The 115,343-nt window shown below is 34.2% G+C and carries 105 protein-coding genes (1 of these 105 running past the window's edge); 45 read left to right on the forward strand and 60 right to left on the reverse strand.

What is annotated here, in order from left to right:
- From GKZ86_RS20930 to GKZ86_RS20960, 7 genes are all read left to right on the forward strand, one after another.
- A partial coding sequence (locus GKZ86_RS20930; protein ID WP_154785007.1) for a T9SS type B sorting domain-containing protein occupies positions 1–7,974 on the forward strand: 7,974 nt, incomplete at its 5' end.
- A gap of 43 nt (positions 7,975–8,017) precedes the next feature.
- Complete coding sequence (locus GKZ86_RS20935; RefSeq protein ID WP_228526580.1) at positions 8,018–9,004, forward strand: type IX secretion system membrane protein PorP/SprF; 987 nt, start codon at positions 8,018–8,020, stop codon at positions 9,002–9,004.
- 221 nt (positions 9,005–9,225) lie between these two features.
- Positions 9,226–10,413, forward strand: a complete 1,188-nt coding sequence (pgk, locus tag GKZ86_RS20940; RefSeq protein WP_154785009.1) for a phosphoglycerate kinase — start codon at positions 9,226–9,228, stop codon at positions 10,411–10,413.
- Positions 10,414–10,522: 109 nt separating this feature from the next.
- A complete protein-coding gene (locus tag GKZ86_RS20945) occupies positions 10,523–12,367 on the forward strand; it encodes a LysM peptidoglycan-binding domain-containing protein (RefSeq protein ID WP_154785010.1) in 1,845 nt (614 codons plus the stop codon).
- A 46-nt stretch (positions 12,368–12,413) separates the two neighbouring features.
- A complete protein-coding gene (locus GKZ86_RS20950) occupies positions 12,414–13,382 on the forward strand; it encodes a DUF4837 family protein (RefSeq protein ID WP_154785011.1) in 969 nt (322 codons plus the stop codon).
- 53 nt (positions 13,383–13,435) lie between these two features.
- Positions 13,436–14,077: a DUF1579 domain-containing protein gene (locus GKZ86_RS20955; protein WP_154785012.1), complete on the forward strand. Its 642-nt coding sequence runs from the start codon at positions 13,436–13,438 to the stop codon at positions 14,075–14,077.
- 141 nt (positions 14,078–14,218) lie between these two features.
- Positions 14,219–14,665 carry a GNAT family N-acetyltransferase gene (locus GKZ86_RS20960; protein WP_154785013.1) on the forward strand — a complete coding sequence of 149 codons (447 nt, stop codon included), beginning with the start codon at positions 14,219–14,221 and terminating at the stop codon, positions 14,663–14,665.
- Here GKZ86_RS20960 and GKZ86_RS20965 read toward each other — a convergent pair whose 3' ends face one another.
- The 4 genes from GKZ86_RS20965 to rnpA all read right to left on the reverse strand — a co-directional run bounded on the left by GKZ86_RS20965 (position 14,666) and on the right by rnpA (position 18,424).
- On the reverse strand, positions 14,666–15,469 hold the full coding sequence (locus GKZ86_RS20965) for an OmpA family protein (RefSeq protein WP_154785014.1): 804 nt from the start codon (positions 15,467–15,469) through the stop codon (positions 14,666–14,668).
- Positions 15,470–15,474: 5 nt separating this feature from the next.
- Positions 15,475–17,112, reverse strand: a complete 1,638-nt coding sequence (locus GKZ86_RS20970) for a S41 family peptidase (protein ID WP_154785015.1) — start codon at positions 17,110–17,112, stop codon at positions 15,475–15,477.
- A 2-nt stretch (positions 17,113–17,114) separates the two neighbouring features.
- Positions 17,115–17,936, reverse strand: coding sequence for a DUF4349 domain-containing protein (locus tag GKZ86_RS20975; RefSeq protein WP_154785016.1), 822 nt, complete (start codon positions 17,934–17,936; stop codon positions 17,115–17,117).
- Positions 17,937–18,016: 80 nt separating this feature from the next.
- Positions 18,017–18,424: a ribonuclease P protein component gene (rnpA, locus tag GKZ86_RS20980; RefSeq protein ID WP_154785017.1), complete on the reverse strand. Its 408-nt coding sequence runs from the start codon at positions 18,422–18,424 to the stop codon at positions 18,017–18,019.
- A 125-nt stretch (positions 18,425–18,549) separates the two neighbouring features.
- Here rnpA and GKZ86_RS20985 point away from each other — a divergent pair, with 125 nt between their 5' ends.
- From GKZ86_RS20985 to GKZ86_RS20995, 3 genes are all read left to right on the forward strand, one after another.
- Entirely contained in the window at positions 18,550–19,290 is a 741-nt protein-coding gene (locus GKZ86_RS20985; protein WP_154785018.1) for a 1-acyl-sn-glycerol-3-phosphate acyltransferase, read from the forward strand.
- A gap of 52 nt (positions 19,291–19,342) precedes the next feature.
- A complete protein-coding gene (locus GKZ86_RS20990) occupies positions 19,343–20,335 on the forward strand; it encodes an acyl-ACP desaturase (RefSeq protein WP_154785019.1) in 993 nt (330 codons plus the stop codon).
- A 198-nt stretch (positions 20,336–20,533) separates the two neighbouring features.
- The gene (locus GKZ86_RS20995; RefSeq protein ID WP_154785020.1) at positions 20,534–21,187 is read left to right on the forward strand and encodes an HD domain-containing protein; all 654 of its coding nucleotides are present in this window, start codon (positions 20,534–20,536) and stop codon (positions 21,185–21,187) included.
- Between the two features lie 609 nt (positions 21,188–21,796).
- Here the strand turns inward: GKZ86_RS20995 and GKZ86_RS21000 are convergent.
- From GKZ86_RS21000 to GKZ86_RS21020, 5 genes are all read right to left on the reverse strand, one after another.
- Entirely contained in the window at positions 21,797–21,919 is a 123-nt protein-coding gene (locus GKZ86_RS21000) for a FeoB-associated Cys-rich membrane protein (protein ID WP_154785021.1), read from the reverse strand.
- 6 nt (positions 21,920–21,925) lie between these two features.
- Positions 21,926–24,025 (reverse strand): ferrous iron transport protein B, encoded by a 2,100-nt coding sequence (gene feoB / locus GKZ86_RS21005; RefSeq protein WP_154785022.1) that lies wholly within the window; start codon positions 24,023–24,025, stop codon positions 21,926–21,928.
- On the reverse strand, positions 24,025–24,264 hold the full coding sequence (locus tag GKZ86_RS21010; RefSeq protein ID WP_056196581.1) for a FeoA family protein: 240 nt from the start codon (positions 24,262–24,264) through the stop codon (positions 24,025–24,027). The genes feoB and GKZ86_RS21010 overlap by 1 nt, the downstream gene beginning before the upstream one ends.
- Positions 24,265–24,367: 103 nt before the next feature.
- Positions 24,368–25,033, reverse strand: coding sequence for an SCO family protein (locus tag GKZ86_RS21015; RefSeq protein WP_154785023.1), 666 nt, complete (start codon positions 25,031–25,033; stop codon positions 24,368–24,370).
- 339 nt (positions 25,034–25,372) lie between these two features.
- Complete coding sequence (locus GKZ86_RS21020; protein WP_154785024.1) at positions 25,373–26,296, reverse strand: DMT family transporter; 924 nt, start codon at positions 26,294–26,296, stop codon at positions 25,373–25,375.
- A gap of 198 nt (positions 26,297–26,494) precedes the next feature.
- Between GKZ86_RS21020 and GKZ86_RS21025 the strand changes: the two genes are divergently transcribed.
- Positions 26,495–28,555, forward strand: a complete 2,061-nt coding sequence (locus tag GKZ86_RS21025; RefSeq protein WP_154785025.1) for a M13 family metallopeptidase — start codon at positions 26,495–26,497, stop codon at positions 28,553–28,555.
- Between the two features lie 79 nt (positions 28,556–28,634).
- Here GKZ86_RS21025 and GKZ86_RS21030 read toward each other — a convergent pair whose 3' ends face one another.
- The 13 genes from GKZ86_RS21030 to hemA all read right to left on the reverse strand — a co-directional run bounded on the left by GKZ86_RS21030 (position 28,635) and on the right by hemA (position 39,610).
- Entirely contained in the window at positions 28,635–29,033 is a 399-nt protein-coding gene (locus GKZ86_RS21030) for a c-type cytochrome (protein WP_154785026.1), read from the reverse strand.
- A gap of 1 nt (position 29,034) precedes the next feature.
- The gene (gene hemB, locus GKZ86_RS21035) at positions 29,035–30,027 is read right to left on the reverse strand and encodes a porphobilinogen synthase (RefSeq protein WP_154785027.1); all 993 of its coding nucleotides are present in this window, start codon (positions 30,025–30,027) and stop codon (positions 29,035–29,037) included.
- 132 nt (positions 30,028–30,159) lie between these two features.
- The gene (locus GKZ86_RS21040; protein WP_194632522.1) at positions 30,160–31,047 is read right to left on the reverse strand and encodes a fructose bisphosphate aldolase; all 888 of its coding nucleotides are present in this window, start codon (positions 31,045–31,047) and stop codon (positions 30,160–30,162) included.
- A 51-nt stretch (positions 31,048–31,098) separates the two neighbouring features.
- The gene (locus tag GKZ86_RS21045) at positions 31,099–32,040 is read right to left on the reverse strand and encodes a DUF4421 family protein (RefSeq protein WP_154785029.1); all 942 of its coding nucleotides are present in this window, start codon (positions 32,038–32,040) and stop codon (positions 31,099–31,101) included.
- Positions 32,031–32,933 (reverse strand): oxygen-dependent coproporphyrinogen oxidase, encoded by a 903-nt coding sequence (hemF, locus tag GKZ86_RS21050; protein ID WP_154785030.1) that lies wholly within the window; start codon positions 32,931–32,933, stop codon positions 32,031–32,033. Before hemF ends, GKZ86_RS21045 begins: the two co-directional genes overlap by 10 nt.
- A 2-nt stretch (positions 32,934–32,935) precedes the next feature.
- The gene (locus GKZ86_RS21055) at positions 32,936–33,769 is read right to left on the reverse strand and encodes a Bro-N domain-containing protein (protein ID WP_154785031.1); all 834 of its coding nucleotides are present in this window, start codon (positions 33,767–33,769) and stop codon (positions 32,936–32,938) included.
- Positions 33,770–33,810: 41 nt separating this feature from the next.
- Positions 33,811–34,362 carry a GNAT family N-acetyltransferase gene (locus GKZ86_RS21060; protein WP_154785032.1) on the reverse strand — a complete coding sequence of 184 codons (552 nt, stop codon included), beginning with the start codon at positions 34,360–34,362 and terminating at the stop codon, positions 33,811–33,813.
- A 2-nt stretch (positions 34,363–34,364) separates the two neighbouring features.
- The gene (locus GKZ86_RS21065; protein WP_154785033.1) at positions 34,365–34,742 is read right to left on the reverse strand and encodes a hypothetical protein; all 378 of its coding nucleotides are present in this window, start codon (positions 34,740–34,742) and stop codon (positions 34,365–34,367) included.
- Between the two features lie 118 nt (positions 34,743–34,860).
- Entirely contained in the window at positions 34,861–35,412 is a 552-nt protein-coding gene (locus tag GKZ86_RS21070) for a transposase (RefSeq protein WP_154785034.1), read from the reverse strand.
- A gap of 140 nt (positions 35,413–35,552) precedes the next feature.
- A complete protein-coding gene (gene hemE, locus GKZ86_RS21075) occupies positions 35,553–36,578 on the reverse strand; it encodes a uroporphyrinogen decarboxylase (RefSeq protein ID WP_035687261.1) in 1,026 nt (341 codons plus the stop codon).
- Between the two features lie 79 nt (positions 36,579–36,657).
- A complete protein-coding gene (locus GKZ86_RS21080) occupies positions 36,658–37,332 on the reverse strand; it encodes a uroporphyrinogen-III synthase (RefSeq protein ID WP_154785035.1) in 675 nt (224 codons plus the stop codon).
- A complete protein-coding gene (gene hemC / locus GKZ86_RS21085) occupies positions 37,332–38,255 on the reverse strand; it encodes a hydroxymethylbilane synthase (RefSeq protein ID WP_154785036.1) in 924 nt (307 codons plus the stop codon). Before hemC ends, GKZ86_RS21080 begins: the two co-directional genes overlap by 1 nt.
- Positions 38,256–38,359: 104 nt before the next feature.
- Entirely contained in the window at positions 38,360–39,610 is a 1,251-nt protein-coding gene (hemA, locus tag GKZ86_RS21090; RefSeq protein WP_154785037.1) for a glutamyl-tRNA reductase, read from the reverse strand.
- A gap of 227 nt (positions 39,611–39,837) precedes the next feature.
- On the opposite strand from hemA, the gene GKZ86_RS21095 reads away from it, so the two are divergent.
- The 8 genes from GKZ86_RS21095 to GKZ86_RS21130 all read left to right on the forward strand — a co-directional run bounded on the left by GKZ86_RS21095 (position 39,838) and on the right by GKZ86_RS21130 (position 46,449).
- A complete protein-coding gene (locus tag GKZ86_RS21095) occupies positions 39,838–40,710 on the forward strand; it encodes an AraC family transcriptional regulator (protein WP_154785038.1) in 873 nt (290 codons plus the stop codon).
- A 68-nt stretch (positions 40,711–40,778) separates the two neighbouring features.
- Positions 40,779–41,246, forward strand: a complete 468-nt coding sequence (locus GKZ86_RS21100; RefSeq protein ID WP_154785039.1) for a hypothetical protein — start codon at positions 40,779–40,781, stop codon at positions 41,244–41,246.
- 156 nt (positions 41,247–41,402) lie between these two features.
- Positions 41,403–42,416 (forward strand): ferrochelatase, encoded by a 1,014-nt coding sequence (hemH, locus tag GKZ86_RS21105; RefSeq protein WP_154785040.1) that lies wholly within the window; start codon positions 41,403–41,405, stop codon positions 42,414–42,416.
- Between the two features lie 37 nt (positions 42,417–42,453).
- A complete protein-coding gene (locus GKZ86_RS21110) occupies positions 42,454–43,002 on the forward strand; it encodes a CopD family protein (RefSeq protein WP_154785041.1) in 549 nt (182 codons plus the stop codon).
- Between the two features lie 122 nt (positions 43,003–43,124).
- On the forward strand, positions 43,125–44,540 hold the full coding sequence (locus tag GKZ86_RS21115) for an ATP-binding protein (RefSeq protein WP_154785149.1): 1,416 nt from the start codon (positions 43,125–43,127) through the stop codon (positions 44,538–44,540).
- Between the two features lie 10 nt (positions 44,541–44,550).
- Entirely contained in the window at positions 44,551–45,333 is a 783-nt protein-coding gene (locus GKZ86_RS21120; RefSeq protein ID WP_154785042.1) for an enoyl-CoA hydratase/isomerase family protein, read from the forward strand.
- 97 nt (positions 45,334–45,430) lie between these two features.
- Positions 45,431–45,829: a hypothetical protein gene (locus tag GKZ86_RS21125; RefSeq protein ID WP_154785043.1), complete on the forward strand. Its 399-nt coding sequence runs from the start codon at positions 45,431–45,433 to the stop codon at positions 45,827–45,829.
- A gap of 146 nt (positions 45,830–45,975) precedes the next feature.
- Positions 45,976–46,449, forward strand: coding sequence for a hypothetical protein (locus GKZ86_RS21130; RefSeq protein WP_154785044.1), 474 nt, complete (start codon positions 45,976–45,978; stop codon positions 46,447–46,449).
- 163 nt (positions 46,450–46,612) lie between these two features.
- Here the strand turns inward: GKZ86_RS21130 and GKZ86_RS21135 are convergent, their stop codons facing one another.
- The 3 genes from GKZ86_RS21135 to GKZ86_RS21145 all read right to left on the reverse strand — a co-directional run bounded on the left by GKZ86_RS21135 (position 46,613) and on the right by GKZ86_RS21145 (position 49,694).
- Positions 46,613–47,266 carry a metal-dependent transcriptional regulator gene (locus tag GKZ86_RS21135; protein WP_154785045.1) on the reverse strand — a complete coding sequence of 218 codons (654 nt, stop codon included), beginning with the start codon at positions 47,264–47,266 and terminating at the stop codon, positions 46,613–46,615.
- Positions 47,267–47,355: 89 nt separating this feature from the next.
- Positions 47,356–49,227, reverse strand: coding sequence for an Nramp family divalent metal transporter (locus GKZ86_RS21140; protein WP_154785046.1), 1,872 nt, complete (start codon positions 49,225–49,227; stop codon positions 47,356–47,358).
- Between the two features lie 74 nt (positions 49,228–49,301).
- A complete protein-coding gene (locus GKZ86_RS21145) occupies positions 49,302–49,694 on the reverse strand; it encodes a Fur family transcriptional regulator (RefSeq protein ID WP_154785047.1) in 393 nt (130 codons plus the stop codon).
- A gap of 93 nt (positions 49,695–49,787) precedes the next feature.
- Here GKZ86_RS21145 and GKZ86_RS21150 point away from each other — a divergent pair, with 93 nt between their 5' ends.
- The 7 genes from GKZ86_RS21150 to GKZ86_RS21180 all read left to right on the forward strand — a co-directional run bounded on the left by GKZ86_RS21150 (position 49,788) and on the right by GKZ86_RS21180 (position 56,670).
- Entirely contained in the window at positions 49,788–50,141 is a 354-nt protein-coding gene (locus GKZ86_RS21150; protein ID WP_154785048.1) for a MerC family mercury resistance protein, read from the forward strand.
- A 10-nt stretch (positions 50,142–50,151) separates the two neighbouring features.
- Positions 50,152–51,060, forward strand: a complete 909-nt coding sequence (locus GKZ86_RS21155) for an NAD(P)/FAD-dependent oxidoreductase (protein WP_154785049.1) — start codon at positions 50,152–50,154, stop codon at positions 51,058–51,060.
- A gap of 284 nt (positions 51,061–51,344) precedes the next feature.
- Positions 51,345–53,606 carry a TonB-dependent receptor gene (locus GKZ86_RS21160; protein ID WP_154785050.1) on the forward strand — a complete coding sequence of 754 codons (2,262 nt, stop codon included), beginning with the start codon at positions 51,345–51,347 and terminating at the stop codon, positions 53,604–53,606.
- Positions 53,607–53,772: 166 nt separating this feature from the next.
- Positions 53,773–54,237: a thioredoxin fold domain-containing protein gene (locus tag GKZ86_RS21165; RefSeq protein ID WP_154785051.1), complete on the forward strand. Its 465-nt coding sequence runs from the start codon at positions 53,773–53,775 to the stop codon at positions 54,235–54,237.
- An 18-nt stretch (positions 54,238–54,255) separates the two neighbouring features.
- Entirely contained in the window at positions 54,256–55,440 is a 1,185-nt protein-coding gene (locus tag GKZ86_RS21170; protein WP_154785052.1) for a lycopene cyclase family protein, read from the forward strand.
- A 286-nt stretch (positions 55,441–55,726) separates the two neighbouring features.
- Positions 55,727–56,155 (forward strand): helix-turn-helix transcriptional regulator, encoded by a 429-nt coding sequence (locus tag GKZ86_RS21175; RefSeq protein ID WP_154785053.1) that lies wholly within the window; start codon positions 55,727–55,729, stop codon positions 56,153–56,155.
- 104 nt (positions 56,156–56,259) lie between these two features.
- A complete protein-coding gene (locus GKZ86_RS21180) occupies positions 56,260–56,670 on the forward strand; it encodes a BrxA/BrxB family bacilliredoxin (protein WP_154785054.1) in 411 nt (136 codons plus the stop codon).
- A gap of 175 nt (positions 56,671–56,845) precedes the next feature.
- On the opposite strand, the gene GKZ86_RS21185 is transcribed toward GKZ86_RS21180, so the two are convergent.
- From GKZ86_RS21185 to GKZ86_RS21195, 3 genes are read right to left on the reverse strand one after another with little or no spacing between them, the layout of a single operon-like run.
- Positions 56,846–58,213, reverse strand: a complete 1,368-nt coding sequence (locus tag GKZ86_RS21185) for an efflux transporter outer membrane subunit (protein ID WP_154785055.1) — start codon at positions 58,211–58,213, stop codon at positions 56,846–56,848.
- A complete protein-coding gene (locus GKZ86_RS21190) occupies positions 58,210–61,356 on the reverse strand; it encodes an efflux RND transporter permease subunit (protein WP_154785056.1) in 3,147 nt (1,048 codons plus the stop codon). The genes GKZ86_RS21185 and GKZ86_RS21190 overlap by 4 nt, the downstream gene beginning before the upstream one ends.
- Before the next feature lie 3 nt (positions 61,357–61,359).
- Positions 61,360–62,415 carry an efflux RND transporter periplasmic adaptor subunit gene (locus tag GKZ86_RS21195; protein WP_194632510.1) on the reverse strand — a complete coding sequence of 352 codons (1,056 nt, stop codon included), beginning with the start codon at positions 62,413–62,415 and terminating at the stop codon, positions 61,360–61,362.
- A gap of 382 nt (positions 62,416–62,797) precedes the next feature.
- Here GKZ86_RS21195 and GKZ86_RS21200 point away from each other — a divergent pair, with 382 nt between their 5' ends.
- The 12 genes from GKZ86_RS21200 (at position 62,798) to GKZ86_RS21255 (ending at position 77,055) form a co-directional block, all read left to right on the forward strand.
- On the forward strand, positions 62,798–64,156 hold the full coding sequence (locus tag GKZ86_RS21200) for a rhodanese-related sulfurtransferase (RefSeq protein WP_154785058.1): 1,359 nt from the start codon (positions 62,798–62,800) through the stop codon (positions 64,154–64,156).
- Between the two features lie 16 nt (positions 64,157–64,172).
- Positions 64,173–64,631, forward strand: coding sequence for a hypothetical protein (locus GKZ86_RS21205; RefSeq protein WP_154785059.1), 459 nt, complete (start codon positions 64,173–64,175; stop codon positions 64,629–64,631).
- Positions 64,632–64,752: 121 nt separating this feature from the next.
- Entirely contained in the window at positions 64,753–65,184 is a 432-nt protein-coding gene (gene tnpA / locus GKZ86_RS21210) for an IS200/IS605 family transposase (RefSeq protein ID WP_154785060.1), read from the forward strand.
- Positions 65,185–65,536: 352 nt separating this feature from the next.
- A complete protein-coding gene (locus GKZ86_RS21215) occupies positions 65,537–66,778 on the forward strand; it encodes a peptidase U32 family protein (protein WP_154785061.1) in 1,242 nt (413 codons plus the stop codon).
- Complete coding sequence (locus tag GKZ86_RS21220) at positions 66,778–67,008, forward strand: ferredoxin (protein ID WP_154785062.1); 231 nt, start codon at positions 66,778–66,780, stop codon at positions 67,006–67,008. Before GKZ86_RS21215 ends, GKZ86_RS21220 begins: the two co-directional genes overlap by 1 nt.
- Before the next feature lie 328 nt (positions 67,009–67,336).
- Positions 67,337–68,683, forward strand: a complete 1,347-nt coding sequence (locus GKZ86_RS21225) for a regulatory iron-sulfur-containing complex subunit RicT (protein ID WP_154785063.1) — start codon at positions 67,337–67,339, stop codon at positions 68,681–68,683.
- Positions 68,667–69,146: a gliding motility lipoprotein GldH gene (locus GKZ86_RS21230; protein WP_059116981.1), complete on the forward strand. Its 480-nt coding sequence runs from the start codon at positions 68,667–68,669 to the stop codon at positions 69,144–69,146. The genes GKZ86_RS21225 and GKZ86_RS21230 overlap by 17 nt, the downstream gene beginning before the upstream one ends.
- A gap of 10 nt (positions 69,147–69,156) precedes the next feature.
- Complete coding sequence (locus GKZ86_RS21235) at positions 69,157–71,460, forward strand: penicillin-binding protein 1A (protein ID WP_154785064.1); 2,304 nt, start codon at positions 69,157–69,159, stop codon at positions 71,458–71,460.
- 173 nt (positions 71,461–71,633) lie between these two features.
- Positions 71,634–72,335 (forward strand): CoA transferase subunit A, encoded by a 702-nt coding sequence (locus tag GKZ86_RS21240; protein ID WP_154785065.1) that lies wholly within the window; start codon positions 71,634–71,636, stop codon positions 72,333–72,335.
- Between the two features lies 1 nt (position 72,336).
- On the forward strand, positions 72,337–73,224 hold the full coding sequence (bla, locus tag GKZ86_RS21245; protein ID WP_154785066.1) for a class A beta-lactamase, subclass A2: 888 nt from the start codon (positions 72,337–72,339) through the stop codon (positions 73,222–73,224).
- A 39-nt stretch (positions 73,225–73,263) separates the two neighbouring features.
- Complete coding sequence (locus GKZ86_RS21250; protein ID WP_154785067.1) at positions 73,264–73,920, forward strand: 3-oxoacid CoA-transferase subunit B; 657 nt, start codon at positions 73,264–73,266, stop codon at positions 73,918–73,920.
- A 351-nt stretch (positions 73,921–74,271) separates the two neighbouring features.
- A complete protein-coding gene (locus tag GKZ86_RS21255; RefSeq protein ID WP_154785068.1) occupies positions 74,272–77,055 on the forward strand; it encodes a M4 family metallopeptidase in 2,784 nt (927 codons plus the stop codon).
- A gap of 196 nt (positions 77,056–77,251) precedes the next feature.
- Here GKZ86_RS21255 and GKZ86_RS21260 read toward each other — a convergent pair whose 3' ends face one another.
- The gene (locus tag GKZ86_RS21260) at positions 77,252–79,906 is read right to left on the reverse strand and encodes a TonB-dependent receptor (RefSeq protein ID WP_154785069.1); all 2,655 of its coding nucleotides are present in this window, start codon (positions 79,904–79,906) and stop codon (positions 77,252–77,254) included.
- 210 nt (positions 79,907–80,116) lie between these two features.
- Here GKZ86_RS21260 and GKZ86_RS21265 point away from each other — a divergent pair, with 210 nt between their 5' ends.
- Positions 80,117–81,004 carry an S-adenosyl-l-methionine hydroxide adenosyltransferase family protein gene (locus GKZ86_RS21265; protein ID WP_154785070.1) on the forward strand — a complete coding sequence of 296 codons (888 nt, stop codon included), beginning with the start codon at positions 80,117–80,119 and terminating at the stop codon, positions 81,002–81,004.
- A gap of 80 nt (positions 81,005–81,084) precedes the next feature.
- On the opposite strand, the gene GKZ86_RS21270 is transcribed toward GKZ86_RS21265, so the two are convergent.
- Both GKZ86_RS21270 and GKZ86_RS21275 read right to left on the reverse strand, forming a co-directional pair.
- Complete coding sequence (locus GKZ86_RS21270) at positions 81,085–81,606, reverse strand: DUF6646 family protein (RefSeq protein ID WP_154785071.1); 522 nt, start codon at positions 81,604–81,606, stop codon at positions 81,085–81,087.
- A 47-nt stretch (positions 81,607–81,653) separates the two neighbouring features.
- Positions 81,654–82,388 (reverse strand): metallophosphoesterase family protein, encoded by a 735-nt coding sequence (locus GKZ86_RS21275; RefSeq protein ID WP_154785072.1) that lies wholly within the window; start codon positions 82,386–82,388, stop codon positions 81,654–81,656.
- 140 nt (positions 82,389–82,528) lie between these two features.
- On the opposite strand from GKZ86_RS21275, the gene dinB reads away from it, so the two are divergent.
- From dinB to GKZ86_RS25490, 3 genes are all read left to right on the forward strand, one after another.
- Positions 82,529–83,611 (forward strand): DNA polymerase IV, encoded by a 1,083-nt coding sequence (gene dinB, locus GKZ86_RS21280; RefSeq protein WP_154785073.1) that lies wholly within the window; start codon positions 82,529–82,531, stop codon positions 83,609–83,611.
- Between the two features lie 96 nt (positions 83,612–83,707).
- Positions 83,708–83,941: a hypothetical protein gene (locus tag GKZ86_RS25485; RefSeq protein WP_228526581.1), complete on the forward strand. Its 234-nt coding sequence runs from the start codon at positions 83,708–83,710 to the stop codon at positions 83,939–83,941.
- Positions 83,942–83,956: 15 nt separating this feature from the next.
- Positions 83,957–84,208: a PAS domain-containing protein gene (locus GKZ86_RS25490; RefSeq protein WP_228526582.1), complete on the forward strand. Its 252-nt coding sequence runs from the start codon at positions 83,957–83,959 to the stop codon at positions 84,206–84,208.
- Between the two features lie 125 nt (positions 84,209–84,333).
- Here the strand turns inward: GKZ86_RS25490 and GKZ86_RS21290 are convergent, their stop codons facing one another.
- From GKZ86_RS21290 to GKZ86_RS21335, 10 genes are all read right to left on the reverse strand, one after another.
- Entirely contained in the window at positions 84,334–85,938 is a 1,605-nt protein-coding gene (locus GKZ86_RS21290) for a fumarate hydratase (protein WP_154785074.1), read from the reverse strand.
- Between the two features lie 75 nt (positions 85,939–86,013).
- A complete protein-coding gene (locus tag GKZ86_RS21295; RefSeq protein ID WP_154785075.1) occupies positions 86,014–86,730 on the reverse strand; it encodes a hypothetical protein in 717 nt (238 codons plus the stop codon).
- 56 nt (positions 86,731–86,786) lie between these two features.
- Entirely contained in the window at positions 86,787–88,226 is a 1,440-nt protein-coding gene (locus tag GKZ86_RS21300) for a nucleoside recognition domain-containing protein (RefSeq protein WP_154785076.1), read from the reverse strand.
- A 111-nt stretch (positions 88,227–88,337) separates the two neighbouring features.
- Entirely contained in the window at positions 88,338–89,411 is a 1,074-nt protein-coding gene (locus GKZ86_RS21305; protein WP_154785077.1) for a winged helix DNA-binding domain-containing protein, read from the reverse strand.
- Positions 89,412–89,419: 8 nt separating this feature from the next.
- Positions 89,420–89,824 (reverse strand): hypothetical protein, encoded by a 405-nt coding sequence (locus tag GKZ86_RS21310; protein ID WP_154785078.1) that lies wholly within the window; start codon positions 89,822–89,824, stop codon positions 89,420–89,422.
- 6 nt (positions 89,825–89,830) lie between these two features.
- Positions 89,831–90,544, reverse strand: coding sequence for a 3'-5' exonuclease (locus GKZ86_RS21315; protein WP_154785079.1), 714 nt, complete (start codon positions 90,542–90,544; stop codon positions 89,831–89,833).
- A 124-nt stretch (positions 90,545–90,668) separates the two neighbouring features.
- Entirely contained in the window at positions 90,669–91,145 is a 477-nt protein-coding gene (locus GKZ86_RS21320) for a methylated-DNA--[protein]-cysteine S-methyltransferase (RefSeq protein ID WP_154785080.1), read from the reverse strand.
- Positions 91,146–91,325: 180 nt separating this feature from the next.
- Positions 91,326–92,150, reverse strand: a complete 825-nt coding sequence (locus GKZ86_RS21325; protein ID WP_154785081.1) for an NAD(P)H-binding protein — start codon at positions 92,148–92,150, stop codon at positions 91,326–91,328.
- Between the two features lie 176 nt (positions 92,151–92,326).
- Positions 92,327–92,776 (reverse strand): GNAT family N-acetyltransferase, encoded by a 450-nt coding sequence (locus tag GKZ86_RS21330; protein ID WP_154785082.1) that lies wholly within the window; start codon positions 92,774–92,776, stop codon positions 92,327–92,329.
- Entirely contained in the window at positions 92,761–93,663 is a 903-nt protein-coding gene (locus GKZ86_RS21335) for a LysR family transcriptional regulator (RefSeq protein ID WP_154785083.1), read from the reverse strand. Before GKZ86_RS21335 ends, GKZ86_RS21330 begins: the two co-directional genes overlap by 16 nt.
- 148 nt (positions 93,664–93,811) lie before the next feature.
- On the opposite strand from GKZ86_RS21335, the gene GKZ86_RS21340 reads away from it, so the two are divergent.
- Positions 93,812–94,207, forward strand: coding sequence for a rhodanese-like domain-containing protein (locus tag GKZ86_RS21340; RefSeq protein ID WP_154785084.1), 396 nt, complete (start codon positions 93,812–93,814; stop codon positions 94,205–94,207).
- A 57-nt stretch (positions 94,208–94,264) separates the two neighbouring features.
- Here GKZ86_RS21340 and GKZ86_RS21345 read toward each other — a convergent pair whose 3' ends face one another.
- From GKZ86_RS21345 to GKZ86_RS21360, 4 genes are read right to left on the reverse strand one after another with little or no spacing between them, the layout of a single operon-like run.
- Positions 94,265–94,684 carry an SRPBCC family protein gene (locus tag GKZ86_RS21345; RefSeq protein ID WP_154785085.1) on the reverse strand — a complete coding sequence of 140 codons (420 nt, stop codon included), beginning with the start codon at positions 94,682–94,684 and terminating at the stop codon, positions 94,265–94,267.
- Between the two features lie 12 nt (positions 94,685–94,696).
- Positions 94,697–97,090 carry a M28 family peptidase gene (locus GKZ86_RS21350; RefSeq protein ID WP_154785086.1) on the reverse strand — a complete coding sequence of 798 codons (2,394 nt, stop codon included), beginning with the start codon at positions 97,088–97,090 and terminating at the stop codon, positions 94,697–94,699.
- Between the two features lie 10 nt (positions 97,091–97,100).
- Positions 97,101–97,448: a hypothetical protein gene (locus tag GKZ86_RS21355; RefSeq protein WP_154785087.1), complete on the reverse strand. Its 348-nt coding sequence runs from the start codon at positions 97,446–97,448 to the stop codon at positions 97,101–97,103.
- Positions 97,445–98,974: a carbon-nitrogen hydrolase family protein gene (locus GKZ86_RS21360; protein ID WP_154785088.1), complete on the reverse strand. Its 1,530-nt coding sequence runs from the start codon at positions 98,972–98,974 to the stop codon at positions 97,445–97,447. The genes GKZ86_RS21355 and GKZ86_RS21360 overlap by 4 nt, the downstream gene beginning before the upstream one ends.
- A 172-nt stretch (positions 98,975–99,146) precedes the next feature.
- Here GKZ86_RS21360 and GKZ86_RS21365 point away from each other — a divergent pair, with 172 nt between their 5' ends.
- On the forward strand, positions 99,147–99,476 hold the full coding sequence (locus GKZ86_RS21365) for a single-stranded DNA-binding protein (RefSeq protein ID WP_154785089.1): 330 nt from the start codon (positions 99,147–99,149) through the stop codon (positions 99,474–99,476).
- Between the two features lie 99 nt (positions 99,477–99,575).
- Here the strand turns inward: GKZ86_RS21365 and GKZ86_RS21370 are convergent, their stop codons facing one another.
- The 12 genes from GKZ86_RS21370 to metG form a co-directional block, all read right to left on the reverse strand.
- Complete coding sequence (locus tag GKZ86_RS21370) at positions 99,576–100,268, reverse strand: DUF2461 domain-containing protein (protein WP_154785090.1); 693 nt, start codon at positions 100,266–100,268, stop codon at positions 99,576–99,578.
- Between the two features lie 89 nt (positions 100,269–100,357).
- Positions 100,358–100,543 carry a hypothetical protein gene (locus GKZ86_RS21375; RefSeq protein ID WP_059117007.1) on the reverse strand — a complete coding sequence of 62 codons (186 nt, stop codon included), beginning with the start codon at positions 100,541–100,543 and terminating at the stop codon, positions 100,358–100,360.
- Between the two features lie 81 nt (positions 100,544–100,624).
- Positions 100,625–101,143, reverse strand: a complete 519-nt coding sequence (locus GKZ86_RS21380; RefSeq protein ID WP_007811299.1) for a ferritin — start codon at positions 101,141–101,143, stop codon at positions 100,625–100,627.
- A 93-nt stretch (positions 101,144–101,236) separates the two neighbouring features.
- Positions 101,237–102,685 carry a hypothetical protein gene (locus GKZ86_RS21385; protein ID WP_154785091.1) on the reverse strand — a complete coding sequence of 483 codons (1,449 nt, stop codon included), beginning with the start codon at positions 102,683–102,685 and terminating at the stop codon, positions 101,237–101,239.
- A 162-nt stretch (positions 102,686–102,847) separates the two neighbouring features.
- On the reverse strand, positions 102,848–103,984 hold the full coding sequence (locus GKZ86_RS21390; RefSeq protein WP_154785092.1) for an OmpA family protein: 1,137 nt from the start codon (positions 103,982–103,984) through the stop codon (positions 102,848–102,850).
- Between the two features lie 104 nt (positions 103,985–104,088).
- On the reverse strand, positions 104,089–104,718 hold the full coding sequence (locus tag GKZ86_RS21395) for a chloramphenicol acetyltransferase (protein ID WP_154785093.1): 630 nt from the start codon (positions 104,716–104,718) through the stop codon (positions 104,089–104,091).
- Positions 104,718–105,425 (reverse strand): HAD family hydrolase, encoded by a 708-nt coding sequence (locus tag GKZ86_RS21400; protein WP_154785094.1) that lies wholly within the window; start codon positions 105,423–105,425, stop codon positions 104,718–104,720. The genes GKZ86_RS21395 and GKZ86_RS21400 overlap by 1 nt, the downstream gene beginning before the upstream one ends.
- 390 nt (positions 105,426–105,815) lie before the next feature.
- Positions 105,816–106,691: a DMT family transporter gene (locus tag GKZ86_RS21405; RefSeq protein ID WP_154785095.1), complete on the reverse strand. Its 876-nt coding sequence runs from the start codon at positions 106,689–106,691 to the stop codon at positions 105,816–105,818.
- Between the two features lie 29 nt (positions 106,692–106,720).
- Positions 106,721–107,407: an RloB family protein gene (locus GKZ86_RS21410; RefSeq protein WP_154785096.1), complete on the reverse strand. Its 687-nt coding sequence runs from the start codon at positions 107,405–107,407 to the stop codon at positions 106,721–106,723.
- Positions 107,408–108,772, reverse strand: a complete 1,365-nt coding sequence (locus GKZ86_RS21415; RefSeq protein WP_154785097.1) for an ATP/GTP-binding protein — start codon at positions 108,770–108,772, stop codon at positions 107,408–107,410.
- Positions 108,773–108,944: 172 nt separating this feature from the next.
- Positions 108,945–109,223: a hypothetical protein gene (locus GKZ86_RS21420; protein ID WP_154785098.1), complete on the reverse strand. Its 279-nt coding sequence runs from the start codon at positions 109,221–109,223 to the stop codon at positions 108,945–108,947.
- 359 nt (positions 109,224–109,582) lie between these two features.
- Complete coding sequence (metG, locus tag GKZ86_RS21425; RefSeq protein ID WP_154785099.1) at positions 109,583–111,640, reverse strand: methionine--tRNA ligase; 2,058 nt, start codon at positions 111,638–111,640, stop codon at positions 109,583–109,585.
- A 564-nt stretch (positions 111,641–112,204) separates the two neighbouring features.
- On the opposite strand from metG, the gene GKZ86_RS21430 reads away from it, so the two are divergent.
- On the forward strand, positions 112,205–112,432 hold the full coding sequence (locus GKZ86_RS21430; RefSeq protein WP_154785100.1) for a CDGSH iron-sulfur domain-containing protein: 228 nt from the start codon (positions 112,205–112,207) through the stop codon (positions 112,430–112,432).
- A gap of 58 nt (positions 112,433–112,490) precedes the next feature.
- On the opposite strand, the gene GKZ86_RS21435 is transcribed toward GKZ86_RS21430, so the two are convergent.
- From GKZ86_RS21435 to GKZ86_RS21445, 3 genes are all read right to left on the reverse strand, one after another.
- On the reverse strand, positions 112,491–113,678 hold the full coding sequence (locus GKZ86_RS21435) for a dipeptidase (RefSeq protein WP_154785101.1): 1,188 nt from the start codon (positions 113,676–113,678) through the stop codon (positions 112,491–112,493).
- Between the two features lie 186 nt (positions 113,679–113,864).
- Complete coding sequence (locus GKZ86_RS21440; RefSeq protein ID WP_154785102.1) at positions 113,865–114,683, reverse strand: hypothetical protein; 819 nt, start codon at positions 114,681–114,683, stop codon at positions 113,865–113,867.
- A gap of 75 nt (positions 114,684–114,758) precedes the next feature.
- Positions 114,759–115,343, reverse strand: partial view of a PhzF family phenazine biosynthesis protein gene (locus tag GKZ86_RS21445; RefSeq protein ID WP_154785103.1) — the 3' portion only. 318 nt of this gene lie beyond the right edge of the window; 585 of the gene's 903 nt are visible here — the last part of the coding sequence; the start codon falls outside the window, past its right edge; it ends in the stop codon at positions 114,759–114,761.

The raw sequence follows: 115,343 nt of genomic DNA on the forward strand, positions 1-115,343 counted from the left end.
ACATTAAATTACGCAATACTTTCACCGGCAAGTGCAACAACAAACGTTACAGGAGCTACAAGTGGAATATTTACAGGCTTGACAGATGGTACTTACTTATTTGAAGTTACCGATGCTAATGGTTGTAAAGATCAGAAGTCTTACATCGTTAAACCTGTAACGAGCATTACTATTGCAGGTGAGTTAGTAAGCAATGTTACTTGTAACGGAGGTACTAATGGAGCTGTTAAGTTTACTGCTGCAAACTATGCAGGAACTTATACTGCAACATTAACTGCAGGAACAGGTACATTAACTCAAACAGGAAATACTGTAAATGTTACAGGTCTGGTACCTGGAACTTACACAGTTCAAATTACGGATGACATTACAGGTTGTACAGCTACGGCTTCAATCACTGTAACGCAGCCAACCCCTGTTGTTCTTAGTCTGGTAAGCAATACAAATGCTAATTGCAACTTTGGTGCAAGAGTAACGGTTTCTGCTGCTGGCGGAACTCCAGCTTACAAATATGCCTTTGTTCAAAGCGGAGCGACTCCTGTTGCAGCAGATTATGACACTGTTTCAAGTGTTGTTTTAGATCCAACAGTAAATACAGCTTGGGATGCTTATGTATTAGATGCAAACAATTGTCCTGCTGTTTACAGTTTTACAATTGCTACAGATGCACTTCCAACGATTGATACACCTGCAACTCCATATTGTTATATGGGAGGTCCGGTACCAATTACAATTACAGGAACTTATGTTGGCGTGCCAATGTACAGTATTGGTAACAACTACCAATCTAGCCCTAATTTTGTATTGAATGCACCAGGAACTTACACATTCTCTATTAGAGATGGTAATGGTTGTGTGACGTCAACAGCTTACGAGTTAAAACAACAATTATTATTAAAAGCAACATTAACACAGGATTATACTTGTGCAGGTGATGCAAGCATAACATTATTAGCAACTCAGGGTACTTTAACGTACAATACATTTGAAGTGAGTTATAATAATGGCGCATACACTGCGGTTACCGTACAGCCTTATACTACTAATGTTCCTGGAACATATACTTTCAGAGTAACAGATAGTCAGGGATGTCAGGCAACTTCAGTTTCGGTAGAAGTAACGCCAAGAACAACTCCAACAGCAACAGCTACTAAAAATGATGTTAGTTGTACAGGAGGTTCAGATGGTAGTATTGTAGTTACTGCTGCAAACGGATTAGCACCTTACCAATATCAATTAGATGGAGGAACATTCCAAACATCAAATATATTTACAGGTTTAGCGGCTGGAGCACACAATATCGTTGTTAAAGACGCAAAAGAGTGTGTTACGATCACATTGCCGGTTACGATTTCAGAGCCAACAGCTTTAGCTGCAACAGCTACGGTAACAACTGCATTAAGTTGTGGAACTGGAAATTCAACTCAGGCAGCAACAGTTACTGTTACTGTTGATCCAACAACGGGAACAGCACCATACCAATATAGTTTTAATGGTGGTGGTTATGGTTCAACAAATACTTATACAACAACGGCATCAGGTAATGTTACCGTTTCAGTTAGAGATGCCAATCTGTGTATAATCGCAGTACCGGCAAGTGTAACTGTTCAGCCACTTAACCCGCCAACGATTACAAATATTACAGGAACGCCAATCTGGTGTATGCCGGCAGCTAACACAACAAGTACCGTTACAATAACGACTACTAATGGTGTTGGTACATTAAATTACGCAATACTTTCACCGGCAAGTGCAACAACAAACGTTACAGGAGCTACAAGTGGAATATTTACAGGCTTGACAGATGGTACTTACTTATTTGAAGTTACCGATGCTAATGGTTGTAAAGATCAGAAGTCTTACATCGTTAAACCTGTAACGAACATTACTATTGCAGGTGAGTTAGTAAGCAATGTTACTTGTAACGGAGGAAATAATGGAGCTGTTAAGTTTACTGCTGCAAACTATGCAGGAACTTATACTGCAACGTTAACTGCAGGAACAGGTACATTAGCTCAAACAGGAAATACTGTAAATGTTACAGGTCTGGTACCTGGAACTTACACAGTTCAAATTACGGATGACATTACAGGTTGTACAGCTACGGCTTCAATCACTGTAACGCAGCCAACCCCTGTTGTTCTTAGTCTGGTAAGCAATACAAATGCTAATTGCAACTTTGGTGCAAGAGTAACGGTTTCTGCTGCTGGCGGAACTCCAGCTTACAAATATGCCTTTGTTCAAAGCGGAGCGACTCCTGTTGCAGCAGATTATGACACTGTTTCAAGTGTTGTTTTAGATCCAACAGTAAATACAGCTTGGGATGCTTATGTATTAGATGCAAACAATTGTCCTGCTGTTTACAGTTTTACAATTGCTACAGATGCACTTCCAACGATTGATACACCTGCAACTCCATATTGTTATATGGGAGGTCCGGTACCAATTACAATTACAGGAACTTATGTTGGCGTGCCAATGTACAGTATTGGTAACAACTACCAATCTAGCCCTAATTTTGTATTGAATGCACCAGGAACTTACACATTCTCTATTAGAGATGGTAATGGTTGTGTGACGTCAACAGCTTACGAGTTAAAACAACAATTATTATTAAAAGCAACATTAACACAGGATTATACTTGTGCAGGTGATGCAAGCATAACATTATTAGCAACTCAGGGTACTTTAACGTACAATACATTTGAAGTGAGTTATAATAATGGCGCATACACTGCGGTTACCGTACAGCCTTATACTACTAATGTTCCTGGAACATATACTTTCAGAGTAACAGATAGTCAGGGATGTCAGGCAACTTCAGTTTCGGTAGAAGTAACGCCAAGAACAACTCCAACAGCAACAGCTACTAAAAATGATGTTAGTTGTACAGGAGGTTCAGATGGTAGTATTGTAGTTACTGCTGCAAACGGATTAGCACCTTACCAATATCAATTAGATGGAGGAACATTCCAAACATCAAATATATTTACAGGTTTAGCGGCTGGAGCACACAATATCGTTGTTAAAGACGCAAAAGAGTGTGTTACGATCACATTGCCGGTTACGATTTCAGAGCCAACAGCTTTAGCTGCAACAGCTACGGTAACAACTGCATTAAGTTGTGGAACTGGAAATTCAACTCAGGCAGCTACGGTTACAGTTACTGTAGATCCAACAACGGGAACAGCACCATACCAATATAGTTTTAACGGTGGTGGTTATGGTTCAACAAATACCTATACAACAACGGCATCAGGTAATGTTACCGTTTCAGTTAGAGATGCCAATCTGTGTATAATCGCAGTACCGGCAAGTGTAACTGTTCAGCCACTTGATCCACCAACAATAGATAATGTTTCTGGAACACCAATCTGGTGTACACCAGCTGCAAATACAACTAGTACAGTTACTGTAACAGTTAGTCATGGTGTTGGAGCTTTACATTATGAGATTACATCCCCTGCAAGCGCTGTTTCAAATGTTTCAGGAGCTACAAGCGGACAATTTAATTTATTGCCTGCTGGAACTTATATTTTCAAAGTTACAGATGCTAATGGTTGTACAGATGTAGCAACATATACAATTGATGCTTTAATCAATATTACAACTGCAGGTCAATTAATAAATGATGTAGTTTGTAACGGAGAAGCAAACGGTTCAGTGAAATTTGATGTAGATAATTTCGCAGGTACTTATACAGCTACGTTAACAGCTGGTCCAACTACGGGTACATTAACTCAGGTTGGTAAAGTGGTTACTTTAACTAATTTACCTGTTGGAACATACACAGTTCAGGTTAGAGACAATATCACAGGTTGTACAGCTTCTGCTTCAGTAACTGTAGGTCAGCCAACGGCATTATCATTAGCTGAAACTAAAAACGTACATGCTAATTGTAAATCAGGTGCTCAGGTTACTGTAACAGCAGCCGGAGGAACTCCAGATTATAAATATGCATTTATTACAGCTGCAACGGCTTCGCCAACAGCTGCAGATTATACAAATAGTAACAATGCTGTTTTAGATCCTGCAGTTAGTTTAAATTGGAAAGCTTATGTGATCGATTCTAAAAATTGTGAAACATTTATTCCAATTACAATTGTACTAGATCCGTTGCCAAATAATATTACTACAAATGTTGCGACTCAACAATGTCCATCTGCGACAGGAGAGTACACATTCACGGTAACAGTAGGTAATGGTATTGCACCTTACGAATACAGTATCGGTAATGGTTTCCAAACAAGCAATACTTTCACAGTAAATGCACCAGGAAATTATACAGTAACTGTTAGAGATGCTAACCAATGTGAAGTAACAGTAGCTACTCCTGTAACTATTTTACCAGCATTACAATTAGACTATACAATTACAGCATTACCAGGTTGTGTTGTTACAAATAATGGTGTTATAAGAGCTACTGCAAGTGGTGGTTCAGCAAGTGCGAATTATAGATATACTTTAGATGGTGGAGTTACTATTACAACTACTCCTGCAGTATTCAATAATGTTACTCCTGGAACTCATATTATTAGAGTTCGAGATGCTGTTACTGGATGTGCTGTCCAAACAACAGTGTTCGTAGCTCCTGCTACAACAATTACAGGACTGCATTTAGATAAAATAGATGTAACATGTAACGGAGGCAGTAATGGTTCAATCACTGCTACTTTAGACGCAAGTTCAACAGGAGTTAATGATAACCCGGTTTACGTTTATAGATTAACAGGAACTACAGCTTTAGGAGTTCCGGTTATCAGACCAAACCAAACGAATTCAACATTTGACAACCTTCAGGCTGGAGATTATACTGTAACAGTTACTTCAGGTAGAGGATGTGAAGATTCTGAAGATATTAGAATTAACCAGTTCGATCCAATTGTTGTAGCTACTCCGATAGTTGTACAATATGGTTGTGCAGCCGGTACAAATACTTCAAACTATGCTACAGTAACAGTAGGTACTGTAACTAAAGGATCTGGAACTTATACAAATTATGAGTTCTTCAGAGATGGTGTTTCAGTTCAAAGTGGTTCACAAACAGTATATACTGAAACGGATTACTTAGGAGGCAGCTACACTGTAAAAGTTACTGATGATGCAGGTTGTTCAGGTACAAGCACGGCAATGCCAGTTAGAGCATTCATTCGTTTAGATGCAATTAACGTTTCAAATGTTGCAATAACTTGTATCTCTAATGAAGATATTACTATAACAGTAACATCTACAGGAGGAACACCAGCGTTACTTAATTATACAGTTAAAGGCACAGATAATGCTTATAACCAAACAAAAACAAATGGTAATTTCACTGGATTAACAGTAGGAAGCTATATAATCACGGTTACAAACCTAGCAACGGGTTGTAGCTTAGAAAAAGCGTATTATGTTGCAGAACCTAATACATTTGAGATTAAAGCGATACCATTTACAAAAGAAATTTGTTTCGGTACAACAAACGGAAGCGTAGATTTAACTTTTGTTGATAATCAATTAGATCCAACAAATGATGCAGGACCTTTCAATTATACAGTTACTGGTCCATTCCCAAGTACTGCAACAATTACTGGAACAACAACAGATGCAGGTCCATTTAGAATTTCGAACTTAGCAGCTGGTCAGTATTCTGTTATTGCTAGATTAGTGGCAAGTCCTACATGTACAGTTAATACTGTGTTTAGTATAGATCAGCCTGCTACAGCTTTAACTGTAACAACTGAAAAAGATGAGATTACTTGTAAAGCAGGTAATAATGACGGAGTTATCTATGCTGCTGCACAAGGTGGTTGGGATACTAGTTATGAATATCAATTAGTACTAAACGGTACTACGATAATCTCAGATTACTCTGCTACAGCAACATTTGAAAACTTAGGAGCAGGTACTTATACAGTTAATGTAAGAGATAGCAAAGGATGTCCTGTATCAACAACAGTAACCTTAGCGATTCCAACTCCAATAGCATTTACAGCTGCGGCAGATGCAACAATGTTGTCATGTTTTGGAGATAAGAGTGGAGTAATTAGAGTTTCTCCTCCTACAGGTGGTCAAGGAAGTAATTACTTATACACGTTAACAGTACTTTCAAACAACCCTGTTACAACTGTTGGACCTCAAATTAGTCCTGTTTTTGACGGATTAGGAATAGGAAGATACACAGTAACAGTAACTGACGGATTTAGCTGTACAGCAACTTCATCTGCAGAAATTGTAATTACTGAGCCAACATTAGTTAAACCGGCATTAGTTAAGTCAAGAGAACAAACTTGTCAGACACTTGCACAGCTTACATTAAGCGCAAGCGGAGGAACACCTCCTTACACATATAGTGCGACTGAAGATTTTGCAATTGTTTTAGGAACATTCGCAACGACAACAGCTCCATTTAATGTTCCGGTTGGTACATACAGCTATTATGTTAGAGATGCTAACGGATGTAAATCATTTGTTACTGCACCAATAACTATAGAACCTCTGGTTCCACTAGATCTTATCATAGATAAATCTGGTTCAGTAGTTAGATGTCAGGGAGACGCAACAGCATCAATATTTGCTGAAGCAGTTGGTGGTTTAGGAGATTATGTTTATACATTGCTTGGTACTACTAATAATGTTATTCGTCCAGCTCAGACTAACGGAACATTTGAAAACTTACCAATGGGTACATACCATGTAAAAGTAGATAGTCATGATTGTAGTAAAACAGGTGATGCAATAATAATCAGCGAGCCGCCAACTCCTGTAACAGTTACACCACATGTAACAGATGTTACTTGTTTCGGAGCAAACAATGGTATTATCGAAATTATTGCAACAGGTGGTACAGGTAATATTCAATACTCAATTTCACCGGATCTTGATAAATTTGATTCGAAATTTGTTTTCGACAAATTAGCTCCTGGAGATTATCAGGTTTATGTTAAAGATGAAAATCTATGTGGTGGAATATATAATTTCACAATTGCAAATGGTAATTTACTTTATGCAACTTTAGATGCAACATCTATTCAACCGGAGTTATGTGCAGGAGAAAATAACGCTTCATTTAAAGTTGATATCTTTGGAGGTAAGCCAGGTTATTTTGTACGTATCGATAATGAAACTGCTTTTGTCCCTGCTAATGGACCTGGAGGTACTTCGCACACATTTAGTGGATTAAAAGGAGGTAAGCATACAGTATACTTTACAGATAGTTATGGTTGTGGACCTATGGAACTTGTTGTTGAAACACCAAATTCTGTAACAATAGATCCAACTACTACTGAAACAGTTTACGGTTGTGAAACGAATACAACAACAGTGATTTTTGATGACAGTAACGATGTTGCTGATCTTGATTTCTCTCTGGATAATACTGGAGTGATTAATCCTGATGGACCTGTATTTAAAGATCTTGCTCCTGGCCCGCATACTATTTTAGTAAGACATACAAACGGATGTGAGAAGAGAACTCCTGAATTTACAATTCAAGGATTTGCTAAACTTACCCTTGTAGATATTACTAAGAGCAGTAAAGCAGAGGTTAACATAATCAGAGTACAAGCTGCAGGAGGTAGAAAACCTTATCTATACAGCTTCGACGGTGGACCATTTACAGAATCTAATGAGTTCAGAATTTACGAAAGCCGTATTTACAGAGTAGTTGTTAGAGATCAAAACGGTTGTGAAGAATTTATAGATATAGAAGGTAAATTCATCGACTTCTGTTTACCAAATTACTTTACACCTAACGGAGGTAATGGCGATCATACTCTAATAGGCCCTGGTTGTGGTGCATTAGCTTACAAGAACCTAACATTCGATATCTTCGACAGATACGGTAGAGTAGTTGCTAAGTATCACGTAGGTGAAAAATGGGATGGTAGATACAACGGAGCAGAATTGCCAACAGGTGATTACTGGTATGTTCTTAAACTAAATGACGAGAAAGATGATAGAGAGTTTGTTGGACATTTCACACTATACAGATAACAAATTTGAGCCCCAGACTATGTTATCTAAAAAAATTATTACAATGAAAAAATTAATTTTATCCTTAGTACTCATGGCTGTAACATCAGGTTACAGCCAAGAGTTAAACCTACCAGTGTTTACGCAGTATTTGGCAGACAACCCTTTTGTTATCTCTCCTGCTTTTGCGGGTATTGGTGACAATCTTAGAATCAGAGCAAATGGTCTTACCCAATGGGTAGGAATTAAAGATGCCCCTGACAACCAATCGTTGTATGCTGATTTTAGAATTCTGGATCGTTCCGGAGTCGGAATCTCATTGTATAATGACAGTAACGGAAACACCAGACAAACTGGTGCTAAGGTTTCGTTTGCACATCACCTTATCTTAGATTATTATTCAAAGCAATATTTATCTTTTGGTATCTCATACAACTTCAATACGTTTAAAGTTGATATTGATAAATTTACAAATGATGCAAATAGTGGCGGTATGCCGGTAAATATCGATCCTTCAGTTACCGATAACCGCTATAATTCAAATAACAACTTCGACATTAGTGCTTTGTATCGTAATAAAGCATTTTATTTAAGTTTTAATGCGAATAACGTTTTAAAGAAAAACACAGATAAATACAGAGGAGTTGAACCATCATTACTTTCAAACTATCAGGTATATACAGGATTTGTTTTGAAAGATGGAGAAAACAGCCGTATCGAATACGAACCATCTTTGTACTATCAATACTTTGCAAGTGATGGACGTTCTACTACCGATTTCAACTTCAAATACAGACGTTATAATCGTTACGAAGATTACTACTGGGTTGGAGTTTCATATCGTTTCTTGAATGACCAATTCCCAAAACCATTATCTGTAGGACCAATGTTAGGTTTCATGAAATCTAAATTTTACTTCGGATATTCTTATCAGGTAATGTTCAACGATCTTGGGAACTATAATACAGGTACACACTCGATAACAATCGGAATAGATTTATTCGGTTCAATTAGTAACTGTCCTTGTACGCAAAGCCCGGTTCACGACTAAATAATAACCTTTACAATAAAGCTTACTGTTAAACATAACAGTAAGCTTTATTTGTTAATGGGAATGTAGCATTTTTCATCTTTTCCCTATTAGTTTGTTTTTATTTCATGATTTACAACGTTTTCGTTGTTATTGATAGGTTATTTTTGTATTTAATGAATTTAATACTATTGTAAAAGTTCTATATTTGTTATTCTTTCAAAAAATTAAAAAACTATCAAATGAAAACTTTAAACGATTTCGACTTTAAAAATAAAAAAGCTATCATCCGTGTTGACTTCAATGTGCCACTAGATGAAAACTTTAATGTAACAGATGCAACACGTATTGATGCAGCTAAACCAACTATCGATGCTATTTTAAAGCAAGGTGGAAGCGTAATCTTAATGTCGCATTTAGGAAGACCAAAAGGAGTAGAAGAAAAATATTCATTAAAACATATTCTTAAAACAGCTTCTCAAATTTTAGGAGTTCCAGTTCAGTTTGCTGAAAACTGTGTTGGAGAAGCAGCTCAAACTGCTGCAAAAAACCTTAAACCTGGAGAAGTACTATTATTAGAAAATTTACGTTTTCATGCTGAAGAAGAAGCTGGAGATGTTGCTTTTGCAAAAGAATTGGCTTCACTTGGAGACATTTATGTAAACGATGCTTTTGGAACTGCACATAGAGCACACGCTTCAACAACAATTATTGCACAATTTTTTCCAAACGATAAAACGTTCGGAACTCTATTAGCAAAAGAAATTGAAAGTTTAAATAAAGTACTTAAAAATAGCGAGAAACCAGTTACTGCAGTTCTTGGAGGTTCTAAAGTTTCATCTAAAATCACCGTTATCGAAAATATCTTAGATAAAGTAGATCACATGATTATTGGAGGTGGAATGACTTTTACTTTTGTTAAAGCACAAGGTGGCAAAGTTGGTGATTCTATTTGCGAAGATGACAAACTAGAATTAGCACTTGAAATTTTAAGATTAGCTAAAGAAAAAGGAGTTCAGATCCATATTCCTGTTGACGTAGTTGCTGCAGATGATTTCTCAAACACAGCAAATACCCAAATTGTAGATGTAACAGCAATTCCTGACGGATGGCAAGGTCTTGATGCAGGTCCTAAATCTTTAGAAAACTTCAAAAAAGTAATTTTAGAATCAAAAACTATTTTATGGAATGGTCCATTAGGTGTTTTTGAGATGGAATCTTTCGCAAAAGGAACAATCGCTTTAGGTGATTATATTGCAGAAGCTACAGAAAAAGGAGCTTTTTCATTAGTTGGAGGTGGTGATTCTGTTGCCGCTGTAAAACAATTTGGATTCGAAAATAAAGTGAGCTATGTATCTACGGGAGGCGGTGCTATGCTTGAAATGTTAGAAGGAAAAGTCTTACCAGGAATCGCTGCGATTTTGGATTAAAAAACACTTTTAACATTTTTTTGGATACCTTACACGAATAAACTGCTTAAGTTTGCAAAAGTAAAGTGTCTGTAATGACTTGAATTATAGAATTTTAAAAAAATGTTATATGATTATAAGGAAACTATCATTAGGAGTCTCAGTTTTATTGTCAATGGTTGGCTTTGCACAAGATGTTGCTAAAGCTGATTTACAGATAAAACCGGATTTAAAAATATCGTATTTAGATTCTGTTAAAAACTCATTTCAAAAAGACAAAATGTGTACTCGCGTAGACAGTCTTTGGATGAATGAATTAGTAAGTTTAGATATCTACGATGATTTAACGAAAGACATTCAAACCATCAATACAGATGTTACTGTTGATGAAGAATTACCAACTGAGTTGCTTAAACAGCGACTTCAGGTTATGAATGAGAAATCGCCTTTTGATATAGAATATAATCAAGGATTAGAAAACATAATAAAGTCGTTTCTTAAGAATCGTAAAAAATCGTTCTCTAGATTAATGGCTTTATCAGAATATTATTTCCCAATATTTGAAGATGCTTTTGCGAAACAAAACGTTCCTTTAGAAATTAAATATTTAGCCGTGGTAGAATCTGCTTTAAATCCTAAAGCAGTTTCTCACATGGGCGCCACAGGAATTTGGCAATTCATGTACGGAACAGGAAAACAGTACGATCTTAAAATCGATTCGTATATTGATGAACGCAGCGATCCTATGAAAGCTACAGCTGCCTGTTCAGAATATATGACCAAAATGTATAAAATTTTTGGAGATTGGGAGCTTGTTTTGGCTTCATACAATTCTGGTCCTGGAAACGTTACCAAAGCGATTCGTCGTTCCGGAGGAAAAACAAAATACTGGGATATTCGTAACCATCTTCCAAAAGAAACTCAAGGTTATGTTCCCGCTTTTCTTGCGACAATGTACCTTTTTGAATTCCACAAAGAACACGGAATCAATCCGGAAAGAGCAGTTGTTAAGAACTTTGAAACAGATACAGTTCAAATCAAGAATCAAATGTCTTTCAAACAAATTGCAGATTTGTTAGACATGCCACAATCACAAATACAACTTTTAAATCCTTCATATAAACTAAACGTTGTACCATTTTATCAAAATGAACCACACTTTTTACGTTTGCCGAAAGATAAAATTGCCACTTTTGTAAACAACGAAGACAAAATTTATGCTTACGTAAATTATCAGTCACAACACAAAGGACTTCCAAAACAATTAGCTTTAAAAGTAACTCCAAAAGGTAAAGCGCAACTTAATAATGCCGTTGCAGCAGCATCTGAAGTTCAGTTTTATAAAGTTAGAAAAGGTGATAACCTGGGAACAATTGCAGACAAATATGATGTTTCTATTTTAGATTTGAAAAAATGGAATAACCTTAAAGGAAATGCAATTGCACTTGGTAAAACTTTAAAAATCAAATCAAACAATGATTCGATTGTAAAAAATCCAAAAGAATTAAAAGTTACACCTGAAATAGACAGAAAACAACCTGAAGAAGCAATTGCATCTGCAAACAATAATGATAAAGGTGGTAAAAATATTGAATATGTAGTAGCTGCCGGAGATAATTTAGGAAGTATTGCTAAAAAATTCGATTTATCAGTTGCTGATTTAAAAGAGCTAAATAACCTGTCATCAAACAATCTTAGCCTTGGTAAAACATTAATTGTTGGTAAAGAGGTTATTTTTGAAGAAGAAACACCAGCAACAAATATAGCAGTAGCATCAACATCATCTATTGATTCATTTAAGAAAAAAACAGCTTCAGCTAAAAATATAACAGAAGATTATTACGTTAAAAAAGGAGATTCATTATATAGTATTTCAAAAAAATATCCCGGAGTAACAATTTCAGATATTAAAAAATGGAATAACATTAAAGATGGCGATATTAAACCCGGAATGAAACTTAAAATAAACGGATAATAAAAAATCTTAACTAAATTTGGGTTTTATTTCATAAACTAAGAAAATGAATAAAACCCATTTTTTATGCCTTTTACTTTCGTGTTTGTTTGTTTCTTGTTTTAAAAACGAAAAGCAGCCTCAACCCATATCAGGTAAAACAAACACCATTTCTATTATCATCGACGATCAGTTGTGGTATGGAGAAGTAGGCGACACCATTCGAAATAAATTTGCTTCACCCGTTTTAGGCCTTACACAGGAAGAGCCACTATTTACAATCAATCAATATCCTGCCAAACTACTCGAAGGTTTTGTAACCGATAGTCGAAGTATTATTGTGGTTAAAAAAGCCGCAACAGACAAATTCGAAATAAAACACAGCAAAGCCTTACCACATCATACATTTCGTATTTACGGAAAATCTATAGACGATATTATTTGCAGCATCGAATTAAATTCGGCACAAATGATCAAGATGATTCGCGATGCCGAGATTCAAAAAATCCAACAAGATAACAGCAAAGCATTATTAAATCCTGCCGTTATCAAAAACAAGTTTCATATCGGTTTGCAAATTCCCGCAGGCTACGAATATATGCTCCACAAAAAGAACTTCATGTGGCTTAAAAAGGAAATCATAAGCGGAAATACAAGTTTGCTTATCTATCAAATTCCAATTTCAAGGCTAACAAAAAGTTCAGACATTGTTGGAAATATTGTTCGAATGAGAGATTCGGTTGGCCGCTATATAAAAGGTCGTGAACCCAATACACAAATGATAACCGGCGAAGCTTATGCACCTTATTTTTCAACTATAGTTTTAAACGGAAAGAAAACTTTTGAAACGAAAGGCACATGGGAGTTGAAAAATGATTTCATGACCGGGCCATTTATCAATTATGCAATTGTTGATTATGCTTACAACAGAATTTTAGTTATCGAAGGATTTTGCTATTCACCATCTAATCAGGAACGTGACTTAATGTTAGAATTAGAAGCCATTATAAAATCAGTTAAAGTAGATAAAAGATAGCACTCGTATTTTTCTTACTTTTGTTTTTACAAAAAACTTAAAAACAGATGATTATGAAAAAAACTATTGTAACACTATTGATTTTAGTCCTGTGTTTTGCTTCTTGCAAAAAAGAGGTAAAAACAGAAACTGAAACCACCACAGCCACTGATACGATTAAAACCAAACAACCAGTTGCAGAAGAACCGTTAGATTCTGTAGCACAAATGAAAGCTTGGGCAGCTTATGCAACTCCTGGAAATCCGCATAAAATGATGGCAGATGAAATTGGAACCTGGAACTGCGACATGACTTTTTGGTCAGAAGCAAATGCAAAACCACAAAAAGCAACTTCTACAGCAAACATCAAAATGATCCTTGGCGGCAGATATCAGGAAGCAAATTATCAGGGACAAATGATGGGACAACCATTTGAAGGTAAAAGCACACTTGCTTACAACAATGCCAGCAAAGAATATACAACTACATTTATCGATAATATGGGAACTGGTATGCTGGTAGCCGTTGGTAAATATGATGAAAAAACAAAAAGTACCGAGTTTAAAGGTGATATGGTAAACCCGCTAAATGGTAAAAAAACACCTTACAGAGAAATCTACACCATAGTTGATCCCAAAACCCGAAAAATGGAAATGTTTGATGTTAAAAATGGAGAAGAATTTAAAAGCATGGAAATTATAATGAAGAAGAAATAGAAACAGATTTAAATAATAAATAGAAATCCCGATTGCTAAATGTGGTAATCGGGATTTCTATTTATAAATCTTTTTTAAAACAGTTGTAAATTTGATTTAATTTAGCTTTTTAAATAAATTGATCTTTTCAAATAATAGAGAATGGAATTAAAATGGAAAATAAAGCCTTTTGAGGCACTAACAGTTCACGAGTTATATGATTTACTCAAAGTAAGAAGTGAAATCTTTGTATTAGAGCAAAATTGCGTTTATTTGGATCTTGACGGTAAAGACAAGAAAGCACTTCACCTAATTGGAGAATACGACGGAAAGATTGTCGCTTATGCACGCTTATTTGATGCAGGAATTAGTTTCGACAATTCATCAATAGGAAGAGTAGTTGTTGATGCCAATTATCGCGATAAAAAATGGGGACACGACTTAATGCGTGAAGCTATTGCCGGAATTAAGTCAAATTTCGGGAAAGATGAAATTACAATAGGAGCACAATTGTATTTAAAGAAATTCTACGAAAGCCACGGATTCGTGCAAACAAGTGAAATGTATCTGGAAGATGATATTCCGCATATCGAGATGCAGCGAAAGTAATTAAAGCTTCGTAATCAAAAATTCAACACGTCTGTCATATTGATCGCCTTTTCCTAGCGGATATTTATTTCCGCAACCCTGAAAAGTCATTCTGCTTGTAGAGATTTTTTTAGACATCAAATACTTAAAAACGGATTTGGCACGGTTCCAGGAAAGTCTTCTTTCTTTGGTTTCCCTGTCAATTCCGTCACTGTAGATTTCCGGAGTACAGCAAACATGTCCTCTAATCTCAAATTGAATGTTTTTCTTGTTTTGCAATACAATTGAAATTTTATCTAATTCATTTTTAGAATGATGCGTTAATTTCGCACTTCCAAGATCAAATAAAATATTGTGCAAAGTAATTTTATCGCCAACTTTTAGATTGTCTTTGAATGAGTTTTGAATTTCTTTCCCAAAACTATTTCGCTTTACCGCAATTAAGTCAACCCGCCGATTTCTCGAACGCGTTTCATATAAGTTCTCGACAGTATCTTTTTTGATAATAACCCGTCCTTTGCCTTCAAGAATTATGATTTTACTTTGGTTAAAACCTTTAGAAACTAATAATTGCTGAATCGTATTAGCACGATTTCGGGATAATCTGAAATTATATTCGTCATTGCCGCGATCATCGCAATAACCATAGATTTGAATAGACTCAATTTTTGAGGTATCAATTGTTTTTATAAAATTCGTAACAACTTCAGTCTGTTGTTCAGTAAGATCAAATTTATCGAACTCAAAAAATATAGTTTCGATAGTTTTTTGCTGTGCCAGTAAATTGATCGTAAAGAATAGAAATAAGACTTTACAAATTTTCATTTTTTCTACATTTTTAAAATCGTTTTATACTCAGTTTGATTATTTAAAACGCTCACCGCTTTTTTAATTTCTGAATTGTTTTTAATGTAAAATTGATACAAACCTTCCTGATATTGGTATCTTTTGATTAGTTCTTCCTGAATTAAGTTTTTAATTTCCTTTTGGTTTTTATCCAGTAAAGTAGTTTCGCTTTTTTCAAGAGCATTTAATAACTGCTGATATTCTGCTGCGATCGTTTCGTCTATTTTTTCATTTTTGGCTGCAGCCAAAGTATTTTTCAGCGCCACTTCAGTTTCAGTATCAAAACTAATTTTGTTCGCTTTTAAGTATTGTTTAAAACTGGCATAATCCGCATCAGATACTGTTGGGATTTTATCGCCTAAATTTGGATTTTTATAATAGTAAGTTGTTGCATAATCAAAAATTCCGTCATTTTTTAAAAGCGCAGTTGTAATCGGGCTCACTTTAGCTTCATCCAATTCAATATCCGGCAAAACACCTCCACCATCATAAACCGTTCTTCCTTTTCTTGTTTTAAAAGCATTAAAGTTTTTAGCATCAGTTTTTTGAGCCACACCATTCTTGTCTTTATGCGCATAATCTAAAGCCTGAATACAACGGCCGGAAGGCGTATAATAACGAGAAATAGTTACTTTCAACTGAGTTCCGTAAGTTAAGTCAACAGAACGCTGAACCAAACCTTTACCAAAACTGCGGCTTCCTAAAACTACAGCACGATCTAAATCCTGCAAAGCCCCCGATACAATTTCTGATGCCGAAGCACTTCTTCCATTTACTAATATTGCCAACGGAATCTCAGTATCTATCGGTTGATTTTGAGTTTTATAAATATTATTATGTTTTTCAATTCTTGATTTTGTAGTTACAATTACTTCATTCTTTGGAACAAACAAATTACAAATATCAATTGCTTCATTTAGTAAACCACCCGGATTTCCTCTTAAATCAAGAACAATTTGTTTGGCGCCATCAGCTTTTAGTTTTTCAAGAGCTTCTTTAACTTCAGCCGCAGCTTTTCTACTAAAATGTGCTAAAACAATATAACCCGTTTTGTCATCAATTTTTCCGTAAAACGGAACCGATTTAATATCAACCTCATCTAAAACCAGAACCGTGGTTAAGGTTTTTCCCTGACGTAGGTATTTTATGGTAATCTTGGTGTTTTTAGTTCCCTTTAATAATTGCGAAGCATCATCTTTAAAATCGGCAATTAACACATCGCCAATCTGAATAATTTCGTCGCCCGCTTTTAATCCCGCTTTATCTGCAGGATAATTTTTATAAGGTTCGCGAACAATTAAACGATCTTTCTTTCTGGCGATCATAGCACCAATTCCGGTATATTCACCAGTATTGTTGATTTTAAAATTCACCACATCCTGCTCATTAAAATAAACCGTGTATGGATCTAAACTTCCCAACATACTTTTAATCGCTTTGTCCATCAAATCACCCGGATTTGTTTCGTCGACATAATTTGTGTTAACAGCTTTAAAAAGTGTTGTGAAGATTTCTATTTGTTTCGCAATCTCAAAGAAATCGTCTTTGAAACTCGTTCCAATAAATAAAAATCCTGCAGCAACAGTTGGTATAATGAACTTCTTTTTGAAATAAGGATACATGATTATGTTTTTTTTCTTTTAAATCTTTTTCTAATAAAATAGGCGAGTATAACAAATAACAGGATAAACGGCCAAACGCTAATGACTGATATTAAGAATTCTGAAAGGCTAAAAAATCCGGATTTAATAGCGCTCCATATTTTTGAACCAAATGAAATTTTAACTCCTTCTTTTTGAGCAATAGTTTTATAAAATTCAATCGAAATTGTGCTTTCAGAAACACGGCTTTCTAAATATTTCAAGCGCCCTTCTTTAGCTTCAATCTCTTCTCTTATAGCTGAAATTTGTTTTTCAATTTCTAAGATTTCACTTATTTTATTGGCTTTTTTTAGTATTTCTATATAACGCGCTTCAAGTTTGCGTTTTGTGTTTAATCTCGAATTCAAATCAATATATTCTTCCGTAACATCTTCAGAAGAAATATCCTTACGCTCAAAATAAGAAACGCCTTTGGAAACCGAACTTATGAAAGCATCAAAATTTTGACTTGGAACACGAACAGTTATATTTCTATAAACGCTACCATCATCCTTTCCTTCAGAATCATTTTGTACCTTTCCTTTATTGGCTTTTATCGCAGTTTCAATTTGATCGAAAGTACTTTCCAGATCATTTGTTTCAAAACGAAGGGACGCTTGTTTTATTATTTTCTGTTGAATTTCTGGCGAAGGAATCTCTGCATCTTTATCTGAAAGGGATTCACTTTTATAAGCTGGAGAAACTTTGACGGTACTAACCGCCATATTATTATAAACTTCATCTTCGTTTTTACTACAACCTGTAAGACCTAAAACAATCAGAAACAAAAAGGAAATGTATCTCATAAAATTTCAATTTAGAGCTAAAACTACAATTTTTTTATAATTTTTAATCTAATTTGATAAATAAACTTCCGTTTCGAGATCTACAAGTCAGCTTTGATTTCAGAATCAGCAGGTTTGTTTACTTGTTGAAGAAACTTCTCGAACAATTGAATCGTTTTGGTATTGATTTCTTCGTAAGATAATCGGTCTTTCGTTTGATAGAAAAACATTATAGAATAAGGCTTTTGCAAATTATCTAACAGTAAATGTTTGTTCAATCGATAAGTCTCTCTTAATACACGTTTGAAGTAATTGCGGTCGACTGCTTTTTTGAAATATTTTTTAGAAACCGAAACCCCAATTTTAGTTCTGTTTTCTTCGGAATCAGTTTCAGCTAAACGATAAACCAGACGTAATGGATATTTTGATACCGATTTTCCCTCAGAAAACAGTAATCCAATCGTAGTTTTGCTTTTTAAATGTTCGTTTTTTGGGTAAGTGAAGCTCATTAATTCAGAAAAAAGTTGCAATTTTATAAGGCAAAGGTACAATTAAACCCTAAAAACGGTTATTGTTTTTAATTTTAATACCGCTAAAAATATATTTATTACTTTTGGCCTTTAATTTTTTAAGCATGCAAAAGATAATTTCGTATCCCATATCCGTAATTTACTATTTATGTTTTAGTTCCTGTTTATTGGTTTTTCATCCAATACAATGGATCTGCCTAAATGTTTTTGGTTATCAAGCGCATAAAAAGAGTGTCGATTATCTAAATCTTTGCCTTTTAACCTGTACCAATTTTGTTGGAACAACCTATAAAATTGAAAACAGAGAGACAATTCCTACTGGAGTTCCGTTAATATTTGTATCAAATCACCAAAGCATGTACGATATCATAGCAATGATTTGGTACTTTAGACGTTTTCATTGTAAATTTGTAAGTAAGAAAGAGTTAGGCAGCGGAATCCCAAGTGTTTCATACAATTTACGTCATGGAGGATCTGTTCTGATTGACCGTAAAGACCCAAAACAAGCAATTCCAGTAATCAAGGGATTGTCTGAATATATCGAAAAATATAAAAGATCTGCTGTAATTTTCCCCGAAGGCACCCGAAGTAAAACCGGAAAACCAAAAGAGTTTGCCCAAAGCGGTTTGAAAATTTTATGTAAATATGCCCCATCAGCATATGTAGTTCCGGTAAGCATTAACAATTCATGGAAAATGGTTCGTTATGGTATGTTTCCGGTTGGTTTAGGAAATCACCTTAGTTTTACGGTACATAAAGCTTTAGCTGTAAAAGATTATGATTTTGCAGAATTAATGGCTTTGACGGAAAAGGCAGTTGTAGAAGGAGTAAACGAGTATAAATAGATTTTTGTTTTTAGTAAAAACTAAAACTTAAATCCCAAATCTAAAATAAGTAATGTCTATAAAAAACATTAGATTAGAAGTGATGCAGTTTTTGGAAAAAAACGTGGATAGCTTTGTAGAACAGTATTTAATTCCAGTAGAAAAAATTTGGCAGCCGTCAGATTTTCTGCCTAATTCTGAAGGAGATAATTTCTTTGAGGAGGTTAGAGAACTACGTGAAATTGCTAAAGAATTACCATACGATTTCTGGGTAACGCTTGTTGGTGATACGATCACTGAGGAAGCTTTACCAACTTACGAATCATGGTTAATGGATGTAGAAGGAGTAGACCAGGTTGAAAATGGTGGAAATGGATGGTCGAAATGGATCAGACAATGGACTGGAGAAGAAAATCGCCATGGTGACTTGCTAAATAAGTACTTGTATTTGTCCGGACGTGTAAATATGCGTGAAATCGAAATGACGACACAACATTTAATCAACGACGGTTTTGATATTGGAACTGGAACTGACCCATACAAAAACTTTGTATACACTAGTTTTCAGGAATTAGCAACTTATGTATCGCACAACAGAGTAGCGCAAATCGCTAAAAAGTTTGGGGATAATAAATTGTCTAAAATGTGTAAAATGATTGCTGGTGACGAAATGCGTCATCACCATGCATACAGCGAATTTGTCACCCGTATTTTCGCTGTAGATCCAAGTGAAATGATGTTGGCGTTTCAATATATGATGAAACAAAAAATCGTTATGCCGGCACATTTCTTAAGAGAATCAGGTCAAAAGATAAGTTCAGCTTTTGAGCAGTTTTCAGACTCTGCACAACGTATTGGAGTTTATACTGCAAACGATTATGTAGATATCATGCAAAAGTTAATGGATAAATGGGAAATTGATAAAATTTCAAACCTTACTGATGAAGCAGAAAAAGCACGTGATTATTTAATGAAATTACCGGCACGTATGGCCAAAATCTCAGAAAGAATCGTGATTCCACAAGAATCGCATATCTTTAAATGGGTTGAACCGGCGAGACTTTAAATTTGAGATTGCAGATTTAAGTCCCGAGAACTCGGGATAGATTTTTGCAATTGATATTGATATTAAAAATGTTGATTGTTGGAGTTTAAGCTTTGACAATCAGCATTTTTTATTTAAAAATTTAAAAACATTTCTATAAATCTGCTCAATCTGCGAGAAACCAAAAACAATAAAATTTTCAAATTACATATCATCATCATGAATAACTCTGATCTAATAAACAAAACAATTGCTTTCGTAAAAGAAAAACTAAATGATGCCGAAGGCGGACACGATTGGTTTCATATTGAACGTGTTTATAAAAATGCACTTTTAATTGCCAAAGGAACAGATTGTGATTTAGTTGTAGTTCAATTAGGAGCTTTGCTTCACGATATTGCCGATAGTAAATTTCATAATGGAGATGAAACTATTGGACCAAAAACAGCACGTTTGTTTTTGGAATCTCAAAACGTTTCAGAAGCGATTATTCAACATGTGGTAAATATCATAGAAAACATATCCTATAAAGGTGGAAATTTCGAAAAGAAGTTTACATCAATAGAATTAGATATCGTTCAGGATGCAGATCGTTTAGATGCAATTGGTGCAATTGGAGTTGCAAGAGCATTCAATTATGGCGGATTTAAAAACAGAACTTTATACGATCCTGAAATTGCTCCAATAACCAACATGAGCAAAGAAGAATACAAAAACAACAACGCACCAACAATTAATCATTTTTACGAAAAGCTTTTACTCTTAAAAGACAAAATGAATACCGAAACCGGAAAAGAAATTGCTGCCGAAAGACACCGCTTTATGGAAACATTTCTTGCTCAGTTCTATGCAGAGTGGGAAGGAGTGAAGTAAGTTTTTCAGTTTTCAGTCGCAGTTTTAATAAAAACCCATAATGGTGTATAATAAGTGCACGATACAAAAACGTCATGTCGAGTCTGCAGCTTACTTCCGTAATATCGTAATTTACCGATGTAGCCAATTAGGATGCGGGCTCAACACGTAAAGTAACAGGTTATCCGAAGTAGGAATTATTCCGTCAGATACCAGAACTTTTTACGCTGCTTTAGAGTTTATGTTTTAAGAAGAGATAAGCTAAAATAGTTGCAAATAAAAATCCTAAAGCAAACCATAATAATCTTGAAACAAGATTGTCCCTGGTTATTTCTGTGTTTTCTAACTCTTTCATATTTAACAAATTAAGTTTATCAAATTTAATAGTGAAAGAATTTTACAAACGGAACTATACGTTTTTTTTATATTAAAATAAGACAAAGACATTTCTAAACTTCATTATAATAGACAGTTAGGTTTAATGCTTTGTAATCTTTAATGAACATTTTTGCGGACTTCTCCTGAAGCTTCGAAATGACAGATTCTGACAATATGGATATAACATTGTGGACTTTTGCGGTAGATAAAAAACCTCAGAACCTTAGTCACTTTGCAACTTTGAACCTCTGACTAAGAACATCCACAATTTCCATCACCACAATCTTTCTTCTTCTTAGATTTCCAAAAGAATTTTTTGATTAAGAAAACAATAGCAATAAGTAATATTCCAAAGGCGATAATTTCTTGTATCATGGCCGTTTATTTTAAAAGTTGATAAGCTAAAAGCGCTACGAAATAAGCCAGACCGCTCATTAAGAAAAGTTGCATCGCAGGCCATTTCCATGAATTCGTTTCTTTTTTGGTAATCGCTAATGTACTGGCACATTGCATGGCAAAAGCGTAAAAGAGTAATAATGATATCCCAGAAGCAAAATTGAATATCTTTTTGCCAGTTTCAGGATTTATTTCTTCCTGCATTTTGCTTTTTATTGTCACTTCGTTATCACTGCTTCCCACACTGTATATTGTGGCAAGTGTTCCAACAAAAACTTCACGTGCAGCAAATGAGCTAATAATTGCAATACCTATTTTCCAGTCATAGCCAAGCGGAGAAATTGCAGGCTCAATAGCTTTACCCATAATCCCGATATATGAATTCTCTAATTTTTGAGAAGCTACCTCGTTTTCAAATTGTATTTCATTTAAAGGAGTATCGACAAATTTTTCCTTCACAATGGTTTCCGCCTCGTTAAAATCTTTTCCAGGTCCGTATGAAGCCAAAAACCATAAAATAACCGCTATTGCAAGAATGATTTTACCTGCACCAACAACAAACGCTTTCGTTTTTTCGACAACATTAATCGCAACGTTCTTAAAAAGCGGTAATTTATAACTTGGCATTTCAACCACAAAATACGTTTTCGAGTTGAATTTCAATATCTTGTTTAATATGTAAGCAGACAGAATCGCAGTTCCAAAACCCAACAAGTATAACAACATCAATGCTAATCCCTGCATATTCAAAACACCAAACAAACGCTCATTTGGTATAACCAATGAAATAATAATAGTATAAACAGGTAATCTTGCAGAACAAGTTGTGAAAGGCGTTACCAAGATCGTAATAAGGCGTTCTTTCCAGTTTTCGATATTTCGCGTTGCCATAATTGCCGGAATTGCGCAGGCAGTTCCTGAAATTAAAGGCACAACACTTTTTCCGGAAAGCCCAAACTTTCGCATTATTTTATCCATCAGGAAAACCACGCGGCTCATATAACCACTTTCCTCAAGAATAGAAATAAACAAAAACAAAAAGGCAATTTGAGGAATAAAAATAATAACCCCACCAATTCCCGGTATAATTCCCTGCGAAAGCAAATCTGTTAAAATACCGCTTGGCAATTCCTGAGAAACCCAGCTGCTTAATGAAGCAAAAGTGCTGTCAATGAAATCCATCGGAATCGTTGACCAACTAAAAATAGATTGGAAAATAATAAATAATATGGCAAGGAAAATAACATAACCCCAAAACTTGTGCGTTAAAACACGATCAAGTTTGGCTCTGATATCTTTTGCCATTGTAGCATCCACTTGCAAACCTTCTTTCAAAACATCATTTATAAACTGATATCTTTTAATAGTTTCTTTTTGCTGTAAACGTTTTAATTCTGAATGCGATTTGGTAAAAGTGCTTCGGATTTCGTTACGATCTAAATTCGAAAAATTTACATCTTGTGTTATTACCAGCCATAATTTATACAATAATTGGTTTGGAAATGCATGTTGTAATTTTTTGAAATATTCATCATCAATAACTGAAGCATTTAAACAAGCTTCGTGCGGAATGGTTTTATAAGAAACAATTAACTCTTTTAACTGATCAATTCCTAAACCTTTACGAGAACTTACTAAAGCAATTTTAGTTTTTAGTTTATTTTCTAAATACGGAATATCTAAAGTAATTCCTTTTCTTTCCATTCGATCAGACATATTGATGACTAAAATCGTCGGAATTTCAAGATCTTTAATTTGAGTGTAAATCAGTAAATTTCGTTTCAGATTTTCAACATCTGTAACAACTACCGCTACATCCGGATATAATTTATCGTTTTTGTTCAGTAAAAGTTCAATCACCACACTTTCATCCATCGAACTTGCATTCAAACTATACGTTCCCGGCAAATCGAGAATATTAGCTTTTATATTGTGCGGTAATTTACAGAACCCGATTTTTTTCTCAACCGTAATTCCGGGATAATTTCCAACTTGTTGATTCAAACCCGTAAGTTGATTGAAAACAGAAGTTTTTCCGGTATTCGGATTCCCGATAAGGGCAACATTAATATTTTGAATGCTCATTACAAATTGGTTTTGATAAGTTCAACTTCAATTTCACGAGCAGTTTCAATACGAATCGCAACATGCGAGCCGTTAATGTCCAAATATAAAGGATCTCCAAAAGGAGCAATTTGAAGTAATTCGACTAAGTTGCCCGGTAAACAACCCATTTCTAATAATTTTAGAGGAATAAGATCGATATCAAAATCTTTGATAATGGCTTTCTCGCCTTTTTTCAGAGTGTGAATTGTATTTTGCAAGCTTATTTAGATTGAATTTAGATTACAAAAGTAGGCAATAATTCTTTATTGCAAGGCATTTAACACTTTTGAATATGCTAAATCTTTCTAAAAATAAGGGACTTTACTCTTTAGACAAGAAATCTATATCTTCTAAAAGACGCTTTATTTCTTCTTTGTTCGTTCCGTCATAAAATCCGCGAACACGGCGTTTTTGATCGACTAAAACAAAATTCTCTGTATGAACCATATCGTACAATTGATCTGGGCGACCTTGCTTTACGGCCAAATACGATTTTCTGGCCATTTTATAAATCTCTTTTTTGTCACCCGTAACCAAATTCCACTTGCTGTCGACCACGCCATATTTTACAGCGTAAGCTTTTAAAACCGAAACGCTGTCTACTTCCGGAAACACGGTATGAGAAAGCAACATTACTTTAGGATTGTTAAGGACTGCTTTTTGAACTTCGGATAAATTTGTTGACATTTTCGGACAGATAGATCCGCAAGTCGTAAAGAAGAAATCAGCAACATAGATCTTGCCTTCGTAATTTTTCTGGGTAATGGTGTCACCGTTTTGATTTACAAATGAAAAATCAGCAATGGTGTGGTATTTACTTTTGTATTGAACAGTACTGTCGACCAATTCAGGATTTACATCAGCTGGATTGTAAATTGGCAATGTTTTTTGTGGCTTCAAAGCCGAATAAAATAAAGATATAGTGACAACCGAAAACACAATTAAAACAATAAAGAATTTACGGTACTTGTAAAGAAACGATTTCATAAAAATAATTTGGTGCAAAAATACAAAAAGCTGTTTTTAAATAACGAATTGCGTGTTGTTTTTAACAGAAGACCTGGAATGTAAAGACCTTTCTTACGATAGGATTGCGAAATGGCACGCGGATTAGAACGGATTTTTTTATTTCGGTTACTTTTAATCTCGCAAAGGCGCGGAGGCGCAAAGTTTTTTTAAGATTTCCTAATGTCAGTCTGAGCGAAGTCGAAGACCCACAAAGTAGATCGCCAATCTTAGTAAACTTTAGAAAATAAAAAATCCGTTCTAATCCGCGTCTTCGCGAAAGCGAATCCGTGTCATCAGCGTGCCATTTCGTATAGTACTTTAAACTCTGGTTTTTCGAATTGATTTATTGACCAAATATAATCCTGCTAAAGTAACCAGAACTCCAATGAGGATTGCTTGTGTTAACGTTTCACCAAAAATCATAGCGCCTAAAATCATAGCAACAATAGGATTAATGTAAACATAAATGCTGCTAATTTCTGTTGGAAGATGTTGCAATGAATATATAAAAGCAATAAAAGTCAACACAGAACCAATAACGACCAGATAACCAATTGCAAACCATGATTCTGAAGGAATTTGATTTAGTGGAATATTAACTCCTGCAGCTTCTGTAATTCCAAAAAGAATAAAACTTGAAATAAACATCTGCAATCCTAAACTAAAATAAGGATTAAAACTTGCCGCCTTTTTCTTAGTATGTAAAATTCCAAAAGCCCAGGTAATAGTTGAAGCGATAGTTAAAATGATTCCAATCTGAAAATCAGGTTTAAAAAAATCGCCTAAATGATCCATGAAGATGATGCAAATCCCTCCAAAACAAATTAAAATTCCTGTTATGGCTAATTTTGCAATTCGTTCACCATTAAAAAAGTTGATCATTATAATCCAGATCGGAAAAATGGCACTGATAATAGCACCCAATCCGCTGCTGATATATTTCACGCCCCAAGTACTTAAGCCATTACTCAAAACAAAATTTAAAACAGCCAGAATCAGAATCGTTCGCCATTGTTTGCCTTTTGGCCAGGGTTCTTTCTTGATTAAAAAATAACCGACATAAAGAATTCCGCCTAAAAACTGGCGAATGGTTGCCAATTGAAGACCCGGCATATGTCGGACACCTTCTTTTGAAGCCAGCCATGTTGTTCCCCAAAAAAAACTTACCCAGCACACAGCCAAAATCGGTAATCCAATGGCTTCCACTTTTCCTGATAATGCAGTTTGAATTTTCGCTCTCATTTTGATTTAATTCTTTCGACAAATATTCCAAAAACTATTTCAATTAGAACATAAAACCAAGTCATTTATTCATGAATTCTTTTGCTGATTCGTATTAGAATTTGTGATAAGAGATTGTGTTTTATTATTGCATAATTTTAACATAAAGTTTAGGATAATAACAATAAGTTTGTATTTACACTCAAAGTATATAGTAAAATGAAAAAACAGCTTAGTAAACCTATGTTTTGTATTTTTTCTGCATTGTTTTCATTAACTGCAGCAAACGCACAAGATGTAACTTCAAAAGAACCGGGGATTAATGTTTCATACATGAATACTAAAATTAGCCCGGGCCAGGATTTTTTCCGATATGTAAACGGAACCTGGTTAGACAAAACTGAAATCCCAAGCGATCGTACAACGTGGGGAAGTTTTAATGAATTGATTAAAAAAACAGACAAAGATGCAATGGCAATTTTGAAGGAAGCTTCAAAAAATCCAAAGTATCAATCGAATACGGATCAAGGCAAAGCTGTAAATTTGTTTAATACCGTTTTAGATTCTGTTGGAAGAAACAAAAGAGGAATCGAACCATTGAAGCCTTATCTGAAAAAGATTGATGCCATAAAAAATGTATCTGATCTTCAAAAGTATTTAGCAGAAATGGAACGTGAAGGAGGTTCTGGATTTTTTAGTATTTATATTGGGGCAGACGAAAAAAACAGTTCGAAGAATTCTGTGAGCTTAGGCGTGAGCGGATTAGGATTGTCTGACAAAGATTATTATACATCTGAAGATAAAGACTCTAAAGAAAAACGTGCCAAATACGAACTGCATGTTTCAAAAATGATGCAGTTTATTGGCGAATCACCAGAAAAAGCAAAACAAAGCGCAGCAGAAATACTAGCTTTTGAAACATCATTGTCATCACCAAGATTAGATCGTGTAGAAAGCAGAGACAGCCGTTTGCAATACAACCCAATGTCGATAGCAGATCTTCAAAAATTAACTCCGGCCATTAAATGGGATGCTTACTTTACTGCAATTGGTTTAGCTAAATTAGATTCTGTTGTTGTAACAGAACCTCGTTACATGAAAGCTTTGCAAACTGTTTTTACTGAAAACAAAGTAGGGCAGTGGAAAGAATACCTGAAATGGGATTTATTGAATTCAGCTTCTACAAAATTATCAACTGATTTAGAAACAGCGAATTTTGACTTTTACAGTAAAACATTAAGAGGTGCAATTAAGCAACTTCCACGTGAAGAAAAAGCATTGCAAATTGTTAATCGTTTTGTTGGAGAAGCGCTTGGTAAATTATATGTTGAAAAAGTATTTCCTGCAGAAGCAAAAAGCAAAGCAGTAGATATGATTCATAATGTAATTTTAGCATATCAAAATCGTATCAATAACTTGACATGGATGTCTGCAGCTACAAAAGCTAAGGCAATTGAAAAGTTAGATAAAATCACCATAAAAGTTGGATATCCTGATAAATGGAAAGATTATTCAGCGTTACAAATTAAAAGTATTGCGGAAGGCGGAAGTTATTTTGAAAATTCAAAAAACTTAGCCAAATGGAATTTTAATAAAGGTTTAGAAAAACTGAATAAACCGGTTGATAAAACAGAGTGGGGAATGTCGCCACAAACCGTAAACGCTTATTACAATCCATCTTATAATGAGATTGTTTTCCCGGCAGCTATCCTGCAACCGCCATTTTACAATTATCAGGCTGATGAAGCGGTTAATTATGGTGGAATCGGCGCTGTAATTGGACATGAAATTTCACACGGTTTTGATGATTCAGGTGCACGTTATAATGCAGATGGAAATCTTGTTGATTGGTGGACTGCAGAAGATTTGAAACAATTTACTGCATTAGGAACTGCTCTTGCAGATCAATACAGTGCTTTAGAACCTTTACCTGGAATTCACGTTGATGGTAAATTTACTTTAGGTGAAAATATTGGAGATCTTGGCGGAATAAATGCTGCTTATGATGGTTTGCAATTGTATTTAAAGAAAAACGGAAATCCGGGATTGATAGATGGTTTTACACCTGAACAACGTTTCTTTATTTCATGGGCTACGGTTTGGAGAACTAAAACGAGAGATGAGGCAATTAAAAATCAGGTAAAAACTGATCCGCATTCTCCGGGAATGTACAGAGCTTATGTTCCAATTCAGAATGTTGAAGCTTTTTATCAGGCATTCGGAATCAAAAAAGGAGATCTTATGTATGTTGAACCAGACAAAAGAGTAAAAATCTGGTAATAAAATCGATAAAAAAATGGCGCTAATTTAGCGCCATTTTTGTTTTATAAAACTTTGATTTATTTATAGTTATAATAATTTACTTCAAGTTACTGTAGATGTAAGCTTCAAGACCTTTCAGCTCTTCATCAGACATTGCCTGTGTAATAGGAATATTGGTTTTCATTACCGGAAACTGACTAGGATCTACAATTGGCTCTGCATTTCCTTCTAAGAAAGTAACAATATCGCCCTTTTTGTCTTTATACGTTTTGGCGATTTCCTGAATACTTGGGCCAATTACCTTTTGATCTACCTGATGACAGGAAACGCAATTTCCTCTTCCTTCAAAAATATCTTTTCCTAAAGCTTCCGGGGTTTTGGCTTCCGCCGATTCTCCTTCAGAATAGGTTTCTGTAGTAGGCTGAATATTCTCGGTTGTTTCTTTTTTACAAGATGTAAATGCTAAAACGGCAGATAAGAATAATACTTTTTTCATCTTATCTATTTAAAATTACGGCTGCTTCTTTTGCGAAGTAAGTCGAGATAATACTGGCTCCCGCACGCTTAATGCAATAAAGTTGCTCTATCATAATTTTGTCATGATCCAGCCATCCTCTTTCGGCTGCGGCCTTTACCATAGCGTACTCACCAGATACTTGGTAAACAGCAACTGGAACATGAACGGCGTTTTTTACCTCACGAACAATGTCTAAATACGCAATTCCCGGTTTTACCATTACGATATCTGCACCTTCTTCAACATCTAATAAAGCTTCACGAATTCCTTCAATTCGATTAGCATAATCCATTTGATAGGTTTTTTTATCTTTCGGGATATTTTGAGAATCTACCGGAGCAGAATCTAAAGCGTCACGAAAAGGTCCGTAAAATGCAGACGCATATTTGGCACTGTAACTCATGATTCCAACATTATGATGCCCGTTTTCTTCTAATGCTTTTCTTATCGCCAAAACGCGTCCATCCATCATGTCGCTTGGCGCTACGAAATCTGCACCAGCTTCGGCATGGCTTAAACTCATTCGGGTTAAAGCATCAACAGTTGCATCATTAATCAATTGTCCGTTTTCTATAATTCCGTCATGACCATAAATCGAATACGGATCTAAAGCCACGTCAGGCATCACAATCATTTCCGGAACAGCATCTTTGATCGCACGAATCGTTTGTTGCATCAATCCATCTTTGTTCCAGGCTTCAACTCCTTTATTGTCTTTAAGACTGTCGCTCACTTTTACATAAATATTCACCGCTTTAATTCCTAAATCCCAAGCTTCTTTTACTTCTTTAATGGTATTGTCTAATGAATGACGATAAATTCCTGGCATTGATGGAATGGCAACTTTTACATCTTTTCCTTCAGCCACAAACATAGGAAGCATGAAATCTTGTGGACTTAAACTTGTTTCACGAACTAAAGATCGAATAGATTCATTGGTTCTTAAACGGCGGTTTCTTTGTAATGGGAACATAATATTTTAAATTTTAGATTTTAGTCCCGAAGTCTCGGGAGAGATTTTAGATTTTTCTATAATCTTATTTTTTAATTTTCTATTAATTGATTGTAATACTTTTGACTTTACGACTTTAAACTTTCGACTTATTTATGTAATTGAAGCTTTGTAAATATCTTCAATTGTTTTAGCTATTTTCGTGTCAAAAACATCATCAGACTGAGTAACAGCAAGACCTTCAGACAATGCGCGTGAGAAACTTGCAATTAATCCGTGGTTTTGCGAAAGCTTTTCATTGGCTTCTTCCTGACCATATCCGCCAGATAATGCCACAACACGCACCACATGTGGATCAGACATTAGTTCTTTATAAAAGTCATTTAGAGTTGGAATCGAAAGTTTCAGCATTACTTTTACATCTTTATCCAATAGTCCAAGTTGTTTCTGAATTTCTTCTTTTAGAATTTCTTCTGATTTTTCTTTATCAGCGCTGTAGATATCAACCTCAGGTTCAATAATTGGAATAAGTCCTTTTGCAAATATTTGTTTACCGACTTCAAATTGCTGTGCGACTACTTCCTGAATTCCAGTTGCATTTGCTTCTTTAATAACGGAACGCATTTTAGTTCCAAAAACATTTCGTTCAACCGCGCGATCTAATAATTGGTCTAAATTAGAAATAGGTTTCATCAATTGAACTCCATTTGCAAGGTCAGCAAGTCCTTTGTCAACTTTCAGGAAAGGAACAATATGTTTTTTATCCCACAAATAATCAGCAGTCCATTCACCATCAATTTTGCGGTCCATTGTATTTTCAAACAAAATTGCACCCAGAATATATTTACTATCAAAAGCAGGACTTTTAATAATGCGGGTTCTCATTTCATGCACAAGTGTGTACATTTCTTCTTCGTTCGTGAAGCTGCTTTCCAGCACACCATATTGTGCTAATGCTTTTGGTGTACTTCCGCCACTTTGATCTAATGCAGCAATAAATCCTTTACCGGAATGCATACGGTCTAGTTGCGCCGTATTTATAGTTCTGTTTCCCATAATGTTTTATTTTAGATTGTAGAATGATTTAAATAGTTAAAAACCTGTTTTTTGATTTACCTTCTCATAAACTTCTTTTACCTTATTTGGAGGATCAAATCGATATCCGACAGAAATTTTTACTGTTGAAATATTATCACTTAATCGGGCTTCTGCTGCTTCATTTTGAATAAAATTGATATTATTTAAACTCGCGAAAGCAAAAAAGCGATCAGTATTAAAGGCAAGTTTTAAATTTAAGTCTAATTCATACAAAGCAGAAACATCTCCGTCGACATCATTAATTCCTGCGCCAAAAGCGATTCCTGATCCTATTAAAATTCGATCATTGATAACAAAATTATAAAAATAAGATGGAGCTAATGAAAAAACATAAATATCTCCATTTGATGAATCAGGCTCATTATTCAAATTCAAATTTGTATAATAAAACGAAAAGGCAGGAATAAAACTTCCTGAGCTTTTGGTTTGCCATTCGTTTTGGTTTACCAGTGTTTTATACGAAAACTTATCGTTGAATATGTATGAAGTTGTTCCGCCAATTTTTGTTGTTCGCATTTTAGGCAAAAATACATTCACGTCCTCATCGCTAATGTAAAACCCTTTTTGATTGATAAAAGTAAAAGACTGCATCCATTTTTTATAATAAAAGCGAGTATTGAAACTAAACAATTTAGAATCTGAGTTGTCTTTGTTTTCACTAAAGAACTTAGGTGCAAAGCCGAAACTTATATCAACAAATTTGTAACTTAAACTCAAACCAAGTTGTTCTCTTCGGTTTGGTTCAAGATCAACAAAGTTCTTTTCTCCATCCGTATCAAAACCAATCTGAAAGTTATTGGAAGTGTCTAAATAATAAATAGTAGCGGTGACTTTATCATTATATGATTTAAAATAGGAATTTTGAAGTGAATCATTTTGAGCATAACACCCAAAAGCACTTCCAAAAAACACTATATAAATCAGTTTTAGATCCATTCACGGGGATTTTCTAATACATTTATTAATTTCTCCTCACTACTTCCGGCTTCCGGATGATGATCGTAAACCCATTGCACATGCGGAGGAAGACTCATCAAAATACTTTCAATTCTCCCGTTGGTTTTCAATCCAAATAAAGTTCCTTTATCATGAACCAAATTGAACTCGACATAACGGCCACGACGAATTTCCTGCCACGTTCTGTTTTCAGGAGTATATTCTAAATCTTTTCTTTTTTCCACAATCGGAACATAAGCGTCTAAGAAACTATTTCCAACTTCAGTTACAAAATTGTACCAGTCATCCATAGACATTTGCTCGTTTGCTTTGCAATAATCAAAGAACAAACCACCAATTCCGCGGGCTTCATTTCTGTGTGCATTCCAGAAATAAGCATCACATTGTTTTTTATATTTTGGATAAAATTCTGCATTGTGCTTGTCACAAGCCGTTTTACAGACTTGATGAAACAATGTTGCATCTTCTTCAAACAGATAATAAGGCGTTAAATCCTGTCCACCGCCAAACCATTGTTCAATCACTTTTCCGGATTCATCATACATTTCAAAATAGCGCCAATTAGCATGAACTGTTGGAGCCATCGGATTTTTTGGATGCAATACTAAACTCAAGCCACAAGCAAAAAAATCAGCTTCGCCAACACCAAACATCTTTTGCATCGCTTCGGGTAATTTTCCGTGAACGGCTGAAATGTTTACGCCGCCTTTTTCGAAAACATTTCCGTTTTCAATAACGCGCGTTCTTCCACCGCCGCCTTCCGGGCGTTTCCAAAGATCTTCACGGAATTTCGTAGTTCCGTCAACAGCTTCTAATCCGGCGCAAATTTGGTCTTGTAATTTTTGTATGTATGCGTAAAATTTATCTTTCATTGTTATTCTAATTCTTTTTTATTTTCCAGATAATCCATGGCATTTAATTTGTTGACCACTTTTTTACCTGTTTTTTCTTCAATTTCTTTACGTGTATTGCCTGCAATCGTGCCTCCTTGATTGGCAATTTTTTTATTTTCGATAAAATTTTCAGGTTTCTTTTCTTTACTAATTTCTCTTGTAGTGGCTTCAGCTAACATGTTTAAGACTAATTCAAGATTACTCATGTTATCACGTAAATTCTCTTTTTTTAAACTTTTATGATGTTTATATTCTTTTACAGAAAATCCGCTCCAGGCTTTAGTGATTTCATCGGTAAGAATAGCGTATTCTTGTCCCTTTTTCACACCTCGTTTTTCCCATTCGTCAGTAAGTTCTTTTCTTACTTCAATACTTTTTAAACGTTGATTTACCCATTCTTTAGAATATCCTTTTTTCAGATATGTTTCCATCAGTCTGTCAAAACCAAGTTCAGGATCTTCAATTTCGTCAATACGCTCTCTACCTACTTGTGCCAACCACAATTTAAAAGGTTCTGCTTTTTTAGATGGTATTGACTGAATTAATCGGAATAACTGTTCTGTATCAGCAACATCGGTTAACCTCATTTTACCATCAGCTGCTTCCATTTTCAAACCGTTACAATTTGTAACGGTTTGGTTTCCTTCTGAAAGTAATCTTTTCTTTAAAACCCTCCAATAAACTTGAGGATTTTGACTATTTGTCAAAACTCCAATAACATCTACAACAGAAAAGAACCATTTTTCTTCCTCATCACTCCAAATTGAACGTATTTGCTTTTGTTCAAATAATTTTATGGCAGTCTCCTTCGTCATGGCTTTATGCTTATTGTTAATCTTAAATATAGTCAAAAGATTTATCTTTCATGTGTAATATATTCTGATTTAAGCAATCCAAAATAAACGACATCTTCTAATGTTCCGTCACTGCTTTTAAATTCCTCACGTAATATTCCTTCTTGTTTAAAATGATGTTTCAAGGCAATCTGCTGACTTGCTTTATTGATTTTTGAAGTACAAATAAAAACTTTGTTCATTTTTAAAGTATTGAAACAAAAATCTAAAGTTTCAGAAACCACTTTTGAAGTAACTCCTCTTCCTTGATAATCTTCATCAATAAAATAACCCAATTCGCATTTTGCTTTTTGGTTGTCAATGCTTTTTATACACAAATAGCCAATTAGTGCCTTGCTTTTTAAATCTCTCGGATAGAAATAATATCCCTCTTTATGATTTTCCTTGTCTTGATTAAAGGCGATAAATTGTTTTGTTTTTTCTAAATCCAGGCAATGTGATAAAGTAACTGGAAATGTCTTTTCAATATGTGCCGTATTCTTTAGGATGAGGTTGTAAAATTCTTCTGGAAGAATATCGTTAATTGTTTCTGTTTTCCAATCTGTAAAACTCATCTTTATTTGTTTTTTAGGGAAGCAATTTTAGCATTTATTCCAAAGGAAAAAACCTTGCTTTCATATTGGATATATTGGTAAATAGCCAAAGCCTTATCTTCAAAATTATAATTTTCGACTTTTGAAAAATCAATTAAAAAATCAGCAAATTGCTCTAATTGATTGAAGTCTAAATGGCAACGAGTCAATAATGTGATTAAATCTTCATTTTCAAAATCGACTAAAGTCTGGATATTTAAACCAAATTCTTTTAGTTGATTTTCAATATCGAACTTCTCGTCGGTAGTTAACATTTTAGGAACAAAGTCAAGAGCGCGCAACGTTTTGAGAACATTGTCAATTCTGATCGCTTCATCGTCTCTTAAACCTTTGTTTAACATGTTTGTACGTTTCCTGCAAGGTTTTCAAAACCTTGTAGGTATTAATTGGACATATGATATATAAAAATCGTCTAAATAGACCTACAAGGTTTTGGAAACCTTGCAGGACAGACCTAAATCATTCAAAAGTATAAGTTTCATTTAAAAGATTATTCTTTTGATTATGGCAAAAAATGAAATTTTCTAAATCACCAAATAAGCTTAAAACTTCATCCCGCTCTATTTTTGTTTCCTTATCAGATAAGAAAGCTTGATATGATGAAAATTTAAAAACTTTAAAATCTAAATCAAAATGATGTTTAGGATTCAAATGAACGTAAATAATCAGTTGTTTAAGGTAATTTTCGTCTTTTAACTTTATTCTTTTAAAATGCTTTTCGAATAAACTTCCTGTTCTTTTGGTTTGCTTATTAAAAGCTTTAGCATAAGAATTGAATAAATTTGAAAAAGCCTGAGTCACTTCTTTTTCTTCAAAATTTAATCGAATCACTAAATGAAAATGATTATTCATCAAACAATAAGCTAAAATCGATATTTTATCTCCAGAATATTTAGCTAATTGTTTTAAAAAATAAAGTTTGTTAGCCTCATTTTCAAAAATATTTATTCCATTAATGCCACGATTATAGACATGATAATAACGATCTTTTTCCAGAACTTCCAACTTCATTTTTTCCTGTGCATCTCCTGCAAGGTTTTCAAAACCTTGTAGGTGTTCTTTATTATTATGTAGTTGCTATTTATACCTATAAGGTTTTGAAAACCTTGCAGGAATGCAAAACGCTGAAAACTGCAACTGAATACTATGTACTAATTCCCGTATTCCTTAACCGCGTCAATAAACGCTTTTGCGTGATCTACAGGGATATTTGGTAAAATTCCGTGACCTAAATTTACGATATATTTATCTTTTCCAAACTCGTCGATCATTTCGTGAACCATTTTCTTGATGGTTGGAATTGGAGAAAGCAATCTTGATGGATCAAAATTCCCTTGCAAAGTAATGTTTCCACCAGATAAATAACGAGCATTTCTAGCTGAACAAGTCCAGTCTACACCAAGTGCCGAAGCTCTACTTTTACCCATTTCGCCAAGAGCAAACCAACATCCTTTTCCGAAAACGATAACCGGCGCGTGATCTGCCAAAGCCTCAACGATCTGGTTAATGTATTTCCATGAGAATTCCTGATAATCAACAGGAGAAAGCATTCCTCCCCAAGAATCAAAAATCTGAACAGCATCAACTCCAGCTTTTACTTTTTCCTTTAAATATAAAATGGTTGTATCTGTAATTTTTTGCAATAATGTATGTGCTGCAGCAGGGTTTGAAAAACAGAAACCTTTTGCAGTATCAAAACTTTTAGAACCTTTTCCTTCAACAGCGTAACAGAAAATTGTCCAAGGCGAACCGGCGAAACCAATTAATGGTACTTCGTCGTTCAGCATTTCTTTAGTCAATTTAATGGCGTCCATTACATAGCCTAAACTTTCCTGAATGTCCGGAACGTAAACCCTGTGAACATCTGCAAGTGAACGAATTGGGTTTGGCAAAAACGGACCAAAATTCTCTTTCATTAAAACTTCGATTCCCATTGCTTGCGGAACAACTAAAATATCAGAGAATAAAATAGCTGCATCCGGAGCAATTCTGCGAATTGGCTGAACTGTAATTTCTGCGGCTAATTCTGGAGTCTGACAACGAGTAAAAAAATCGTATTTATCACGCAAAGCGATAAATTCCGGTAAATATCTTCCGGCTTGACGCATCATCCATACTGGCGGACGTTGAACAGTTTCTCCTTTTAATGCTTTTAAAAATAGGTCGTTTTTTAACATTGTTTTTTTGTTGCTTTAGGCTTTAAGCTTTAGGCTTTAAGCGGTGTTTGTCTTTAATTTTATGCTTAAGGCTTATTGCCTAAAGCTTATTGCTATATTCAGTAATTACATCTTCGATTACATCTTCAATCGTTGGCTGATCTGCAATAATGATGTTTTTGGTGATTTTATGTAAAGCTTCAGCAGTAGTATCTCCAATGCAAAAGCAGGTTTCTTTTTTGATTGTATTATCTTTCAAATAACTTTCAACGCCAGACGGACTAAAAAATAAAATTGCATCTACCGGAGTTTTTATTTTTTGTGGAGTTAATGAAGTATCATAAACCTGAATCTCATTAAATCTTACTTCAGCATCTTTTAAAGCTTGCGGTAAAGTTTCTCTACGAAGATTTCCACTAAAGAAAGTATAGCTTTCACTGCGGTAAATTAAAGTAATGATTTCAGCTAAATCAGCAGCATAACCTGTGTAAGCCACAACATTGAATCCGCTTTCTGATAAAAGAATCTTGGTTTTTAATCCAACACAAAAAACGTTTTTACTCTTTAATTGTTCCGATTTTGGATCAGATAAAACGCTATGAACTGCATTCTGACTCGTAAAAATTAGATTTTCATTAATGTCTTTTAATTCGAAAGATTTATTTTGAGTTTGAATAAAATCAGCTTCAATAATTTCAAGATTGGCTTTTACCAATGCTTGTTTTTGTTCGCCCGTTAGCTTTTTAGTAGATAATATTTGAATTGATTTTGCCATTATTTTTTTAGAGATTCTTTAATAGATGCCATCAATTCAGTTCCGCCATTGTTTAAAATTTCCTGAGCTGAATGAAAACCTAATTTTTTCCATTCTGAAATGTCAACAGTTTTATTGATTTCTAGTTTTTGTTTTCCATCAACAGAAAGTAAAACACCTTGAAAATGCAATGTGTCTTCATCTTCATTGTAGCGAACTAAAGCTCCGATTGGTGCAGTACAACCGCCTTCCAGCGTTCTTAAAAACTGACGTTCGATATATGTACAAATTTCTGTCTCAATATGATTTAGCTGCGAAAGTGCATCTAAAGTATAATTGTCATTTTCCATAGCCACAACAAGCATTGCTCCTTGTGCCGGCGCGGGAATCATCCAGTCTAAATTGATATAATTTTCTGGTTTCAGGTTGATGCGTTCCAAACCTGCAGCAGCAAAAACAGCTCCATCCCAGTTATTGTCTTGTAATTTTTGCATGCGTGTGTTTACATTTCCGCGTAAATCAACCACAGTATGATTTGGATATTTGTTGAACCATAATGCCTGGCGACGTAAACTTCCTGTTGCAATTGTGCTTGGATTGGCAAAATCAGGATTTCCCTTTTGAACCAAAATATCTAAAACATTCGCTCTTTCAAGAACAGCTGCCTGAACAATTCCTTTTGGTAAAGCGGTAGGAACATCTTTCATCGAATGAACAGCAATATCAATATCGCCATTGATCATAGCAATATCCAAGGTTTTTGTAAAAATTCCTGTAATGCCAAGTTCATAAAGTGGTTTGTCAAGAATAATATCGCCTTGAGATTTTACCGCAACAATTGTAGTTTTATAACCTAAATCGTTTAGTTGTTTTTCGACATTATGTGCCTGCCAAAGTGCTAATTCGCTATCGCGAGTTCCAATTCTGATTGTTTTTTCAGCCATGTTTTGTTTTTTGAACCATATAAATTATAAGTAAATTTAAGCAGTTTGTGTAAAACTGCAGTTTTGTTAAATGAACTTATATACTTATGTGGTTTAAAATTTATTTAAGATGCTTTTATTTTGAAGACTTTTTCGATCCATTCGATACTTTCATCAACCATGGTATCGTCATCTTTTAAGTGATTTGCAAAATGAGTAGTGATTTTTTGAATAATCCTGTTGCTGATGATTTCAGCTTGATGCTCATTAAAGTCAGCAATTTTTCGGCTTTGAAAATCTAACTCCGAAACTTTAATTGCATTTAGTTTTTCCTTTAAAGCATTAATGGTTGGCGCGAATTTTCGGCCTTTCATCCAAATAGTGAATTCTTCTTTGATTTCTTCAATAATGGCTTCGGCAGCAGGAATGTGTAGTTTTCTGTTTTCCAAAGTTTCATCTGTCAATTGAGACAAGTAATCCATGTGAATCAAAGTTACACCTTCTAATTCCTCTACATTTTCATGAACATTTTTTGGAATAGATAAATCTAAAATCAACAAAGGTTTTTTAAGATTTAAAATCGCTTTGTCAACCGTAGGGTTTTGTGCGCCGGTAGCAACAACCACAACATCTGCTTTTTGAAGTTCCAGATGCAATTCTGAATAATCTTTAACAATCAGATTTAGTTTTCCGGCCAATTTCTCAGCTTTATCCTTCGTTCTGTTGATTAAAGTAATATGTTCGTTTTTAGTATGTTTTACTAAATTTTCACAAGTATTTCTTCCAATTTTTCCAGTTCCGAAAAGTAAAATGTTTTTATTACTAATGTCTTCGACATTTTTAAGAATATATTGTACAGATGCAAAAGAAACCGAAGTCGCTCCGGAACTAATCTCTGTTTCGTTCTTGATTTTTTTGCTGGCCTGAATCACGGCATTTACCAATCTTTCCATAAAAGTATTGGCTAAACCCATTGATTTAGAATGTGTGAAACTTGTTTTAATTTGAGAAATAATCTCGAAGTCGCCTAAGATCTGACTGTCTAAACCAGTTCCTACGCGAAATAAATGACTAATTGCTTCCTGATTTTTATAAACGAAACCAACTTTTTGAAAAGCATCGACAGAACCGTTGCTGTTATCACAAATAAGTTTTATTAATTGAAAAGGGTGTTCTGCAAAACCATAAATCTCGGTTCTGTTGCAGGTCGAAGTGACAATTAAACTTTCTATTCCTTCTGTTTTAGCTTGTTCCAGCAAACGCGTCTTCGCAATAGCATCCAAACTAAATTGACCTCTAACCTCAGCATCAGCTTTTTTATAACTCAGACCAACTGAGTAAAAATATAGGTGTTTCGGTGCGTTATTGTTTTCCATAAATTCACTTTCATAAAAGTGAGACAAAATTATCATTATAGTGTTTATAAAAGTAACGCTCAAAGTACTATTTGTGTCGCTAAGTGTTTTTTTGTTTCTAATCGTCTGTTTTTATGCAAAAAGAAGTATTTTTGTAGCAAAATCAACTTGTTTGAAATGTTTTGTTTAGAGTGATTCTAAATAACATTTTAGATATAGTTTGATTTTATTCCAAAAAAAATATCGCTATGAGTTCTCAGGAAATTATAAAAATTGAAGACGACTTTACGCTAATCCGTTTTCAAAACGACAGTACCGAGCCATTTTCTGCACAACGCGAAATAGGTAGTGGCCTGATACAGTTTCACTTCGGAATAAAAGGCAATGCTAAATTTTTGTTCAATCAAGGCAATTATGCTCTTGAATTGAAGGAAGAAAAATCGTTGCTTTTGTACAATCCACAGAAAGAATTACCGCTGAATTTAGAGTTGGCTCCAAATTCCTGGGTAATATCTGTAATCGTATCAATCAAGAAATTTCACGCGTTGTTTTCTGCAGAAGCAGATTATATTACTTTTTTAAGTCCTGATAATAAGGACAAAAAGTATTATAACGAAGGAAATATCAGTCCTTCTATGGCTATTGTGTTAAGTCAGTTGTTTCATTACAACCTTCATCCATCGATCAAAAACCTTTATTATAAAGGAAAAGGATACGAATTGTTGAGTTTGTATTTTAATCGAACCGAAGATCCAAACGCAGAACAATGTCCGTTTTTGATTGATGAAGATAACGTTTTGAAGATTCGAAAAGCCAAAGAAATTATCATCGCCAATATGGCTGAACCTCCCGGATTACAAGAGTTGGCAGATGAAATTGGTTTAAATTTGAAGAAATTAAAAATGGGTTTCAAACAAATTTACGGCGACACGGTTTATGGTTTCCTTTTCGATTACAAAATGGATTTCGCTCGAAAACTACTTGATAGCGGATCTTATAATGTAAACGAAGTTGGTTTGAAAATTGGATACAGCACGGGAAGTCACTTTATAGCGGCGTTCAAGAAGAAGTTTGCGACAACACCCAAAAAGTATTTGATGTCAATTAATACTAATGTTTAATGATAAAAAGGTATTCAATAATTTTAGTGCTTTTTCTAATCCTGTCTTGTAAATCAAAAGAAGAAAAAATGTTTTTTGATTTTGACAGTGTTGAATACTATTCATTGAATAAAAGTAAAGAAGAAGAAATGGACAAGAATCATGCTAAAGGTATTGATAACACTATTGTCGATAAAATCTTTTATAATGAATATCCGGAGAAAGTAAACAATACTTTTTTTTACGAAACAATTAATTCTGATGGGTTCTCTAAGTTTGAACTATCTCAAAAAGATATTCAATATTTAAGAAATGATATTTTTTTGGAGAAATCTTCTTTAAAGAAACTTGAAAATGTATATGCCTGTTCACCACAATATAGGGATATTTTGGTTTTTAAAAAGAATAAAGAAATCTCAGGTGTAGCGAAAATATGTCTATCCTGTCGCCAGTTTTATCTGATTAGTTCTAAAAAGGAAATCCAGACAGAAAACTTTGGAACAGAGGAAGAATATAAATCGTTAGAAAAATTATTCAACAAATATAAAAAAGGATAAAAACTGATTACGTTTTAAAGCATCAATTTTATATATCCAAACATAATTAAAAAGTAATAAATATCATATTTCCCAAAAGTAGCAAAACCTACTTTTGACGAAAATTTAAACAAAAAGCTTAAAGCCTAAAGCTTAAAGCCTAAAGCAAAAAACATAATGAAAGGCGTATTATTAGTAAACTTAGGATCTCCGGAAAGTCCAACACCAAAAGATGTAAAACCGTATTTAGATGAATTTTTAATGGATAAATATGTGATTGATGTTCCGTATTTATTGAGAGCATTATTGGTTCGTGGTATTATTTTAAGAAAAAGACCGGAAGAATCTGCACATGCTTATGCAAAAATTTGGTGGGACGAGGGTTCGCCTTTAGTTGTTCTTTCAGAAAGAATGCAAAAGAAAGTTCAGCCTTTGGTAAATGTTCCTGTTTCGTTAGCAATGCGTTACGGAAGTATGACTATTGAAAAAGGACTTCAGGAATTGCATGATAAAGGAGTTACAGAAGTAATGCTTTTTCCGTTATATCCGCAATATGCAATGGCTTCAACTTTGACTATTTTGGTTAAAGCCGAAGAAATTCGCAATAAGAAATTCCCAAATATGACTTTTACTGATGTTCCGGCATTTTACAACAAACCGGATTATATCAAAAACCTGGCAGATTCAATTCAAAAACATTTAGTTGGATTTGATTATGATCATTTGTTGTTTTCTTACCACGGAATTCCTGAACGTCATATTCGCAAAACCGATGTAACTAAATCACATTGCAAAATTGATGGTTCTTGTTGTAACACGCCTTCAGCTGCGCACGATTTTTGTTACCGTCACCAATGTTATGAAACTACAAAACAAGTTATTAAGCTATTAGGACTTCCGGAAGATAAATACAGTTTAACTTTTCAATCGCGTTTAGCTGGTGATAAATGGTTAGAACCTTATACGGATATTGAAATTGATAAAATGCCGGCAAAAGGAATTAAAAAGTTAGCCGTTGTAACGCCAGCTTTTGTATCGGACTGTTTAGAAACTTTGGAAGAAATAGCTATGCGTGCCAAAGAAGATTTTGAGAAAAATGGAGGCGAAGAATTCTTAGCAATTCCATGTTTGAATGATGATGATGATTGGTGCGAAACAGTTGGGAATTGGATTAATGAATGGGCTAAATAATAGAAAATAGAAGAAAGAGTAAAGAAAAAAGACTTTCATGGAATATTATAATTATCTAAAATCGCTGCACCTTATATTTGTAATCACTTGGTTTGCAGGTTTGTTTTATATTGTGCGTTTGTTCGTTTATCAAATAGAAGCCAATGAAAAACCATCTCCCGAAAAGGAAATTTTACAGGCGCAATACAAAATAATGACATATCGTTTATGGTATATTATTACTTGGCCATCAGCAATATTGGCAAGTATATTTGCTTTTTGGATGTTGCTTTTTACAGATTTAGGAAACGCATGGCTCAAAATGCCGTGGATGCATGTTAAGTTGTGTTTCGTTTTCTTATTATACTTATATCATTTAAAATGCCATCAGATTTTTAAGCAATTACAAAATGATGAGGTAAAATATTCGAACAATTTTATGCGTTTATGGAATGAAGGCGCAACAATTATCCTTTTTGCCGTGGTTTTTTTAGTAGTTTTAAAAAGTGCCATCAACTGGATTTTTGGTGTAATCGGAATCTTTTTATTCTCGATTATTATTATGTTAGGATTTCGTTTTTACAAAAGAATCAGAGAAAAGAAATAGTTTTTTTAGTTTCAGGTTGTTAACCGCAACGAAACCTGAAACCTGAAACAAATAAAACAAAAACTATGTTTAACAACTTCAAAATGTCGATGCTTTCATTGCGTACCAGGATTTTCCTGTCGATGATTGTATTGATTGTTGTAGCATCTTTTTTATTGGCTTCGATTTCGATTATTCAGTTTAAAACCGAGGCCAAAGAATATCATCAGGAGCGTTTAGAACGAAAAGAAAATGCGGTAAAAGAACATATTAATTATGTTTTGAACACGACAACTTATCCTTTAAAAACAGGAAATCTGGATTTGATCTTCAAGGATAAAATTCATGAATTGGCTCAAATTCACAAAATCGAAATCAATATTTACAGTCTTGACGGGAAATTATTAAAATCCTCAAAAGAATCTTTCGCTGTAGATAAAGCACCGCCGCCAATTCCGGTTTACATTCTAAAATTAGTTCGATCGTCTATAGAAAAGCGTTTTGTAGATATTAAAACCATCGACGGAGTTAAAAACAGATCTTCATATAGTTTAATAAAAGACGAAAAATTTAAACCTCTCGGAATTTTAAACCTTCCGTATTTAGAAGACGACGGTTATTATGATAATGAATTGAATACCTTCTTAATACGTTTAAGTCAGGTATATTCTTTTATGCTGATTGTTGCTTTTGCATTGGCTTATTTCCTTTCAACATACATTACAAAATCACTAAAAACGATTTCAGATAAGCTGGAAGAAACCAACTTAGATCAAAAAAATGAGAAGATCGTTTTAGAAGCCAATAGTAAGGAAGTTAATTTCCTGATAAAAGCTTATAACGGAATGGTTGATAAACTAGAAAGCAGTGCTGTAAAACTGGCCCAAAGTGAGCGTGAAGAAGCTTGGCGCGAAATGGCAAAACAAGTCGCGCATGAAATTAAAAATCCGCTTACGCCGATGCGATTGACCGTTCAGAGCTTTCAACGTAAATTTGATCCAACAGCTCCGGATGTCAAACAAAAAATGAATGATTATTCAGAGACTTTAATTCAGCAAATTGATACGATGAGCGCAGTGGCATCGGCATTTTCGAATTTTGCCTCGATGCCGGCACAACAAAACGAAACCTTAAATGTGGTTGAAGTTGTCGAATTGGCATTGGATATTTTTAATGAAGATTATATTGTTTTTGAAAGTCAGGAAGAAGAAATCATCTCAAAAATGGATCGTACACAACTAATTCGTGTCATAACGAATTTGGTTAAAAACGCAACACAGGCAATTCCGGAAAGTCAGTTTCATAAATCTATTCTGGTTACCGTTAAACGCAGAAACAATAATGTTGAAATTGCAGTAAAGGATAACGGAATCGGAATTCAGAAACTGGATATCGGCCGAATTTTCGAACCAAAGTTTACTACTAAAACAAGCGGTATGGGACTTGGACTCGGAATTATAAAAAACATCATCGAAAATTACAAAGGAACAATTACCTTTGAGTCAACTTATGGAAAAGGAACCACATTTAGAGTTTCTCTACCAATCACAAACTCTTAAAAAAAGCGTCATGAACTACGAAAATCTTTTAATTTCAATTGAAGAAAAAATTGCAACCGTAACGATTAACAGACCTACAAAATTGAACGCTTTGAACAAAGCGACAATTAGCGACTTGAGTAAAGCAATAAAATTATTAGGAAAAAATGATGATGTCCGCGTGATTATTATTACCGGAAGTGGCGAAAAAGCATTTGTGGCTGGAGCTGATATTTCAGAATTTGCCAATTACACGATTGTTGAAGGCGCGCAATTAGCTGCCGAAGGACAAGAATCGTTATTTGATTTTATAGAAAATTTAAAGAAACCCGTAATTGCTGCCGTTAACGGTTTTGCATTAGGCGGAGGATTAGAATTGGCAATGGCTTGCCATTTCAGAGTAGCGTCAGATAATGCCAAAATGGGATTGCCGGAAGTAACTTTAGGATTAATCCCGGGTTATGGCGGCACACAGCGTTTGCCACAATTAGTAGGGAAAGGCCGTGCAATGGAAATGATTATGACTGCAGCCATGATTTCTGCAGAAGAAGCCAAACAATACGGATTAGTAAATCATGTAGTTCCACAAGCAGAACTTTTAGATTTTGCAACAGGAATTGCTCAAAAAATAATTAAAAATGCTCCTTTTGCAATTGGAAGAGCGATAAGAGCTATTAATGCCAATTATAAAGATGGCAAAGATGGTTTTGAAACCGAGATAAAATCATTCGGAAAATGTTTCGGAACCCAGGATTTTAAAGAAGGAACAACTGCGTTTTTAGAAAAACGTAAAGCCGAATTTACTGGAAAATAATAATATACCGCAGAGTTTCGCTAAGGTTTCACAGAGATTCACAAAGAATTTAAAACTTAGAACCTTAGCATCTCAGAACCTTAGTAACTTTAAAGAAATGTACGAACCAATATTCGCTCTTTTTTGCGAACGCGTAAAAGAAAGCATTCAAGCTGGCACTTTTGCCAAGCTTACTTTAGCAAAAACCATCGGTGATACCGAGATTAAAAACATTTATTTCCGTTTGGCTATAAATGAAGACAATACCTATTCTATATCATTAACAACTCGTTATAAAACCGAAGAAATAGAAAGCCTTCATACATTAGATGAAGCTTTGTTGATTTTGGGAACTTATATTAAAAATCCGTTTTTGACAGCCCTTTTATTCACAACAGATAACGATGTGACTTTTAAAGTAAACAAGAAAAACGCGGGAAGTATTATAGAACAAGAACCAACGTTTAAAAATGCTTCGCCGGTAATGCTCGAAATGATAGAAAAGGGGATTGTTTAGAAACTTAAGTTTAATTTGTCCTGAAAGTTTTTAGAACAAAAAGATTTTTGCGTTTTGTCCTAAATAGTTAAAATCACCTCATTTACATTTATTGTAGGAAAAATACTTTATTTTCGCCTGAAATTTATAATTTAAACTAATTTCAGATGAAAGTGTATACTATGCCAGAGCGACTTAAAGTTTTTATTTTACTTTTTTCGATCTTATTAATAATCACATTTGGAAGTTTATTAATAATCCCGTTTATACCTGTTTCTGTACATTCTTTTGCATTTCGACTGCATAAATCATGGCCGCCAGAAGGTTTCTTGTTTTATGTCGTTCTTCTTTTTCTAATTTTAATGATTGCCATTTGTGTTTTATTACTTTGTGCAGTTTTCAAAAGAAAAGTGGTTTTTACAAATGATGCTATAATCAACAGTAATCTATTTAGTACCAAAAAATTAAACTTTAATGAGATAAAAGGTTTTGGAGTTGAATATTCTACACTCTATATAGAAACCAATTCTACAAGTAAAAAACGCTTAAAGATAGATTTGATAAGCCTTAATAAAACAGATAATTTACTGCAGGATTTAGAAATGAGATTTATTAATTTAGATTATCTCAAGCCAGAATAAAATGTAATTATTTGTTGGCGTGATTTTTAAGGTATTTTACCTAAAGTAATTTTGAAGTACTTTTTCAGAATGTTAGAATATATATTGTTCCTTTAAAACTTTCCATGAAAATAAAACTTAGTGTAACTCTGTGAAATCTTAGTGAATCTCTGTGAAACAATTTCTAAACCAGCTTTACAAATAAGTTTGAAGCAATTTTATTCGAAATAGATAATTCCTTATTATCAACTTTTATTCTAACCGATAAATCGAAAGATTCTTTAGATAGAAATTCAATTCTGGAACCCAAAGCAATTTCCTGTTTATCAAGGTATTTAAGAAATTCTGAAGAAGTATCTTTTACACCAACACAAACTCCAATTTGATGTTCTGATAATTCTGAAAGCAGGTGTTTTTCAATTTTGATAATTCTCCCATTAGCATCCGGAATTGGATCACCATGCGGATCTTCGGTCGGATTTCCAAGAAAATCATCCAAACGGTTTATCAATTGCTCTGACTTGATATGTTCTAATTGTTCAGCAATATCGTGAACCTCATCCCAGGAAAAATTTAGTTTTTCTACCAAAAACACTTCCCATAAACGATGTTTCCTAACAATCATTTTGGCAGCCAGTTTTCCGTTTTCCGTCAAAGAAACACCTTGATACTTTTTATAATTAACCAAATCCTTGTCTGCCAGCTTTTTCAGCATATCAGTGACAGATGAAGCTTTGGTTTCCATCATTTCTGCAATAGCGTTCGTACTTACTTCAGTTTCCAAAGAAGCAGTTAAGTGATATATCGATTTTAGGTAGTTTTCTTCTGAGAAAGTCATTTCTTTATTTTTTAAGGTTCAAAGAGGCAAAGGTTCAGAGGCTCAAAGTTTAAAAATCTTTGTTCCTTTGAACCTCTGAACCTTTGTTCCTATTTCTTAACAATCAACAAAGGTATAGAAATTTTATGTCTCAACTTATCTACGGTTGTGCCAAATAAAATATCTTTCAGGCCAGTGTGACCGTGAGTTCCCATAACTAAAATATCAAAATTTCCTTGATTGATGATCTTCGGAATCACGGTGTTAGGTTTTCCAAACCCAAGTTCAGTTTCGATACTGAAACCTTTCTGCGAAAGCATCTCTTTATATTCTAATAATAATTTTTCGTCGATAGTTGTTTCATGATCGTCAACGTGGCCTCCATACATTAATGCGCCAACAGTTTCTACAATATGAATTAAGGTGTATTTTGCATCGATTCCGCCAAGTTCGAACGCATTGTTTAGTGCAGCCTCATCAGCTTTCGAAAAATCTACTGAAATCGCTATGTTTTTCTTACTGTACGTTTCTTTTGGTGCGTATTGTAATTTTAAATGATGAGGTGAATGATTTTCAATATTCGATTTTGCTCTGGCTATAAAAGGTTTTACAACAATGTAAAGCAGCAAACCAAGAAAACCAAAAGCAAGAGGAACAACGGTAAACCAAAGAATGGTTGGATGCGTTGAACTTTCTAACCAGGAAGTAATTTCATCATAAACCAGTTTAGCATTTAATGAAACAATAATCGAAGCAATAATCCAGGCCGCAATCTGAGTTGTTTTCGAAATATGAAAACCTTTCATTTTGGTTTTATCACTCACAAAATGAATCAGCGGAATAATAGCAAACCCCAATTGTAAGCTCAAAATTACCTGGCTCAGGATCAAAAGTTTTCCCGTTACGCTTTCTCCGTAAATTAAAATCACAACAACGGCTGGAACAATTGCAATTAAACGAGTTATAATTCGGCGAACCCAAGGTTGAATCCTTAAATTCAAATAACCTTCCATTACGATTTGTCCAGCTAAAGTTCCCGTAACAGTTGAGCTTTGCCCTGCAGCGATTAAAGCCACGGCAAATAATATTGGCGCCCATTTAGTTCCTAATAAAGGTTCAAGAAATTTGTGTGCATCCTGAATTTCGGCGACTTCAAACATTCCATTTCTATAAAATGTTGCCGCGGCCAAAATCAAAATAGCTGCATTTACAAAAAAAGCTAAGTTTAAAGCGATTGTCGAATCGATAAAATTATACTTCAAAGCCTGTTTAATTCCGGCAGGAGTTCTGTCGAATTTTCGGGTTTGTACCAAAGAAGAATGTAAATATAAATTGTGCGGCATAACCGTTGCACCAATAATTCCGATTGCGATATACAATGCAGCTGAACTTGGAATCGATGGAACCAATCCGTAAATTACTTTATCAAGTTCAGGTTCAGCAAAAATCATTTCAAAAATGAAAGAAAATCCAATTATGGCAACCAACACAATTATAAAAGCTTCCATTTTACGGATTCCTTTATTTATTAGGAACAAAAGAAGAAAGGTATCTAAAACGGTAATCAATACACCTTCGATTAACGGAATATCAAAAAGCAGATTAATTCCAATTGCCATTCCTAAAACTTCTGCAAGATCACAGGCAGCAATAGCAATTTCTGCCAGAAAGTATAAAATGTAGTTGATGAATTTAGAATATGTTTCTCTTGAAGCTTGTGCCAAATCGCGTTGCGTTACGATACCTAGTCGGGCACTTAAACTCTGAAGCAACAAAGCCATTAAGTTACTCATCAATAAAACCCAAAGCAAAGAATAGCCAAACTGGCTTCCGCCGGCAATATCTGTAGCCCAGTTTCCCGGATCCATATAACCGACACTTACCAAATAAGCCGGGCCTAAAAATGCTAATATTTTTCTGAATCCTGTTTTTTTATGCTCTGTAGCAACCGATTGGTTTACTTCGTCTAAAGATCTGGTCATTGTAAATATGTTGTTTTAACAAATATATATAAAAATTATATTCGTTTAACAATATTTTTAGGCGAGTCTAAATCTTAGGTGTTAGAATTTAAACAATTCGGACATAATCCTGATAGCGTAAAGTTTATATCATTGACTTTATAGTTGTGCGGAATAATATAACTCGGCTTTACATTTTCAAGACAAGTTACTTCATGACAGTTTTCACAACTAAAATGTGCATGATTATGAATGTGTACACGTTGCGCATTATGATGGCATTTTGCATATTTTACAGTTCCGTCAAGATTGACAACTTTATGAATTACGTCATCATTAACCAGACGATCCAAGACTCTGTAAATCGTAACACGATCACACAAATCGTTAGTTTGTTTTTGAATTTCGGTATGAGACAAAGCAGTTTTAGATTTGGTCAAAATCTGTAAAACGGCCGTCTTTGCTGCTGTATTACGGGTTGTTTTCATATTATATAAATTAAAAATAATATCGCAACAATGTTGCAATTGATAATTTCTTGTATATTTGCAACAAAATTGCATTAAGCAAATGTACATGAAATGAAGAAATCTACCACATCTTTTTACGATATTTTAGGAATTTCGAGTGCAACCATTTGTCTGGTTCACTGTTTGGTTTTTCCGCTTCTTACTATTCTGCCTTTAGGCATAAATCACAATCCATTTATCGATTTGGTTTTTGCGACGATAGGTTTATTGGCAATTCTCAAAATTATAAAAAAATCAAATCTTTTAGTAGCTGCTACTTTGATTGTTTCAATGTCTTTGATTTGGATTAATGTTTTAACCGAAATCATATTAGACATTCATCTTGATCTAATTTTTATTGGAGGCATCGGAATGATTATCGGACATTTTATGAATTACAGATTGCATAAAAATACAAATCATTAAACACTTAATTATGATAGAACAAAAACATTTTGAAGTTATTATTATTGGAGGAAGTTACAGCGGACTTTCTGCAGCAATGAGTTTAGGTCGTTCTTTACGACAGGTTTTAGTAATCGATAGTGGTTTGCCTTGTAACAGACAAACGCCATATTCTCATAATTTCATTACACAAGACGGAGAAAAACCACAGGTAATTTCGGCAAAAGCCAAAATTCAAGTTGATTTTTACGATACGGTGCAATTTTATAACGGACTTGCCATAAGCGCAATTAAAACAGCAAATGAATTTGAAATCAAAACTGAATCATGCAAAGTGTTCACTGCCAGAAAAATGCTGTTTGCAACCGGAGTTAAAGATTTGCTTCCGGAAATTAATGGTTTTGCTGAATGCTGGGGAATTTCAATCCTACATTGTCCGTATTGTCATGGTTATGAAGTCAAAAAAGAGAAAACTGCGATTATTGCTAATGGAGATATAGGATTTGATTTTGCAAAGCTGATTTCAAATTGGACAAAAGATTTAAGATTATGCACCAATGGAAAATCAACTTTGACTTTAGAACAAACTGAAATACTTAAGAAACATGATGTTCAAATTTTCGAAGAAGAAATAGATTCCTTTGAACACAAAGAAGGATATGTCAAAAACATCATTTTCAAAAACAAGGAAAAGGTTGCCGTAAAAGCCGTTTATGCAAGACCGCCATTTGAGCAGCATTGCTCTTTGCCGGTAGATTTGGGCTGTGATATAAACGAACAAGGTTTATTAAAAGTCGATGCGATGCAAAAAACAAACATTGCAGGTATTTATGGGAGCGGAGATTGTACTACTCAAATGCGATCTGTGGCAATTGCGGTTTCTACAGGATCTTTCGCCGGAGCAGTAATTAATAAAGAACTAATTGATGAGGATTTTTGAAGTTTATAAAGTTTAAATAGCCCCTAGCTTCAGCTAGGGGAATTTGATTTGAATCGAAACGGGACTTAGCCAAATTGTATCGGTTTGGCTAAAGCCCTATTCGTTTCATTTATATTTTCATCCAGCTAAAGCTGGACGTTATTGAATTTGTTTTATTTCTCTTTAAATCTTTAGGCAAATAGAAATATAACATATTGACAAATCTAAAGTTATAAATTTCTAAATTTAAAATCATTATTTGTCAAATATAATTTTTAGATTTGTCTAAAATTAATTTTACCAAGATGAAAAATTCAATTTATATATTGATATTCTTTAATTTAAACTTTTCCTTTGCTCAGGAAACCGCAAAAGTTTCTGGTTTTGTTACTGGTGAAGGAAGAAAAATACAAGCCGCAAGTGTTCATTTATTAGGAACAAATCAAAAAACAATTTCAGATAGTTTAGGTTATTATGCTTTCGAAAATGTTGCTTTGGGAAATTACACGATGCAGATTTCTCAAATGGGATTTCAAACTTTAAAAAAGAAAATTGAAGTCAAAAAAGATTCTACCCAGACTTTTGATTTTGAAATGACCGATAATCAAAATCAACTTAATGAAGTGGTTGTTTCAGGAACTTTAAAAGCGGTAAAACGATTAGAAAGTGCCGTTCCGGTTGAGGTTTATTCGCCGGTTTTCTTCAAAAAAAATCCAACTGCAAGTATTTATGAAGCGCTTCAAAACATCAATGGCGTTCGGCCTCAGCTTAATTGCGGGGTTTGCAACACGGGCGATATTCATATTAACGGATTAGAAGGTCCGTATACTTTGGTTTTAATTGACGGAATGCCAATTGTAAGCAGTCTTTCAACCGTTTACGGTTTGTCCGGAATTCCGAATTCGTTAGTCGAACGTATTGAAATCGTAAAAGGCCCGGCTTCGTCTTTGTACGGAAGTGAAGCCGTTGGAGGTTTAATCAATATTATTACTAAAAACCCAACAAACGCTCCGGTTTTTTCTGCCGATTATTTTACGACTAGTTATTTTGAAAGTAACCTTGATTTAGGGATGAAATTTAATGTTGGGAAAAAAGCGGTCTCACTTTTAGGGATTAATTATTTCAACTACGATCAGGTAATTGATAAAGACAAAGACAATTTTACCGATGTAACGCTTTCTGAAAGAATTTCGGTTTTTAATAAATGGAGTTTTCAGAGAAATAATAATCGCCTTTTTACGATTGCAGCGCGTGGAATGTATGAAGATCGCTGGGGTGGAGATGTGCGCTGGGAGAAAAAGTACAGAGGCGGAGACGAAATTTACGGCGAAAGTATTTACACTAAAAGAGGAGAATTGATCGGAAGTTATCAATTGCCTTTTGAAGAAAAACTAATGCTTTCCTTCTCCGGAAATGTACATTACCAAGACAGCCGTTACGGAACAACATCCTATATTGCCAATCAAAAAATTGGTTTTCTGCAATTGACTTGGGATAAAAAAATAGGAAGAAATGATTTCCTTGCCGGAATTGCCAATCGATATTCGTATTATGATGATAATACAACCGCAACAAAACAAGCCGAAAGTACCTGGTTACCCGGAATTTTTGTTCAGGACGAAATTACACTTTCTTCAAAAAGTCAGGTTTTGTTAGGAATGCGTTATGATTATAATTCGATTCACGGTTCCATTTATACACCAAGAGTAGCATATCGATGGAAGAAAAATGAGAATACTATTTTCCGTTTGAATGCTGGAACGGGATTTCGGGTTGTAAATTTATTTACCGAAGATCACGCGGCGCTTACAGGTTCGAGAGATGTTATAATAAAGAATGATTTAAAACCCGAACAATCTGTAAATGCAAATCTGAATTATATTCAAAAGATAAACTTTACAGGTGGAACTTTTATCGGAATTGAAACAACTGCTTTTTACACCAGATTCAGTAATAAAATCATATCCGATTATGCAACAAATCCAAATGAGATCATTTACGATAATATCAACGGATATGCAATCAGCCAGGGAATCAGTACGAATGTTGATGTCAATTTTCCAACGGGTTTAAAAATGATTCTTGGTGCGACTTTTTTAGACAATAAAAATGTCGAAAACGGAATTTCAAAAAGACCATATTTAACCGAAAATTTCACTGCAACCTGGAGCATTTCATATAAAATAGAATCGTTAAATTTATTGCTGGATTATACAGGAAATGTTTACAGTCCGATGGAATTGCCTTTATTGAGCGAATTAGATCCAAGAAGTCCAAAATCACCTTGGTTTAGCATTCAGAATATTCAGTTTACTTATTTTGGATGGAAGAATTTTGAGGTTTACGGGGGAATCAAGAATCTTTTAAACTTTACACCAAAGCAAAATAATCCGTTTTTGATTTCCAGAACCAATGATCCTTTTGACAAAAACGTACAATACGATTCGGCCGGAAAAGTTTTGGCCACGCCAGATAATCCATACGGATTGACTTTTGATACCACTTATGTTTACGGGCAAAACCAAACGATTCGCGGGTTTTTAGGATTGCGATATACTTTGAGATAAATTTATGAGCCACAGATAGCGCAGATTTTTTTAGCCACGAATTTCACGAATTCGGACGAATTTTTTAGAGAAAGATTTACTTTTTAATTTGTGCTAATTCGTGAAATTCGTGGCAAAAGAAACAATCATTTTAATCTGTGCAATCTGTGGCAAAAAAACAAAAACAATGAAAAAGCTATTTCTATTAATGTTCTTCTTCGGAATAACTTCAACAGGATTTTGTCAGTTAAAAAGCAGAACTTTTGAGGAAGTAGATAGTTTGCAGCAAATTCAAAAACGAAAAATTATCGTTTTCATCCATACCGATTGGTGTCAATTTTGCCAAAGAATGAAATCTACAACATTCAAAAACCGTCAAATTATTGAAAAACTAAACTCACATTTCTATTTCATTGATTTTAATGCAGAAGAAAAACGAGATATTACGTTTAATAATCAGACATTTAAATATAAACCCTCGGGAAATAATGTTGGCGTTCATGAACTTGCTTTGCAATTGGGAACTATGAATAACCAAATCGTATATCCGATTTTATGTGTTTTGAATGAGAAAAACGAGATCATTCTTCAATACAACAACTATTTAAACCCAACTGATTTTAACCTTCTTTTAGAAAAATTGAAAGAATAAAATTCATTATTTTTGAGGATGAATTCTTCGCAAATCAAACACTTCGATTACATTTTTACCGGAACCGGATTAGCTTCTTTGATGACGGTTTATAAAATGATTTTGTCTGGAAAGTTTTCAGATAAATCGATTTTGCTTTTAGATCAGGATTCGAAAAAAAATAATGACAGAACCTGGTGTTTTTGGGCAAAAGAAGAAACAGTTTGGAATTTGATTATCTACAAAAAATGGGATTCAGCCTTATTTGCCGATCAGAATTTTAAACGCCAATTAGCGTTAAAGCCTTATCAGTACAATCAAATTCGAAGTTTAGACTTTTACAATTTTGTTTTCGAAACGCTTTCAAAACATCAGAATATTGTTTTTTTAAATGAAAAAGTAACGGATATAAACGAACTTGAAACGCACGTTTTTGTTGGAACAGAAGAAAACAGATATACCTGCAATTACTTATTCAACAGTATTTATACAAAGACTTTTGCCGAAAGTCAAACTAAATATCCCGTTTTACAACAACATTTTACCGGTTGGTTTGTAAAAACTACAGTTGAGGTTTTTAATCCGGAACAAGCCACTTTCATGGATTTTTCGGTAGAACAAAAAGGGAATACAAGGTTTATGTATGTTTTGCCGACTTCAAAAACCGAGGCTTTAGTTGAATATACATTGTTTTCAGAAAATCTGCTTCCAAAAGAAGAATATGAAAACGAAATTAAAACCTATTTAAAAAAACTCGGAATTGAACATTATGAAATTTTAGAAAAAGAGCAGGGAAGTATCCCGATGACTTGCTATCCTTTTTGGAAAAAAAACACAAAACGTGTTTTAAATATTGGAACTGCCGGTGGATGGACAAAAGCGAGTACGGGTTATACTTTTAAAAATTCAGATAAAAAATCAAGCGAGTTGGTTAAGTTTATTAGGGATAAAAGCGCTTCTCCCGAAACTTCGGGATCGTTCAGTATGACATCATTTCATAAAAAAAGTAAATTTTGGTTTTATGATTTATTGCTTTTAGATATTCTTCATCGCCATAATGAATTGGGAAGTACAATTTTTTCATCTTTATTTAAAAAAGGAAATCCCGCTTTGATTTTTAAATTTTTAGATGAAGAAACTAATTTGACCGAAGATCTTCAAGTGATTTCAAAATGCCCGAAAGTACCATTTATCAAAGCATTGTTTCGAGTTTTATTCAGATAAAAAGCTTAGCGCAGATTTCAACTAATACATTTTATCGCAAAAACCCTCTTCTTAATTTACTTTCTATTTCAAAAGTAAACATTCTTTTATCGTAAAAAGTAGTGGATACTTTGAAAACTCTAATCTAAATCACGATTTGGACACAAAGAAATACCCTATTTTTCTGTTTTTATAACTTTTAGAAGCGATTCTAAACACGTCTTGAGAATTAATTTTGTATTTCGAAAATAACACTATGTACGTTTGATAATGGGTTATTTAGGATAATGAATTAAATGAGATAATTATGGGAATTACAAAGCACTTAAATTTCGATATAGAAACAAAAGCAATAGGAAAAATTTGTAAAGCACTCGGACATCCGACAAGAATTCAGATTATGACATTACTTTGGAGAAAAGACAATAGAACTTGTGGCGAAATTGTTGAATTGATTCCATTGGCACAATCAACGATATCAAAACATTTATTAGAATTAAAAAAGGCAAATCTGGTAAATATAAAAAATGAAGGAAAAAAAATAATCTACTCTATTGAAGTCGATAATATAGAAATGCTTAAAAAATATCTAACGAGCTATCTTTCAACCATTGAGATTTCCGAGCAAGATAAATCAACCGTTTTAACAACCAGACAAAGAAGAAGCAGAAACAGCTATTTGAAACAATACAATTACGAGTTTCCGGATAAAAAAATAAAACAAGTAGCAGTTTAAATTTTTAATATCGTACTATAACAAAACTTTATACTTCAAATTAAGTAGTTGCGAGTAAACTTTGTAACTTTGCAGTTCAAAAGTAAAATTTAAAAATAAACAATATGTATCCAGAAGAAATGGTAAAACCAATGCAAGCTGAATTGACAGCTGCAGGTTTTCAAGATTTACATAGTGCCGAAGCTGTTGAGAATGCTATCAAAGCAGAAGGTACCACTTTAGTTGTTGTGAACTCTGTTTGTGGTTGTGCTGCAAGAAATGCACGTCCGGGAGCAAAAATGAGTTTAGACGGAGCTAAAAAACCAGATCACCTTATTACAGTTTTCGCTGGTGTTGACAAAGAAGCAGTTGATGCTGCAAGACAGCACATGTTTCCTTTTCCTCCATCATCGCCATCTATGGCTTTGTTCAAAAACGGAGAATTGGTTCACATGTTAGAGCGTCACCACATCGAAGGTCGTCCAGCTGAATTAATCGCTGAGAACTTGCAAGATGCGTTTAACGAGTATTGCTAATTAAGGGACTAAGGTTCTGAGTTGCTGAGATTCTAAGGTTTTTTCTAAGTTTCAAAGTAACAAAGGCTCAAGACACAAAGATTTAAAACAAAAAAGCACTATGAAAATAGTGCTTTTTTGTTTTTTAGACAATCATAAAAAACTTAGAACCTCAGAACCTTAGCAACTCAGAACCTCAAAAGTTCCATCCTCCGCCAAGTGCTTTATACAACTGAACCATCGAACTTAATTGTTTTTGTGTTAATTGCGAAAGACTAAGTTGAGCTTCAAAAAGAGATCTTTGAGCATCCAGAACTTCCAGATATGAAACATAACCATTATAATATCTTGCGTTTGAAAGATCATAGTTTTTTTGTGCGGCGACAACCTGTCGGTTTCGGGCAGTCCATTCTTCTTTGAACATGGCTACATTTTGAAGTGAATTTTCGACTTCAGAAATGGCGGTTAAATATGTTTTTTGGAAATTGAACTTTACTTCTTCGGCAATTTGTCGGTTGACATCAACACGGCGTTTGTTTTTTCCGAAGTTGAAAATTGGGCCGGTAACTCCTGCGCCAACATTTTGCATGTACGAACCATCATTAAATAAATCACCTACCAGTACACTAGAAAAACCTGCAACCGCAGCAATATTAAAAGACGGATAACGCAACGCCTGTGCAACACCAATTCTTTCATAAGCCGCTTTGTATAAATATTCCTGACGTTTTACATCAGGTCTGTTTTCTAATAAAGCAGATGGAACCGAAGTTGGAAAAGTTGTTAAAATCAATAATTCACTATTCGTTTTGCCACGCTGAATAGGCTGCGGCACTTGTCCAATTAAAATCGAAATGGAATTTTCCAAAGCCGTAATTTGCCTTTTAATTGCCGGAATATTTGCTTCGGCAATGGCGACTTGCTGTTCAATTTGCACTTTATCTAATTCGGCGACGTAACCGCTTATAAAACGTTCGTTGATAATGTCATACGCTTTTTGTCTTGTTTCTAATGTATGAATGGTAATCTCCAATTGATTATCGAAATCACGCAATTCAAAATAAGAAATGGCAATCGTGCTTACGATATTTGACAGAATTACTTTTCGAGCTTCATCGGTTGCTAAAAGTTCACTTTGTAAAGCTTTATTCTGATGACGGTATTTTCCCCAAAAATCCAGTTCCCAAGACATATTAACAAATGCCGATGAAGGCTGCATAATCGTTTCGGAACTATTTACCTGACCGGAATATTGAAAAGCAGGAAATAAATCAGCTTTTGCAATTCCGAGATTGGCTTTTGCCTGTTCTAAACGTGCCAAAGCAATTTTAAGGTCATAATTATTTTGAATTCCTTTTTCGATCAGGCCAATTAAGACATCATCGTTAAATATCGATGACCATTTTATGGTTGTAACTGATTTTGTTGTGTCTCTGGATTGATTGCCAAAACGGAAAGTATCTGCCTGAGGTTGTTCGGGTTTGGCATATTTTGGCCCAACCATGCATCCATAAGGAAAAACAACCATCAAAAATAACGCTGAAAGTATTTTTAGATTTTTCATTTCTCTTCCTCTTTAGGTTCATCAATTTCCTCCGTTTTTTTCTTTCCGAATGTTTCAATAAATACAAATAACACCGGAATCAGACAAACGCCCAAAATGGTGGCGACCAACATTCCGCTAAAAACCGTCATTCCCATTACTTTCCTGGCTTGCGCTCCGGCTCCGCTAGCGGTTAACAACGGAACAACTCCCAAAATAAAAGCAAAAGCTGTCATAAGGATTGGTCGAAAACGCAATTTGGCGGCGTACAGTGCGGCTTCTTTAACCGGCATTCCTTTTTCATATTCTTCTTTGGCAAATTCTACGATCAAAATCGCATTTTTGGCCGCCAGACCAATCAGCATTACGAGACCAATTTGTGCAAAAACGTTATTGACATAATCCGGACTTAATAATCGACAGATATATAATCCGAGGAAAGCGCCAAAAACGGCAAAAGGAGTTCCGAGCAAAACGCTGAATGGCAACTTCCAGCTTTCGTATTGTGCGGCGAGAATTAAGAACACGAAAAACAACGCCATGATAAAAACGGTATTTCCTTTTCCTTCGGCTTGTTTTTCCTGATAACTCATATTCGCCCATTCGTAACCCATTCCGGCGGGCAGTACTTTTGCAGCGGTTTCCTGTAGTGCTTTCATGGCTTCCGCCGAAGTAAATCCGGGAGCGGGCGTTCCACCAATTTCGGCAGCTCGATATAAATTGAAACGTGTTGTGAATTCGGGACCGCTTTCTTTTCGAATTGTAGCAATACTCGTAATGGGAATCATTTTGTTATCCCGACTTCGAACGAATATCTTATTTATGTCTTCGGGATTTACGGTAAAACTTGGATCTGCCTGAAGCAAAACAATATACTGTCGTCCGAATTTGTTGAATTCATTTATATATTGTCCTCCCAAACTTGCACCAATGGCGAGATTCACATCCGATAAAGATAGATTCAGTTCCGATACTTTTTCCCGATCAATATCTAAACTAATCTGCGGAACGTTTGGATTGAAGGTCGTTCGAATAGTTCCAATTTCGGGTCGTTTTTTGGCTTCGGCCATAAATTGCTGTGCATTCTGAAAAAGATATTGTGGTGTATTTCCTTCTTTATCCTGAAGCATCATCGAGAATCCGGCAGCATTTCCAATTCCCGTAATCGGCGGAGGTCCAAAAGCAAAGACCGTTGCCTCAGGAATTCCAAAAATTACTTTTCCGTTGACTTCTTTCAAAATCTGAAAAACATCCTGTTCGCGTTCTTTCCATTCTTTTAAGGCAACGAAGAAAAATCCGTTATTGGTGGCAACTGAGTTTTTTATCAAACTGAATCCGGCAACCGAAGTATAATATTGAACACCTTGATTTTTAGATAAAATATGTTCTACTTTTTGAATGACTTTGCTGGTTCTTTCTAAAGATGATGCGCCGGGAAGTTCAATATTGACAAACATATAACCCTGATCTTCTTCGGGAACAAATCCACCTGGAATTTTTCCTCCTAAAAGAATAATGGCTCCAACTACAATTCCGATAAAAATTAAACTTCGGGCAGTTTTCTTAATCAAGAAACCTGAAAAACCAGTGTATTTATTAGTGAAATTTCCAAACTTAACATTAAACCATTTAAAGAATTTCCCGAGCCAGCCTTTTGCTTCCTGATTGGGTTTTAGTAAAAGCGAACATAAAGCCGGACTTAAAGTCAATGCACTTAATGCAGAGAAAATCACAGAAATAGCAATTGTAATCGCAAATTGCTGATACAATCTTCCTGTAATTCCCGGAGTCAATGCAACCGGAATAAAAACGGCTGTTAAAACAATCGCGATTGCAATTACAGGTCCAGAAACTTCGCGCATTGCTTGGTTTGTTGCTTCTCGCGGAGACATACCTTGTTCGATATGATGCATTACGGCTTCAACCACTACAATTGCATCGTCGACGACAATCCCAATGGCGAGTACTAATCCTAAAAGTGAAAGGACATTTATAGAAAATCCGAGTAACGGAAAAAGCATAAATACACCAATCAAGGAAACAGGAACGGTTAAAAGCGGAATTAAAGTGGCGCGCCAGTTTTGTAGAAATATAAAAACTACCAGAATTACCAGAATAATGGCTTCAATCAAAGTGTGCATGATTTCGTTGATTCCTTCAGAAATGGCTAAAGTGGTGTCTAATGAAACAGCATATTTTAAATCCTGAGGAAATCTTTTACTGAGTTGTTCAATCGTGTTTTTTACATTTTCGGCTACTTCAAGAGCGTTGGAACCCGGCATTTGTTTGATTCCGATAGTTCCTGCGGGATTTCCGTTTAGTCTGGCAACAGAAGCATAACTTTCGGTTCCGAGTGCTACTCTTCCAACATCTTTCAGCCGAACTTGTTGATTACTGATATTTGATTTTAGAATGATGTTTTCAAAATCTTCGGGATTTACCAAACGATCTTTCAACATTACGTTATACGTGAATTCATTATTTTCGGTCGCTGGCGGCGCTCCGAATTTTCCTCCGGGCGCAATAGCATTTTGTTCTTGAATCGATCGTATAATATCGGGAACGGTGAGATTGTATTTCGCCATGATATCGGGCTTGACCCAAATCCGCATGGCATAATTACTTCCTCCGTAAAGGGTAACTTCTCCAACACCTTTTATACGGGCGAGTGCGTCTACTATGTTGATGCTCGCATAATTGGTTAAAAAGTTATTATCGAAAGTTTTGTTGGGAGAATACAAAGACAAAATCAGCATCGGCATTGATAATGACTTTTTGGTTGTAACTCCGGTTGTTTTAACATCGTTTGGGAGTTTGTTTGTGGCTTCGGCAACTCTGTTTTGAGTTAACATTGTAGCGTTGTCGAGATCTGTTCCCATATCAAAAGTGATAGAAAGCGTCATACTTCCGTCACCCGTATTGGTCGACTGCATGTAGAGCATATTTTCGACACCATTTACTTTCTGTTCGATGGGTGTTGCAACGGCTTGTTCAACATTTAGTGCGTTGGCTCCGCGGTAACTTGTAGAAACCTGAACAAGAGGCGGTGCAATTTCAGGATATTGCGCAATGGGTGTTGACAGGATCGAGAGTCCTCCGATAAGAACTATAAATATGGAAAGTACGATTGCAACGATCGGTCGTCTTACAAAGAAATTATCCATAGTCTAGTCTTTTAGAGATGATGCGATCTGCTTTTTATCTTTGTCGGCTACGTAGGGAACTGGAACGACTGTTGATCCAGGCTGAATAAACTGATTGCCAATAATGGCGACTTTTTCGTTGGGTTTTAAACCTTTGGTAATGATCCAATCGACACCAATTTTCTGCCCAACTTCGACCATTCTGGTTTGAATGGTGTTTTTATCGTCAATAATAGAAACCTGAAAAAGTCCTTGAATTTCGGTTACGGCTTTTTGAGGAACTACAATCGCATCTTTTTGAGTTCGGAGTAAAACGCGGACTTTAGCAAATTGTCCGGATCGTAAGGTTCCGTCTGGATTGGGAAATTGTGCTTCAATGGTTACAGTTCCGGTTGTCGGGTCTATTTTGGTATCGGAAAAATTGAGACTTCCTTTGTATGGATGTGTACTTCCGTCAGAAAGAATTAAAGCGAGATCAGTAATTCGTTCTCCGTCTTTGACTTGTTTTTGATATTGGAGATAATTAGATTCACTGACAGTAAATTGAACTCTGACTTTTTCGAGTTTTGAAACGGTGTTTAATTTAGAGTCATTTCCAATTTTGGTAATATAATCGCCTAATCTGGCATTCGAAAGACCAATAACGCCGTCGATTGGAGATTGAATGTTGCAGTAACTTCTTTCTATCTGCTGATTTCGTAAACTTGCCTGAATACTGTTTAGATTAGATTTCGCTGCTTTGTCTTTGGCTACAGCCGCATCTAATTCTCTTTTACTTACTGCATTCATGTCTGCAAGCGGACGAATTCTTTTTAGTTCTTCTTCGGCATTTACAACATTGCTTTGTGCTGCAGCAACTTGACCGCGAACTTGTTCTACTTTTGTATCGTATTCCAACGGATCAATGGTGTATAATAATTGTCCCTTTTTAACCCTTTGACCTTCCTTGAAGTGAATTCCGGTCAAAATTCCATCAACTCTTGCGATTAATTCAATGTCTAAATCTCCAAAAGTCTGTCCGGCAAAATCTTTGTAAATGGGAACATCTTCACTCTTGACCGTTACAAAAGGTGCCTGCATAGGTGGCGGGGCTTTTGGTTTTTCTTTTTTACAAGAAATAAAAATTGTTAAAAATAAAAGAATTGGGAAGAGCGGTTTGGGTAGTTTTAAAGCATTCATAATCATAAATGTTAAAATTATACCTCATAAATGTAATGAATATTTTGTAAAGTACTGATAAACAGTATATATTTTTAATTAATGCAATTTAGTTGCAAAATAAAGTTTATGGATAGTAGAGATTGGAAATCATAAATTAAGTAAACTGTAATTGCTAAAATGGTTCTAAATTGATGGACGTTAATTGTTTTTGAAATCGAAAAGAAAAACCTACCTTTGCGCCCGAATTCACTCAGAAAAATAGAATTCAATTATATATTCTTAACTTAAAACTGTTTATAGCATGCAACTGTACAACACTTTGAGCGCAGAAGAAAGAGCCATCATGATCGATGATGCAGGTAAACAACGACTAACGTTGTCTTTCTATGCGTATGCCAAAATTGAAGATCCCAAAAAATTTCGCGACGATTTATTTCTAGCCTGGAACGCACTTGATGCTTTAGGGCGAATTTATGTTGCCAATGAAGGAATAAATGCTCAAATGAGTATTCCTGCCGAAAATTTGGAGGCTTTTAGAGCAACTCTTGAAGTTTATGATTTTATGAAAGGCATTCGTTTGAATGATGCTGTAGAACATGATGATCATTCGTTTTTAAAATTAACTATTAAAGTTCGTCACAAAATCGTTGCTGACGGTTTGAATGACGATACTTTTGATGTAACTGATATAGGCGTTCACTTGAAAGCCAAAGAATTCAATGAAATTTTAGATGATCCAAACACGATTGTGGTTGATTTTAGAAATCACTACGAAAGTGAAGTTGGGCATTTTAAAAATGCAATTACTCCAGATGTTGAGACTTTTAGAGAAAGTTTACCAATCATCAACGAACAGCTTCAAAACCATAAAGAGGATAAAAATCTGGTAATGTATTGTACCGGAGGAATTCGTTGCGAGAAAGCAAGTGCTTACTTTAAGCACCAAGGTTTTAAAAACGTGTTTCAATTAGAAGGCGGAATTATCAATTATGCTAAACAACTTAAAGAAGAAGGTTTAGAAAGCAAATTCATTGGAAAAAACTTCGTATTCGATAACCGTCTTGGCGAAAGAATTACCGATGATATTATCTCGCAATGCCATCAATGCGGAAAACCTTGCGACAATCATACGAATTGCGAAAATGACGGTTGTCATTTGTTGTTTATTCAATGCGACGATTGCAAAACTGCAATGGAAAACTGCTGTTCTACAGAATGTTTAGAGATTATTCACATGCCTTTGGTTGATCAGGTTCGTTTAAGAACCGGAAAACAAGTTGGAAACAAAGTGTTTAGAAAAGGAAAATCTGAAAATCTAAAATTTAAACATTCAGGTGAGTTGCCAAACTCAGCTTTGGGTGCTGCTGAAAAGCCTGCTGATATTCGTCAGAAAGTAAAAGTGAAAAAAGTACTTCTTGGAAAAGCGGAACATTATTATGTAAAAGCTCAAGTGGGACAGTTTACTATTGAAAACCAAGAGTTAAACAGCGGTGATAAAATTTTAATTTCCGGGCCAACTACGGGTAATCAGGAAATGATTTTAGAAAGACTAATTGTTGACGGAGCTGAAATTACGACAGCTAAAATTGGAGATAAAGTTACTTTTGAGATTCCATTCAGAATCAGATTATCTGATAAAATATACAAGATTTTAGAATAGCTTAATCATAAAACGCATGAATAAATTATTTCTGATTTTATTCTTAAGTTTCAAAATGACAGGACAGGTAAATAAATTGCCTGTTCCTTCAAAATCTTTTGTTGAGAAAGTGCGATATGAAGATAATTTTGAAGAAAAATATTTTTCCAAGTATTTAGGAAAAAAAGAAGAACATATTTTAAAGCGATTCAGCGATTCAAAAGAAGTTTGTGCTAAGGAATATAAGTTTAAAACAGGAATTAAACTAAAAAATAATTCATGCTCTGAAGCTGGCTTAGATGTTGAAATTGTTTTTCCGAATTATTCAAAAAGCGAAGTGATTAAATTTGTAGAATGGTTTTTTAAAACGGATGATAATGTCTGGAATAAATTAAAAACCAAATATCAGCCAAAAGAAGATGAGGATGCTGGCTGTTATTTGGAAATCAAGGAATCGAAAGGACAAACAGTTCTAAGTTACTATTGCGGCTGCTAAAAATATAATAATACCACAACTGTTATTGAAATAACTGATAGCATAGAAAATCCACACAACAAAAAAGTAAGATAAATCGTGTAAAATTGTAAATTAGCAGAAATTTTATGCTCATTTATATATGTCACAATCCTTTACCAAATTATGGATTCATGCAATTTGGGCAACCAAAAATCGTCAGGAATTAATTGATTTTTCTTTTGATAAAAAACTGTATGATTTCATTTGGGAAGAGTTAACGGAACTTGGTTGTCCTGTTAGAATCATAAATGGAATGCCTGATCATGTGCATGTTTTATTTTTACAAAATCCACAAAAAACTATCTCAGATATTGTAAAGCAAATAAAAGGAAGTTCTTCTCATTTTATGAATAGAGGAGAGTTTATCCTTGAAAAATTTGCTTGGCAAACGGGCTATGCGGCATTCTCTGTGAGCGAATCTCAGTTAGATGCTGCCTATAATTACATAAAAAATCAAAAACAGCATCATCTTAAGAAAAACGGTCAAGATGAATTTGATGAATTTGTAAAACTGCATGGGTTGGAGAAATAAATTATTGATTCATAGATACGTTTCCCGTAGTTGAAACCACGGGCTATATTGAAAAAAAATAGGACCAAAGGAAAAACATAGCCTGCGGTTTCAACCGCAGGAACGCAACGAATATCCGCAACGTAAATGTTCAACAATGCGTTTCCCGTGGTTGAAACCACGGGCTATATTGAAAAACATGCCCAAAGGAAAAACATAGCCTGCGGTTTTAACCGCAGGAACACAACGAATATCCACAACGTAATACGTCTTGCAAGGTAAAGTCCTGGTCCGTTTTAAAAAAGGACAAAAAATACCACACAATAATCATTGCTAATAGTTTTAAGCATTAGCAAAAAAAATACAAATAAAAATGACACTTACTAACAAAATTGAACTCATGGCTCCCGCTGGGAATTTTGATTCGCTTCAAGCTGCACTAGATAATGGCTGTGATTCTGTTTACTTTGGAGTTGAACAACTGAATATGCGTGCACGTTCAACGGTGAATTTTACAATTGAAGATTTAAAAGAAATCGCTAATCGCTGTCAATCTAAAAACGTTCGAAGCTATTTGACTTTAAACACTATTATTTACGATCACGATTTATCAGTTGTAAAAACATTATTGAATAAAGCCAAAGAAGCAAGCATTACAGCCGTAATTGCTTCTGATCAGGCCGTAATTGTAATGGCAAGATCAATTGGAATGGAAGTACATATTTCAACGCAGCTTAATGTGACCAATATCGAAACCATAAAATTCTATAGTTTATTTGCTGATACAATAGTTTTAAGCAGAGAATTAAGTTTACGTCAAGTAAAGAATATTACGGCTCAAATAGAGAAAGAGCAGATAAAAGGTCCAAATGGGAATTTAGTCGAAATCGAAATTTTTGGTCATGGTGCTTTATGTATGGCAGTTTCAGGAAAATGTTATTTGAGTTTGCACTTACACAATTCATCTGCGAATCGTGGAGCATGCAAGCAAAACTGCCGAAAAAAGTATACTGTTATCGATCAGGAAACCGGTTTTGAAATCGAACTTGATAACGAATACATGATGTCGCCAAAAGATTTATGCACACTTGACTTCTTAGATCAGGTTATTGATTCTGGAATTCAGGTTTTAAAAATCGAAGGTCGCGGGCGTGCGCCAGAATATGTAGCAACAGTTATAAAAACATATCGCGAAGCTATTGATGCATATTACGAAGGCACTTTTTCAAAAGAAAAAACCGCAGTTTGGATGCAGGCTTTAGAAACCGTTTACAATCGCGGTTTTTGGTCAGGATATTATCTTGGTCAGGAATTGGGTGAGTGGAGTGATATTCCGGGATCTGCTGCGACTCAGAAAAAAGTCTATGTTGGAAAAGGAACGCATTATTTTCCGAAAGCCAATGTTGGTCAATTTAAAATTGAAGCTTATGATATTAAAATTGGAGATAAAATTCTAGTAACAGGACCAAGCACAGGTGCTCAGGAAATGATTATCGACGAAATGTTTGTAAACGATCTTGAAGCCGAAAAAGCAACGAAAGGAGATGATTGTACTTTCAAACTTCCGTTTAGAATCAGAATGTCGGACAAATTATATAAAATTGTTGAGGCATAATGGTTATTGTAACATTACAAAGAGACAAATGCATCGGCTGTAATTATTGCGTCGAAATGGATCCGCTACATTTTCAAATGTCAAAAAAAGATGGAAAATCGGTATTGATTCATTCACAGAATGCTAAAGGATTTTTTACTTTAAAATCGCCTAATCACGCAATTGTAGAAAGCTGTGAATTGGCAGCGAAAGCCTGTCCGGTTAAGATTATTACTGTTAAGGAGACTTAAATAATAGTATTTATAAAATTAAAAACCCTATTTTGTGTTCTAACAGAATAGGGTTTTTGTTTTGGTAATCGTAAAGAATCATTTTTCCGCCACGAATTTCCCAATTAACATGAATTTTATATTTTAAAATTAGAAAACTAAGTTTTGATTCGAGAAATTTGTGAAATTCGTAATGAAAAAATCATTAAGATTGGTTGGCAATAGTTATTTTTTTATTTAACAAGCCTTTAGTTTTAATCGATAAAAAGCAAACTAAAAAAAATACTATCTTTACCGATCAAACGTTTATGAACTTAAGTTGCTTTTTTGCAACACTACATATATAATTATGGCATGTACAAGTTGTTCAACCTCAGATGGTAGCGCACCAAAAGGTTGTAAAAATAATGGGACTTGCGGCACCGATAGCTGCAATAAATTGACTGTTTTTGACTGGCTTGCAAACATGAGCCCGTCAAATGGAGAGGCTATTTTTGATTGTGTTGAGGTTCGTTTTAAAAACGGACGCAAGGAATTTTTTAGAAATTCAGAGAAATTAACCTTAAGTATTGGTGATATTGTAGCAACTGTTGCATCACCGGGACATGATATTGGAATTGTTACTTTGACAGGCGAATTGGTAAAAATTCAAATGAAAAAGAAAGGGGTAAACCCGGAAAGTAACGAAGTTCCTAAAATTTATAGAAAAGCTTCTCAAAAAGATATTGATATTTGGTCTGTAGCACGTGATCGTGAAGAACCAATGAAAGTTCGTGCGCGTGAATTAGCGATTCAGCATAAATTGGAGATGAAAATCTCAGATATTGAATTCCAAGGAGACGGATCAAAAGCTACGTTTTACTACACGGCAAATGACAGAGTCGATTTTAGACTTTTGATTAAAGATTTTGCAAAAGAGTTTAGTACAAGAGTTGAAATGAAACAAGTTGGTTTCCGTCAGGAAGCAGCTCGTTTAGGCGGAATTGGTTCTTGCGGAAGAGAACTTTGCTGTTCAACCTGGTTAACAGATTTTAGAAGTGTTAATACTTCTGCAGCACGTTACCAACAACTTTCGCTGAATCCTCAAAAATTAGCCGGACAATGCGGAAAATTAAAGTGTTGCTTAAACTATGAGCTTGATACTTACATGGATGCATTGAAAGATTTCCCTGATTATGACACCAAATTAGTGACTGAAAAAGGAGATGCAATTTGTCAAAAACAAGATATTTTTAAAGGATTGATGTGGTTTGCTTACACGAATAATTTTGCAAACTGGCATGTTTTGAAAATTGATCAGGTAAAAGAAATTATCGCTGAGAATAAACTGAAAAATAAAGTTTCTTCATTAGAAGATTTTGCTATTGAAATAGATTTAGAACCTGAAAAAGACTTTAATAACGCAATGGGTCAGGAAAGTTTAACTCGTTTTGATCAGCCAAAAAGAAAGAAAAAACCAAATCGCAAACGCAAACCGAATGCAGAAGCGGCAATTGTTGCAACTCCAAACAAACCTCAACAAGGAAATAACAACAATAATAATAAACCGGCTGGAGGAAATCAGAACAAACCGAACAAGCCAAATAATAATAACAATAAACAAAATCAGTCGAATAAGCCAAAATCGAATGATAATAATAAACCAGCTGAACCTAGAAAACCTATAATTATTACTAAAAATGAGAATAAAAAATAGCGGAATTCTTCTTTTGGCAGCAATACTCCTTTTTTCTTGTGATAAAAAAAGAGTATTTGATCAATATAAATCTGTTGGAAGTGCGTGGCATAAAGACAGCATTGTAACCTTTGATTTGCCAGTTTTAGATTCTACAAAAAAATACAATTTATTTGTAAATTTGAGAGACAATAACAATTATCCATTCAATAATTTGTTTTTAATTGTTGCTATTGAAATGCCAAACGGTTTTACTAAAGTAGATACTTTAGAATACGAAATGGCAGCTAAGGATGGAACTTTACTAGGAAACGGTTTTACGGACATTAAAGAAAGTAAGTTGTTTTACAAAGCAGATGTAAAGTTTAGAGGACATTACAAAGTACACATTAAACAAGCTGTTCGTGAATCAGGAAAAATTCCGGGAGTTCAGGAATTAGAAGGTATTACAGATGTAGGTTTTAGAATAGAACAAAAAGATTAGAAAAATAGTTATGGCCACCAAAAAAAACAATCAACCTAATAGTACTAAAGATATTAACTACTATAAAAAGAAATTCTGGAGAGTCTTTGTCTACACCTTATTAGGCATTTTAGCTTTCTTTTTATTTGCATCGTGGGGTTTATTCGGCTCGATGCCATCTTTTGAAGATCTGGAAAATCCGGATTCTAATTTAGCGACCGAGATTATTTCGTCTGACGGAGTTGTTATTGGTAAATATTTCAAAACCAATAGATCGCAACTTAAATACTCAGATTTGCCAAAAAGTTTAGTTGAAGCTTTGGTTGCTACTGAAGATGCACGTTTCTACGAACACTCTGGAATTGACGGACGTGGAACTTTAAGAGCTGTTTTTAGTTTAGGAACCAATGGTGGAGCGAGTACTTTAACGCAACAATTAGCAAAACAATTATTTCATGGTGAAGGATCTAAATTCCTGCCGTTTAGAATTGTACAAAAAATAAAAGAGTGGATTATTGCCATTCGTCTGGAAAGACAATATACCAAAAACGAAATTTTGGCAATGTATTGTAACGTTTATGATTTCGGGAATTATTCTGTTGGAGTAAGTTCTGCGGCGCAAACGTATTTTTCTAAAGATCCGAAAGATTTGACTATGGATGAATCAGCTATTTTAGTTGGTATGTTCAAAAACTCAGGTTTATACAATCCGGTTCGTAATCCGCAAGGCGTAAAAAACCGTCGTAATGTAGTGCTTGGTCAAATGGTAAAAGCAAAAATGATTAGTGAATCTGAAAAAGAGAGATTACAAGCTTTGCCAATTGCATTAAAATTTAAATTAGAAAGCCATCGTGAAGGGATGGCGACTTATTTCAGAGAATATCTTCGTGATTACATGAAAAAATGGATGGCTGAAAACAAAAAACCAGATGGTTCTGATTACGATATTTACAAAGATGGATTGAAAATCTATACGACTATCGATTCAAGAATGCAGCAATATGCGGAAGAAGCGGTTTCTGCGCACATGAAAAATTTGCAACAGCAGTTTACTATTGAACAGAAAAACAATAAAAATGCACCTTTCGTAAATATCACAAAAGCAGAAACAGATCGTATCATGATGCAGGCGATGAAAAACTCAACGCGTTGGGCTATCATGAAAGATTTGGATAAAAGTGAAGATGATATTATTGCTTCCTTTAAAGTAAAAACACAAATGCGCGTCTTTACCTGGAAAGGAGAACGTGATACAATTATGACGCCGTTGGATTCTATTCGTTATTACAAACACTTTTTGCAATCTGGTTTAATGGCAATGGAGCCTCAAACTGGAAATATTAAAGCGTGGGTTGGTGGAATCAATTACAAGTATTTTCAATACGACCACGTAGGACAGGGAGCAAGACAAGTAGGATCTACTTTTAAGCCTTTTGTTTACGCTACAGCAATCGAACAATTAAACATGTCTCCTTGCGACTCTATTCTTGACGGGCCATTTATGATTCACAAAGGGCGTCATCACGTAACGGAAGATTGGGAACCAAGAAACTCAGACAACAGATACCGCGGAATGGTAACGTTGAAACAAGGTTTAGCGAATTCTATTAATACGGTTTCTGCAAAATTAATTGACAGAACTGGTCCTGAAGCTGTTGTTGAGTTAACACAAAAATTAGGAGTTAAAACAGAAATTCCGGTACAACCTTCAATCGCATTGGGAGCTGTAGATATTACAGTTGAAGATATGGTCGCAGCTTACAGCACATTTGCGAATCAGGGAGTTTATGTAAAACCACAATTTTTAAGCCGTATCGAGAATAAAAGCGGAGAGGTTATTTATGAACCAATTCCGGAATCGCATGACGTTTTAAATAAAGATATTGCTTTTGCAGTAATCAAATTACTTCAAGGTGTAACTGAAACAGGTTCTGGTGCACGTTTACGTACGCAAGGCGGTGGAAGTGGAGATAATCGTTGGACAGGATATCCATATATGTTCAAAAACCCGATTGCAGGTAAAACAGGAACAACACAAAATCAATCAGATGGTTGGTTTATGGGAATGGTTCCTAACTTAGTAACAGGAGTTTGGGTTGGTTGCGAAGATCGTTCTGCACGTTTTAAAAGTTTAACTTACGGACAAGGAGCAACGGCTGCATTACCAGTTTGGGCTTACTTCATGAAACTTTGTTATGCAGATCCAAAACTTCAGGTTTCTAAATCTGAGTTTGAGCGCCCGGCAAATCTTTCTATAAAAGTAGATTGTTACACGGCTCCAAAAGTAAAAGACACTACAACAACAGAACAAAATACAGACGAGTTCGAATTATAATTCAAATCTCGGTTTTAAATAAGATTATATCCTTTTGTGGCTTCTGAAATTCAGAAGAAAACAAAAGGATATTTTTTTTGTATTCCAATGACTTTATTTTTTACGAAATCGTTATAATTTAATCTAAAAATCTTATTTTTATCAAAAATATACAGTAATAAAGACACTTTGTTATGATAACAAAAAAAGTAAATAACGTTAAGGAAGCTATTGAAGGTATTGAAAGCAATATGACCATTATGTTTGGTGGTTTTGGTTTATGCGGAATTCCTGAAAACACAATTGCAGCTTTGGTAAATACATCAATTTCAGATTTAACTTGTATTTCAAACAATGCAGGCGTTGATGATTTTGGTTTAGGATTGCTTTTACAAAAGAAGCAAATCAAAAAAATGATTTCATCTTATGTGGGTGAAAACGCTGAATTCGAGCGCCAAATGCTTTCAGGAGAATTAGATGTTGAACTTACTCCGCAAGGAACTTTAGCAGAACGCTGTCGTGCAGCCCAAGCGGGAATTCCAGCTTTCTTCACACCAGCCGGTTACGGAACCGAAGTTGCCGAAGGAAAAGAAGTTCGTGAATTCAACGGAAAAATGCATATTATGGAAGAAGCTTTCAAAGCCGATTTTGCCATTGTAAAAGCCTGGAAAGGCGATGAAGCCGGAAACCTAATTTTTAAAGGAACTGCAAGAAACTTCAATGCTTGTATGGCAGGTGCCGGAAAAATTACAATTGCTGAGGTTGAAGAGCTAGTTCCGGTTGGAACATTAGATCCAAATCAAATACATATTCCGGGAATTATGGTGCAACGTATTTTTCAGGGAGAGAAGTTTGAAAAACGTATTGAACAGAGAACTGTTAGACAAAGAGGATAATATGACTAAACTTTTTTATATAATTATATTTTCTGTTTTCTCGTTTACTTCTTTTGCTCAAACAACAAGTCAACTACGAGAGCAGCTTAATGAGATAATTGCATCTAAGAATGCGACTGTTGGAATTTCTATCAAAAGTATAGAAGACAAAGATACTTTAAGCATTAATGGAAAATTAAAAGCGCCTTTGATGAGTGTTTTTAAATTTCATATTGCTCTGGCGGTTTTAAATAAAATTGATGAAGGTAGGCTTTCATTAACTCAGGAAATTTTCATTAAAAAGAAAGATCTGCATGAAGATACCTGGAGTCTGATGAGGGAAGAATATCCAAATGGAAATATGAACCTGACTTTGGATAAATTGTTAAGATATACCGTTTCACATAGTGATAATAATGGATGCGATATTCTAATTAATTTGGTTGGAGGTCCAAAGGAAATACAGAAGTTTATCAATAAACAAGGGATTAAAGACTTCGTAATTAAAGTGAACGAAGAACAAATGAAAACCTGGAAAAATCTTTATATAAATACAACAACTCCATTAGCAACAACAGAACTGCTGGAGAAGTTCTTTAAAGGAGAAATTTTAAAAGAAAACACCACAAAATATTTGTATCAAATAATGGTAGAAACTTCGAGAGGTGTTACCTGGATGAAAGCAGGACTTCCTGAAACTACAGAACTGGCTCACAGAACAGGGATGTCTGGAACCAATGATAATAATTTGAGAGCGGCGATGAATGACGTTGGTATTGTAAAACTTCCAAACGGAAAACACTTTATTCTCTCTGTTTATCTAAAAGATATCACAGAAAAGCAAGAAGATACCGAAAAAATAATTGCTGATATAACTAAAGCAACGTGGGATTATTTTACGAAGAAATAAGAATCTGATAATTTAATTATCTAATTGACAAATTAATATATGGCACTAACTAAAGAAGATATTGCAAAGCGAATTGCTAAAGAAGTAAAAGACAGGTGTTTTGTAAATCTAGGTATCGGGATTCCGACTTTGGTTGCGAATTATGTGAGAGAAGATATTGCAGTCGAATTTCAAAGTGAAAATGGAGTTCTTGGTATGGGACCTTTTCCTTTTGCGGGGGAAGAAGATGCAGATATAATTAATGCAGGAAAACAAACGATTACGACACTTCCGGGGGCCAGTTTTTTTGATTCTGCTTTTAGTTTCGGAATGATCCGAAGTCAAAAAGTAGATTTAACGATTTTGGGTGCTATGGAGGTTTCTGAAAACGGAGATATTGCCAACTGGAAAATTCCGGGTAAAATGGTAAAGGGAATGGGAGGCGCAATGGATTTGGTAGCTTCTGCCGAAAATATCATTGTTGCCATGATGCACGTAAATAAAGCAGGAGAATCTAAAATCCTTAAAAAATGTACTTTGCCATTAACAGGCGTTGGCTGTGTTAAAAAGGTAGTAACAGAGCTTGCAGTTCTCGAAGTGACTAAAAATGGTTTTAAGCTCTTAGAACGAGCGCCAGGTGTTTCTGTTGAGCATATTATTGCTTCAACCGAAGCTGATTTAATTATTGAGGGAGAAATTCCGGAAATGGATATTTAGATAAATTTCTTTTTATAATACCAATCAAAGGCTAGCTGTAAAGGTTAGCCTTTTTTTGTAGGATAAATTTAAAAGATTGGAGCTTTTATTTTAATAAATGTTGTTTACACACTGTACAATAGCGATTTACAAATAAACGATATAATAAATTTCGCACATTTTTTTGAGAAATCCTTACACTTTGTTAAATAAAAGTGAATTTTAGGCAAAAAGTGTTGCATTTTATCGATTAACGGCAAATTTCATCGACTATCTAACAAAATTAAAATACTTTTATCGTAAATTAAGTATTTACTTACGTTAAATATTTCGTTTGTAATCCATTTAACCAAATTTTTAAACCCCTTTATTATGAAAAAAAAATTACCAAAAATTCTTGCGACCGCCGCAGTCTTTACATTCTCGCTGACCTCATTTGCACAAGTTACCTCAGATAAACAGGTAAGTCAAAAAAGTGTATCAGAAAATGGACAGCCAAGTTTAATTACATTTAATGAGAAATCGACCTACAAAGGTTCTGATTCACAAAAGGTATTTAAGGAACAACTTGGATTAAAAGACACTCAGACTTTTACAAAAGTCAAAACAGAGTCTGATAAACAAGGTTACACGCATGAAAAATTTCAATTGTATGAGCAAGGAATCAAAGTTGAATTTGCGAATTACACATTACATTCAAAAGATGGAAAAATAGTTTCGATGAATGGTGAATATTACAACATCGAAAACGTAAAAACAGTTCCGGCTCTTTCTGAACAAGACGCTTTTAATAAAGCACTTAGTTATACTCGTGCAACAGAATATCTTTGGGAAAAACCACAAGATGCTATCGAAATGGGTTACGAAAAACCAAAAGGAGAACTTGTTTTATTACCGGACATGGAACAACAAGGTGAAAAAAGAACAACGGATAAAATTCGTCTGGCATATAAGTTTGACATTTATGCAACAAAACCTTTAAGCCGTGGAGATCTTTACATTGATGCCCAAACTGGAAAAGCATTGTTTTATAACGCAACAATAAAACACTTAAATGATAATGTGCATGCAAAGAAATCTTCTTCTTTGGGAAATGCAACAAAGGAAACATCAACTTCAAAAATGGCGATTGTTGCAGCAAATGCAGCAACTCGCTATAGCGGAACACAAACGATACAAACCACTTTAAGCGGATCATCTTATATTTTATCAGATACATCTCGTGGTTTGGGTGTTCAAACTTATAATTCTGCTAGAACAGCCACATATCCAACAACAAACTTTACAGATGCAGATAATAACTGGACTGCAGCAGAGTATAATAATACCAATAAAGATAATGGTGCGCTTGATGCGCATTGGGGTGCTGAAAAAACGTATGATTATTGGTCAACAGTACACAGTAGAAATAGTTTTGATGATGCCGGAGCAAAAATTAAAAGTTATGTACACTATAATTTAGTTGCTGCAGGATATTCAAGCAATAACAATGCATTCTGGAACGGAAGCGTAATGACATACGGCGACGGAACTGGAACTGGCGGATTTGATATTTTAACTGCACTTGATGTTGCAGGACATGAAATAGGACATGCCGTTTGTACTTATACAGCAAACTTAGCTTACCAAAAAGAATCTGGTGCAATGAACGAAGCTTTCTCAGATATTTGGGCAGCTTGTATTGAGTATCATGCAGCGCCAACAAAATCAATATGGTTGGTTGGTGAAGATATTGAAAGAAGAAGCGGACACGTTGCTTTGCGTTCTATGAGCGATCCAAATGCTGAAGGACAACCGGATACTTACGGAGGAACTTATTGGGTAAATGTAAATTGTACGCCAACAAGCAGTAATGACCAATGTGGTGTTCATACAAATTCTGGGGTATTAAACCATTGGTTTTATATCTTGTCTGTAGGTAAAACAGGAACAAATGATATTGGAAATGCATATAACGTAACAGGAATCACGCTTGATAAAGCAGAAAAAATTGCTTTTAGATTAGAAGATTCATATTTAAGTGCAAACTCAACATATGCTAATGCGAGAACTTACGGAATACAATCGGCAATCGATTTGTATGGAGCAGGTTCTGCTGAAGTAATTGCAACAACAAATGCATTTTATGCTGTTGGTGTTGGTGCCGCATATTCAGGTTCTACAGATACAGTAGCTCCATCGGCTCCAACTGCTTTAGCGGCTTCTGGTACAACCGGCACAACAACTAATTTAACCTGGACAGCTTCTACAGATAATGTTGCAGTAACAGGATATGACATCTATCAGGGAACAACGTTGAAAGGATCATCTACAACAACTTCTTATACTGTAACAGGATTAACTCCTTCAACTGCATATACTTTTAGCGTAAAAGCTAAAGATGCTGCAGGAAATGTTTCAGCTTCAAGCAGTACTGTAAATGTTACTACTACAGCAACCAGCATAACCTATTGTGCATCTCAAGGAAATAGCGCTGCAGACGAAAGAATTGGTAAAGTAGTATTCGGTACAATCAGCAATACTTCTACAGGAACAACTGGTTACGAAAATTACACATCTATTTCTACAAATGCTGCAAGAGGAACTGCATACACAATTACAATAACTCCTTCTTGGACATCTACAACGTATAACGAAGGTTATGCAGTATTTATTGATTACAACCAAGATGGTGATTTCTCAGATTCTGGTGAAACAGTTTGGACAAAAGCTGCATCAAAAACTACTCCGGTAACAGGAACAATCACAATTCCTGCAACTGCAACTCTTGGAACAACAAGATTAAGAGTTTCTTTAAAATACAATGCAATTCCAACATCTTGTGAGGCTTTCTCTTATGGACAAGTTGAAGATTATACTGTAAACATAACAGCTTCAGGAGCAGTTGTTACAGAAGAAATAGCCGCGGGATTATCAGAAACTAAAGAAACTTCTCGTTTTGCATTATATCCAAATCCGGTTGAAAGCGAATTAAATGTTTCGTTTGAAGAAAATAACGGATATACTTATAAAATCATAAACACATTAGGTCAGCAATTAGGATCTGGAGAACTTTCTGGAAATACAATTGACGTAAGCAAATTGAATACAGGAATTTATATCATTGAATTAATAAACGGTGACAAAAAAATCGTGAAGAAATTTGCAAAGAAATAAAATCTCGAATTAGTAAAAACGAAGAGCCCCGCAATTTGCGGGGCTTTTTTATGTAAAGTATAATCTCGAAGGCACAAAGTCACAAAGTTTTGTTTCACGCAGATTGTACAGATTTAAGCAGATTTTTTAATTATTTAAATCTTTTAGTCAGCGCCCTTTTAGGTTAAATTTACCCATTAAATAATTACATTAAATACTAAAGGATAAAACTCATTCTACCAAAATAATAAGCTCCAGTAGTTCCCATTTGAACCGGCGCATATTTAAATACTCCGTAGTAACTATTCTCATAAATTTGTTTATCCGGAAAAACATCAAATAAGTTATTAGCTCCAAGAGCAATCTGAATTTTTGGTGTTATTTTGTAAGCAACAGTCAAATCAGTAACCACTTTTCCGCTGTGTTTCTGAATTCCTCCAAACGGAAAACCATCACGAATTACTTCACCAAAATAAGTATTTCTCAATAGAAAATTCCATTTGTCTAAACTGTAATTAACAGCAAAAGTACCTTTGTGTTTTGGCGTATTCGTTTCGATCAAACTTTTTTCCTGAGGCCCGTAATACACATCTTCCTGACCCACAAATATCGATGGAATATTATTTAATTGATCATCAACTTTGTTGTCATTGTAATTATACAATAATGAAAGATTCAATTTCCCTTTTCCAAGATTCAAATCATAATCAATTACAACATCAAGTCCGTTTGTAGTAGTATTAATTGCGTTGGTAAAGAAACGACCCGTTTGCGCACCATATTGAGCAAACAAATCACGAAGTTCCGGAACAGGATCTCCATAAGCATCATTTCCTAAATTTCCGGTCAGGATAATTCTGTTATCGATTCTAATGTGATAATAATCAGCTGTAATGTGTAATTGTTTAATTGGAGAAAAAACAACACCAAAGCTGTAGTTCCTTGAAGTCTCTTCTTTCAATTTCGGAATTCCGAGTTGTTTTGCTACATCACTGTCATTTCTAAAAATACCTGAATTCAGGATTTCACCATCAACAACATCTGTTGCAATATTATTAAAATATTGTTGGTGCAACGATGGTGCTCTAAAACCAGAACTAATGGCTCCGCGCACAAAAAGATTATCAAGGATTTTATATCTCAAAGACAATTTCCCGTTTATAGTATTTCCAAAATCAGAATAATCTTCATAACGGCCGGCAACTCCAATTAAGAATTTATCCGTAATATCTGCTTCAACATCAGCATAAACGCCAACGCTGTTTCTATCTTCATTAACTTCATTCAAAGGAGAAAATCCGGGAAAAGACTGAGCGCCGCCATCAATATAAGAAGCTTCTTCGCCAGCAACAATTTTGTATTTTTCAAAACGATATTCAGCACCAAAAGCAACATTCAAACCGCTGAAAATGTCTTTATACAATCTTGAAACATCTGCATTTACCGTGTTTTGAAGAAAAGAATGATTTCCGGCTTTAAAATCAGTCGGACTATTATCTCCTAATGAAAAGTTGTTGGTGTTTGAGACTTCATAATCAAATTTATTCTGTCCGATAGTATTACTCAAATCCAATTTCCATTCTCCAAATTTAAATTTAAAACCAAAAGAAGAAGAAAGATCCGTTACAACAGAATTTAATTCAGGCTGAAACCCGAAAGGAAAAATAGAAGCAACAACACTTTCACTTTCACTTGGTAAACGTCTGAAACCGTAACCAGTTCCTTCTCTGTGACTAATTCCTCCAGAAGCATAAAACTCAATTTGATCGTTTAACGGAATTGAAGCATTAAAGAAACCTTGTATATTTTGGATTTTTGCATCTCCAATCTGGAAATTAAAATCATCACGTTTTAATCCATTTTGAGCTAATAAATTATCATCAATTTGGCGTGATTGCGCGGGATCATCAACAAAATCGTAAGCAAAGAAATTGCCTTGTGCCGATTGATCAAAAATGATAAGATTGTTGTTTTGAGAACGATTGGTTTTTTGACGGTCATTAAATTCAGCCGTAAGATTGATAAAACCACCTTTGTTCCCAATTTTTGTTCCGTAGTTTAAATTTAGATTTGTAGTCTGACCATCATTTCTGGACGTTCCGCCATAAGTTGCGTTCGCTTCTAAACCTGCATTATCTTTTAAAACCAAATTGATTACGCCCGCAATTGCATCAGAACCATATTGCGCAGCCGCGCCATCACGTAAAACCTCAATTCTTTTAATTGCCGAAGCAGGAATCGCACTTAAATCAGTACCAACAGAACCGTTTCCAACCGTATTTTGATAATTTACCAATGAAGTCGTATGTCTTCTTTTTCCGTTGATTAAAACCAGAACCTGATCCGGACCCAAACCTCTTAAAGATGCAGGATCAATATGCTCAGTTCCGTCAGCCGAAGATTGTCGGTTTGAATTGAAAGACGGAATCAAATACGTTAAGATATCGTTTGTGGTAGTTTGAGGTGTTGTGTTTCTAATTTTAGCCAGATTAACCACATCAACAGGAACAGCCGTTTCTAGTTTGCTTTTCTTTGGATTTCTGCTTCCAACTACAACAATTTCATCAAGATTATTACTCTCATAAGTTAACTGAACTTCGATAATAGGATCTTTCGCAACGTGTTCTTTGGTTTGATAGCCAAATAGCGATATAACAAGTGTTGGATTATTTGTTGGAGACGATAGCGTAAATTTTCCTAAAGCATCACTTGTTGCATTAGTTTGAGTTCCTTTTATCAGGATTGTCGCAAATTCTAACGGATTTCCATTTTCATTTGTAATAGTTCCTTTTATCTCGTGACCTTGTGCAAAAAACAAAGTACTCGATAAAGTCAGGATCGCGGTTATGATAATTTTTAGTTTTTTTCTCATGGTAATATTGGTTTGTATAAAATGTAAGGATTGTTTTATTGTAAAAGGCTAAATCTTAATTGCCTAGTATTTACATGGGATAATTAATAAAATGCAAATGTAATTGTAAAAAACCAAAATTGATTTATAAAATCTTTGTTTTTATAAGTTAAGGGTGTCAATTTTTAGTTTTAATGAAATATCTTTGCATAAATTTTAAAAAGAGAAAAAATGAAATTAAGATTATTACTTTTTTTGTGCGCTATTACTTTTAATGGATTTTCGCAAAATAACGTATTGGTTTTTCAATCTGATTTTGGTTTGAAAGATGGAGCAGTTTCTGCAATGAAAGGGGTTGCAATGGGAGTTTCTACCGATTTGAAAATATTTGACTTAACACATGAAATTCCGGCTTTCAATATTTGGGAAGCTGCTTATCGTTTATCGCAAACAGCTCAATATTATCCTGCAGGAACTGTATTTGTTTCTGTTTGTGATCCTGGAGTTGGTACAGCAAGACATTCTGTAGTTTTATTAACGAAATCTGGGCATTATTTTGTAACGCCGGATAACGGAACTTTAACTCTAATTGCTGAACAATTAGGCATTCAGGAAATTCGTGAAATTGATGAGGTAAAAAACCGCCGTCAGAATTCGGGTGAATCTTATACCTTCCACGGTCGCGATGTTTATGCTTTTACCGGAGCACGTTTAGCATCTAAAACCATTACTTTTGAAGAAGTTGGTCCAAAACTACCAAACGAAGTTGTGAAATTGGATTATCAAAAACCTGTTTTCGAAAAAGGAATTATCAAAGGAGGAATTCCGATTTTAGATATTCAATACGGAAATGTATGGACAAATATCGATAAAAAGACATTTGCAAATCTTGGTTTAAAAGCAGGAGATTTGGTTAAAATTCAGATTTTCAACGGAACTAAAAAAGCTTATGAAGGAAAATTGAAATTGGTAAATACTTTTGGCGAAGTTGCCATAGGAACTGATGTAGTTTATTTTAATAGCCTTTTAAATTTTTCATTGGCTGTAAATCAAGGTAGTTTTTCAGATAAATACAAAATTTACAGTGGCGCTGATTGGAGTATTTTGCTTAGCAAATAATCCGCCTATATTTCATAAAAACAAAAAACCGCTCAATTGAGCGGTTTTTTTATAAGTATGTAATTCTTTGCGGTTAAATATTACAAATTAAATGAAGCTCCTAAACTAAAAGTAGCCTGATTATTTAAATGATCGAATACATCATTGTTGTTGCCGTATTTAGCGATTGGGAATCCAACTTCTGTGAAAACACCAAATCCGTCAGTAAAGAAATAACGACCACCTACGTGACCACCAAAATTGTGTAATCCTAAACTTAAACCAGGATAAACATCTAATTGTTTAATACCAATAACGCTGCTTAAATTAGCATTGATTCTTGCTTTAGCATCAAAACGATCCTGAAATTCCGGTTTTCTATCATTGTAATAATCTACACCATAGAAACCATTGTAATTATCTACTCCTAAAAGGTAAGTTGTAACAAATCCGAAAGAGAAATTTTCTCCTAAACCAAAGTCAACAGAACCTTGAATTCCTGAACCACCATCTTGAAGATTAGCACCTACATTAACTTTTATGTCTCCTTTTCCTGTAAAAGCTTCCTGAGCCTGAGTTAATCCGAATGATACTAAAAACAAAAATGTAATAACTTTTTTCATAAACTTAAATATTAATTATTTGGATTGCAAATTTAATTTTTTATACATTAATTCCTACCTTTTTCATTAAAATACAACTCATTTAACGGATCACTTTGCCAGAATTCCTTTGTATCAATGTTCATTATTGTTAGAGGGCCTTTAAAAGCGGCTCCCGTATCAACATTCCAGACACAAGCTTTATTTACTGGTACCATTTTTCCAATTCGGGTTACAGGAGTATGTCCAATATAGATTTCTTTATAAACGGTAAAACGTTTTGGATAGTATAAATCATCAATTTTTAAGTTCGGATCTAATGCCAGTGCAGATTCCCAAAGTGTTCTGTCCCAGTAAAATAATTTCGGAAAATATTCCCAAACAACACCATTTAAATTGGTAAAACCGGCATGAACAAATAGCCTGTTCTGATCGTCAAGATAATAGTCCTGCAAATTTTCTAAAAAGGTAATATGTGTTTTCTTTTTTTCGTCAGAAAGTTTAGAGTATCCTTCAACAGTAGCTTGTCCGCCATGTTTGTACCACATTTCTTCATCAAAATCTTCGTGCCTGTTTTCAAGCCAGTCTAAGGCCAGTTGATCGTGGTTTCCTCTAATGCAAATGCAGTTTTGTTTACTTTTAAGATCAATTAAATAATCAATAACTTGTGCCGAATGGCTCCAGCCATCAACATAATCGCCTAAAAATATAAGAGTATCCTGTTCTGTAACATTGGCTCTTTTCATCACCTGTTCAAGTGCGAGTAATCCTCCGTGTATGTCGCCTATAACAAATGTTCGCATTTTTTAAAATTTCGGGTAATAACCACAAAAATAGCGAAAATGATTTGTTTGAAATCATTTCGCTATTAATCTTTAAAAATTGATACTATTTATAACTATTAGCAGTGCTTTTTAATTGCTTTCCTTTTTAAATTTGCATAATGTCAGACACGCCTACATATCGAAAAATTATCCATATTGATATGGATGCTTTTTATGCTTCGGTAGAGCAAATGGATAATCCTGCTTTGCGCGGAAAACCCGTTGCTGTTGGAGGTTCAGAAAATAGAGGAGTAGTTTCGGCAGCAAGTTACGAAGCCAGAAAATTTGGTGTTCGAAGTGCGATAAGTGGTGTTTTGGCCAAAAAGTATTGTCCGGAAATTATATTCGTTCGTCCGCGTTTTGATCGGTATAAGGAAATATCAAATAAAATTCATAGCATTTTTTATGAATACACAGATTTGGTAGAGCCGCTTTCGCTGGATGAAGCTTATCTTGATGTAACTCAGAATAAAAAAGGAAATCCAAGTGCGAGTTTGCTTGCACAGGAAATTCGGTTAAGAATTTTGAATGAAGTTGGACTTACAGCTTCAGCAGGAATTTCAGTAAATAAATTTGTTGCCAAAATTGCCAGTGACATCAATAAACCCAACGGACAAAAAACGGTAAATCCTGATGAGATCCTGACTTTTCTGGAAGAATTGCCTATTAGAAAATTTTACGGAGTTGGAAAAGTGACCACAGAGAAAATGTACCAATTGGGCATTTTTACAGGAAGTGATCTTAAAAGCAAATCGTTAGAATTTCTGGAAAAGCATTTCGGTAAGTCCGGAGGTTTTTACTATAAAGTCGTTCGAGGTATTCATAACAGCGAAGTAAAATCGCATCGCATAACCAAGTCAGTGGCGGCTGAGCATACTTTTGATGTTAATTTATCATCGGAGATTTTTATGCTGGAGCAACTCGACAGAATTGCAACTTCATTAGAAAAACGATTAAAAAAACATAACATTTCAGGTAAAACGGTTACACTTAAAATTAAGTACAGCGATTTTACGCAACAAACAAGAAGTAAGACATTGCCTTATTTTATTTCGGATAAAAGCCTGATTCTCGAAACCGTCGAAGAATTGTTGTATCAGGAACGGATGAAAGATTCTGTTCGATTACTCGGAATTTCTTTAAACAATTTAAATACAGAAGAGAAAAAAGCAGTCGTTGTACAATTAAAATTTGCTTTTTAATTATCTTAAACACTAGTTAAATGAGGTTTTACGTAAGTTAGTTCGCAATTTTCGCTTTATCTTTGAGTAATAGGATATAACACTTAATTAATTGCTATGAAAAAGACTAATGCTGAGGAGCTGTTAAAGCGTAATTCTGTTCCTATTTTATCCTGGGATTTTCACTACGAGTTTGTAAATGAGTTGAAAGCTAATTTTGCTGATTTGAAAAAAGTGAATGATATTTCAAGTCAGTTTTCCTGGAATGATGAAGGTTTAGAGATCAAGGAACACATTAAAGATGAAGTTGTTGTAATTACTGATTTGAATTTGAAAATTGTTTTTGCTTAAAACGGAATCAAAAAAATGACAGGATATAGAGAAAGTGAAGTTCTTGGTAAAACACCGAAAATGTTTCAGGGACCGGCAACTTGCAAAACTGCTTTAAAAGAAATAAGAGAAGCCATAGAATTGAAAATTCCATTTGAAAAGATAATTCAAAACTATAAAAAAGACGGCAGAATTTACAAATGCAATATTAGAGGCGTTCCGGTTTTTAATTTAAAAGGAGAATTGTCGCATTTTGTCGCATTTGAGAAAGAAGAAAAAAGTGCTTAGGTTTTTAGGTGCAAAGGCTCAAAGGGAAAAATAATATTAGTAAAATAAAAACCGCCTTTTTAGGCGGTTTTGTATTTAAAAAACTTAGCGACTCAGCAACTTAGTACCTTAGCAGCTAAAAAAAACTATAAATTCTCAAAGAAATCATTTCCTTTATCATCTGTAATGATAAAAGCAGGGAAATCTTTAACGGTGATTTTACGAACGGCTTCCATTCCTAATTCTTCAAAGTCAACAACTTCTACTTTTAGGATGTTATCTTGCGCTAAAATTGCCGCAGGACCTCCAATAGAACCCAAATAGAATCCGCCATATTTATTACATGCATCAGTAACTTGTTTGGTACGGTTTCCTTTAGCGAGCATAATCATACTTCCGCCATGTTTTTGAAATTCATCTACATAAACATCCATACGTCCTGCCGTTGTTGGCCCAAAACTTCCTGAAGCCATTCCTTCCGGAGTTTTTGCCGGACCTGCATAATAAACAGGATGATTTTTAAAATATTCAGGCATTGGCTTACCAGATTCCAATAATTCCATGATTTTAGCGTGTGCAATATCACGCGCTACAATCACAGTTCCGTTCAATTTCAAACGAGTTTTGATCGGATATTGAGTCAATTTAGCTAAAATATCAGCCATTGGCATATTCAAATCAATTTCTACAGGCGCTTCTAAATGTGGAGCTGTTTCCGGTAAAAATTGTTTTGGATTTACTTCTAATTGTTCAACGTAAATTCCGTCTTTAGTAATTTTTCCTTTGATGTTTCTGTCAGCAGAACAAGAAACTCCCAATCCAACCGGACAAGAAGCCGCGTGGCGAGGCAAACGAATTACACGAACGTCGTGTGTAAAATATTTTCCGCCAAACTGAGCGCCAATAGCACTTTCCTGACAGATTTTCTGAACTTTTTCTTCCCATTCCAAATCACGAAAAGCCTGACCGGACATATTTCCTGAAGTTGGCAAATGATCATAATATCCTGCAGATGCTTTTTTAACAGCGCTTAGGTTTGCTTCCGCAGAAGTTCCGCCTATTACTAAAGCCAAATGATAAGGCGGACAAGCCGAAGTTCCTAAATCTTTGATTTTAGCACGAATGAAAGCATCCATAGATTTTTCATTCAATAATGATTTCGTTTGTTGGTATAAATACGTTTTATTAGCAGATCCGCCACCTTTTGCCATAAATAAGAACTCATACGAAGCTCCTTTTTTAGAATAGATGTCAATTTGAGCCGGAAGATTCGAACCTGAGTTTTTTTCTTCAAACATCGAAATCGGAACAATTTGCGAATAACGTAAATTACGTTTTTGATACGTGTTAAAAATTCCTCTGCTCAACCATTCAGCATCATCAACACCTGTAAAGATGCTTTCGCCTTTTTTTGCCATTACGATTGCCGTTCCGGTATCCTGACAGCTTGGTAATTGACCTTCGGCAGCGACCGAAGCATTCTGAAGTAAATTATACGCCACAAAACGATCGTTATCTGTAGCTTCCGGATCGTCAAGAATTTTTCGTAGCTTTTGTAAATGCGTTGTTCTCAACATGAACGAAACATCGGTTAAAGCTTCTTCAGCCAATAATTCTAAACCTTTTGGATCAACGGTTAAAACTTCACGGTCTCCAAATTGTTCTATTTTTACAAAATCAGAAGTAATTTTGCGATATTGCGTATCATCCTTTAAAATTGGATAAGGATCTTGGTATATAAAATCTATCATTGCTTTGTTTTTTGACAAAGTTAAAAATTATTTACCTAAGAAAGAATTTGAATTAGGGATCTATAATGAAGTTTATTACTGTTTTTGAAATTCATCAAAACTCATTTTTTTCTCAAAGTAGTTTTTGTCTTTTGCCGAAAGCAATTGGCTTTTCCATTTATTTCCAATTAAGCGAAAAACAGTAGAATCTGAATGTGTAACAGTTCCCATATTTTCGTCATTATCATCAGTTTCAAAAGCAACTGTTTTGCAATAGATAGTTTCAGGGTTTTCTTTTGAATTTTCAAATTCAACCCAACTTCCCGAACTGCCAGACATCGTATACCATTCGTAAACCAGTTGTAAATCGTTATTTTTTAAATGATATAAATAATGGTTTTGAGTATAATCACAAGCGGGATATCCAAAATCAATTTGAATAAAAGGAGAGCTGTTGTCGTTTTCATTTCCTAATCCGTAATGAGCACTCCATTCCGATCCTTTTTGGAATAAGTTAATCGTAATTTTTGATGAAACAGTTTTAATTTTATTCTGATAAAAATCAAGTTTGTATTTTCTCGTTACAATACTGTCTTTATCCATTTTTTCATCTAAAAGATAAGCTAAAATATAATTGTCTGTTGATTTTTCTCCAATCTCAGCAATAGAAATAGTGTCAATTTTTGAGATGTTTTCTTGTTTATTAATAGTTTCAGTTTTATTTACTGAAGCCGTGTCTTTTGTTTGAATTACCGGCTTTGGTTTCTGACAACTTATTAAAACGAATAAAAGGATAAAGGCTTGTATTTTCATTGTATTTGTTTGTATTCAACGGATTTTAATCCCGTTAATGTTTGAATATTTTAATTTTAAAAAAACCAGGTTGCCACAAAAATTGCCGTAATAACGCAAATAAGATCTACCAAAAGCATTGTGCCTAAAGCATAACGCGTATTTTTTATATTAACAGAACCAAAATAAACGGCAATTACATAAAACGTACTTTCGGCGCTGCATTGAAAAATACTGCTCAATCTAGCCGTTAAAGAATCTGCACCAAAAGTGCTCATTGAATCAATTAAAAATCCGCGGGAACCAGCAGAACTAAAAGGTCGAAGCATGGCAACCGGCAAAGCATTCGTGATTTCTTTACTTACTCCCATATTCGAAAATACAAAAGCAATTCCGTCACTAATAATTTCAAATAAACCACTATTTCTGAAGAGAGAAATAGCCACTAACATTCCCAATACATAAGGAAAAATAGTAACACCGGTTTTAACTCCGTTATTTGCACCAACAACAAAAGTGTCAAAAGGAGTAGTATTAGCATCAATAAATTTCTTTTCATTTTTAAAGGCAAAAATCAATGTAAAGCCAATAATTGCTAATAATATTAAGCCGGAAAGATTAGAAGTAAAGTAATTTTTTCCAATTAAATCCAAATGATTTACATACATCAAAAGCCCAACAATGGCGGCGATTAATCCCATTAAGACGATAAGAAGAGAAGCACTTTTAAAATTGATTTTTTGTTTGATTCCCACAATTAAGAAAGCTGCAATCGTACCAATGAAAGAAGTAATGATACACGGCAGCATAACATCTGCAGGATTAGTTGCGTTGGCGGCAGCGCGGTATCCAATAATTGAAGTTGCGATTAAAGTTAAACCAGAAGCATGCAAACACATAAACATAATTTGTGCGTCACTCGCTTTGTCTTTATCGGGATTTATTTCCTGTAAACTTTCCATCGCTTTAAGTCCAAACGGAGTTGCAGCAGAATCTAATCCAAGGAAATTAGCAGCAAAATTTAAAGTCATGTATGATATTGACGGATGATTTTTAGGAATACTTGGAAACACTTTTACGAATACCGGACTCAATGCTTTAGCTAATTTTTCTGAAGCTCCAGAAACGATTAAAAGCTCCATTAATCCGCAGAAAAAAGCTAGATAAGCAATAAGCGGTAAAATTATATCGAGTAAAGTCGTTTTACAAGTTGGCAATAAACCATCTGATTTTTGAAGACCGCTGTAAATTTTTACGGTTTTGTTTTTGTAAACATAGGTTGAATCAGCATTTAGCGTATCACGATTGATAATCATGCTCTGATCTGGTGCTTTTTTAATACTGTCTTTGATGAAAGCAGGAAGTTCGTCGATGTATTTTTCAGAAACTAAAACAGGATCGTCTTTCTTTCCATTTATAACAGAATCAATAGTATAAGTACTAGCCGTAAATAAACTGACTACAATAAAGACAATCGAAGAAATAAAAATCGTTAACCAAAATCTACTTAATACCATAATGCTGTTTTTTTTGTAAATGTAATTATTTAGCAATAAAATGCACAAAGATTTTATCGATGAAAGATGAAGTATTTCTCAGAAAATGTAATGTTTTAATGAAAATTCGATTTATTCGATAATGATTTTAGTTTCAAGATAGTTTTCAAAAGCTTTCAGACCTTCAAAAAGAATTGCTTTTTTAGCATTGTCGGTTTCATTAAAAAACTGTGTTTCTATTTTTGCGTGATCTTTTTTGATGGTTCTTTTCCAGGTTCCAATCACCTTTCCGTTTTCCAGAATGATAGGTTTAAAGATGCCATTATTGGTAAAAGCTTTAGATTGATGTTCTAATAAAATTGAAGCTTCACGAGTTTTATAAGAAATTAAAATCTCATCGAAAGCAGGTAAAAAGTGCAAGCTTTTATTTAAGTTATTATCATTAGTTGATTGATTTATAAACAAATAAGTTTTTTCGTTAATTAAGACAGAATTCAATTGCAACTCTATTGCATTAATAATTAACTTGCATATTGTTGGCGAAAAACCGGACCACCACGAAAAATCGAGCAAAGTTGCAGGACCATGACTTTCAAAATAACGCTTTGCCAATTTTGCCAAACCTTCTTCTTTGGTTAATTTGGTTTGAGGTTTTTGCACACGTTCTTCCAGTAATGCATACGTAATTTGTTTGCCTTTCATTTTTCCGTTACAAACCAAACCTTCAAGTTCAGCATGCATCATAATAGCGGCTCCCAGAAAATCCTGATTTGAACTTTTTTTAATATCCAGTTCCTGCATAATTTCCTCTCGCGTGAGATGATTGTTTCCCGCAAGTAGCTTTTCTATTTTTGAATTCGTTTGATTTAGTTTTTTAACATCATAACCGTATTGTTTTGCAGATGAAATCGTCATTCGCTGAACTTGCGGTCCGGAAACATCCAGCATCCAATAAATATCTTCGGAAGCAACAAAATGCCAGGTTGGTCTTAAAATATGGGTTCGGATGATTTGTGCCGAATTTATAGCTTCTTCAATTTCTTTTTCAGTAGCATCGCAACGAGAACCAATTGCCCATTTTGCCATTCCATAATCCTGAGCCTGCATCGCGCCTAAATGATGCACAATTTCTTGTGGCGAGCTTGGGCCTGTTTTAATCAGCTTTTGAGAAATAAGCCGATGATGAGATATTTCATCGTGTGTCATTGAAAAAATTAGATTTGAGATAATTTATTCTGATTTTCAATTTTTATCTTAATAAGCAAAACAAACAATGTAATTTGTTGAAAGAGTAAAAGATAATAGCCTATATACAAATTTTCAAACTTACTAATCAATCCCAATGTAATAAAAATTGTCAAGGGAATTCGATTAAAAATTGTTAGGATTTTGTACTTTTTATAAAAAAATAAAATTGCTGAAAAAATGAATGGCCCTGGTATTAAAACTGTTGCTATTATTTGTAATATTTTTGAAAAGTTTAAATTATAAAGAGGCATATTTTCAAAAAAAGCGCTAAGTGACAAAGTATTTTGAGTAACAGGGTTTTTCTGAAATGGAAGAAAAATGGAAATAAATCCAATTAAAAAAAGACTATAAAAAATTAGTTTAGTTTTCATAGAATCTTACACATGAATAATTTCATCATCAATCAATAAATCTTCGCGGCGTAAACGCAGGAAAATCTGAGCAACGGCAATGGTATCTTTTTCACAATACGTTACAATTCGGTCAATATCTTTTTCGACATAAAATACGTGAGCGACCTGACTTCCGTCAATATCGCCTTTTGGCGATGGTACTCCGAGAATCTTGGTCAATAGTTTTAAAGAGGTGAAATGTTTGTAATCACCAAACTTCCATAATTCCAAAGTATCTAAATGAGCAATTTCCCAAGGTTTTTTTCCAAATAGATTTAGTTTGTCCGGAATTGCAATTTGATTGATAATCATACGGCGCGCCAAAAACGGAATATCAAATTCCTTTGCATTGTGCCCGCATAAAACATGTTGAGGTTGATTGAAATGATTATTCAATAAATTATTAAAGTCTTTCAGGGTCTTTTTTTCTTCTCCGAAAAATGAAGTCACCCTAAAATTTCGAATATCACCTTTGATTGTAAAATAACCAACAGAAATACAGATGATTTTTCCAAACTCTGCCCAAATTCCGGCGCGATCGTAGAATTCTTCGGGCGTAAAATCGTCTTTTCTCTGATATTGTGTTTTTAGATCCCAAAGCGATTGCATTTCCGCGTCAAGCGAATTGAAATTCTCTTCTTCGGGAACGGTTTCAATATCGAGAAACAAAATGTTGTTGAGGTTTATTTTTTCAATCATATTTTTAGTTTAAACACGAATTGCACGAATTGATTTGGAGTTAATTAATTGCACAAAACAAGATGTTTTGTAAATATAATACTATAATTTTAATTTGTGTAAATCTGTGAAATTTGTGTTTATTTTAAAACAAACTTTGCTGTGTGCTTGGATTTTCATGTTCTAAAAGCCATTTTTTGCGGGATAAACCTCCGGCATATCCGGTTAAGGAGCCATTTGTTCCGATAACGCGATGACAAGGTACTACAATCCAAAGCGGATTTTTACCATTTGCCGAAGCCACAGCACGAATTGCTTTTACATCGCCCAGTTTTTTGGTTTGATCCATATAACTTACCGTTTTTCCGTATGGAATTTCTAATAAGGCTTTCCATACTTTTTGCTGAAATTCAGTTCCTTGTGGATTTAATTTCAAATCAAAATCAGTTCTTTTTCCTTCGAAGTATTCGTTAAGTTGCGAAACGGCTTCTTTTAAAACTTTTGGAATTTTCTTTGAAACTTCATTTGTACCAACATCTGACACTGAAATTACAGCAATACCATTTTCATCGCCAATAATTTTGGTGATTCCAAGAGGCGAATTGATGTAAACTGTTTCCATGATTTTTACCACAAAGGCGCTAAGATTTTACGCAAAGTTCGCAAAGTTTTTGTTTTTCACCATATAAGTGATGTAAGTAAATTTAAGTTTTTTTTGGTTTAATAGATTGTCATCCTGAGCGAAGTCGAAGGCGTTCCAATTGAATCGGGCTTCGACTTCGCTCAGCCTGACATGGAAACTTTAATAATTTCCTAAAGCAAACTGGTATTTTAAACTATTTTCGACTTTTTCACTTGAAATAACCTTTTTGATGTTTGATTTTTCGGTGCTGAACTTCGGTAAAACTAAATTTTGCTCTTTTGCTTTTTGAGTATAATATTCTTGTCTTGTTGGATGAAAAGGCGCAACGGCGTTAAAAACTTCATTCCATTTTGACTGCTTGATGATTTCCTGAATGATTTTGATGCAATCATTTTGGTGAATTAAGTTTACGGGAGCATCCGGATTTTCGAGATTTTCTTTTCCGGCGAGAAACTTTACCGGATGACGATCTTCACCAATTAATCCGCCAAAACGTAAAATGGTGGTTTCAAAGTTTTGATTTTTTTGAAAAACTGCTTCTGCTAAAAGCAATTGTTTGCCACTTTCTGTTTCTGGATTTGCAGTTGTTTCTTCTGTAATTGTTGTATTTTCATCTCCATAAACAGAAGTAGAACTCACAAAAAGGACTTTTGTAACAGTTGATTTCTCAATAAAGGGAATTAAAATTTCGATTTTCTCCACAAAAATATTTCTGGAAGAATCGCCTGAATCAGCATTGTTTCCTCTTAATTTGGGTGGAATGTCAATAATTAGAATTTCGCTTTCAGATAGAAAATCATTTATACTTTCTGAGACACTTTGGCTTTCAAGCGCTACCAAAAAGGGATTTATTCCGGATTCTTTTAAAGTCGAAAGTTTACTTTCAGAAGTTGTAGATCCGTTTACGGAATGTCCTTTTTCGATTAATTTTTTGGCTAAAGGTAAGCCGAGCCAGCCGCAGCCTAATATGCTTATTTGTGTCATTTCTTTTTAAGAGGTTCAAAGGTTCAGGGACTTTGTTTCACGCAGATATTAAAAAGATTTAAGCAGATGTGCAAAGATTAATATTTGCAAAAAGTAATCTGCCGAATCTGCAAAATCTGCGTGAAACAAAAAAACGTTCCTCCCGATAATTATTATGATTGAAAGATTAAATTATTTTACAAATTTAGCGTAAACCGAACTTTATCCTTTCCTTTTGCGCCAATTCTATTGTAGAATTTTATGGCTCTTTCATTAAATTCAGGTGTTTGCCATTGTATATTGATGCAGTTTTTCTCAATTGCAATTTGCTTTAGTTTTTCGATTAAAACTTCACCAATTCCAAAACTTCTTGCTTGTTCTTCCAAAAACAGACAATCCATGTACATGAAAGTTGCGGCATCCCAAGTCGAATAATCAAAAGTATAAGATGCATAACCAATAATATCTTCTTCTGTTGCAACAACTAAACAATTGAGTTTTGGCTGTGTATCAAAAAGTGCTTTTTTTAAACCTTCTTCTTTTCCTTCGGGAGAAAAATGGGCTTTTTCATATTCAGCATGCTTCTGGCATAAAATTACGAGTTTGGTCAAATCCGTGACTTCACAGCTTCTTATTGAATATTCCATTGAAAGTTAATTTCGGTTTGTAAAAAGGTAATAAAATGATGAAAATAAGCCGGATATTCCTGATTATCCCGAATGGCAATGAAATGTTTTCTTTTTAAGCCGTTTTTACCAATTTTTATGGCTTTTATGGGATTATTTTTTAAATGTGGCATCAAAGCCCATTTTGCCATCGACATTACACCCATATCTGCTTTTACCATTTCCAGAGAAGCTTCGGTAAGAGGCAAAGCGGTTATTTTTTTTGGAGTTACTTTAGCGGGAGCCAAAATAAACTGATGAATCGTAACCGTTTCCATCGGAAGAGAGTGAATCAGTAAATGTTGATCTATAAAATCTTCTGCAACGACGTATTTTTTATTTGCCCAGGCATGGTTTTCAGAAACGGCCATTACAACTTCGTCCTGAAAAAGTTCCATGTATTTAATGTTATTGTCATTGATCTGATCGCTGATAATTGCAATATCAATGGCATTTTCAAGTAATTTTTGTAACGGAATATGTGTGGCTTCGGCTACAATTTTCAATTCGACATTCGGATAAAGCAAATGAAATTGTTTCATCACCGATGGCAACCAGTGATAACTTGAGAAACATTCGGTACTAATTCTGATTTCGCCGTATTCACCAAATACCATTTGTTTAATTTGGGTTTCGGTTTGAGAAAGCTTATCCAGAATCTCATTAGCAAGTGCATAGATTTTTTCACCGGCTTTGGTTAAAACCAGTTTTTTATTCATTCTCAAAAAAATGGGTGTTCCTAATTGATATTCTGCTTCTTTAAGCTGATGGCTCAAAGCCGATTGCGTCAAATAAAGTTTGTCGATTGCTTTAGTGATGCTTCCTTCTTCGACAATTGCTTTTATCAACCGTAAATGACGTATTTCCATTTTTTAGAGAATTAATATACAAAGGAACAAAATTTTAGGTTGGCTTTTGTATGAAAAAAAGTAATGAAAGTGATGAATTCTTTTCGTTTTTATGGGAAGCAGGGTTGAACTACTTTTGAAAAAAACAAATAACTAAAAACGATAATAAATGGAAGCTCAAATTAAACATTACGAAAACAAACTTGCCTTTGAAATGGATCCTTCAGATTTGTTTGATGCCTTAAATAACGGTGAAAAGGTCGTGGCTTTAGATGCGAGAAAAGCTTTTGGTTTTGAAGCAGAACATATTCCGACAGCGATTAATATTCCGCATCGTGAAATGACAGCTGAAACTACCAAACATTTAGACAAAGATGTTTTATATGTAACGTATTGTGATGGAATTGGCTGTAACGCTTCGACAAAAGGTGCGCTGAATATGGCAAAGCTTGGTTTTAAAGTAAAAGAATTAATTGGAGGAATAGAGTGGTGGAAATTTGACGGTTATACAACCGAAGGGACAAAAGCAATTCAGTCCGGGTTGAATATTGAATGTGCATGTTAAATAAAAAGGGCAAACTATGTGGTTAAAGTTTGCCCTTTTGTATTTGTAAACCGAATTCTATGATTCGACTAAATTTTTTAATGTTTGAAGAATTGGATTTTCTTCGCCTTGTGGTTCTTCCTGAATTGCTCCGGGGCGATTGTCTTCCTGAATAATTTCGAGCTTAGTTTTCTGGTTTTCTTCAGATAAAACATAACTCATAATAAAATAATTCTCTGGTTTATCTTCTAATTCGGGTCTCGGGAAAAACAACGAATATTTAATTTTTTGGTTCGGGATAATTTCTAAAACAGTTCCCCATTGCTCAAAAACCTGACCTTCCCATTCATTTCTAAATCGAATTTCGCTACCAACTTTCCAATCGGTAATTAAATCACTTCCGTATTGCCATTGCTTTACCAATTCCGGATTTGTCAAAGTATTCCAAATTTTTTCTATTGGAGCATTGAGAACGATTGTAGAAATATTGGTTGCCATATTATTTCACCTTTATTCGGGTTTAACGATTGGTTTTATTGTATCTTTTATAACAGTTGCACTATCTTTTGCTGGAACAGTTTCAACAGGAACATTTACGGGTGCGCTGTATTTTTTAATTTTTTGCTGAATTAAAACGGCATCGTTTAAAACAAAAGGCGTTGGCATCATCCAGTCGCTTCTTGGTTTGATTTGAAATAATGGATTGGTCATTAAATCGAATGAGCTTTCAATTAAATCCATATCAAAAACAGATGATTTATTGATATAAAAGTCTAAGACAAGAGGTTCATTGCCTACAACATAATAACACAGGATTTTTATATCATCTCGTTCTAAACGATTTCCTTTTTCTCCTGAAGTCGAAACACCATTTGCTTTAAAGTTGTAAAACGTCATTTTTGGGTTTGCGAAAATATCGTAACGGTTTACTTTTCGGTTTGGTGTAATTTTTATTTTTAAATATCTGTTATTTCCAATAACGCTGTCTTTTATAAAAGTAATAGTTGGTTTTGGTACCGCTACTTTAGGAGCAATCGCGCTATAGGTAAAAGTTGAATTGTACTTGCTGGCGATTGGAAGACCATTTAAACCAACTGCTTTTTGATTCGTGTTACCTAAATAAGTTTTCGTCCAGTCATCTAAGTTAGTATCATAAGTTGTCCAGAAAGCAGAATCGTTATCTGCATTATAAACATATAATAAACTGTTAGATTTTGCTTCTCCATGTTGGTAGCCTGAATGATAACCTGCATATACAAAAAAGCCAATCGAAATGATGAAGAAAAACATCGTCCAGGCACCTTTTCTAACAAATGAGCCAAATACCGGAAGCAATAATCCAAAAAGTAAAACAGTAAGAACAGCACTTCCGTAAAGTATCTTTAAACCTAATCCAACAGGAAACATTACGATGAAAGGCGCAATAATTGCTAATGCGGGAATACTAAATATTAGATTTAATCCTAAACTGTAATGTTGCGTAATTACAAAGATTGCAAATAAGAAAATTCCAAAATAAACCGGAATAATCAGGAAACCTGCACCAGTTAAGCTATTCGCTAAAAAAGCATTGATAACAATCCAAAGCAACAACGGAGCTACAAAATGATTCATCGTAATTTTTCCTTCTGAAAAATGATGATAAAAAGCGAAACAAATTGCAATACTTAAAGTAACAAACGCACCAATATAAGCATGACCGTTATATGTAAAACCGTTTAGTAAATCATTGTATTGAGGATAAGCTTCTAAAAGAATTTTCCATCCTAAAAAAGTAACTAATCCGGCAATAATTACAGAACCCAACAACGGAACAAATCCTCTGAAAATTTCTCTGAAAGTAATAACGCGTTTTGCTTTTCCGATGAAAATAAAAAGAATCAACAATCCTAAAGCAATAACCGTCATTGGAAAAACCCAAGTGAAAGGATAATTAATAAATCCGAAAGGAACACTAAAATAAACGTTGTCCTGAGTTGTTTGAGTAGAGTTTAAATCAATATTTGAAAAGTATTTTAGTAAAGGCATTAAATAAGCGCCCTGATGCGTTAGTGTAGTTTTGTTTAAATGCTGAATATCGTCTTGTTGTGTGTGATAATTGTAATGACCATCGATAAAAGCAAAATTAAATCCCTGAATATTTCCTTGTTGTCTAAAAACGGTCAAATCAGTATCGTTTGGAAGCATTTTATAAATACTGTACATCAACGAATTCGAAACCGGATATTTAGCCTTAGCGTTCGAAAACTCTTTTACAAGAGCTTCATTGCCTTTGTTGGTTTCCATTAACATATAACTTGGTCCTGAAGAACCGCGTGCTTCAAAATTTAAAACCAAACCAACGTCTTTCGCCCACGGATGCTGATTTACAAAAAGAGCGGCTCCGTTTAATCCTAATTCTTCAGCATCTGAGAAAAGAATTATAATATCGTTTTTATGAGATTGTTTAGCATATAAAAAAGCGCGAATACCTTCAAGAATAGTAGCAACTCCGGATGCATCGTCGCTGGCTCCTTTAGAAAAAGAATGTGGCGCGCTGTCATAATGTGAAAGTAATAAAAGCGCTTTCGAATTGTTGGTCCCTTTTATTCTGGCCAGAATATTTTTAGATTTTACTAAAAGACCTTTGTCATTTAGTGTAAATCCTTCCTGAATTGAAGTTTCAAGACCAATTCGGTTCAGTTCAAGTTTTAGGTAATTGGCGACCAATTCATGATTGGTTGAACCAACATAGTGGGGTTTCTGGGAAATAATCGCAACTTGATTGAGGGCTCTTTCAGTTGAGAATTCCGCCAGGGCTTCTTCGTTTTTTGAAACCCATTGAGGCATCATTGTGGCGTATACAATGCCTAAAATTGCCAAAATGCATAAAAAAGCAAGTATAGAAGTAGGATTTTTTTTCATATGATATATACTAAATTTCTTTTTTTACGAGCATAAAATAATCATTGTCCAGGGAGCGATATCCCTGATCATACAAGAAATAATAAGTATTTCCTGTTTTGGTCTGCAAAATATTGGTAAAAAAATCAAAATCAAAACCTTTATTAACCATTTTATCCCTTGTTGCCTTTGACTTTCCTTCTGTATTTAATTCAGACAAAATACGGTAATTTTTTCGTAATTTGTTGTTTACATTTCGCATGAAATTAGTGCTGTCTTTATTTATTTTGTTGTTGTAGGCATTTCGACAGCTGTCTGAACAAAACTTTTTATCTTCCCGGCCTACGATTTTCTCAGAACATTCGAGGCAGGTTTTCATGAATTTAACTTTTTAATTTCATATAAATCTGTTCTTCGGTCTTTTAAGATTCTAACACTTCCGTGTTCATGAAGCTGTTTAAGTAAATTTAGATCGACATCTACGATCAAAGTCATTTCTGTGTTTGGCGTAGCTTCAGCTTTTATACCATTACTCGGAAAAGCAAAATCAGAAGGCGTAAAAACCGATGCCTGCGCATATTGTATATCCATGTTATTTACTTTTGGTAAATTTCCAACACAGCCTGCAATAGCTACATAACATTCATTTTCTATCGCACGGGCCTGCGAACAATGTTTTACGCGGGTGTATGCATTTTGTGTATCGGTTAAAAAGGGAACAAACAAAATATTCATTCCTTCGTTTGCCAAAATTCTCGAAAGTTCAGGGAACTCAACGTCGTAGCAAATCAGGATTCCAATTTTACCACAATCCGTATCAAAAGTTTTAAATTCAGAGCCGCCCTTCATTCCCCAATGTTGAACCTCGTTTGGCGTGACATGAATTTTGGTATACATTTCTGAAGTTCCGTCTCTTTTACATAAAAAACCAACATTATATAAATTACCATTGTCTAAATAAGGCATACTTCCGGTAATAATATTGATATTATAAGAAATGGCGAATTCCTGAAAACGCTTTCTGATTGGGTCAGAATATCGTGCAAGTTCACGAATGGCTTCAGCTTCAGATAAATGATTATAATCGGCCATTAAAGGCGCAATGAAAAGTTCAGGAAATAAAGCAAAGTCGGCTCCATAACCGGAAACCACATCAATAAAGAATTCTGATTGCTCAAAAAATTCTTCAACATTATTCAATTGGCGCATTTGCCACTGAATTAATCCAATACGAATAACACTTTTTTCAAGATTAATAAGTTTCGGACTTTCGTCGTAATAAACATTATTCCATTCTAAGAGAACCGCAAATTCTTTCGATTCTTCATCGCCTTCAAGATAATTTTTGATGATTCTTAAAACGTGAAAGTCATTACTCAGCTGAAACGAAAGCACAGGATCGTGCAATTCTTTATGTTTTACTTTGTCGATATAAACTTTTGGAGTGAGTTTTTTGGCATGTTGGGAATAATTCGGAATTCTTCCTGCAAAAACAATTGCTTTCAAATTTAATTGTTCACAAAGTTCTTTTCGGGCATCATATAAACGACGGCCCAAACGCAAGCCACGATAGTGCGGGTGGATAAAAACGTCTATACCGTACAAAATTTCCCCATTTTGATTATGGGTAGAAAAAGTATAATCGCCAATAATTTGTTTGTAATTATGTCTTTTGTCGACTAGTTTTTCATCGACAATCAATGACAATGCAGATCCTACAACAATGCCATCGACTAATATAACCAATTGACCTTCAGGAAATATAGAAAGTAATTTTTTAATATCATTAGCTCTCCAGTACGAATTGGCCATTTCAGGATATGACTCAACCATTGAATTTTTCAATTGTTGGTAGTCGTCAAATTCTAAATTTCGCAATTCGACTTTATTGATTTTTGTTTGCATGTAATAAGATTTCTGTTAAATATACAAAAATATTTTCCATTTACAAACGCTTACAAATAGTTACAACCGAAAGTAAATGCTTTGTAACCGATTAGTTTTTGTGATCTCCCACATCTTTGCACTGTTGAATTTGATAAACGAATTCGCTTATAAATATTAAATACTATACGCCATGAATGCAATGAAAAACAGAGTACAACTAATTGGGAACGTAGGACAAGATCCTGAAATTAGAACATTAGAAAACGGAAGAAAATTGGCTCACTTGAGTATAGCAACAAATGAGATTTACAAAAATGATAAAGGCGAAAAAGTCGAACAAACAGAATGGCACCGAGTTACTGCATGGGGAAAAACAGCCGAGATTATAGAAAAATTTGTCGTGAAAGGAAAAGAAGTCGCAGTAGACGGAAAGTTAACACACAGAAGCTACGATGACAAAAATGGAGAAAAAAGATATGTTACTGAAGTTGTGGTTAATGAAATTTTATTATTGAAGTAGAGTGGTAAACGTGATAGTCTTGAATTAGTTTTCAGTTTCGGTTTTCAGTCTAAAGTAAAAACTAAAAACAGAGACTGAAAACTGATTACTAAAAAACGCTTATAAAACCGAAGCGCCATTTATATCCGTTGTAAGTACTTCGCTCATATAATCAAAAAAAGGCCTCATGTTTTTGCATGTTTCCAAAGCCTGTTCTAAAAAAAGCGGACTTAATACTTCATCGTCAGTAAATCGTTTAATGATTAAAAATTGTTTGAAACGAAGTAAATCTATAGCTTCATGATCTTTGTCAAAACCTTTTGGTGCTGTTTTAAGTTGTTCACCTTGCAGAGTTCCAAAAGTGCTTTTAAAAGATTTTGAATTCAATATTTTTTTAAATGCTTCAGGATCGTGAGCAAATTCGCTTCTTATACGTTTTAAATCTGCAGCATTTGGTCCCCAAAAACCACCGGCAAAAAAACTGTTTCCTTGTTCCAGATGAAAATAATAACCACCGCGCCTTTCTTTTGTCGCTCTGGTAAAGCTTCCGCCCCAAAAAGTTTTAAACGGGGTTTTATCTTTAGAAAAACGAATATCACGATAAATTCGGTAAACGCTTTTTTTGCCTGAAGAAGTTTCTAAAACATCCGTTTTAGAGAGTTCGTGAAGCAATGCATCGGCAAAAGTTTCAATATGATTTAATTCGGTTAAGTATTTTGGCTTATTTACTTCAAACCACGGTTTGTTATTGTTTTCTTTGAGTTGACGTAAAAAATCAAGACTGGATTTTGGTATAGCAATGTTGTTTTCCATAATTAAATTTCGGGTCTTTTAAAATAAGAGGCGTTTGCAATTTAAACTAAAAACCCACCAAATAAATTGGTGGGTTTTCTTTATATTGTTTAAGCAGTTTTTTTAATTAAATCAAACATAGGACAACGGGAGCAACGTTTCTTTTCGCTCTTTTTGAATTTCTCACAACAAGAAGACTTGCAGTTTTCGATCTTCTTAATTTTATCAAGGATAGCAGCATTTTTCTTTTTCTTCTTATCCTTTTTTTTGTCCTTGTCTTTTTCTTTCTTGCTCAATTTTCCTCTGTATTATAAAAACAGAGGCAAATATAAAAGAATAAAGTTATTTTTAAGTATTCTAAATAAACTTTAACTTTTTTATTTTGGATTGATAGCGATAGAACTTGTAACTGTTAATTGCTGAATATCACGATCAAACAAGTAAAGTCCGCCTTTGTCATCTCCAATTAAGTTAATTTTATCCAGAATTGATTTAGCTGTTGCTTCTTCTTCGATTTGTTCAGCTACATACCATTGTAAGAAATTATGTGTTGCATAATCTTTTTCTTCAAAAGTGATGTGAACTAATTCATTAATCGATTCTGAAACAAAAATTTCATGGTTATAAAGTGCTTCAAACATTTCTTTAAATGTAGAATATGATGTTTTAGGCGCTTTTAGGTCTGTAATTTGAGCGTGTCCTCCGCGTTCGTTTACGTACTTAATAAGTTTAAGCATGTGTGCACGCTCTTCGTCTGATTGTGTATACATGAACTGAGCAATTCCCTCTAATCCGTGTACTTCAGCCCAACAAGCCATAGAAAGGTAAGTTTGCGAAGATTCTGCCTCTATGCGAATTTGTTTGTTTAAAGCTGTTTCAATATTTTTCGATAGCATAATTGTGTCTTTTTTGTAAAGTTAAAAAAAATAATTCAATCCGTTTTTTCGAAAATGCTAAACGAGACACATTTGGATTAATTCTCAATAAACTTAAGATTTATCAAAGCGAAAAGGTTTCGAGAATTGTGCTTTATTCATAATCGGATTTCCATTATCTTCTCTAATAAAACCATCTGTAAATTTACGCATGATGAATTGTTTAGAAGCGATATCATAATAACTCAATATCGAATAATTCTTTAGCTTAAGAATGTTTTGCACCGACACATTTTTTGTGATACTCAGGAAATAGGAAATATTGTCGATTGCCAAAGGTTCTGATTGTTGTTTTACAAACTCAAAATCCGGACTCAACGCAGCATCAAAAAAGACTCTTTTAGTTCGGGAAAATTGTGATTGATTGCCGTCATTAAAGAAGTCATTTTGTCCATAATCGATACTAAAAGCCACATACTCCAAATATCCACCAAACGTTATAAAGTTATTTCCTTTGCTTTTAAAAACAGAAACCCCAACACTTAAACCTGATAATTGTTTTAGATATTTACTGGTAGTTTTTAATTCCTGAGGTTTATTATCGCCTATTTGAAGAAGGAAAGGTGAGTTTTTAAAACGAATAGTATCATTTTTTGAAACAGAAACACTTTTTAATGTCTTTCCGGAATCAAAATCTTTTATGTCAAACAAAAATTCATCATTGTTGGTTTTTATTTGAAATAGTTGATTTTCACTATAAAAAGAATTAGAATTTTGAGATGCTTTTTTAGTAACAGGCTGATCAAAATTTTTCTCTGTAACAGCAGTAGTTTCCAGATTAAGATCAAAAACCTGTGTTTTTTTTGAGTTATAATCAAATGTCAAAATAATCCGGTCTTCGAGAACATACATCTTATTTATGCTGGTAGTTTTATCCAAAGGATTAAAATCATTTGACTCCATTTTTTCAATTGGATAATATCGAATAAGACTGCTAAACGTAAAAGTTTGCCCTTTTTCATTTTGAAAAGGAAAGCCCGAAAGATCAAACATTTTTATTTCGCACTTTCCATTTTTAAATTCATAAAGAAGAATATGCTGTTCGTTTTTTTCTTTTGCAACAATATAGAAATTATTGTTTTTTTGAAATGTAGTGAGTATAGATTCATTGTTTTGAGGAAAATCAAAATTTAATGTTTTAGAAGTTTTAGTTTCCAGATAATATTTGATAATCTTTATGTTTTTTAAATAGTCTGAACCCCAGTAAAGTGTAGGGTTTCCGTCTTCGCTAATGCTGTAACCCATTAGAGATTTATTTTGAGTATTGCTTATCGAATCCGTAAATTGATTGGTAAGGAAAAGAGATTTATTATATTTTAGGATGTTGATCCTTTTACTATCTGTGGCAAAAACGTAGACATCATGCGTTTTTGTATCTTCAACATTTAATGCCTGACTATTTTCTATTGGATCATTTAGGTATAAAGGATAAGAGTTTAATACTGTTTGGCTTAACAGTATCGATTTAGATAATAGAAGAAAAAAAAGTAAAAGCTTTTTCATAAGTTATAGAGCACAAATATTATTCCAAATTTAATAAAATAAATGCTACTTAAGTTTAATGAAAAATCAACGGAATAAAAGCATTGGTTTTTTCCGGTTATACCAATAAAAAAAGCCTTAAATAACTTTAAGGCTTTTAGTTTTTTATTGTTTAAAAAGAAATTATTTTACTTTAAAAGTAACTCTTCTTGCTAATCTTCTTGCTTCTTCTGAATCTTTTTGGATAGATGTATCTGCTCCTGCAGCAACAACACTTAATCTTGAAGATGAAATTCCAGATTTTTCTAAAATGGTTTTAACATTTGTAGCTCTTGCATTTGATAGTTTGTCATTATAATCTGAACTACCAACCTGATCAGCATGACCAATAATATCAAGAGATGCTGAAGGATTTTTTCTTAAGTAAGTTAAAACAGCATCAATCGAAGCAGTAGAATTTTCTATTGGTGTAGATTTGTTAAAATCAAAATAAACGCTGTAATACTTATCGTTAATCATTTCTTTAACAACATCTTTATCGCTTACTTGCGTTACAGCTGCTTGTTTTTCTACGATTACTTGTTTCTCAGGAATTTTATTTACCAAAGCTTCAAGGTTTGCCACTTTGTTTTCTAATGCAGAAACATCGGCATTCTCTGAAATTACAGTCCAGTCAGCATGTTTTGTGTTTTTTCCTAAATAAACATTCAAACCAACAGTTCCGTTGAAAAGTAATCCTGAAAATCCACGATTGTTTGGGATATAAGTAGCACCATCAAAAGTATAATCTTGAGATGCATTAAAGATGGTACTTAAATCACCAGTTAGAGCCAGTCTGTTCGATAATCTGATTTGTCCTGTAACTCCGGCAATAAAATTACCCATGTTATCTTTAGTGTGGTAATCTTTGTTCTCTAATCTTGATAAACCAAAACCAGCATGTCCTAATAACCCAATAGTATTTGTCCAGGTTTCAAAGTTCATGATTCTTCCTAAGTTAGCTACAGCTTGTAAATCAGCTCTGTAATATTTAGAATCAAAATTTGCAGATCCTTTACCATCTGTAAGACTGTTATATCCAAAATCAGCTTTTAAACCAAATTTGTTATTAAACATGTATCGAACTCCTAAATCGCCTACGAAAGGACTTATCTGCGAAGTATAAGAATTCTCACTGAAAGGTTTTTGCGGTTTGTTAAAACCAATACCTAAATCAACAGACCATTTGTTGTATTCCTGGGCTTTTTTTTCTGTTTCTGTCTGAGCTTGTGCATTGGATATACCTAACGCGCATGCCAAAACAATAGCAATTTTTTTCATTGTTATTTGAGATTTAAATTCTCCCCAAACCAACAATTATTTGTAAGAATTGTTATCCACTAAAAGTTATTATTGCAACAGAATAAGACAGAAATTATAAGGCTTTAATTGTTCATTAAATCCTGAAAGAAATCTACGAAATTGCCCAAATGCAAACCGTCCATTAGACCGTGATGTACGTGAACTGACATTGCGATTGTTCTTTTTCCGGTTTCTGAAACCATCATTTTTCCAAAAGAAATTTTAGGACAACTGTCTGGAAATGTATAGCTTCTTGCATGCGAAAGTGAAGTAAAATCAAGCCACGGAATTGCCGAAAAATGGATCACATTATCATCATCAAAAGATCTTGTAAAAAGTCCGGTTGTGTTTTGAATGCGTTCGATTTCTGCTAAAGCATTTTGTTCGAAAATCTTAAAATCCGGATTATATTCAATTAATGAAAATCCAAAAGTGCCATCTTCACGCCCAATTGTGGCCGAAACATCAATACGATCGTTGATATAAATTTTGTCGTCGGCAATTCTGTATCTGAAATTTTCAATCGAATTTACCGCAACTAAGGTTTTGTGTAAATAATAGATAAAAAAAGAAGCTTTAAGGCTTTTGGCAGTTTGATAAGCTTTGGTACAATCAATTTGCACGGTTGCGCCAAAAAAGGGCTCTTCCATTTGTCTGAAATGCTTAAAATGCTCTTTTCTATTCCAATTTTCTAAATCTAAAAGTGTTTTCATTATGACAGGTTCTCAAGTACTTCAATAATATTTTCAAATGAACTAAAATGTTCATGTTCTACTTTATGGCTAATTTTTTCGTGTTCCCAAGTGGTATGAAACGGAATATGAACGGCATAACCTCCAATTCCTAAAACGGGAAGTACATCAGATTTCAAAGAGTTTCCTATCATCAAAAATTCATGAGCCTGAATTTCTAAACGGCCTAATAATTTCTCGTAATCAATTTCTTGTTTGTCTGACATGACTTCGATATGATGAAAATAATGTCCTAAACCAGAACGGTGCAATTTGCTATGCTGATCTTTTAAGTCGCCTTTTGTAGCGACAACCAATTTGTATTTACCATGTAAAGCCTGCAAAGTTTCTTCGATTCCGTCAAGAAGTTCGATTGGTTTTTCTAATAATTCTTTTCCGTATTGAATGATTTTCTCAATTACTTCAACCGGAATCGTATTGTTCGAAATATTCATCGCAGCTTCAATCATCGAAAGAATATAACCTTTGATTCCGTAACCGTATAAAGGCAAATTCTCGATTTCGATTTTAAATAATTCCTGCGAAATTCCCTGATGCGAAAGATAATCTTCCATCAAAGCACAAAATTTATGTTCTGTTTCCTGAAAATAAGGTTCGTTTACAAACAAAGTATCATCGGCATCGAATGCGATTACTTTTAAGTTTGGTATTTTGCTTTTATGTAACATAGTGTTTTTGTTTTTTTAGTTTGAGGTTTTCTTTATTTGAGGTTCTTTTGCCACAGATTAAATGATTTCAAAGATTTTAAAAAAAATCTGCTCAATCTGCAGAATCTGCGAGAGAACTTTTTAGCCACGAATTGCACGAATTAGCACTAATTTTTCTGCCACAGATTAAATGATTTCAAAGATTTAAAAAGAATCTGCTCAATCTGCAGAATCTGCGAGAGAACTTTTTAGCCACGAATTGCACGAATTAGCACTAATTTTTTGCTACAGATTAAATGATTTCAAAGATTTAAAAAGAATCTGCTCAATCTGCCAAATCTGCGAGAAACTTTTTTTGCCAAGAATTATTAAAAATCAATCTGTGTGATCCGCGTTCCAGTCTCTCAATTCTTAGAACTTCTTAAGAGAAATTGTTTTATCGTAAAAAGTAATTCTAATTCCGAAAAGCAAAATCATTCCGCCAAAAACCATTTGTAAAGTTATTTGTTCTTCTAAAAACAACCAAGCTAATATTGAAGTAATTACAGCCTGACTTAATAAACTCAACGAAACTTTTGTCGCGCGCATGTGTTGTGTGGCGTAACTAATCGAAAGCCAGGCGCATAATTGACAAATTACTGCCTGAAGCAGCAATACAAACCAACCCGTATTTGAAAACCCTGTAAAAGGTTCGTTTAAAGAATAACAAAGAATTCCTAAATAAATACTTGATGCCAATAAACTAATGGTCATAAACGATAAAACATCAACTTGTGAAAGGACATTTTTGCTGACCAAAAGATAAATAGAATATAATATTCCGGATAAAACAGCAAAGAGAAATGCCTGATCAAAATTCAATTCCATAAAAAAGCTAAAACCAACTAAAGTTACCATTCCAAATAAGGAAACAACAGTGCCAATCCAGAAATTAGTTGCAGGTTTTGATTTCAAGAACAAGAAAGAACCAATTCCGACCCAAAGCGGTGATAAGTTTGTAAGCAACGAAGCCTGAGTCGCGCTTGAATCCTGAATGGCGATATTCCAAACGGCAACATCTGAGGCAAATAAAATTCCGCAAAGCGCTGCAAGTAATGCAAATTTTAATGTTGGAAGTTTAAAATTTTTACTCAAAAGAACATAAGGCAGAAGCAATGTTATGGCAAAAAACATTCGATAAAAAGCCGAAATTAATCCTGGCGCTAATTTCAATTTAACCAATATTGGGAAGATTGAAATACAAAGTATCCCGCAGATTAAGGCTAATCTTGGTTTGGTGATTTTCATTGTTTATTATATAAAAAGAGCTAAAGATTTTATATTATTTTAGGATCAATAACTTCAATATTAATTTTTGAATAATTAAGTAGTTCCTTCATTAAGAGATATACTTTCGTTGATTTTTCTGCAGGAAAATAATCACCTTTATTTAAATCTGCCTTTTCAGCCCTTTCGATCGCTTTCAAAATATATTCTTGAGTTAAATACCCCTTAGGATAATTTTTAATTTTTGAATGAGCATGTTTTGTTCCAAGCTCTGTTTTTGATTCTTTACTAGTTTTACATAAAATATTTTCTGGCTCATCCAAATGAAATAATAGCCATATCTCAAAACAATAATTGCTTATAAATAAATTAGCATCAATTAGACTTTCACAATATTCTTTTAATTCGGGATATTCTTCTTTTGGATGTTGATCCACATCAAGTACAAACCTAAATTTGTCATCTAAAGATGGAGTAACAGGTAAGCTTTTAGGTGGATTTTCAATGAAAGATTTGGCACGCTCAATTAATTTTTTTGGTTGAGAACCTTTGACATTCGTGTCTTTTTCAAAAACATGTAAAATGCTTGCTTTTTTAGGTTCAAAAAATAAATTATTAAAAGTTCCGAAATATTTGGGTTCCTTGTCTTCTCCTTCATAAACAATGAAGAATTTAGTTGCATCTTTAAATGATTGCTCTTTATTGTAATCATCTAATGTGTATCTCTTACGCTCCATTTATAAAGGATTTTCTTCGATAATTAATTTGGAAAAATCTCCTAAAAAAGGTATTCCTCCATATCTTCCTTCTAAATAGCCTCTTTCTAAAACTTTGTCGCCTCTTGGGTTAAAATTGCTTAACGGATAAAATTCTGTACTTCCATCAGATTTTTTTTCGGTAAACCAAATTTCATCTCTTCGCAATAGTTCATCATCTAATAAATGACTTTCATGGGTTGTGAAAATTAGTTGGCTATTGGTTTTTGAATTTAATGAATATGTTTTTAAAAGTTCTTTAGCTAATAAAGGATGCATACTTCTTTCTAGTTCATCAATAATATATACAAGATCGTTTTCATATAGTAAATCTTCGAATGCTGGAGCGAGTTCGAATAAGCGATTGGTACCGTCGGATTCTTCATGAAAATCAAATGTAAAATTTGAATTTTCATGTTTAGTACATAATATGAAAACAAAATAGTTGTTATTTTCTTTTACAAAGCTATAATCTTTATTTCTATATGTAAATACAATTGCCTTTTCATTTGTTGTACTAGTGTTATTTTGAATATTTGATTCTAATTCATCAATGAGATTGTTTTTAAAATTTACATCATCTAAGCCAAAAAATAAATCAGATTCTATTTTTCGAAGTACAATTTTTTCAATTCCTGTTTTGCTATTTACAAGTATCTTATTTGTAAAATCTAATTTTTTATTTCCTAGTAAAACAGATTTAGTGAAGTCAATGTCTATAGAATTTGGAAAGACTAAATGAAGTTGTGAAAAAGCTTCGCAGATTTTATCTAGAATTTTATTGTTGTCAAAAAGTAAGTAACTATTATTTAAAACAGTTTCATTGTCTTTAAGTTCTTTTCTTAGAAATTTCTTAGCAAATATTAAATCGTTTTTATCTTTAAAATAATCCCCAAATATTACTTCATTATTATCTCTCTTGAAGAGTAATTCTTCTTGGCTTTTCTTTACTGAGTTTATTAAATAAAGCCATTCATGTGTTATTTTTCCCTTAAAAATTTCAACAGCATAATCGAAATGAATTCCTTGGTACTCATATTCAATTCGAAAAGTTGAAGGCTTTTCTAGATAGTTTTCGTCAAGTCTGAATCTTTTACTTTGAGGTATTAATAGTTCAACATCATTTATTACTATAGATTTCAAGAAGGCAATTGCTCTTACTAAGTTACTTTTCCCCGCAGCATTTGCTCCATAAATTGCCGCAGTTTTTAATACTTCTACTCCTGATTTGGTTTTTTTTATATGATTTGTAAGTTGACGAGAGCCATTTCCTTTTGCAGGAAGCATATTGAATTCTGTCTCATCTTTGAAAGACATGAAGTTACTGACAACAAAACGGATTAACATGATTTTACGATTTTTTCGTTAAAAATTAAATAACAAATCAAATAAACGAAATTATTTTATCATTACTTGCTCTTATTGCGATTTTTTCGAAATAATTAATTTTAGGATTACTATTTAAGATAAATTTTGAGAATCAATTAAACTTTATAATTGATTCTCAAAATTTTAGGTATTATGCATTCATGATTCTCGCGCAGGCTTTATTAATTTCCCTATCAGAAAAATGCCCGAGCGTTTCTGCCAGCATTTTACTGGTTCTAATGGAATTAATTATTCTGATTCTCAGATCTCGATCATCGCCCATTTCGCTTAAGAGAATTGTCTCGAAAATTTCGGACAAATACTCAGGTTGATCTCTAAAGTCATCTACAAACCAAAGGTCTGAGAGAAATTTTGCCATTGCAATCATTACATCTTGTTCTGATGTTTTTTCATTTTCTTTTTTTTGCATAAACCTGAAAATATTAAACGCACGAATCCCTCGTTTTAGATGTGCAAAAAATACCCCATAAGGATAGGTTTTCCCATTGTTTCCTCAGGGACATCATGACGAGGGATTCGCTTATGTTAACTTTTATTAGAAAGTTCCTAAATAAATCCTATAGTGTATTTTTTGCAAAACAAACCTACAACTAAAAAACCAAATATGTAAGAAAAATACATTTGTTTTGTTCCTACAAGGTTTTTTTCAACCTTGTAGGTATGACAATCTATTCAAAACCTACAAGGTTGAAAAAAACCTTGCAGGACACGTATATAAATTAAATAAGACAAAAAAAAAGATGTGCAATCACACATCTTTTTAAATCTTTAGTTTATCGTTTCACCATTTGGTGCATCCGTATCAGGATTTACGAATACCAATTTTCCTTCGGCATTTGTTGTCATTAAGATCATTCCCTGACTTTCAACACCGCGTAAAGCTCTTGGCGCTAAGTTGGCCAAAACCGTAACACGTTTGCCGATGATTTCTTCTGGTGAAAAGCTTTCGGCAATTCCGGAAACAATCGTGCGAACATCAATTCCGGTATCAATTTTAAGCACCAAAAGTTTGTTGGCTTTTGGCATTTTTTCTGCTTCAATAATAGTTCCTACGCGTAAATCCATTTTGGCAAAATCCTCATATTGAATTAAATCTTTTTGAGGTTCTGCTTTTTTGTTTTCAGCAATATTAGCGGTTTTTGTAGCTTCCAATTTATCTATTTGTTTTTGTATTTCTTCGTCTTCTATTTTTGCGAAAAGTAATTCTGCTTCACCAATTTGGTGACCTTCCGGAATTAATTCTGAATTTTCAGCAACATCATTCCATTTCAATTTACCTTCATTTTTTAAGATTTTTGACAATTTTGCAGCCGTAAAAGGCAAAAATGGTTCGGCTAAAACGCTCAACGCAGCAGCAATTTGCAATGCTACATACATTTGAGTTTTTACACGCTCCGGATTGTCTTTCATCACTTTCCAAGGCTCTTCGTCAGCAAGGTATTTATTTCCTAAACGCGCAACATTCATTAATTCACCCAAAGCTTCACGGAATCTGTAACGCTCAACCGAACTTGAAATCACAGCTGGATACGCTTTTAATTCTGCTAATGTATTTTCATCAACTTCAGATAATTCATTTGGTGTCGGAATAAATCCTTCGTAATATTTGTTGGTTAAAACCACTACACGATTAATGAAATTCCCGAAAATGGCAACTAATTCATTGTTATTTCTCGCCTGGAAATCTTTCCAGGTAAAATCGTTATCCTTAGTTTCCGGTGCGTTTGATGTTAATGCATAACGCAAAACATCTTGTTTCTCCGGAAATTCTTCTAAATATTCGTGCAACCAAACTGCCCAGTTTTTAGAAGTCGAAAGTTTGTTTCCTTCCAAATTCAAAAACTCATTTGCAGGAACATTGTCCGGCAAAATATAGCTTCCTTCGGCTTTAAGCATCGCCGGGAAAATGATACAGTGAAAAACAATATTGTCTTTGCCAATAAAATGAACCAGTTTTGTGTCTTCGTCTTTCCAGTATGGTTCCCAGTCTTTTCCTTCACGAAGAGCCCATTCTTTAGTAGACGAAATATATCCGATAGGCGCATCAAACCAAACGTATAATTTTTTTCCTTCGGCACCTTCAACCGGAACATCAATTCCCCAGTCAAGGTCACGCGTTACCGCACGAGGCTCAAGTCCGCCGTCAACCCAGGATTTAACTTGTCCGTAAACATTCGGTTTCCAGTCGTTTTTATGTCCAACCAAAATCCATTCTCTCAGGAAATCAGTATATCTGTCAAGAGGCAAAAACCAGTGTTTTGTTGCTTTTAAAATTGGAGTTTCTCCGGTAATTGTCGATTTCGGATTAATTAAATCTGTAGCATTCAAAGTCGATCCGCAATTTTCACACTGATCGCCGTAAGCTCCATCATTACCACATCTTGGGCAAGTTCCAACCACAAAACGATCTGCTAAAAACTGATTCGCTTTTGCATCGTACAATTGTTCTGTTACTTCTTCAATAAAATCACCTTTATCATACAATGTTCTAAAGAATTCCGAAGCCGTGTCATGGTGAATTTTAGCCGAAGTTCTTGAATAGTTGTCAAACGAAATTCCGAAATCAGCAAATGATTTTCTTATAATTCCGTCATATTTATCAATAACTTCTTGTGGTGTAATTCCTTCTTTTTTGGCTTTCATCGAAATTGCAACGCCATGTTCATCGCTTCCGCAAATAAACGCAACGTCTTTTCCTTGCAATCGTAAATATCTCGAATAAATATCTGCAGGCACGTAAACCCCCGCCAAATGCCCAATATGGATAGGTCCGTTGGTGTAAGGTAAGGCTGCCGTAATAGTATATCTCTTTGGATTTTGTATCATAACTCAATTTTATTGAGTGCAAAAATAAGCAATAGAATTGAGATTTTGTTATTTCACGGAGTTTCACAGAGAAAAAGCGCCGAGTTTTGTTTTAAAGAATGTGAATTAATCTCGCAAAGTCGCCGAGTCGCAAAGTCAAAGAAGCAATTTTTTTTTAAAACTTTGCACTTTTGCGATTTTGCGAGAGACTAAGTCAGACTTTGGGAATGCATTTTTTCAGGAGCTAATCCCGCTATCCGTTACAATCTTTTGTGTCTCGTTAAAGAAACGAGACACAAAAGGATTTCCTCTTCTATCGGGGCTAAAAAAGCTTCTGGTTTGTCAGGCTGAGCGAAGTCGAAGCCTCGTTTGCTGAATCACTTTGCGGGGCTTCGACTTCGCTCAGCCTGACAATATTGTGCATATCGATCTTAAACAAAAAATACTTAACGAATCTCTGCGCTTTTTCTTTGTGAATCTCTGCGGTATAACCCCATAAAATAGAACCAGTTTAAACTAGCATTCCCACTTAAATCTTCAAAATATATTTTGCAACCTTTGTACTGAAAAAACAAAGACAATTTTATGAGCAAGACAAAACTAATCATCAATAAAAACGGATCAATAAAAATTGAAGGTGATTTCGAAATCATGGATCCGGAAGGAGTACTTTATGGTTTACAAGGAAGATCTGCATTGGGACTTTGCCGTTGTGGATTATCTGCAAACAAACCTTTTTGCGATGGAGGACACCGTAATAACTTCGAACACGATTCAATCGCGTTTGATTTACCACCAATGAAAACGAATTAAGAATCGTTTTTCTGGTTTAGGATATAAAAAAAGCTGCATTAATGCAGCTTTTTTTGTTTTAGAATTTAAATATTGATTGTCCTTTAGTCGCGGCATCGAATACTCTTAAAAAATTGCCGCCTCCAATTTTACCAATTTCTTCTTCGTTGAAACCTGTTTTTAATAAAGCATCAACGACCACATAATAGAAACCTTCTTTTTGGTCTTTCCAGGTTTCGTTGGTACCGCCGTCCATTTTATTTTTGTCACCGCCTTTTTGAGGTTCTCCTTGTTGCTGTTTTATACTTTCCGGAGATCTGTAGGGCGGAGTCAGTTTAGTATCTGTTCCTATGGCGACATGATCGATTCCGACAACGTCAACCATTGCTTTAATATTTTGTGCATATTCTAATGGCGAATCGGCAAGATGTGTCCAGACACCAATAACGCCGCCGGTTTCGGCAACGATTTTAGCTTGTTCTTTGCTGATAAGTCTTGGGCGCATCATTTTGTTCATGAACTCATTTTTTCCCAATTGAGTATCAAGACCCGTATGCGAAACAAGTACAGGTTTTGTCGTTACTTTTAATGCAGCATTTAAGGTTTCATTATTGGCATGAGAAAGGTCAACAACAATACCAAGCTGGTTGCATTTTTTGATAACATCTGCACCAAAAGTTGTTAGTCCGCCAAATTGCGCGGGATTGGTAAAAACATCGCCCAAAGGCACTGATGCATCATGATCGTGAAGTAAAGTTAAATGTCGTAAACCTTTGTTATATGCAATTCCGAGTCGGTCTAGATTTCCTTCCAGAAAATGAGCTCCTTCAACAGATTGAATAACAGTTGGAATGTGATTTTTATATGCAAATTGAATATCGGCCAAATTCATGGAATGTGTCATATTGTTGCTTTCCAATATTTTGTCCATTGCAGTTAATCCGTTTAAGAACCGATTGTAGGCATCACCGGGATTTTTAAGCTCTTGGTAATCAACAGCAAATGTCATGCAAATTGCAGATAATCCCGATTTTTTCATTTCGCCAATTAAGTCGATTTTTGGACCGGGCAACTCTGTTGCATTAAGCGGAACATCAACGTGATTGTGAGTGTCAATTCCGATAGTTTTGGCTACGATTGCCGCTACACGCGGATCAAAAGTTTCGGCTGCCCAAGTAATCATTGGGTTTAACATGATTAATGTGCCAGCTCCGGTTAAAGTGTACATGAACTTTCTTCGTGACCAATCTTGTTGTGTTTTTTCCATTTTATAAATTCCAAACAATTAATTGCTACTAAAACTAACTGTTTGTAAATATATGTTTTTTGGAATCGTGTGCTTTTTGGGTAATTGTTTTTTAACTTTTTTTTATTGAATGTTTGAGTGCATCATTTAAAAATAAAGTAAAATATTGATAGATTATTTTTATAAGCAAATGATTTCAACCACTATTTATTTTTCTTCTTTTCCAATTTTGTCAAAAGCATCTTTATTCATTACTACTAATTCATCAGTCTTGCAATTCCAAATTGAAACATATTTTTGAGACATTACATATACAGTTTCCCACTTAGTGAATTTTTCATATAACATTGTGGTACATATATCTGTTGCAGTTATTAAATCGCCTGTTTGGGGTAAATGACTATGTATAGACGCTAAAGTTATATTTTTTTCGTTTCCATAATTCACAGGAATAATATTAGCGTGCAATGTTTTTGTGCTTATTAAGTTATTGTTTTTATCAAAATTTAATAGATAATCATTTCCAAATATTACAACTCCACTATTTGTTGGGCCAGTTAAAACGTATACTTTTTTTTCATTGTTTGAGATTATAGGAATCAAATTAAGACTTGAATTTTGATAACTTTTAAAAATAGTATCTGTTTTAATAGCATTTAAAGCTTTTGTGCGAATGGTATATAAATCATTTTCATTTTTAGAAAAAGTCCTTTCTTCAAGTTCTACTTTAGCGGTTTTAATATTGTAAGTAGCATCAAAAATTATTGTACCAATAACTTTAGGATTCTCATCTTTAGAGAAAAAGATGCATTTAGATAATTCATTTTCTGAATAGGAAAAATATCCACCAATTTTCCCCTGTTCTTTATATTTTTCAATAAACAAATCTGTTCCATACCAAGAAGCCATTTCTGATTTATATAGTGTTTTACCTTCGGCTACAACTTGAGAGACTTTCTCATTTAAATTTTTTTGTGAATAACAATTTATTCCAATTAGGATTAAAATAAAAAATGATTTTTTCATAGATATTCTATATGGTTTGATTTTGAGTGCTTATGTTATAAATAGTTCTAGGGTTCTAAATACAAAGTAATAGATTTATACATAAAGCTCCCCTTTCATTGTTATAATAGAAGTTCCTCCAACCAAAATATCTTCTTCACGATTCATAACTTCAATCAATGAGGGTTGTTTTAATTTTACGCCTTGCAGAATTTTATATTCTTTATCTGATTTGGTGAATTTCTTTTGAGTTAAAAAGCCAATTAAAGGTCCGGCAGCAGTTCCTGTAGCGGGATCTTCATTTATTCCAATTATTGGATTGAAAAATCTTGTTTCGACTATATGTTCCTGATCTTCATCAGCAATAGTGAAACAATAAAATCCTTCAAATTTGTATTCTTTTGAGATCTCGATTAAAAGCTGATTGTCAGGAATACAGCTATTTAGTATTTGACTGTTTTTTATAGGAACCATTGTATGGGCTACTTCTGTTTTAACAATTGTAGGCACAAAAGCATTAACATCTAAATCTTCAATTTTTAAACCAAGTGCTACAGCAATTCTATACGTTGGAATTTCTTGTTTGATGATTGCCGATTTTTGATGCATTTGAACAACAGGATAAAAAGTAACCGGGTCAAAATTTACAGTTAACGGAATTGCTGAATGTTTCATGATTAC

This window comes from Flavobacterium sp. LC2016-13, from assembly GCF_009707955.1.
In the GTDB taxonomy this organism is placed as follows: domain Bacteria; phylum Bacteroidota; class Bacteroidia; order Flavobacteriales; family Flavobacteriaceae; genus Flavobacterium.

Coding starts and splice junctions, on each gene's coding strand:
- GKZ86_RS20935 (WP_228526580.1), top strand. CDS start 8,018: ATGAAAAAATTAATTTTATCCTTAGTACTCATGGCTGTAACATCAGGT.
- pgk (WP_154785009.1), top strand. CDS start 9,226: ATGAAAACTTTAAACGATTTCGACTTTAAAAATAAAAAAGCTATCATC.
- GKZ86_RS20945 (WP_154785010.1), top strand. CDS start 10,523: ATGATTATAAGGAAACTATCATTAGGAGTCTCAGTTTTATTGTCAATG.
- GKZ86_RS20950 (WP_154785011.1), top strand. CDS start 12,414: ATGAATAAAACCCATTTTTTATGCCTTTTACTTTCGTGTTTGTTTGTT.
- GKZ86_RS20955 (WP_154785012.1), top strand. CDS start 13,436: ATGAAAAAAACTATTGTAACACTATTGATTTTAGTCCTGTGTTTTGCT.
- GKZ86_RS20960 (WP_154785013.1), top strand. CDS start 14,219: ATGGAATTAAAATGGAAAATAAAGCCTTTTGAGGCACTAACAGTTCAC.
- GKZ86_RS20965 (WP_154785014.1), bottom strand. CDS start 15,469: ATGAAAATTTGTAAAGTCTTATTTCTATTCTTTACGATCAATTTACTG.
- GKZ86_RS20970 (WP_154785015.1), bottom strand. CDS start 17,112: ATGTATCCTTATTTCAAAAAGAAGTTCATTATACCAACTGTTGCTGCA.
- GKZ86_RS20975 (WP_154785016.1), bottom strand. CDS start 17,936: ATGAGATACATTTCCTTTTTGTTTCTGATTGTTTTAGGTCTTACAGGT.
- rnpA (WP_154785017.1), bottom strand. CDS start 18,424: ATGAGCTTCACTTACCCAAAAAACGAACATTTAAAAAGCAAAACTACG.
- GKZ86_RS20985 (WP_154785018.1), top strand. CDS start 18,550: ATGCAAAAGATAATTTCGTATCCCATATCCGTAATTTACTATTTATGT.
- GKZ86_RS20990 (WP_154785019.1), top strand. CDS start 19,343: ATGTCTATAAAAAACATTAGATTAGAAGTGATGCAGTTTTTGGAAAAA.
- GKZ86_RS20995 (WP_154785020.1), top strand. CDS start 20,534: ATGAATAACTCTGATCTAATAAACAAAACAATTGCTTTCGTAAAAGAA.
- GKZ86_RS21000 (WP_154785021.1), bottom strand. CDS start 21,919: ATGATACAAGAAATTATCGCCTTTGGAATATTACTTATTGCTATTGTT.
- feoB (WP_154785022.1), bottom strand. CDS start 24,025: ATGAGCATTCAAAATATTAATGTTGCCCTTATCGGGAATCCGAATACC.
- GKZ86_RS21015 (WP_154785023.1), bottom strand. CDS start 25,033: ATGAAATCGTTTCTTTACAAGTACCGTAAATTCTTTATTGTTTTAATT.
- GKZ86_RS21020 (WP_154785024.1), bottom strand. CDS start 26,296: ATGAGAGCGAAAATTCAAACTGCATTATCAGGAAAAGTGGAAGCCATT.
- GKZ86_RS21025 (WP_154785025.1), top strand. CDS start 26,495: ATGAAAAAACAGCTTAGTAAACCTATGTTTTGTATTTTTTCTGCATTG.
- GKZ86_RS21030 (WP_154785026.1), bottom strand. CDS start 29,033: ATGAAAAAAGTATTATTCTTATCTGCCGTTTTAGCATTTACATCTTGT.
- hemB (WP_154785027.1), bottom strand. CDS start 30,027: ATGTTCCCATTACAAAGAAACCGCCGTTTAAGAACCAATGAATCTATT.
- GKZ86_RS21045 (WP_154785029.1), bottom strand. CDS start 32,040: ATGGATCTAAAACTGATTTATATAGTGTTTTTTGGAAGTGCTTTTGGG.
- hemF (WP_154785030.1), bottom strand. CDS start 32,933: ATGAAAGATAAATTTTACGCATACATACAAAAATTACAAGACCAAATT.
- GKZ86_RS21055 (WP_154785031.1), bottom strand. CDS start 33,769: ATGACGAAGGAGACTGCCATAAAATTATTTGAACAAAAGCAAATACGT.
- GKZ86_RS21060 (WP_154785032.1), bottom strand. CDS start 34,362: ATGAGTTTTACAGATTGGAAAACAGAAACAATTAACGATATTCTTCCA.
- GKZ86_RS21065 (WP_154785033.1), bottom strand. CDS start 34,742: ATGTTAAACAAAGGTTTAAGAGACGATGAAGCGATCAGAATTGACAAT.
- GKZ86_RS21070 (WP_154785034.1), bottom strand. CDS start 35,412: ATGAAGTTGGAAGTTCTGGAAAAAGATCGTTATTATCATGTCTATAAT.
- hemE (WP_035687261.1), bottom strand. CDS start 36,578: ATGTTAAAAAACGACCTATTTTTAAAAGCATTAAAAGGAGAAACTGTT.
- GKZ86_RS21080 (WP_154785035.1), bottom strand. CDS start 37,332: ATGGCAAAATCAATTCAAATATTATCTACTAAAAAGCTAACGGGCGAA.
- hemC (WP_154785036.1), bottom strand. CDS start 38,255: ATGGCTGAAAAAACAATCAGAATTGGAACTCGCGATAGCGAATTAGCA.
- hemA (WP_154785037.1), bottom strand. CDS start 39,610: ATGGAAAACAATAACGCACCGAAACACCTATATTTTTACTCAGTTGGT.
- GKZ86_RS21095 (WP_154785038.1), top strand. CDS start 39,838: ATGAGTTCTCAGGAAATTATAAAAATTGAAGACGACTTTACGCTAATC.
- GKZ86_RS21100 (WP_154785039.1), top strand. CDS start 40,779: ATGTTTTTTGATTTTGACAGTGTTGAATACTATTCATTGAATAAAAGT.
- hemH (WP_154785040.1), top strand. CDS start 41,403: ATGAAAGGCGTATTATTAGTAAACTTAGGATCTCCGGAAAGTCCAACA.
- GKZ86_RS21110 (WP_154785041.1), top strand. CDS start 42,454: ATGGAATATTATAATTATCTAAAATCGCTGCACCTTATATTTGTAATC.
- GKZ86_RS21115 (WP_154785149.1), top strand. CDS start 43,125: ATGATTGTATTGATTGTTGTAGCATCTTTTTTATTGGCTTCGATTTCG.
- GKZ86_RS21120 (WP_154785042.1), top strand. CDS start 44,551: ATGAACTACGAAAATCTTTTAATTTCAATTGAAGAAAAAATTGCAACC.
- GKZ86_RS21125 (WP_154785043.1), top strand. CDS start 45,431: ATGTACGAACCAATATTCGCTCTTTTTTGCGAACGCGTAAAAGAAAGC.
- GKZ86_RS21130 (WP_154785044.1), top strand. CDS start 45,976: ATGAAAGTGTATACTATGCCAGAGCGACTTAAAGTTTTTATTTTACTT.
- GKZ86_RS21135 (WP_154785045.1), bottom strand. CDS start 47,266: ATGACTTTCTCAGAAGAAAACTACCTAAAATCGATATATCACTTAACT.
- GKZ86_RS21140 (WP_154785046.1), bottom strand. CDS start 49,227: ATGACCAGATCTTTAGACGAAGTAAACCAATCGGTTGCTACAGAGCAT.
- GKZ86_RS21145 (WP_154785047.1), bottom strand. CDS start 49,694: ATGAAAACAACCCGTAATACAGCAGCAAAGACGGCCGTTTTACAGATT.
- GKZ86_RS21150 (WP_154785048.1), top strand. CDS start 49,788: ATGAAGAAATCTACCACATCTTTTTACGATATTTTAGGAATTTCGAGT.
- GKZ86_RS21155 (WP_154785049.1), top strand. CDS start 50,152: ATGATAGAACAAAAACATTTTGAAGTTATTATTATTGGAGGAAGTTAC.
- GKZ86_RS21160 (WP_154785050.1), top strand. CDS start 51,345: ATGAAAAATTCAATTTATATATTGATATTCTTTAATTTAAACTTTTCC.
- GKZ86_RS21165 (WP_154785051.1), top strand. CDS start 53,773: ATGAAAAAGCTATTTCTATTAATGTTCTTCTTCGGAATAACTTCAACA.
- GKZ86_RS21170 (WP_154785052.1), top strand. CDS start 54,256: ATGAATTCTTCGCAAATCAAACACTTCGATTACATTTTTACCGGAACC.
- GKZ86_RS21175 (WP_154785053.1), top strand. CDS start 55,727: ATGGGAATTACAAAGCACTTAAATTTCGATATAGAAACAAAAGCAATA.
- GKZ86_RS21180 (WP_154785054.1), top strand. CDS start 56,260: ATGTATCCAGAAGAAATGGTAAAACCAATGCAAGCTGAATTGACAGCT.
- GKZ86_RS21185 (WP_154785055.1), bottom strand. CDS start 58,213: ATGAAAAATCTAAAAATACTTTCAGCGTTATTTTTGATGGTTGTTTTT.
- GKZ86_RS21190 (WP_154785056.1), bottom strand. CDS start 61,356: ATGGATAATTTCTTTGTAAGACGACCGATCGTTGCAATCGTACTTTCC.
- GKZ86_RS21195 (WP_194632510.1), bottom strand. CDS start 62,415: ATGCAGGCACCTTTTGTAACGGTCAAGAGTGAAGATGTTCCCATTTAC.
- GKZ86_RS21200 (WP_154785058.1), top strand. CDS start 62,798: ATGCAACTGTACAACACTTTGAGCGCAGAAGAAAGAGCCATCATGATC.
- GKZ86_RS21205 (WP_154785059.1), top strand. CDS start 64,173: ATGAATAAATTATTTCTGATTTTATTCTTAAGTTTCAAAATGACAGGA.
- tnpA (WP_154785060.1), top strand. CDS start 64,753: ATGTCACAATCCTTTACCAAATTATGGATTCATGCAATTTGGGCAACC.
- GKZ86_RS21215 (WP_154785061.1), top strand. CDS start 65,537: ATGACACTTACTAACAAAATTGAACTCATGGCTCCCGCTGGGAATTTT.
- GKZ86_RS21220 (WP_154785062.1), top strand. CDS start 66,778: ATGGTTATTGTAACATTACAAAGAGACAAATGCATCGGCTGTAATTAT.
- GKZ86_RS21225 (WP_154785063.1), top strand. CDS start 67,337: ATGGCATGTACAAGTTGTTCAACCTCAGATGGTAGCGCACCAAAAGGT.
- GKZ86_RS21230 (WP_059116981.1), top strand. CDS start 68,667: ATGAGAATAAAAAATAGCGGAATTCTTCTTTTGGCAGCAATACTCCTT.
- GKZ86_RS21235 (WP_154785064.1), top strand. CDS start 69,157: ATGGCCACCAAAAAAAACAATCAACCTAATAGTACTAAAGATATTAAC.
- GKZ86_RS21240 (WP_154785065.1), top strand. CDS start 71,634: ATGATAACAAAAAAAGTAAATAACGTTAAGGAAGCTATTGAAGGTATT.
- bla (WP_154785066.1), top strand. CDS start 72,337: ATGACTAAACTTTTTTATATAATTATATTTTCTGTTTTCTCGTTTACT.
- GKZ86_RS21250 (WP_154785067.1), top strand. CDS start 73,264: ATGGCACTAACTAAAGAAGATATTGCAAAGCGAATTGCTAAAGAAGTA.
- GKZ86_RS21255 (WP_154785068.1), top strand. CDS start 74,272: ATGAAAAAAAAATTACCAAAAATTCTTGCGACCGCCGCAGTCTTTACA.
- GKZ86_RS21260 (WP_154785069.1), bottom strand. CDS start 79,906: ATGAGAAAAAAACTAAAAATTATCATAACCGCGATCCTGACTTTATCG.
- GKZ86_RS21265 (WP_154785070.1), top strand. CDS start 80,117: ATGAAATTAAGATTATTACTTTTTTTGTGCGCTATTACTTTTAATGGA.
- GKZ86_RS21270 (WP_154785071.1), bottom strand. CDS start 81,606: ATGAAAAAAGTTATTACATTTTTGTTTTTAGTATCATTCGGATTAACT.
- GKZ86_RS21275 (WP_154785072.1), bottom strand. CDS start 82,388: ATGCGAACATTTGTTATAGGCGACATACACGGAGGATTACTCGCACTT.
- dinB (WP_154785073.1), top strand. CDS start 82,529: ATGTCAGACACGCCTACATATCGAAAAATTATCCATATTGATATGGAT.
- GKZ86_RS25485 (WP_228526581.1), top strand. CDS start 83,708: ATGAAAAAGACTAATGCTGAGGAGCTGTTAAAGCGTAATTCTGTTCCT.
- GKZ86_RS25490 (WP_228526582.1), top strand. CDS start 83,957: ATGACAGGATATAGAGAAAGTGAAGTTCTTGGTAAAACACCGAAAATG.
- GKZ86_RS21290 (WP_154785074.1), bottom strand. CDS start 85,938: ATGATAGATTTTATATACCAAGATCCTTATCCAATTTTAAAGGATGAT.
- GKZ86_RS21295 (WP_154785075.1), bottom strand. CDS start 86,730: ATGAAAATACAAGCCTTTATCCTTTTATTCGTTTTAATAAGTTGTCAG.
- GKZ86_RS21300 (WP_154785076.1), bottom strand. CDS start 88,226: ATGGTATTAAGTAGATTTTGGTTAACGATTTTTATTTCTTCGATTGTC.
- GKZ86_RS21305 (WP_154785077.1), bottom strand. CDS start 89,411: ATGACACACGATGAAATATCTCATCATCGGCTTATTTCTCAAAAGCTG.
- GKZ86_RS21310 (WP_154785078.1), bottom strand. CDS start 89,824: ATGAAAACTAAACTAATTTTTTATAGTCTTTTTTTAATTGGATTTATT.
- GKZ86_RS21315 (WP_154785079.1), bottom strand. CDS start 90,544: ATGATTGAAAAAATAAACCTCAACAACATTTTGTTTCTCGATATTGAA.
- GKZ86_RS21320 (WP_154785080.1), bottom strand. CDS start 91,145: ATGGAAACAGTTTACATCAATTCGCCTCTTGGAATCACCAAAATTATT.
- GKZ86_RS21325 (WP_154785081.1), bottom strand. CDS start 92,150: ATGACACAAATAAGCATATTAGGCTGCGGCTGGCTCGGCTTACCTTTA.
- GKZ86_RS21330 (WP_154785082.1), bottom strand. CDS start 92,776: ATGGAATATTCAATAAGAAGCTGTGAAGTCACGGATTTGACCAAACTC.
- GKZ86_RS21335 (WP_154785083.1), bottom strand. CDS start 93,663: ATGGAAATACGTCATTTACGGTTGATAAAAGCAATTGTCGAAGAAGGA.
- GKZ86_RS21340 (WP_154785084.1), top strand. CDS start 93,812: ATGGAAGCTCAAATTAAACATTACGAAAACAAACTTGCCTTTGAAATG.
- GKZ86_RS21345 (WP_154785085.1), bottom strand. CDS start 94,684: ATGGCAACCAATATTTCTACAATCGTTCTCAATGCTCCAATAGAAAAA.
- GKZ86_RS21350 (WP_154785086.1), bottom strand. CDS start 97,090: ATGAAAAAAAATCCTACTTCTATACTTGCTTTTTTATGCATTTTGGCA.
- GKZ86_RS21355 (WP_154785087.1), bottom strand. CDS start 97,448: ATGAAAACCTGCCTCGAATGTTCTGAGAAAATCGTAGGCCGGGAAGAT.
- GKZ86_RS21360 (WP_154785088.1), bottom strand. CDS start 98,974: ATGCAAACAAAAATCAATAAAGTCGAATTGCGAAATTTAGAATTTGAC.
- GKZ86_RS21365 (WP_154785089.1), top strand. CDS start 99,147: ATGAATGCAATGAAAAACAGAGTACAACTAATTGGGAACGTAGGACAA.
- GKZ86_RS21370 (WP_154785090.1), bottom strand. CDS start 100,268: ATGGAAAACAACATTGCTATACCAAAATCCAGTCTTGATTTTTTACGT.
- GKZ86_RS21380 (WP_007811299.1), bottom strand. CDS start 101,143: ATGCTATCGAAAAATATTGAAACAGCTTTAAACAAACAAATTCGCATA.
- GKZ86_RS21385 (WP_154785091.1), bottom strand. CDS start 102,685: ATGAAAAAGCTTTTACTTTTTTTTCTTCTATTATCTAAATCGATACTG.
- GKZ86_RS21390 (WP_154785092.1), bottom strand. CDS start 103,984: ATGAAAAAAATTGCTATTGTTTTGGCATGCGCGTTAGGTATATCCAAT.
- GKZ86_RS21395 (WP_154785093.1), bottom strand. CDS start 104,718: ATGAAAACACTTTTAGATTTAGAAAATTGGAATAGAAAAGAGCATTTT.
- GKZ86_RS21400 (WP_154785094.1), bottom strand. CDS start 105,425: ATGTTACATAAAAGCAAAATACCAAACTTAAAAGTAATCGCATTCGAT.
- GKZ86_RS21405 (WP_154785095.1), bottom strand. CDS start 106,691: ATGAAAATCACCAAACCAAGATTAGCCTTAATCTGCGGGATACTTTGT.
- GKZ86_RS21410 (WP_154785096.1), bottom strand. CDS start 107,407: ATGGAGCGTAAGAGATACACATTAGATGATTACAATAAAGAGCAATCA.
- GKZ86_RS21415 (WP_154785097.1), bottom strand. CDS start 108,772: ATGTTAATCCGTTTTGTTGTCAGTAACTTCATGTCTTTCAAAGATGAG.
- GKZ86_RS21420 (WP_154785098.1), bottom strand. CDS start 109,223: ATGCAAAAAAAAGAAAATGAAAAAACATCAGAACAAGATGTAATGATT.
- metG (WP_154785099.1), bottom strand. CDS start 111,640: ATGATACAAAATCCAAAGAGATATACTATTACGGCAGCCTTACCTTAC.
- GKZ86_RS21430 (WP_154785100.1), top strand. CDS start 112,205: ATGAGCAAGACAAAACTAATCATCAATAAAAACGGATCAATAAAAATT.
- GKZ86_RS21435 (WP_154785101.1), bottom strand. CDS start 113,678: ATGGAAAAAACACAACAAGATTGGTCACGAAGAAAGTTCATGTACACT.
- GKZ86_RS21440 (WP_154785102.1), bottom strand. CDS start 114,683: ATGAAAAAATCATTTTTTATTTTAATCCTAATTGGAATAAATTGTTAT.